The sequence below is a fragment of the Pseudohaliea sp. genome, assembly GCF_040217025.1.
Classification (GTDB): domain Bacteria; phylum Pseudomonadota; class Gammaproteobacteria; order Pseudomonadales; family Halieaceae; genus Pseudohaliea.
Window position 1 is genome coordinate 855,157 of record NZ_JAVJOA010000008.1, and the last position, 112,888, is coordinate 968,044.

Consider the following 112,888-nt stretch of genomic DNA (forward strand, 5'->3'; position numbering starts at 1 on the left):
CGCTCCAGTAGGTGCCGCACTCGTCGAGGATCGTGCGCTGCCAGTCGTACTGGTAGAAGGCCTCTACGGTGAGGTTGTAGGTCACGCCGACATTGGCATAGAGCATGCCCACGGGCAGCAACGCCTCGCGAAGCTCCGTGCCCGGGCGGCGGATGGCCGTGACGTCGAAGGGGCTGATGGTATTGAGGCCGTTCTGGATGAACAGCGACTCGCCCCAGTTGAGCGCCATGTTGCCGGCGCGCAACTCCACCGGCATGCCGCCGGCGTCGAACTCGCCGTACACGTAGGCATCGAGCAGCTCGATGCCCTTGCCCTGGGCGAGGTCCTCGAAGTCCGAGGTATCCAGCTCTTCACCGGGCGCGTAGCCGTTGGCGGCGTGGCCGTGGTCCACCTCGTCGTTTTCCAGGGCGTAGTCGTACCAGTATTTCACCCGGCCGAAGAGACCCCAGTTGCCGGCGTTGAGGTCGAGGTCATGGAGACCGGTCAGGCGGAAGGAGTACATGTCGCCCTGGTCGTAGTTGAGGTTGCCGTCGTCGGCGGTGGACGACGACGCGCGCCCCTCGCCGTTGGTATTCCCCGGCGACAGCACGCGGTTCGACGGGTCGTCCGCGCGCCAGCTGGCACCGAGGGTGATGTTGGAACGCAGCGTGGCCTCGAAGGGACCGAGGTCGAAGCCGGCGGCGCCGGCGCCGCCGGCAAGGAAGCCGCTGGCCAGGGCAACGGCGGTGGTCAGGCTGGTGCGGTGGAGTCTCACGGGCATCCCCTCCCTGTGGTTATTATGCTGTGCCCCTGTGCCAGCCACCCGGGTTGAGTACCTGGCGGCACACCTTGCGACGAACGCTACACCCGCCCTGCAAGCGCGCCCTTGCGCTCGATCAAGGTTTTCGGTGTTTACTCTGCCAACATCTTAGCGCGTGCCGATGTAGCCGAAAAGATGGCCGGCGATTTTTCGCAGCTGAATCTCGTCGGAACCCTCGGTGATGCGGTAGCGGCGGTGGTGCCGGTAGTGATGCTCGAACTGCTTGTAGCGCGAGTAACCCAGGCCGCCGTGCACCTGGATGGCGGCGTCCGCCGCCTCGCAGGCCAGGCGGTTTGCCCGGTAGTTGCACATGGCGACCTTGTCGGACAGGGCCTTCGCTACCTCGCGCTTGTTCATGGTGTCCATGCGCGCCGCCACCTCGAGGGTCAGGGCCCGGATCAGCTCGTAGTCCGTCTGCAGTTCGGCGAGGCGGAACTGGATCGCCTGGTTCTCCGCCAGCGGGCGGCCGAAGGTGTGCCGCTGCCGCGCCCAGGCCACCGATTCGCCGATGCAGTAGCGCGCCGTACCCAGGCTGGAGGCCGCCTGGCGGATGCGGTTCTCGTGCACGAAGTGCTGCGCCACGGCCAGGCCGAGCCCGGGCTCGCCGAGGATGGCGCTGTCCGGCAGCCAGACGTCGCGGAGCGAGACCCGCGGGTGGTCCGTGGGCATGTTGAAGGTCCAGAGCCACTCCTCGATGGTGAAGCCGGGGGTCGGGTTCGGCATGACGAAACAGGTGATTCCCCGGGCATCGCCGTCCTCGCCCTCGCTGCGCGCAAAGATGAGGATATGCGTCGCCGCGTGGGCGCCCGTGGTCCACATCTTCTCCCCGTTCAGCAGCCAGCCGTCGACCCCGTCGCGCCGGCAGGGCGCCGCACGCGTCTCGAGCCAGGTTGCGTCCGAGCCGTGCGCCGGCTCCGTGAGGCCGAAGGCGACCGCCACCCCGCCGTTGATGCTGCCGGGGATGAAGGCCGCTTTCTGCGCCTCGGTGCCGAAGTCCCGGAAGGCCAGCGTGGTCGGGAAGTTGCCGACGATGGCGTGCTCGTTCTGCAGGTCGCAGTGCAGGCCGATGCCCTTCGCCACCAGGTGCTCGCGCACGACGGCCATCTGCCAGTTGCTGGCGTCGCCGCCGCCGAATTCCGCCGGCAGGGCAAAGCCGAGGAAGCCGGCCTCCCGCGCGCGCCGCCGCGCCTCGGCCAGCAGGGCTTCCCAGTCCGGGTGCGGCTTGCCGTTGTCGTCCCAGTCCGTGCGCGCGTACTCGCGCCGGTGGTCGAAGAAGCGCCGGTTGTCGCCCTCGGCCTCGAGGGGAGCGAGTTCGCGCTCGATGAACGCATCGAGTTCGTCGAGGAACGGCTGCAGGGTCGCGGGGTCGGGCTGGCTCATGGGCTGAATCCTGTGTCTGATCCTTCCGGGAGATCGTCGGGCCAGCGCGCGGCTGCAGCGCTGAAACCGCTGTAGCGCGGGTTGTCGATGGCGAGGCGCGCGAGCGTGCGCCGGCGCAGGTAGGCCAGCGTTCGCGCGTCCACCGGCAGCCGTTGCTCGCGGAGCGCCCGGGCGAGAGCAACGGGCACCGGCTCGGCGCCCGCCGCGCCTCCGTCCGCGCAGACCCAGGCGGCGGCCTCGGCATCCAGCGCGGCCAGGACCGGCGCCAGCGCCTGTTCCCGGCGCAGCATGGCCAGGGTGTTGCGGGCGATGCGCGCCTCGAAGGCCGCCCGCCCCTGCAGCGCGGGCTGTGCCTCCCGCTCGATGAACTCGCCGACGGCGGCGAGCAGCTCCGTTGCCGTTGTGGTCACAGGTGGTCCTCCAGCAGAAGCAGCAGGTCGATCTCCGCTTCCGACAGCCGCCGGCCGACGGCGGCGCGCTCGAGGGACGGGTCACAGCCACTGCGGTGCAGGTCGAGCATGGTCAGGCAGACGAGCCCCCAGTCCAGCGCTGCGAAGACCTCCCAGTAGTGCAGCTCCGCCACCGTCGGCGCCCAGCCGGCCGCGGCGCGGTAGGCGTCCAGCAGGTCGTCGTAGGCGCCGAAGCCGCCCACGGGCCGGTCGCTGCGCCCGAAGCGCCAGACATTGGCGCAGAGGTAGCCCAGGTCCTCCGCCGGGTAGCCGAGGTGGGCGCGCTCCCAGTCCAGCACGGCCTCGAGGCCGTCGGGGGTCACCAGCAGGTTGCCGCAGCGGAAATCGCCGTGGAGCAGCCGCGGGGGAGCCGGCGCAGGCGCGTTTGCCTGCAGCCAGCCGAGGGCGAGCTGGAGCACCGGCGACACGTTGCCGAAGCCCTCCAGCAGGTCCTGCAGCCGCGCCAGCCGCTCGCCGTGCCTGTCGCGCGGCAGCGCCGGCGGCAGGTCGTCGGTGGGCAGCGCATGGATGGCGGCCAGCGCGCGGCCGCAGGCCGCGGCCAGGCCGTCGAGGCCCCGGGCGTAGCGCGCGTCGCGGAAGAGCTTCTGCGGCAGTGCTTCGCCCGGCAGCCGGTCCATGAGATAGCCGGTGCCGATGCCGTCCGCCTCGGCCAGTTCCGCGCGCACGGCGGGCACGGGCACGCCGCCGCTCTCGGCGAGACGCAGGACAGCGGCTTCCACGCCGAGGTTCAGCGGCAGCAGCGCCTCGTCGCCGCCCCCGGCCACGCCGGCGGGGAGCCGCCGCAGGATCATGGGTCGGGCGACGGCAGCGCCATCCCCGGGCGCCCAGTCGAAGGCCCAGGTCTCCATGTTCGCCCCGCCGCTGAGGCGGCGCAGCTCGCGCACCTCGCCGCCACCCAGGCGCGCCGCGAGTGCGGCGCCGAGACCGGCCTCAGGCGAAGCGGAAGGCATTGACCGGCTCCCCTGCCGTGACTTCACCGGCGGCGCCCACGCAGTCGTCGTGGGCCAGCTGCTCGAGCAGCGCGCTGTCGCCGCTCGCCTGGGCAAGGCAGCGCTGGCCATCGGCGAGGCGGCAGACGACGACGCCGGTCGCCGGGCCGTCGCGGTCATAGCGCACGGCATGGGCCTCGATGTGCACCGGCTCGGTACCCTCCGGGTCGCGCAGCCGCGGGTGCCGGTCCGTCGGCACCGCGGCCTGGGCGGCGCCCGGGTCGCGCTCGCCCCAGGGCCGGGCCGGTGGCTCCACGCCGTAGATGCCCACGGCGTGCTTGGTGAGGTAGCCGCCATTGGCCGTCACCAGCCCGCGGCCGCTCCCCGCCTCGCGCACGCGGGTGACCATCTCGGCAACGGCGTGGGTGGAGTAGTTGTTGCCGGGGCCGCCGAAGAGCGTGAGGCCGCCGGTCACGGTGACGCCGCGCGGGTCGTCGACGGCGATACCGAGGCTGTCGCAGGCGACAGTGACGGCGGACGGAAAGCAGCTGTAGAGGTCGAAGCGGTCGATCGCCTCGACCCCGCAGCCGGCCTGGGCCAGCGCCGCGGCACCGGCGGCGGCGAGCGCCGGGGAGCGGTGGAAGTCTTCGCGCTCGGCGGCATACCAGACATCGTTGGCCTCGGCGCCGCCGTGCAGGTAGACCCAGCGCGACGGGTCGATGCCCTGGCGGCGGGCCTCGCTCACGGTCGTCAGGAGCACGGCCGCCCCCATGTCGACGCCGGCGATCGCGTTCATGCACTTGTTGTAGGGCCAGGTGATGATGCGGTTGCCGTCGGCTTCGGAAAGCGCGGCCTCGGCAGTGAGCCGGTCCCGGCGCCAGGCGTGGGGGTTGGCCGCGGCCACCGTACTCATGCCGGCGATCATCTGCCCGAGCTGCGCCCGCTGCCTGCGCTCGTCGAAGCCCCGGGCATGACGCAGGGCACTTTCGAACAGCGGGTAGGTGACGACCGGCTCGAACAGGCTGTGGGCATGCTCCGCCGGCAGGCTGGACGGCTTGCCGGCGCCGAGGTCCTCCGCTGGCCGGTCTCCGCCCTCGCGCCAGGCCGGCAGGTCACCGCCGCCGCGCAGCGTGGCGAGGAGCGTCGCCATGAGCTCGGCGCCGGTCAGCAGGAGCATGCGATAGCGCCCCTCGACCAGCCAGTCGGCCCCGCGGTTGATGAACCACTGCGGCAGGTTGCCGCCGTAGTCGCTGGTCAGGAGCGCCGGGCTCATGCCGAGGCGATCGGCCAGCGCTGCGCCGGGGTTCGGGGTCAGCAGCGGCGCCAGCTGCGGCACCTGCTGGGCGAGGAACGGGATCGTCACCAGCGCATCGACGGCGGCCGGCGCGACGCCGGCATCGGCGAGGGCGGCGCCGGCGACCTCGGCCAGCGCATCCACGGGCGTCCGCTGCGGATCCCGGTCGCGCCAGGTCTGCTGGCTGACGCCGACGACGATGGGGGTGGCATCCTGCACCATGCCGTGATTCTCCTTGCTGATCGGAGGCGGCGGCAGTGTACCGGTGACCGCCCGGGGACCGCTACACTGGGCACGGTCAGCAACGGAACCGGCCCATGCACACACCGCGACGCGCGCGCTCCACCCCTTACCGGCACGCTTACCGGCGTTTCTCCCGGCACTTTTCCGGGGTCTTTTCCCGGTGCTTGTCCCGGCGCCCGGCCGTGCGCCGCGTCACCCTGCCCGCGCTGCTCGCTACGCTGCTGCTCGCACCGCCCACCGCCGCCTGGGGCCCCCAGGGCCACCGGGTCGCCGGCGCGATGACCGCAGATCGCCTCGACCCCGGCGCAGCGGCCGCGGTGCGCGCCATCCTCGGCGACGAGTCGCTGGCAGACGCCTCGACCTGGGCGGATCGCATGCGCAGCGACCCGGCGCCCTTCTGGCAGCGCGCGGCCGGCGCCTACCACTACGTCAATATCCCCTCGCGAGCAGCGCGCTACGACCCGCGGCGCGCACCCGCCCGCGGCGATGCCTTCACCGCCCTCGCACAGTTCCGGCAGGAGCTTGAGGACCCCGCGACGCCGGCGCCGCGTCGGGCGCTGGCGCTGCGCTTCGCCCTACACATCATCCAGGACCTGCACCAGCCGCTGCATGCCGGCGGGCGCGATGACCGCGGCGGCAACGACTTTGCGGTGATCGTCGACGGACGGCGCAGCAACCTGCACCGGCTCTGGGATTCCGGGCTGCTGGCGAGCGGCCGCAACAGCGACGCGCGCCTGCAGGCCAGGCTGGAGGCGCGTTACGCTGAGGACCTGGACGGCCCCTGGCGGGAGCCCGACCCGGAGGCGTGGATCGCTGAAAGCCTGGCGCTGAGCCGCGAGATCTACCCCGCCTCGAGCACCATCGACCGCGCCTACCTGGAACGCTTCCGCCCGGTGGCGGAGCGCCGGATCGCCCAGGCCGCCGCCCGCGGGGCGGCCTGGCTGAATGAGCTCTACGCGGCCGGGGCGGGCGCAGCGGCCGGGGACGCGGTCGTACCCCCGGCCCGGGCGGGCTGGTGGCAGCGCCTAAAAGATTTCCTCGAGGAAATTCTTTAGCGCCTGGTGCGAGCGGCGATCCGCACCGTCGCTGTACACGGTGCCGAAATCCGGGTCGTTCGCCTCGGGGTTGGTAAAGGCGTGCAGCGTGTTGCCGTAGGCATGAACCTGCCAGTCGGCGCCGGCCGCAGTCATTTCCTTCGCCAGCTCCAGGACGCTGTCCGGCTGTGCCATCGGGTCGTCCCAGCCATGCAGGCAGAGGACCTTCGACCGGATCGGCCGCGGCGCATCGCCCGCATTCCCGGGCGGGGTGAAAAGACCGTGGAAGGAGACCACGCCGAGCACGTCGCTGCCGCTGCGCGCAAGGTCCAGCACGCAGAGGCCGCCGAAGCAGAAGCCCATGGCCGCGACACGCTGTGCATCGACCTCGGCCTGCTCGCGCAGCACTTCCACCGCGCGGTGCATGCGTCGGGCGACGAGGTCGCGATCTTCGAGAAAGGGCGCCAGCAGCGCCTGGTTTTCCTCGGTACTGTTGCCGCGAACCCCCTTGCCGTACATGTCCAGGGCGAAGCCCACGTAGCCCTGTTCGGCCAGCGCCCGCGCCTTGCCCTCCTCGAAGGGCGTGCGGCCGGCCCAGGCGTGGGCGATGGCCACCGCCGGCGCGGCGCCCCGGTCCGGGTCCCAGGCCAGGTAGCCTTCCAGCGTGACACCGTCACAGTCGTATTCGATCAGCCGTTCCTGGATTGCCATGGTATTGCCTCCCTTGTTTAACGAGGTGGTTTTACGGTGTGGTTTTCCCAGCTTGCTTTGCCTGCCTTGCTGTCGTGCTCTGCTGTCGAGCTTTTCTCGGGCGCAGCGCTGCGCTGCCCCGAGCAGCCGCGGGCCGCCTTCTCAGGCGGCGGCGTAGGCCTCGGGGTCGAGGCGACGCATCTCGCCCTCGATCCAGGCCTCCACCTCGCGCATCAGCGGCTCCGGCTCTCGCCCCGCCGTGTCCATGGGCGGGCCGATGGACACATCGATGACCCCCGGGATGAACCAGAAGGAGCGCCGGGGCCAGCAGCGCCCGGAGGTCACCGCGATGGGAATGACCTCTGCGCCCGTGGCACAGGCCAGGCGGGTGGCGCCACTCTTGTAGACGCCCTGCTTGCCGCGCTCAATCCGCGTGCCCTCCGGGAACATGATGACCCATTTTCCGCCATCCATCAGTGCGACCCCCTGCCGCGCCACCTTGTTCCAGGCTTCCGAGCGCTTGCTGCGATCGATGTGGATCATCTCGAGGCGGCCGAGGGCCCAGCCGAAGAAGGGGATACGCAGGAGCTCGCGCTTGAACACGAAGGCGAGCGGGTGCGGCATCACGCTGGGAAAAAAGAAGGTCTCCCAGGTGGACTGGTGCTTGGCACAGAGCACGACCCGGCGGTTGTCGTCGGCCGCCGGCAGGTGCTCCCAGCCGTGAATCCGGTAGCGCACGCCACCGACGAGGCGCACCGCGGCAATCGCCGCGCGCAGCCAGGGTACGGCGATCCACCACCAGAGGCGCCCGGCACCGACGAACAGCGACAGGAAAAGCAGCACGATTCCCGCAGGAATCACCGACAGCGCGATCCAGGAGAACACGAGCAGCGAGCGGACGGCACGCATCAGGCGGGCGCCGCCCCGGCCCCGGCGCGCGCGGCGCCCGTCTCCGTCGCGTCACTCGCACCGGTGCGGGAGCCCCGCTCTACCGCGGCGACGAAGTCGGCCATGGCGGCGTAGGCGGCCTCGGCCTCCGGCAGTTCCGGTGTGAACAGCTGCCAGACGTGCACCATGTGCGGCCAGGTCTGCAGCGTGACCGGCGAGCCCGAGGCCTGGGCCTTGGCCGCGTAGCGTCGCGCATCGTCCAGCAGCATTTCCGCCCTGCTCACCTGGATGAGCACCGGCGGCAGGTCGCGGAGGCTGCCGCGAAGCGGCGACACCCGCGGGTCCTTCGGCGGGATGCGCCAGCTGAACCAGTAGAACCACCAGAGCAGGATCGTCGGCACCTTGAGGAGCTTGCCGAAGGCCGGACCCAGCATCGGGTCCGTCGGCACATTCAGGCGCAGGCTGGGCGACGTCATGGTGACGTCCGTGGAGGGTGACAGCGCGATGGCGGCATCGGGCTGGCGCAGCCCCGCGTCCCGCGCCCAGGCGATCACCTCCAGGGTCAGGCTGCCGCCGGCCGAGTCGCCGGCGACGAGGAGGAAATCCGGCGGCTCCATGTCCTCCGGGCCGTTGTGCAGAATCCAGCGCAGGGCGTCGCGGCAGTCGTTGATCCCGTCGATGCGGCGATACTCGGGGCACAGGCGGTAATCCACCGCGAACACGGCGGCACCGAGCAGGCGGGAGAGCCGATCGGTAATGGGCCGGTGGCTGGTGGGGCTGCCGGCAAACCAGGCACCGCCGTGAAGGTAGAGCACCCGCCGGCGGCTGTCAGACCCCGGTGCCAGCACCCATTCGCCGCGGATCGCATCGCTCTGCACGGGCACGATGCGGCTCGTCACCGCCTTGCCGTCGCCGAGCTCGTCCATCATGCGGCGGATGGCGGCCAGCCGCTCCCGGCCGCTGTAGCGGCCGATGTTCTCCGTGAGTTCATCCATGGCGCGGACTACCTCCCGATGCGCGTCGCTCGGCGGCTCGGCATCCGGGGGTGGCAGCGGCGAGTCCAGGTAGCGCAGGTTCTCGCCGCGCAGGTAGAACACGCTGAAGGCGACGAAGGCGAGGACGATGAGCAGTGCCGTGACCATGGATGCACTCCCGGGAGAATGGGACCGGCATTAAACCAGACCGGCCACGGCACACCAAGAGCACGGCCCTGGCGCACCCCGTGCGCTGTACACCCCGCTGCAAACCCGTATATTGGGGGGTTGGGCGCCGCCGGCCCGGCGCCATGACCCGGACGGGGACCTGCCAGTCGCATGAAGAAACCGGTCAGCAAGGAAGATCTGCGCGCCGAGCTCGAGGACGCCCTGGGGCGCTTTCTCGAGGAGGGCGGCCGGATCGAGCAGGTCCCGCAGGGCGTCAGCGGCCGCGAGGGCGACGCGCCGCCGAAGCACGGCACCCGGGACCTGTTCATCGAGCCGAAAGCGACGCGGACGCAGATTCCCGAGGTGATCGCCGCCCTGGACGCCCGCCGCCGGCCGCCGAAGCGCCAGCCGCAGCGGGGCCAGCGCGGCCCCCGGCGCAAGCTGATCTACGACGATTTCGGCGAACCGCTGCGCCACGTCTGGGTCGAGGACTGACCCGGCCGTGAACTGCCGCCCGGTCGGGGCCGTATAGTGCCCAACGACCGGAGGACTGCATGATCACCCTCGAAGAGAGCATCGACGTCGCCCGCTCCCCGGCGGAGGCTTTCCGCTACGTGAGCGACTTCCGCACTACCGCCGAGTGGGACGCCACGGCATTCCGCGCCCGCAAGGACACCCCGGGGCCCGTCGGCGAAGGCACGGAGTACGTCGTCGACTGCAGCCTGCCCGTGGGCTCCGTGCGCATCCGCTACCGGGTCACGGGCTTCCGGGCCGACGAGTACATCGAGCTCTCCGGCGACTCGCGCCTATTCACCGTGACCGACCGGATCACCTTCTCGGCCCGCGACGACGGCGGCACGCACATCGACTACGTGGCGGACTTTGCGTACAAGGGCCCGCTGGCCAGCCTCGAGGGCGCGCTCCGCCCGGGCATGGAGCGCATGGGCAAGAAGGCCCTGGAGGGCATGCGCCACGCCCTGGAGGACCGCCCGCCCCCGCCGGCCATCTCGCGCTGCAACGAACGCGCAGACCGGCTGGTGCTGCCGGGCCTCGCCCTGTTCAGCCGCCTCGGCTACCGCCGCGGCAGCCGCCACTGGGAACCGCTCTCCGCCGACCTGTCGGGACAGCACGCGGTGATCACGGGCGCCAGCTCCGGTATCGGCCGCGCCACGGCCCTGCGCCTCGCGGAGCTGGGTGCGACCCTGACCCTGGTCATGCGCGACGCGGAAAAAGCCGAAGCCACGGTCGCCGACCTGCGCAAAGAGAGCGGCAACGAGGCCATCCGCGCCGAGCTCGCTGACCTCAGCCTCATGGCTGATGTCGACGCCCTGGTGGCACGCCTCGTTGAGGCCGGCGAGCCCATCGAGATCCTGGTCAATAACGCCGGCGCCCTGTTCAACCCGCGGCGGGAAACCGCCGAAGGGCTGGAGGCGAGCTTCGCCCTCCTGCTCCTCAGCCCCTACCGGCTTACCCGCGGCCTCCTGCCGCTGCTGAAGGCGGGCGACGGCGCCCGGGTGGTCAACGTGGTGTCCGGGGGCATGTACTCGCAGCCGCTGGCCGTGCGCAAGCTCATCGCCCGCGAAGAGAACTACTCCGGTTCCGTCGCCTACGCGCGCTGCAAGCGCGCGCTCATGGTGACCACGGAGCAGTGGGCCGACGACTGGGCCGGCGACGGCATCGTGGTCAACGCCATGCACCCGGGCTGGGCCGATACCCCCGGCGTTGAAAGCTCGCTCCCGGGCTTCCACCGGCTGACCCGCCGTATCCTGCGCAGCCCGGAGGAAGGAGCGGACACGGTGATCTGGCTCGCCGCCGCACCGGAAGCCGGCGAGGCCAGCGGCCTTTTGTTCCTCGACCGGGAACCGCGGACCACGCACCTTCTCGCGCGCACGGCCGGGGAAGAGACGGCCGAGGAGCGCGAGGCCCTGCGCGCCTTCCTCGCCGAGCAGGACGCAGCGCTTCCCGCTGCCGTTGCAAAGGTCGCTGCCGCCCGCTAGCTTGTCGGCTACCCCGCAAGCCGAGGACAGCCCGTGAGCGACGCCCTGCGCCCCTTCACCATCGCCGTGCCCGACACGGACCTTGCGGACCTGCGCGAGCGCCTGCGCCGCACGCGCTGGCCGGACCCGGAGACCTGCGAGGGCTGGGACCAGGGCATACCGCTGGCCTATACCCGCGAGCTCGCCGCCTACTGGGCCGAGGCCTACGACTGGCGGCGCTGCGAGGCCCTGCTCAACGGCTGGCCCCAGTTCACGACGACCATCGACGGGCTCGACATCCACTTCCTGCATCGCCGGAGCCCGAACCCCGATGCCCTGCCGCTGGTGATCACCCACGGCTGGCCCGGTTCCCTGGTCGAGTTCCACAAGGTGATCGAACCGCTCGCGGACCCGGCCGCCCACGGCGGCGACGCGCTAGATGCCTTCCACGTGGTGCTTCCCTCCCTGCCCGGCTACGGTTTCTCGGGCAAGCCGGCCCGTACGGGCACCGGCGTGGAGGCGATCGGGCGCTGCTGGGGCCAGCTCATGGCCCGCCTCGGCTACGACCGCTATATCGCCCAGGGCGGCGACTGGGGCAGCGCCGTGACCCTGAGCATGGCGCGCACGGAAACCACCCACTGCGCCGGGGTGCACGTGAACATGCCCATCGTCGCCCCGGACCCGGAGACCCTCGAAAACCCCACGGAGCAGGAACAGCGCGCCTTCGCCGCCATGGAATTCTACAACCGCTGGGACTCGGGCTACTCGAAGCAGCAGGCGACGCGGCCGCAGACGCTCGGCTACGCCCTCGCCGACTCGCCGGCGGGGCAGCTCGCGTGGATCATGGAAAAATTTAAGGCCTGGACGGACTGCGAGCAGGACGGCGTGCGCCACCCGGAGCACGCCCTGGGCCGCGACGAGATGCTCGACAACATCACCCTCTACTGGCTCAGCAACAGCGCCGCCAGTTCCGCGCGCCTGTACTGGGAGAGCTTCAACGAACCGGACCTGTCACCGATCGACCTGCCGGTGGGCTGCTCCCTCTTCCCCGGCGAGATCTTCAAGTGCAGCCGGCGCTGGGCCGAGCGGCGCTTCCGCAACCTGGTCTACTGGAACGAGCCGCCGCGCGGCGGCCACTTCGCCGCCTTCGAGCAACCGGGAAGCTTCGTCGAGGAACTGCGCAGCGCCTTCCGCGGCCTGCGCTGAGCGAGCCGCTCAGTCCGCGGCGGGGGCCGTGACCCGCGCCGGGTCTGCCGCCGGCGCCGGGGCCGGGTCCCCGCCCCGGGTCGCGATGCGGGTGAGCACGCCGAAGCCGATGGCGAGCGCCGCGAGGACCACGATAACCGTTTTCCAGCTCATTCAGGCCACCTCGCCGAGGAGGATGTCCGCCAGCCGGGCCCGGTGCCAGGCCCCGTCACCCCAGAGCACCTCGCTGTGCTTCTGGCGCTTGAAAAACAGGTGCACGTAGCACTCCCAGGTGAAGCCGATGCCGCCGTGGCACTGCACGGAGCGGCCGGAGGCGAAGGCCGCCATGTCCGCGGCCGAGGCCTTGGCCATGTGCGCAAGCTGAAGGGCCCTCTCCGGCTCGTGGTCCAGGGCGCAGGCGGCGTTGTAGAGCAGTGACTTGCTCTCGTCCACGCGGGTCATGACGTCCACGAGCTGGTGCTTCACGGCCTGGAAGAAACCCAGCGGCCGGTCGAACTGCTTGCGCGCCTGGGCGTACTCGACGGTGGTCTGCAGCTGCCACTCCCCCGCCCCCACCATGTCGGCGGCGAGGAGTGTCCACAGGGCCGGCATGGCGGCGTGGAAGGCCGCGAGGCCATTGCGCCCGACCGGCTCCGCCACGGCCTCATCGAAGCTTACCCGGCCCTGGTCGCGGGTCAGGTCGACGATCGTATCCGGCGCCACGGTGACCCCTTCGGCATCGCTGGCGAGCCAGTAGAGGCCGAGACCGCTCTCGTCCTGGGCGGCAACGAGCAGACGCTCGGCCTTGCGCGGCTCCTGCACGAAGCAGGCGGTACCCGACAGGCGCCCGCCCTTCGCGGTCACGGCGCTGTCGCCGGGGTGCCAGGAGCCCGCGGCATTGGCGAAAGCCAGCGTCGCCGAGCGGCCCGCGGCGATCTCCTCCAGGGCCGCGCTGCCGCTGTCGGCAGCGGCGAGCACGTAGCTGGTCGCGAGCGTCGCCGCGAGGGGCCCCGGGAACGCGGCGCGGCCGTGCTCCTCCATGAGGCCCGCGACCGCGACCGCCGGCAGGCCCAGGCCCCCGGCGCTTTCCGGGATGGCCAGCGCCGTCCAGCCCAGCTCGACCATGGCCGGCCACAGGTCTTCCCGCCAGGCGGCAGCGCTGGCCGCCTCCGGGGCCGGGTTCGCGGCGACCAGCGCGTGCAGCCGGTCCACCGGCAGGTGCTCGGCAAAAAACTTGCGCGCGGAATCCTTGAGCAGCGCGCACTCGTCGCCAAAGCCGAAGTTGGTCGGTTGCGTCACGGTATTCTCCTGCTTTGCTTCGCTACTTGGATTTGGCCAGGCCGAGCACCCGCTCGCCGAGGATATTGCGCTGGATCTCACTGGTCCCCGCGGCGATGGTCATGCCGTAGGAGTTCATGTAGGCCAGGGGCCACTGACCGCCGGTGGGTGCGTGCTCGTCGGCGAGATACAGCGTGGAGGCCGGCCCGGCCACCTCCACGCCCAGCCGCGCCGTGTCCTGGGCGAGCTCGCTGATGAGCAGCTTGTACTGCAGCTGCAGGCGCATGGGGTGGTCCTGAAGCGCCGGCACCCGGGACCGCCGCTGGTTCTGCTGCAGCGCCTCCTCGCGGATGAACTGGCGCACGATGCGGTCGCGCAGCAGGGGGTCGTCGGCGGCGGTGCCGTTGCCGCGCGGCGTCTCCTGCGCCAGCGTGCGCAGGTTCCGCGCCGTGGGGGAAAAGCTGGTCTTCGAGGTCAGGCCGCCGGAGCGCGGGGTGACCAGCTCGCCGCCACCGCGCTCGTGGAGCAGCGTGGTCATGGCCACCTGCCAGCCCTTGCCGAGCTCGTCGAGACGGTAGCTGTCGTCGACCTCGAGGTCCTCGAAGATCACCTCGTTGAAGCCCGTCTCCCCGGTGATCTTGATCAGCGGGCGCACGGTGACGCCCTTGCCGAGGGCGGAGCGGATAGGCACCACGAAGTAGGACAGCCCGTCGTACTTGTGGCTCTTGTCCGTGCGCAGCAGCAGGATCATCCACTCGGCGAAGTGCGCCAGGGAGGTCCACACCTTGTGGCCGTTGATCACCCAGCGGTCGCCGCGGCGCTCCGCGAAGGTCTGCACGCTGGCGAGGTCCGAGCCGGCCCCCGGCTCCGAGAAGCCCTGGCACCAGATGTCCTCGCCGGAAAGGAGCCGCGGCAGGAGCCGCTCCTTCAAGGGTTCCTGCGCGTGATAGAAAAGCGTCGGTGCGGCCATGCCGAGGCCGATCACATTGGGCAGGAACGGCGTGCGCGCCGCGAGCATTTCCTCGTTGGCCACCCGCTGGCAGTCCTTGCGGCCGCCGCCGCCAACCGCTTCCGGGTAGTCGCAGCCGACGAGGCCGGCGTCGTAGGCCGCCTTCTGCCAGGCCTGCAGCCAGTGCAGCTGCGGCTCGGTCATGATCTCGATCGGCGACTGGGGCAGCCGCACCGGCGACTCGCCGGGATGGTTGTCGCGCAGCCAGTCCCGGCAGTAAGCGCGGAACTCGGCCTGTTCGGGCGTATCCTTGCGTTCGCTTTCCGACATGAAAGGGGTCCTTGGGCTTCAGTACATCGGGCGCCGAAAGTGTGGAGCATTGCTTGGCCAGCAGCAAGCAACACTCAATAGCGACCGCCCTCGGGGCGCAGGCCCGGGTCTCGCCAGGGACCCTGTTCAGGAGCACCGTCAGCGCCGAAGCGCTGCCAAACGCTCAGTAGTGCGGCGGGGGCGGCTCCTCACCGTCGCCGGCGGGCACCCGTTCATCGAGGGCGCGCACCCGGGCGGCGAGCAGGCTGACCTGCTTCTTCAGCTCGAGCAGTGCCTGCTGCTGCTCGGCGTAGGCCCGGTCCAGGGCGTGCAGCGCATCACCCTGGAACGCCAGCTCGGTCTGCAGCGCTTCCAGCGCGGCCTGCAGGCTTTCCTCCGCGTTCCGGTTATCCGCCCCTGGTGTCTCCGCCACTCGCTGACCTGTACGCCTGCCTCTGAGGCCCCGTAACATACAACGCCAGCGCAGCGACAGAAACAGGCACAGTCACCGGAGCTAGGGGGAGCGCACCATGGCCGGACGTATCGTGTACCGCACCGACGGCGGCCGCACCTGCCCCCGCTGCGGCGAGCCGGTTGCCGCCTGCCGCTGCGCGGACGCCCCGGGGCCGGCAGCGGCGGGCGACGGCATCGTGCGCCTGCGGCGGGAACGCAAGGGTCGCGGCGGCAAGGCCGTGACCCTGGTCGAGGGCGTCCCGCTCCCGGCGGCGGAACTCAAGGGCCTGGCGAAGCGCCTCAAGCAGCGCTGTGGCGTGGGCGGGGCGGTAAAAGACGGGCGTATCGAGATCCAGGGCGACCAGCGCGAGGTGCTGAAGGGTCTTCTCGAGGCCGAGGGCTTCAAGGTAAAACTCGCCGGTGGCTGAAAACACCTGAAATCCACCAGTTAGCCGATGATGAACCCGAATTTCTGCGTTTTTCCCGCACTTTTGCCGAATTTTTTGCATCCAACTGTCCCTTCAAAATGCAGCTTACGTCACTTTCCCTAGCTCCTCGTTAAAAAAAATCACGTAACTCACTATTTTTTATTGAATTCTGCCTTTTCCCTGTGCTAAACCTAAAGCCGTGGGATGCTCCGGGGTACGAGCGCAAGGCCGCGGCACAGGCGGCAGCGCCGGGGAAAGAACAACGACAAGGACCCCTCAAGTAACCGGGACCGGCAAGTCGGCGTCGCCACCGTGGACGAAGCAGAACAACAGGCACGGCACACTGCGAGGGACCGGTCATGTACATCACGGCGGAACACCTGAGGGAAGAGGTCATACGTCCCACCCTCACCTACCTGGGCGCCTGGACTGACGCCCTCGAGGAACGGCTGCTCAGCGCGGCCATCGACGGCCCGGAAGTCGGCCTTTTCGCCCGCAGCGGCGACGGCCTTGGCCTCTACCACATCACGCCGGCCCAGCACCGGGATATCTGGGACCGCTACCTGGCCTTCCGGCCGGAGATCGCCAGCCGCGTGCGCGGCCTTGCCAGCCAGCGGGCGTTCCTCAGCAACCCGGATCACGAGCTGCGCACGAACCTGTCCTACTGCACGGCGATCGCCTGGCTGCTCTGTGAGCGGGCCGGCCTCGGCAACCAGCCCCTCCCGGCCGCCGCAGCGGCCCCGGCGCGCAACCGCGCCTTCAGTCTCCGCTAGCCTGCTGCCAGGCGGCGAGGTCCTCCGGGCGGTCGATGTCGCGCCGGGGTTCCAGCAGCGCCGCCCGCCAGCCCAGGGCGTCCACCCGCGCCAGCGTCTGTGCCAGCACCTTGCTCGTGCTCCAGTCCACACCCCGGAACAGCAGCGCATCCACCCGGCGCACACCGATCAGCACGTAGCCCCCATCGAGAGCCGGCCCTAGCACCACGTCCGCCGTGGCCAGGGCCGCAAAGGCGGCCTCGACATAGGCGTCATCGAGCCCCGGGCAGTCGCTGCCCACCAGTACGACCCGCGGTGAGTCCGCGAGCGCCGTGGCCAGCGCGTGCAGCATGCGTTCGCCGAGGTCCGCCCCCTGCTGGCGTCGCACTGCGGCCCCGCCGAGGGCCGCGGCATGCGCCAGCACCGGGTGCGACGGGTCCCCGGCGACCCAGAGTTCGCGTTCGCAACAGTCCACCGTGGCGAGCTGCCGCGCCGTGTGCGTGAGCAGCGCGCTGTGCAGTTCGCAGGCGCCAGCCGCATCGAGCACCGGCTGCATGCGCGTCTTCACCCGGCCGGGCACCGGCTCGCGCGCGAACTGCAGGAGGCGGCGCGCGGAAACGATGCGCTCGACCGCGCTCCCGCCCGCGCCTTCTCCCGTGCCGGGAGGCGTGCCGTCAGCCATAGTAGCGAGCCCACAGCCTGGCCGGCGACGCACCCAGCGCGTAGCGCAGCCGCAGCGTCCACATGAGCAGGACCGTGCGCAGGATGCCGTTCTCCTCCCAGCGCCGGCTCGACGTGCGCACCGCGAGCCCCGCACCGCCCGGGCGCGCCCGCCGCCGCAAACGGCGGCAGAACTCCACGTCCTCCATCAGCGGCACCGGCGCAAAGCCGCCTTCCGTCTCGAACAGGCTCCGGCGCAGGAACAGCAATTGGTCACCGGTGCCGATCCCGGACAGGCGGGAGCGGATATTCATGGCGCGCTCGATCAACCGCAGCGCCGGCGCGCGGCCGCTCAAGCGCACCCGGCAGAAACCCCAGGGGCTGCCTGCGGCCAGCGCCGCCTCGACGGCGACGGCATCGAACAGCGGCTCGGTGTCCGCATGCAGGAACCACAGCCACTCGCCGCGGGCCGCGGCGGCACCGAGGTTCATCTGCGCAGCGCGGCCGCGCTCGCCGAGAAGCACCAGGTCCGCCGCGGCGAGCGCCTCGGGAACCGTGCCGTCCGTGCTGCCGCCGTCGACGACGATGCACTCGGCGCCCGGGAAGGCAGCCCGCAGCCGCGCGAGCAGCGGCCCGAGGCGCCCGGCCTCGTCGAGGACCGGCAGGATGAAGCTGTGCCTTGGAGTCATGGTGGTCAGTAGCGCGCCGCCCGTTCGGCGGGCCGGAACAGGCTCGGTGCCCCGCCCTGCAGGTAGTCGAAGAGCACCCGGTAGGCGAGCACGGCCTTGACGTAATCGCGGGTTTCACGGAACGGCAGTGTCTCGATCCAGGCTTCCAGCGGGAGGTCCCTGCCGCGCCAGTTGTCGACCCGGTTGGGCCCGGCGTTGTAGGCCGCCAGCGCAAGCACCCGGTTGTCGCCGTAGCGCTCGAGGAGCTGGCGGTAGTAGGCGCTGCCGATGAGCACGTTGTCCTCGACGCGGTACAGCGCTGCGGCCGGTGCGACGACCCCGAGGCGGCTGGCGACCTGGCGCCCGGTCGCCGGGAGCACCTGCATGAGACCCCGGGCCCCGGCGCTGGAGTGCGCCGCCGGGAAAAAGGCGCTCTCGCGCCGGGCGATGGCCATCAGCTCGGTCTCGGGGACCCCCAGCGCCTGCGCCCGCGCCGTGAACACGTCGCGGTAGGCCAGCGGAAAGCGCAGCTCCAGCGCATCGTGGGCCGCCGCCTCGTTGGCGGCATCGATGGCCAGGTGGTACCAGCCTTCCGCGGCGGCCAGGGCCGCCAGCGAGAGCCGGGTGTCCCGGTCCTCCCCGAGAAGCACCCCCCGCCACTCCGCGTGCGCGTCGCGCGCCTCGCCGTGCACGTGCAGCTCGCCCACCCGCCGGAGTCCCGGCTTCGCCAGCAGCTCGGGCGGCGCGGCCAGCGGCGGCAGCGGGCGGTGATTGAAGGCATAGGGCACGTCGAGATGCTCCGCGGCGAGAAAGCCGTAGTAGCTGCGCTCCGTCGCGGCGGCGGCGAGGAGTTCGCGGCCGGCCTCGCGCTCGCCGATCGCCTCGTGGGCCACACCGCGCCAGTAGCGCCACTGCGCCGCTTCGCGCTCCGCGGCCGTCAGCGCCGGCGCCACCGCCAGCAAGCGCGGCCAGTCGGCCTCGGCGAGCAGCCAGCGCAGGCGCATGGCCGTGAGCTGGTCATCGCCCCAGGCCGCCAGGTTGTCGTCGATCCAGGGTGCGGCGGCGGATTCCTTCGCGAGCAGCGCCTGGAAGGCGATGCGCCACTCGGTGCCGGCCCGGCCCGGGTCGTCCGCCGGCAGGGCCGGGCCGCGAGCGCGCCAGGCGTCCAGCGCCCGCAGCGGGTGGTAGCGGGCCAGGCGCCGCAGGCCCCAGTGCAGGGCCTCGTCGCGGCGGGCCGGGGAGATCGCATCGAGGTGATGTTCCAGCCGCTGCGGCTCCCGGTAGAGCCGGGCCAGGGCTTTCGCGTCGGCCTCCAGGGCCGGCGGCGACAGGCTGACGAGATAACGCACGAGAGAACCCTGCCGCGCCTCGAAGGCGAGCCCGAGGCGGGACCAGACGCGGTCGGCCGTGGCCCCGCCGGCCGCCAGCCAGGGCGCGAACAGCGCGTCGCAGGCTTTCGGGCGGGAGTAGCCGTGCACCCAGAGGCGGGCGGCGCCGGCGAAGGCCGCGTCCCGTTGCCCGGTCGCGAGCTGGGCGCGGTGGTAGTAGCACTGCAGGGTGACATCCCGCGGCCGCGCGGTCGCCGCAGCCAGGAAATCGTCCCAGCGCCCGTCGCGCCCGGCCTGGTGCAGGTAGGCATCGAGGAAGCGGTTGCCCACCGGTGAGCCCGCGCTGCGCTCCACGAAGCGCGCGGCCCGGGCGCCGGGCACGAAACGCCGCTCCCGGGTCAGGCGGAAGTAGTCGAGGTAGAGCGCGAGGGGATAGTCGTCGAGGCGCCGCCGCAATTGCTCGAAGGTGGCCATCTCGCCGCCCTGCAGGGCGCTGAGCGCATCCCGGTAAGCCGCGCGCTGCGCCTGCACGGCCGGGCCGTCGGGAAGCAGCGAGGCGTCCGCGGGCGCTGCCGCGACGGCAAGAAGCAAGGCGATCCTGGCGACAATTCTCGGCAACACGGCTTCCGCTGAGCGTCGGGCCGCCCCGCTGGCGACCGCCGGAGTCATCGTGCAGCGCGCCCCGGTCGAATGCAAGGCCGGCCGGCTCCCCCGCGCCGGCGCCATGGGGCACAATGGCATGAACGCCCTGCGGAGCTGCTGCCATGTCCTGCCTGTGCCACCGGTTGCGACGGAGTCTTCTCTACTCCTGCCTCAATGCCCTGGCGGCTCTCTGTCTCCTCGGCATCGCCGGGACCGCTGCGGCGCACCCGAAGACCGACACTCTCGTGCTCTACAACGGCGACCGGCTCACCGGCGAAATCCAGGCGCTTCGCGGCGGCCTGGTCAGTTTCGGCACGGATGCCATGGGCACCGTCGAGGTGGAATGGAAAGAGGTGGCCTCGGTCGAATCGCGCTATTACTACGAGATCCGCCTCGCCAGCGGCGAGCGCTTTTACGGCGCCGTCGGGCCCGGGGAGCAGCCCGGCGCGATCACCCTGCGCGAGGGCTCCGACAACCGAAGCATCGCCTGGGACGAGCTGGTGGAATTGCGACCCATCGAGAAGGAAGCCCTGGACCGCCTCGACATCTACACCAGCCTCAATTTTGCCTACACGCGGGCGAGCAATGTCTCCACGAGCGAGCTCAAGGCCGACATCAGCTACGAGGACGAGCGCTCCCTCAACCGCCTGACCGCGCGCAACACCGTCACCACCACCCAGGAGGAGACGAGCTCGAGCCAGCGCCTGAACCTGAGCAGGCAGCTGTGGACGGATCGCGCGACCTACTTCCGCCTGCTCTCGGGCAGCTTCGAGAGCAACGACGAGCTCGGCCTCGACCGGCGCTTCACCATCGGCGCGGGGATCGGGCGCTACTTCATCGACACCCAGCGTTCGACGCTCAGCGGCTACGTCACCCTGCGCGCCCTGGAGGAGTTCGGAGAGGACGGCGAGAACACGGAGAGCCTCGAGAGCGAGTTCGCCATCGACTACGGGGTGTGGCGCTTCGACAGCCCGGACCTGGACCTGCGCTACAGCCTGTCGCTGTTCCCCTCCCTCACCGAATCGGGCCGGCTCCGCGGCGAGACGGAGCTGCGGTTGCGCTGGGAGATCTACCGGGACCTGTTCTGGGACGTGAGCGCCTGGGGCAGCTTCGACAACCAGGCCCTGGACGAGAACGCGGACCGGGCCACGGACTGGGGCCTGACCACCGGGGTGGGCTGGGAGTTCTAGCCGGCCGCGGCAGCGGCCGGACCGCTAGCGGATCCGCCCGCCGATGCTGATGCTGCTGTGCATCCCGCTGCCCCAGCCGCCGTAACCGTAGTGGCTGTAACCGGTGGAGAAACCGACGCTGCCGTAGACCTGCGGGTCTTCACAGCCGGCCAGGCTGGCGCAGGCGGCCGCCAGCAGCAGTGCGGCGATGCGGCGTGCAAACGTCTTCATGGCAAACGCTCCGGTGCGGGTTCAAGGGGCCAGGTCTGTAGCGCGATGCCGGCGCCGGAGGGCCCCTGCAGCACGGCGAGGTAACCGCCGGCGGGGCGCGCCGTCGCCGGCTGCAGGACGCGCCCGCCGAGGTCTTCCACCCGCGTGAGGATGTCCTCAAGCGCGGCGAGATCGGCCACGCGCAGGTAGTTAACCCAGAGCGGCGCGCTGTCCGCCAACGGGTGTGGCCGAATGCCCGCCCGGGGCCGCCCGGCCGCCGAGAGCACGGTGTAATCCAGCTCGCCGGCGAGCGCCAGCGTCTCGGACTCGTAGGGCAACAGCCCGCGGTAGAAGGCGGCGGCCCCGGCCGTATCCACTGCCCAGAGCTCGTCCCAGAGAAAGCCCCCGGGTGCCGGCGGCTGCGACCGGTCCGGCGGGTCGCCCTCACCGGTCTCGAGCAGGGCAAACACGGCGCCCTCCGGGTCCGCCGCCACGGCGACGCGCCCGCGACGGCCGAGGGACGTGGGCGGCGTGAGCAGCCGGCCGCCGGCCGGCCCGACCGCGGCGGCAGCGGCCTCGATGTCGTCGACCGCGAGCAGCGCCACCCACTGCGAGATGTCCTCCTCCACCGGCAGCCGGCCCTGGTCGACCAGGCCGCCGATGGCCCGGCCATCGTGCCGGATGAGGCGGTAGTTAACCCCGGGGACGGGGTCGAAGGTCCAGCCGAAGAGTTCACCGTAGAAGCGCTCTGTGGCCTCCGGCGTGTCGGTAATGAGGTCGTGCCAGACGACCTTGCCCGGCAGCCGGTCGGCGCCGCCAGCAAGCGGCGGCAGGTCGTAGCTGGCCGGCGCGCAGGCGCCAAGGCACAGGACGAGCGGCAGGAACAGGTGGCGCGGTCGCAGCATGGAGCGCTTCCTCTGCAATGAGGTGGTCCGCCTGGCAAGATTCGAACTTGCGACCTGCCGCTTAGGAGGCGGCTGCTCTATCCTGCTGAGCTACAGGCGGAAAACCGGGATTATTTCCGCTGAGGGATGAGAGTACAAGGGCGCTTTAGCCGGACACAGGGCTGACAGCGTGCTTTTACCTGCCCGCCGCCGGTGCGATACTTCAGGAGTCCCGTCATGAGGATCACAGGATGTCGGATACGGATCTCGAGATTGCCCCCTACCTCGCCCTGATGGTGAACAAGGAAGGCGAGGACATGTACCTCCACGCCGGAGCGAAGATCCTCATCAAGGGACCCTTCGGCTTTGCCTGGATCGGCGAGCGTCTCGCCTCCGGCCAGGTCGACCGCATCTTCCGCTCCCTCACCTCGGACCGGAAGATCATGGAGTTCGAGGAAAACGGCGAAGTGGACTTCAGCGTCGGCGTGCCCAACCTCGGCCGCTTCCGGGCCGCCGCCTTCAAGCAGCGCGGCGAGACCTCGCTGGTCTTCCGCTACGTGCGCAACGAGATTCCCAGCGTCGAGGAGCTCGGCCTGCCCCTGGTACTGAACGACCTGGTCATGGAGAAGAACGGGCTGATCGTGGTGGTCGGCGCCACCGGCTCCGGCAAGTCCACCTCGCTCGCCGCCATGATCGACCACCGCAACACCAATGCCGCCGGCCACATCATCACGCTGGAGGACCCGATCGAATACCTGCACGAGCACAAGCGCTCCGTGGTGGCCCAGCGCGAGATCGGCGTCGACACGGAAAGCTTCAGCACGGGCATCCGCTCGGCCATGCGCTCGGCCCCGAACGTGATCCTCCTCGGTGAGATCCGGGACCTGGAGAGCATGGAGTACGCTCTCAAGTTCGCCAACACCGGGCACCTCTGTCTCACCACCCTGCACGCCAACAACGCCGTCTCGGCGCTGGAGCGCATGCTGACCTTCTTCCCGGCGGAGGACCAGGCCAACGAGACCATCCGCGTGGCCCAGAACCTGCGCGCCATCATCTCCCAGCGCCTCGTGCCTACCGTGGAGGGCGGCAAGTGCGCGGCCATGGAAGTCATGATCAACACGCCCCGCGTCCAGGACCTTATCACCAAGCAGGACCTCTCGGAGCTGCGCGACACCATGGCCCAGGGCGGCAAATACCAGATGCGCACCTTCGACCAGGCGCTTATCGAGCTCTACGAGAAAGGCAAGATCAGCGCCGAGACAGCCATCGAGTACGCCGATTCCAAGAACAACGTGTCGCTGCACATCCGCCTGAACAAGGGCGACGCCTTCGACAACATCGACCTCGAGCTCGACGAGATCGAGCGGAAGTAGGCGCCCCCGGCCGGGGGGCGCCCGGCCGGGGGCGCCGAGCCCCGCTGCTCAACCCATGGTGATACAGACCTTGCCGAAGTGCGCCTGGGCCTCCTGGTGCCGGAAGGCGGCGGCGAGGTCCTCAAGCGGGTAGCTGCTGTCGATCACCGGGTGCAGGTCCGCCGCCTCGATGGCCTTGACCATGTCGGCCTGGGCCTGCTGGCTGCCGACGGTGATGCCGGCCATGCGCGCGTTTTTCTGGAACATGGCCGCCAGGGGGAACTCCCCGGAGACCCCGGTGAGCACCCCGATCATGGCGATGCAGCCACCGAAGCCCACGGCCCGGACCGATTCGCCGATGGTGCCGGGGCCGCCGACTTCCACGACCAGCTCGACGCCGCGGCCCCCGGTGAGTTTCTCCACCGCCTTGCCCCACTTCGCTTCCCTGCGGTAGTTGATGAGATGCTCGGCGCCCAGGGCGCCCAGGCGCTCCAGCTTCTCGTCGGAGGAGGACGTGGCGATCACCCGGCAGCCGATCATCCGCGCGAACTGCAGCGCAAAGACGCTGACACCGCCGGATCCCTGCACGAGGACCCAGTCACCGGGCTTGAGCCGGGTCTCCACGAACAGCGCACGCCAGGCGGTGAGCGCCGCACAGGGCAGCGTGGCGGCCTCGGCGAAGTCCAGGTTGGCGGGCATGGGGCCGAAAGCCGCTTCGGCCATGGTTACGGAGCCGGCGGCAAAGCCATCGACGTGGTCACCGGGGACGCCGAGGAGCTTTTCCATGGTGGCCGTGCCGTCGAGCCAGCCGGGAAAGAAATGGCTCATGACCCGGTCACCGGCCTTGAAGCGGGTTACGCCCTCCCCCACGGCCGTGACGGTGCCCGCGCAGTCCGAGAGCGGCACGCGCCCCGGGGCCGTGGGGATGAGGCCGGTCACGACCACGTAGTCGTGGAAGTTCAGGGAACTGGCGGCGACCTCCACCTGCACCTCGCCCGGCCCGGGTGGCCGGGGCTCGGCCGTGTCCAGGGCGAGGCTGTCGAGGCCGGCGGGTTCACCAAGACGCATCACGTGCATGAAAGTCTCCTGCGTTCGTTACTCGAGGGTGCTCGGTCCCGGGGGATGGTCTCAGACGCTGAGCTTCAAGTCATCGCGTGCCTCGCGGGACAGGGCCTCGCGGAAATCCGGGTGGGCGATGGCAATCAGGTCGCGGGCGCGCTCGCGCAGCGAACGGCCACGCAACTCGGCGATACCGTACTCGGTGACCACGAAGTCCACCTGGGCCCGGGTGGTCACCACGCCGGCGCCCGCGGCGAGGCTCGAGACGAGGCGCGTCGACGCGCCGCCCCGGGCCGTGCTGGGCAGGGCGATGATGCTCTTGCCCTGCTCCGAGTAGGTCGCACCGAGGACGAAATCCACCTGGCCGCCTACGCCGGAATAGATACGGTGGCCGATGGAGTCGGCGCAGACCTGCCCGGTGAGGTCGATCTGCAGAGCGCTGTTGATGGAGGTGACCCGCGGGTTCTTGGCGATCACCGTGGGGTTATTGACGAACTCCACGTCGAGGAAGGCCACCTGCGGATTGTCGTGCACGAAGTCGTAGAGGGCGGCACTGCCCATGGCGAAGCTGGTCACGGTGCGGCCGCGGCCGATGCGCTTGGCGCTGTTGTCGATGACGCCGCTGTCGATGAGGGGCAGCACCCCGTCAGAGAACATCTCGGTATGGATGCCGAGGCGCCGGTGGTCGCCGAGGCAGCGCAGGGCCGCGTCCGGAATTGCGCCGATGCCCATCTGCAGGCAGGCGCCGTCCTCGACCAGCGAGGCGACGTTGGCACCGATGCGGCTCTCCACTTCCGTGGGCTTGCGGTCGCCCGCGGCGAGCAGCGGCTCGTCGGACTCGAAGGCCGTGTGAATCTGGCGCACGTTGAGGAAGCTGTCGCCGTGGGTGCGCGGCATGTTCGGGTTCACGTGAGCGATGATGCGACCCGCGACCTCGCAGGCGGCTGCCGTGGCTTCCACGGAGATGCCGAGCGAACAGTTGCCGTGGTGGTCCGGTGGCGACACCTGCACCAGGGCCGTGTCGACCCGCTGCTCGCCCTTGCGGAAGAGCTTGGGAAGCTCGGACAGGAACAGGGGGATGTAATCCGCTCGCCCCTGGTTGATCAGCTCCCGCGTCTGCTTGCCGGCGAAGAAGCAGCGGTGCCGCAGGTGGCCGTCGAGGGACGGATCGGTGACCGTATCGGCGTGCTCCAGATGCAGCTGCATGAGCGTCAGGTCGCTGCGCGAGCGGGCGTGTACGGCAAGGCCCTCCAGGAGCCGCTTCGGCGTCGCCGCCATGGAATGACACCAGATGAACTCGCCGGACTGAATCTCGTCTAGGGCCTCTTCCGCGCTATCTACCAGCCGCATGGCGCCGCGTACTCCTCGGGAGGACGGTGGGATGGCAATAGTCTAGGGTGCGCCGCGGGGACGCGCAATGCAGCGTTGCCTAGCCTGGGCGGATCGCGATCAGCCCGGCCAGGTAGACCAGGTGACAGGCGCCAGCGACGAGCGTGAGCCGCGTGCGCAGGCGGCGGTACCAATCCGCCGGCAGCGTATTGCGCTCGTACCAGAGCTGGGTGAGATGCCCGAGCAGGAGAAGCAGCGCGGCGAGCACCGGCTGTGCCGTCAGGAAGGCGAGGACCGCGAAGATCACCACGCCGTTGCTGACCAGGATGCGCGGCGTGCGCTCGCCCAGGGCGACCTGGGGGGCGGACCCCCAGAGCGTTCCGGCGAGAAAGCAGAGGATCGCGAGGGAGTAGACCAGGAAGCCCTGTTGCGCGAACGCGTGCGGGTAGTCCCGGAGGACCCAGACGCCGCCGGCGCCGGCGATGAACGGGATGAGCCCCGCGTAGCCCAGGCTGCTCGCGAGGCGCTGGTTCACCATCCCGCGGCGTCCCCGAGGCGGCGGATCACCAGGGTAAGCTCACCGACGCGGAAACCGAACTTGCGCAGCTCGGACTCATTGAGCAGCGTCTGTTCGTCGATGAGATACATGCGGTCGTCGATGACGACATCGATGGTGCCGTCACCCCGAGGCACGCGCAGCACGTAGTCGAGGAACATGGCATTACCGGCCACGGTCAGTTCGCCCTCCCCGACCACGTCGCCGGCGGTGCCCCGGTAGCGGCCCGGCCCCGTGGGTGTCAGGGTCCAGACCCGCCGGTCCGTCTCGCCGTCGTCGAAGACGAAATCCTCTTCGAGCGTGCCCACGCCATCCTCCCAGTAGGCCTTGATGCTGGCCCGGAAGCGCCGCGTGACCTCGCCGCCGCGGTTCTTGAGCATGCCATAGGCGACCAGGTCGCCGTCGAAGAAGCGTTCCGGCACGAGCGCCGGGGTCTCGCCGGCGTAATCCTCGACGGTGACTGAGCTGCAGCCTTGCAGCGCAAGGCCGAGGGTGGTGAACAGAGTCATGAGCGGGCCGGCGATGATGCTGCGCATGAAGGGTCCTCCCGGTCGAAATGCGGCACTACACGCAGTAAAAAAGCCCGGCCGCGAGGGCCGGGCCAGTAACCATCTGGGGGAAGAGATGGTTCAGGGGGTGGCGGGAAATGCCCCGCCGTAAATTCCTACGATGCAATGGGTGGAGCGGATCAGCGGCGCGGCCGTTCAGAGCTCGTAATTGCTGACCACGAGCCCGGAGCAGGCCTGGCTCTGGTTGAAGGCCCGGAGGCGCTCGCTTACCAGGCCCTCGTTCCCGTCGGGGATGCCGAACATGAGGCCGTCGAAGTAGCCGAGGGCCTTGGCGTAGATCACATCGCCCTGGCTGTCGTCGAAACGCTCGAGGGCGCCGTCGAGGAGCGTGTTGAAATCTTCTTCCCCCAGGTAGCCGAGGGCGTCCTGGGCGAGGATGCAGGTCACTTCCCGCGCCGCGACGAATTCGTCGGGGCCGAGAGACAGCGCTCGCGCACCCTCGGCGAGGCACAGGCCGAGCGTCAGGGCAGCGATGGGGGCCAGCGCGCGGCCCCGGAAAAGGCTGGAATTCTTCATGGCGCGCACTCTACGCCATGAAGGTGACAGATTTATGACAGTTTCGGGTCAGGAATCATCGCCGGATGACCCCGCCGCGGCGCTGGCCTACACTCTGGCAGACCCCGGTGAACTGGAGCCAGGAGCATAAGAATGAACGCACCGATCCCCGAGCACGATCCCGCCCAGGTCGACGTCGACCCCTACAGCCTGCCGCTGGATGCCATCGACGTTGCCAATCCCTACCTGTTTGCCGCGGACAAGCACTGGCCCTGGTTCCAGCGGCTGCGCGACGAGGCACCCGTGCACTACTGCGCCGACAGTGCCTTCGGCCCCTACTGGTCGGTGACCCGCTACGACGACATCATGCAGGTGGATACCTCCCACGAAATCTACTCCTCCGAACCCGCGATCACCATCCGCGACGCCGAGGACGACTTCCCGCTGCCCATGTTCATCGCCATGGACCGGCCGCGGCACGACGAGCAGCGGGGTACCGTCAGCCCCGCCGTGGGCGTCAAGGCCCTCGCCGGCTTCGAGCCGATCATTCGCGAGCGCACCATCGACGTGCTGGAGTCGCTCCCGGTCGGAGACACCTTCAACTGGGTGGACCGGGTGTCCATCGAGCTGACCACGCGCATGCTCGCCACCCTCTTCGACTTCCCCTTCGAGGAGCGCCGCAAGCTCACGCACTGGTCCGACGTGGCCGTCGCGACGCCGGGCATGGGCCTTATCGACAGCGAGGAGGAGCGGCGCGAGCACATGCTCGATTGCCTGGTCTACTTCCAGGGGCTCTGGGAGGAGCGCGCGGCGGCCCCGGAAAAGAACGACTTCATCTCCATGCTCGCCCACGGCGAGTCCACCCGCGACATGTCGGCGGAAGAATACCTGGGCAACCTGCTGCTGCTCATCGTCGGCGGCAACGACACCACGCGCAGTACCATGAGCGCGAGCGTGCTCTGCCTGCACGACAACCCGGGGGAATTCGCAAAGCTCACCGCCGACACGTCGCTGATCCCCGCCATGGTATCCGAGACCATCCGCTGGCAGACGCCGCTCGCGCACATGCGCCGGCGGGCGAAGGTCGACACGGAGCTGGGCGGGCAGACGATCCGCGCCGGCGACAAGGTCGTGATGTGGTACGTCTCCGGCAACCGCGACGAGCGCAGGTTCGACGACCCGGGGGCCTTCCGCATCGAGCGCGAGAACGTGCGCAAGCACATCGCCTTCGGTTTCGGCATTCACCGCTGCATGGGCAACCGGCTGGCCGAGCTGCAGCTGCGCATCCTGTGGGAGGAAATCCTCGCCCGCTTCGAGCGCATCGAGGTCGTGGGCCCGCCGGTGCGCACGCCCTCGGTTTTCGTCAAGGGCTACACGGAACTGCCGGTCAGGGTCGTGCCGAAGAGCTAGCCGCCGCTACAGGCTGCGCTGGTTGACGCGCCGGGACAGCTCGTCGGCGCTCTCGACGCGTTCCGAGTAGCGGTCCGTCAGGTAACCCGAGACATCGCGGGTGAGGAGCGTGAACTTCACCAGTTCCTCCATGACGTCCACGATGCGGTTGTAGCAGGCCGAGGGCCTCATCCGGTCCTCGTCGTCGAATTCGAGGAAAGCTTTTGGAATCGACGACTGGTTCGGGATCGTCAGCATGCGCATCCAGCGACCGAGAATCCGCATCTGGTTTACGGCATTGAAGGACTGGGAACCGCCGGACACCTGCATCAGCGCCAGGGTCTTGCCCTGGGTGGGCCGCACAGCCCCGAGGCTGAGCGGGATCCAGTCGATCTGCGCCTTCATGATGCCGGTCATGGCCCCGTGCCGCTCCGGGCTGCTCCAGACCATGCCCTCGCTCCACGCCGCCAGCTCACGCAGCTCCTGCACCTTCGGATGGTCGTCATCGGCACCATCGGGCAGTGGCAGCCCCGCCGGGTCGAAGACACGGGTCTCCGCGCCGAGGCGGTGCAGGATGCGCTCGGCCTCGAGCAGGGCCAGCCGGCTGAAAGAGCGGGCGCGAAGAGAACCGTAGAGAAGCAGCAAGCGCGGCGGATGCGCTGACCGCGTCGCGCCGAAGAGGCGCTCGCCGTCGATGGCCGTAAACGCGTCAGCCTGCAGGTTCGGCAGCTCTGTATTCATGCGGCGGCCTCCGCGGCCGGGAACCAGTGCCGGGTCCGATTGGCAATGGCCACCAGGGAAAGCATGACCGGCACTTCCACCAGCACGCCGACAACAGTGGCAAGGGCCGCCCCTGACTGCAGGCCGAACAGGGAAATGGCCACAGCGACAGCGAGCTCGAAGAAGTTGGACGTGCCGATCATGCAGGCCGGGGCTGCAATGTTGTGCGGCAGGCGCAGGGCTTTCGCCGCCCCGTAAGCCAGCGCGAAGATGCCGTAGGTCTGCAGGAGCAGCGGGATGGCGATCAGGACGATGGCCAGCGGCTGGGCCAGGATCGTCTCCGCCTGGAAGCCGAAAAGCAGCACCACCGTGGCCAGGAGACCGGCGATGGAGATGGGCTTCAGCACCGCCAGGAAGTGATTCAGGCGCTCGTGGTTGTCGGCCGAATCGAGCCGGTGGCGCGTGAGCACGCCGGCGACGAGGGGCAGCACGACGTAGAGCACCACGGAGAGGAGCAGCGTCTCCCAGGGCACGGCCACATCGCTGACCCCGAGCAGGAACGCGGCGATGGGCGCGAAAGCGAAGACCATGATGAGGTCGTTCACCGATACCTGCACCAACGTGTAGTTGGCATCGCCCTTCGTCAGGTGGCTCCAGACAAAGACCATGGCGGTACAGGGGGCGACACCCAGCAGGATCATGCCCGCGATGTATTCGCCCGCTGTCTGCGGATCGACCAGGTCGGCGAAGATGACCCGGAAGAAAAGCCAGCCGAGCGCAGCCATGGTAAACGGCTTGATGAGCCAGTTCACGACCAGCGTGAGCGCCAGGCCCCGCGGCCGGCGGCCCACCTCGCGGATGGACGAGAAGTCCACCTGCACCATCATCGGGTAGATCATCACCCAGATGAACACGGCGACCGGCAGGTTGACCCGGGCGACCTCCAGGCTGGCGAAGAACTGGAACAGGCCGGGCGCGGCGTTGCCGAGCAGCACACCGGCGACGATGCAAAGCCCGACCCAGAGGCTCAGGTAGCGTTCGAAAAATCCCATGGCCTAGGCGCCCTCCTCCGCCAGTGACTCGAGCGCCGCGAGGAATGCGGCGCGGTTCATGTTGTCCAGACCGAGCGCGAGCAGGCGTTGGAGCCGGACCTCGATCGTCGCGATGACCGCGTCGAAGGCCGCGGCCTGCTCCGCCGCTGTGCCTTCCACCTTCGAGGGGTCCGGCAGACCCCAGTGCACCTTCGGAGCGCGGCCCATCCAGAGCGGGCACTGCTCCCCCGCCGCGCTGTCGCAGACGGTAATCACCGCATCCGGATCGAGCCCTGCAAAGGCATCCCAGGACTGGCTCTCGAGCCCGTCCGTGGGGATACCCCGGGCCTCCAGCGCGGCCAGCGTCGCGGGGTGCACGGCACCGGCGGGCTGACTGCCGGCGCTCTTTGCGCGCAGACGGCCGGCAGCGAGGTGATTGGTCAGCGCCTCGCAGAGAATGCTGCGACAGCGGTTGTGCGTGCACACGAAGAGCACGGTCTTTGCAGTGTCAGCCACAGGCAAGGGCTCCCCTTCCCGATGACCCGGGCAAACCCTTCGCGCACCCCAGTCGCTGCCGCATCGCGGCAAGGGCGGCAGACTCCGCCTCCACCGCCTGCTCGAGGACCGCCAGGGTCCAGGCCGGCAGCCCGGGATGCAGGCGGTAGTAGACCCACTGGCCACGGCGCTCGTCTGCCAGCAGTTCGCAGTGGCGCAGCTGGGCGAGGTGCCGGGAGACCTTGGGCTGGGATTGCTCGAGCGCGGCAACCAGCTCGCAGACGCAGAGTTCGCCCCGGTCGTGAAGCAGGAGCATTGCGTACAGCCGCGTGGGCTCCCCGAGGCAGTGAAAAAACCGGTGTGCGTTCATGGCATGACTCATCTGTCACGTGCCCGCAGTATATACGCTTATCCGTATATATGCATTCATCTGCACGAAAAAAAGGGCGGCCGGGCCGCCCTGGAAGTTGAGGACCTCTGCTTCAGAAATTAGCGCGGACGCCGAACGAGTAGGTCACGCCCAGGTCATACTTCTCGTAGATCTGGCCGCCCTGCGTCCACTCGATGGGCTCGTCGAAGATGTTCGCGGCCTTGAACTCGAGCTCGAAGTCCTGGTCCATGAACGACGACTCCCAGCGGAAAAGCAAGTCCACGCGTCCGCGGGCCTCCTGGATCACGTCCGGGGCGTTGATGGCGCCGACCAGGGCGATGTAGTCGCCGGTGTAGTTGTAGGCCAGGGAAGCAACGATCCCGCGGTACTCGTCCTCGTAGGAAAGCAGGATGTTGCCCAGCCAGTCCGCCTGGCCCGTCAGCGGACGCTCGTTGGCGAAGAGCCGGCCGATCTGCCGGCCCCCGGTGATCGGGACGTCGGCGGCCGTTTCCCCTTCGCCGAGCAGGACCACTTCCGAGTCGATGTAGGAGACGTTGGCCGACAGCACGAAATTGTCGTACCAGGCGTCGTTCCAGCTCTCGCTGTCCAGGTCGAACCAGTCGGAGAAGAGCAGTTCCTTGCGGAAGTCGTACTCCACGCCCGACAGCTCGGCTTCCTCGGCGTTGAACCAGGTGAAGATATCGTTCTGCGCCTGGATCAGGGCCTGCTCGATGGGATCGGTGAACTCCTTGTAGAACAGGCCCAGCGACATGCTGTCCGCCGCGCCGAAGTACCATTCCCAGCGGAAATCGTAGTTGGTGAGCTCCGCCTGCTCCAGGAACACGTTGCCGCGGTAGAGCTGGAAGTTCTCCGGGTTACGGATTGTCGTACCGGTGATCTCGAGCAGGCTGGGCCGGTTGACCGTCTCGGACCAGGCCAGGCGCACCTGCATGTTCTCGATGAACTCGTAGGTCAGCGAGGCTGCGGGCAGCCAGTCCTGGTACTCCTGCTCAACCGCATTTTCCGTGCCCGGTTCCGTGTTGCCACCCCAGGCATCGGCGAAAAGGAGCACGTCCTCGTAGCGCACACCGCCCTGGAGCCGCAGTCGATCCGTGAGCTGCGCATCGAACTGGGCGTAATAGGCCTCGTTCTCTTCGCCGGACTCGGCGAACGGGAAGATCCCGGCTGCATTGGCTGCACCGGCCGAGAAATCCCGTACCTCGACCCAGTCGTTCTGGAAGTTGCGCAGGTCGAACAGCTGCGTCGGGTACTGCAGCGCGACAAAATCGGGCGCGCTGTTGGTCAGGTCGAAACGGAATAGCCGCTCTTCGCTTTCCCGGGTACGCTCGTAGTAGCCCGCACCGAAGTTGAAGGAAACGTCTACCCCGCCCAGCATCACCGGAACCTTGAAGTCGAAGCCGTAATCGCTGAGCGAGTCATCGAGGCGGGCGTAGTTCCGCTCGGGCGCCTGGAACACCACGCGCAGGTCACCGGCCGCCTGCCGGCTCGGGGTCACCACCTCGTCGAGGCCGTCGCGGTTCTCCGCATAGGTGTAGGTGCGCGTATCCGGCGCGTCCCGGTAGGCAGACCCATCGACAAGGCGCCAGGTGAACTCCGCATCGTTGAGCGCTTCGATGAAATGCTCACCGGCCAGCTGCCAAGTCTCGATCTCGTTCTCGGTCCACTGCAGGCGGACGTTTTCCACCGGCGTTGCGTCGGCAGTGACGTCGTCCTCGCTCGACAGGCCTTTCGCCAGCTGCGTCTCGTCGTCAGTCTGCCGCATGAGCGTGTAGGTCAGCGAGACCGAGTTGTTGTAGTCGAACTCGTAGCCGACCGTCGCGAAGGCATTGAGACCCACCCGGCGGCGGGTGGTGAACTGCTCGTAATCCACGGTCTGGTTGGAGCCACCGTCGACGCCGGTGAACTCGTAGCGGCGGTAATCGGTGCTCCGGTTGAGCCAGTTGTTGCTGTACTTGACCGAGCCGATGAAACCCAGCGCGGACTCCTCACCGATTTCCCGGCGGAAGCCGAGCTCGGCCTCGGCACCCATGTTGGGCTCCATGGTCTTCTCGAGCAGATCCCAGTTGTTGTAGAAGCTCGCACCGAGCGCAGCTCGCTCGGGGTACTCGGTAGCCTCGAACTCCTCGCTGGTGAGCTGCTGCACATTCAGGGGAATTTCGCGGGTGCCGTCGTCGTAGCCCGAGCCATCCCACTGGCCACCGCTGTAGTGCAGGCCGTCGCCGTCGGTGGTCTCGCTGTTGCCGCCGAGCGAGAGCTTGATGTTGGCGAAGTTCTCCTGCGGCGTGCTCTTCGTGCGGATATCGATGACACCGCCGCTGAAGTCGCCCGGATACTGCGCCGAGTAGGTCTTCTGGACCAGCAGGCTCTCGACGATCTTGTTCGGCACGATGTCCAGCGGTACCGTCTTCTGGAACGGGACCGGGCTCGACAGGCGGGTCGCGTTCAACAGCGTCGATGAGTAACGCTCGCCGAGACCGCGCACATAGACGTACTTGCCGCCGACGAGGCTGAGGCCGGTCACCCGGGAGAGGGAAACACCGACGCTCGTTTCCCCGAGCTTCGACAGGTCCTCGACGTCGAGGATATTGGAAATCTCGGACGTATCACGCTTCTCGTCCGGGATGAACTCGCCGAGGACGAAGACTTCCTCGATCTGCCCGGGCGGGGCGATCGCTGGAGCTTCCTCCTGGGCACGGGCCGAGCCGGTCATCGCCGCTACGGCACCGGCTACGGACAGCACGAGGGTTTTACGTTTCATCATCACTCTTTCGCCTGTTCCATGCGCGGGCCAGCAGCCTGCGCGGTAGGAGGGATGGGCGAAAACAAGCCAGGCCCCTCGCGGAGCCTGGCATTGCTTTGCCGCTGCAAGTCACCTGGCTTTAGATCCCGAAGGTCCAGGTGCCCTTCCAGCTGTCCACGTCGGCACCGATGGTGCTGTTCTGCTCGAAGAAGCCGTCCGCCGGAAGCGTACCGGCCGGGGGCGGGTTGGCGCCCTCGGACACGTTGCTGCCGTCCAGGAAGCTCTGGATCGCGTCCACGTCGTCACCCTCGACATTGGTGGCGCAGTCGAGCTGGACACCGTCGAAGGTGATGCCGCTGCCGAGCAGGTTGAGAGACTCACCCTGGATCCGCAGGCAGGTGTCGCCGTTGAGCAGCTCCGAGTTGAAGAGCATCAGGCCCGTGCCGCGGCGCAGGCGCACGGCGCGCTGGTCGTCGCGGACGACGATGGTCATGTTGGCGATACTGGGCATGGAGACCGGGGTCACCAGCTCGTCACCTTCGCGGTTGTCCGCCTCGATGCCGTTGTCGCCCGTGTCCGTCTGCTCGATGTAGACGTACTGCAGGCGGCCGGTCCAGCCGTCGGTCCAGTCGAGGGAGTCGTCGGCGTGGCCGGTCAGGACGACGTACTTGGCGTCCACCGTGCCGCCGAAGAACTCGACGCCGTCGTCCAGGTTGTTGTGTACCTGGATGTACTGGACCACCGTGCCGGAGCCCACACCCTGGAAGGCGATACCGTTGAGCTGGTTCTCCGGGTCGACGTTGGAGCCCGCGTACTTCACTACGACGTAGCGCAGCTCGCCACTGGAGTCCGTGGGGTTGTCGCCGCCGAACAGCCCGGAGTTGGCTTCGCCCTCCTTCGTGCAGTCGGCCGTGCCGCCTTCGATACCGGCGGGGCAGTCATTGATCGGCGCGAAGCCGTTGATCACCAGGCCGCCCCACTCGCCGCGGGTGGACGGGCCCACGACGCCGTTGATGTCGGACAGGGAGGTGAAGGTGATCGGCGCCATCTCCGTACCCAGGGCGAAGATCTGCGAACCGCGGCTGATGACCATGAAGTCCTCGGCATTGCTGCCGATGATCGTGGTGCCGGACTCGATGTTCAGCGTCGCCGGGGCGCCTTCGTCGCCGACGGTGACCTTGCCGTCGAGGACGTAGTTGTTGTCGCGGGTCAGCGTCAGCGTACCGGCGATGGTGCCGGTGAGCTGGCAGGCCTGCTTGCCGCCGATGGTGCCGAGGTCACCGGTGCCGCTCGGGCAGCCGAAGCTCACGTTGCCGTCGGGCATGCCCACGGTCCAGCCGCTGGTCCAGTCGTTAGCCGGATCCTCGATGGCACCGACAAAGCCGGTGGCATCGAAGAAGGCATCGCCGGAGAGGTCTGCCGCGGCCGGAGCGCTGGGGCCCTCGGCGACATTGCTGTCGTCGAGGAAGCTCTGTACCGCGTCAACATCGTCACCTTCGTTGACCGTGGCACAGTCGAGCGTCACGCCGTCGAAGATGATGCCCGAGCCCAGCAGGTTCAGGGACTCACCCTGGATGCGGAGGCAGCTGTCGCTCCCGCGCACCACGCTGTTGTACAGCTCGAGGCCGGTGCCGCGACGCAGGCGGATACCGCGCTCGGCAGGATTGCCGTTGATCGTCATGTTGGCGATCCGCGGCAGGGAGCGCGGCTCGAGGTTCTCGTCGCCCTCGCGGTTGTCCGCTTCGATACCGTTGTCACCGGCATCGTCGGCCTGGTCGATCACCAGGTACTGCAGGGAGCCTGTCCAGCCATCGGTCCAGTCGAGGGAATCGTCAGCGTTGCCGGTGAGTACCACGTACTTGGCATTCACAGTGCCGCCGAAGAACTCGACGCCGTCGTCCAGGTTGTTGTGTACCTGGATATGGCTGACTTCCGTGCCGGAACCCACACCTTGGAAGGCGATGCCGTTGAGCTGGTTCTCCGGGTCGACGTTGGAGCCGGCGTACTTGACGACGACGTAGCTCAGCGTACCGCTGTCATCGGCCGGGTCGGCGCCGCCGAAGAGACCGGAATCGGCTTCGCCCTGCTTGGTGCAGCCCTCGGTGCCGCCGGTGGCGCCTTCCGGGCAGTCGTTGATCGGCGCGAAGCCGTTGATCACCAGGCCGCCCCAGAGGCCGCGGTCTGTCTCGATATCGGCCGTGCCCTCGACATCGGCGCGCGCGGTGAGGGTGATCGGCGCCATGCGGCTGCCGTTCGCCTCGATCTTCGAGCCCTGGGAAATGACCAGGAAGTCGAAGCTCGTGCCGCCGAACACCGTGGTGCCGGCCTGGATGTTGAGGGTTGCCGGGTTGGCATCGTCACCGATGGTGACCTTGCCGTTCAGCTGGTAGAGGTTGTTGGCGGTCAGCGTGAGGTCGCTGGTCACCGTGCCCTCAATGTCGCAGACGCGCAGACCGTCGATGGTCTCGTTCGCGTCGGAGGTACCGGCCGGGCAACCGAAATCGGGCTGGTCGGTGTTGTTGATGGTGCCGGGTGTGGTCCAGCCCTCGGTCCAGTCGGTTGCGCCGAAGGCACCGACGAAGGTGGTGGGCTCAAGCCGGGAATCGGCCGGGGTCACCGGGTCGACACTGCCCCCGTTCTGCGACACGTTCATCGCCGAGTCGAGGTAGGCCTCGACGGCGCCGTCGGAGTCCTCGTCGTGCATGGTCGCACAATCGAAGGTCACACCGGCAAAGGTGAGGTCACTGCCAAGCAGGTCCCGGGACGTGCCGTCGATGCGCAGGCAACGATCGGAACCGGTGATCAGGCTGTTACTCATGGCGAGGCCCGTACCGCGACGGATGCGCAGGGCACGCTCGGAAGCCGCGCCGAAGGCGCTCATGTTGGCGATGGACGGGTTGGAGCGGGGCTCGAGGTTCTCATCACCCTCGCGGTTGTCCGCCTCGATGACGTTGTCGGCAGAGTCAGTCTGCTCGACGTACACGTACTGGATCGCGCCGGTCCAGCCGTCGGTCCAGTCCAGCGAGTCGTCGGCCGCGCCGGTCACGGCGAGGTAGCGGCCGTTCACCGTACCGCCGAACCACTCTATGCCGTCGTCCAGCGCATTGTGCACCTGCACGTACTCGACCACGGTGCCGGAGCCCACAGCCTGGAAGGCGATGCCGTTCAGCTGGTTCTCCGGGTCCACGTTGGAGCCGGTGTAGCGGACGTTGACGTAGCGCAGCACACCGGAGTCGTCTTCCGGGTCCGCGCCGCCGAAGGTGCCGGAGTTGGCCTCGCCTTCCTTGATGCAGCCCTCCGTGCCGCCGGTTTCACCTTCCGGGCAGTCGTTGATGGGAGCGAAGCCGTTGATCACCAGGCCGCCCCAGAGGCCGCGGTCGTTTTCTTCCACCGTGCCTTCCACGTCCGCGGTCGCCGTGAAGAGGATCGGCTGATCTGCCGTGCCGTCGGCGTCGATCCGGGCGCCCTGGCTGATCACCAGGAAGTCGAACTCGGAGCCGCCGGCGATGACCGCACCGGGCGCCATTTCCAGCGTGCCGCCGCTGATGAAGAGCGCACCGCCGGAAATCTCGAAGATCGCGTCGTTGCCGAGGAGCAGGCCGTTCGGGTCGAGTTCGCCGTCGGCGAGCTGCGAAACGTCAATAGTGAAGATGGGCTTGTTGCCGAAGTCGCCGGACGCCGTGCGCCCGGAATCGGTGATGACATCGGCGAGGCCGTCGGGGATGACCGAGGGCGTGACGTCGGGATCGGGGTCGGGGTCCGGATCGGGGTCAGGGTCAGGGTCGGGGTCCGGGTCCGGATCGGGCCCGGGGCCTTCGACGGGTACTTCTACCACGATGGAGCCGGGCGACACGTTATCCGAGGAGCCGCCGCAGGCGGCCAGGAGCGACGTGATCGCGAGGACCAGTGTGCGCTGCATGAATCGTTCGCTGAGCATTATCGACCTCTTCCCTTTGAGAATGTGGACACGACAAAACGAGCAGCCAGGCCGCGTTTATCGACACCCGGCATGCTAGAGAGGCTTTGTTACTGAATTGTTATTTCTATGTGACGTTTCTGTGACAGGTCGCCGACCCGGACCGGCCGTCCACGGTCACAAAAATTTCAGAATTTCGCCGTTTTTTCTTAACAGACCCCGCGCAGGCTGGAGCGCATCCGAAGCCCGACAGCGAGCGAAGGGGTGTCGCCATGCAGTACAGCAACGCAAACGTCAACCCGGTAGAAAAGCAGCGCCTCCGGGAAGCGATCAACCAGGAGGTCAACCGTTTCCTCGAGGCCGGCGGCTCCATCACGGTGCTGGAGACCCGCGGACCCGGCGACCACGACTATCGCGTCGCGGCCTGGCAGGAAGGGGATGCCGTCGACGAGATCCTGGAATGACCTGCCCTGCCCCCATGCCGAGGAACCGACGCGCATGCTGAATATCGAACGGACGCTGGCCACCCACTACCCCGACTTCGTCCAGCGCCACCGGCGCTCCGCCCAGACCCTCAGCCGCTTCCTCGGCTTCCTGTTTTACGAGTCCCGCTTCCAGAAATTCGCCGCCGACTACCCGCACCTGCGCGGCTTCGATTTCGTCGAGGAGGTGCTGCGCTACTTCGACTTCGACCTGCGGCTGAATGAGCGGGAACGCGCGCGCATTCCTTCCACCGGCCGCGTGGTGATCGCCGCCAACCACCCGATCGGCTCCCTGGACGGCCTCGCCCTTCTCAAGCTGGTGCGCAGCGTGCGCCCCGACGTAAAGGTGGTTGCGAATGAACTGCTCACTGCCATCGGCCCGCTGCACGACGTGCTGCTGCCGGTGGCGAACATGGGCACGGCCGGCTCGGCCCGCGACAACCTGAAGGCGATCAAGGAGCACCTGCTCGCCGATGGCGCCCTGATCATCTTCCCGGCCGGGGAGGTCTCGCGCCTGAGCCCCGGGGGCGTGCGCGACTGCGAGTGGCAGAGCGGCTTCGTCAAGCTGGCGACCTCCACGCGCTCGCCGATCCTGCCGGTCTACGTCGCCGGCCGCAACTCGCTCTTCTTCTACAGCCTGTCCGCGCTGGCCAAGCCGCTGTCGACGCTCTGGCTGGTGCGGGAGATGTTCAAGCAGAGCCACAACACCGTCGATGCGCGTATCGGCCGGCCCGTGCCGCACGAGATCTATACCGCCAACGGCTTTTCGGCGCGCCAACTCGCGCGCATGTTCCGCAAGCACGTCTACCGCCTCGGCAGCGGCAGGCCGATCTTCCGCTCCGTGGAAACGGTGGCCCCGGCGGAGAACCCGCAGCTCCTGCGCGCGGAGCTCGCCGCCTCCGAGTGCCTCGGGGAAACCCGCGACGGCAAGGTGATCTACCTGTGCACGATGGATGCGGCGCCCTGCGTGATGCGCGAGATCGGCCGGCTGCGCGAGTTCACCTTCCGCGCCGTCGGCGAGGGCACGGGCCAGCCGCGGGACATCGACCGCTATGACAAGTACTACCGGCAGCTGGTCCTCTGGGACCGGGATGCCATGGAAATTGCCGGCGCCTACCGGATCGCGGACGCCGGCGCCATCATCGATCAGTACGGCCTCGATGGTCTCTATTCCGCCAGCCTGTTCGATTACGGACCGAGCATGCTGCCGCTACTTCGCCAGGGCCTCGAACTCGGCCGCAGCTTCGTGCAGCCGCGCTACCAGACCCGGGGCAGCCTCGACTACCTGTGGTACGGGATCGGGGCCTACCTGAAGGATCGGCCGCAGCTGCGCTACCTCTTCGGACCGGCCTCCATCAGCCGCTTCTATGGCACCGACGCCACGGCGCGGCTCGTTCACTACTACGGTACCCACTACAGCGGCGCTCACCTCGACGTCACGCCCCGCACGCCCTTCGTCATACCGCCGGAGCTGCAAACGCGGCTGGCGGCTGAATTCGACGGCTGCGACGCGGAGGAGGACTTCAAGGCCCTGAAGCAGGCCCTCGCGGGCCGTGGCCTGCCCGTGCCGACGCTGTACAAGCACTACTCGCAGGCCACCAGCCCGGACGGGGTCTGCTTCTGCGCGTTCAACGTCGACAGGGACTTCGGCGACTGCGTGGACAGCTTCGTGATGGCGGACCTTCACAAGCTGACCGCGCGCAAACGGCAACGGTACCTGGAGTCATAACGACCAGAGGAGTGAACCGACGATGCAGGCCCTACCCCCCGATGGCAAAGTGCGCTGCAAGGCGCTGTGGATCTCTGACGTGCACCTCGGCAGCGTGCACAGCAAGGCCGAGCAGCTCCTGCAGCTTCTCGACCGCGTGGAGTGCGAGCGGCTCTATCTCGTCGGCGATATCGTCGACGTCTGGGCAATGCAGCGGCGCGTCCACTGGCCCGAGGCGCACACGCGGGTGCTGCGCCGGATTCTCAAGTTTTCCCGGCACGGCACCGAGGTCGTGTACATTCCCGGCAACCACGACCAGAACTTCCGCGAGTTCTGCGGCAGCGAGTTCGGCGAGGTGCAGATCCGCAAGGAAGTGATCCACGAGACGGGCCAGGGCTATCGCATGCTGGTCACCCACGGCGATGAGCTGGACTTCGCCGTGCGCTACAGCCGGCTCAACCGCTTCATCGGCGACATCGCCTACGACCTGCTCATGTGGGTGAACCGCCGCATAAACCAAGCCCGCGAGGCCCTGGGCAAGCCGTACTGGTCCCTGGCCAAGTGGGTGAAGGTCAACGTGTCCCAGGCCGAGGCGGCCATCCGCGCCTACCAGCACGCGGCCGTCAACCTGGTCCGGGACCGCGGCCTCGACGGCATCATCTGCGGCCACCTGCACTACCCGCTGGTGCGGGAGATCGAAGGGGTCCTCTACTGCAACGACGGCGACTGGGTAGAGAACTGCACGGCGCTGGTCGAGGACCACGCCGGGGCGCTCCATCTCCTGCGCGGCGTGGCGCACCCGGAGAAGCCCCTGGAGCTGGTATTCGCCGACGACCGCTTCCCGGTCACTGCGGACCCGCTCCCCGCGCAAGCGCCAGCATGAGCAGCGCCGCGCGCTTGCCCTGGCTGGGCAGGGTGGCCATGGTCGCGGTCTCGTACACCGTGTGGCCGCCCTCCCCCATGAGCCCGAGGCCGTCGATGGCGGCGCGCACGTAGGGCGCGGCAAAGGAGATATCCGCCGCCCCCGCGCGGCGCGGGTCCACCGCGCGCACCGGGCCGAAGCCAAGGGCCTCGCTCCCCGCGCTGTAGAGCGCCAGCAGCGCCTCGTTGCCGGCCGTGGGCGGCATGGGTGGATAGCCCTCGGTGAACTCGAAGCGAGCCCCGGTCCCGGCCAGGTGCTCGCCGGCAATCCGCTCCATGGTGGCCACCGCCCGCTCGAGCTGCGCGGGCGTCAGCGCGCGGATACCGCCGCTGGCAAGCGCCGCCTGGGGAATCACGTTGTCCTTGCCGAAAGCCACACCGCGGGTCCGCGCGGGCTCGTGGGACAGTTCCGTGCCCGCAAGCACCAGTCCCGCGTTGAAGGTCAGGTTCTCCTCACCGGCGAGCGCCGCGCGCCAGCCGTCGAGGATGCGCGCCAGCTCGAAGGCCGCGCCGTAGCCGACGTCTCGCCGGAAGATCTGCGACGAGTGCGCGGGCCGGCCGGAGACGGCGAGGCGCCAGCTGCTCGAGCCGCGCCGCGCGATGACCGCCGTTTCCGGGTCGCCGTCGCCGTCCTCGAAGCCGATGGCGTAGTCCGCCCAGCGGGCTGCCTCTGCCAGCGGCGCCGTGGCCAGCGCCAACGGTTCGCCGCGATCCTCCTCGTCACCGGCGAGGAACACCCGCAGCTGGAGCGCGTCGAGCTGGCCTGCGCGATCGAGCGCCTGCAGCGCCGTCAGCAGGACCACGTTGCCGCCCTTCATGTCCGTGATGCCGGGGCCGCGAACGCGCCCGGGAGCCACGGTTTCCATGGCCTGGAAGGGCCCATCCACGGGGAAGACAGTGTCGAGGTGGCCGATCAGGAGCAGCCTCGGGCCGCGGCTGCCGCGGGATGCCAGCAGGTGGCCGGCACGGCCGAAGGGCTCGCCGTCGATCCATTCCACGGTGAAGCCGAGGGCCGTGAGCGGCGGCATGAAACGCTCGCCGACGGCGCGGACACCGGCGAAGTTCATGGTGCCGCTGTTGATCGCGACGGTCTCCGCAAGCAGGGCCCGCGCCTCGGGCTGCAGCGCGTCCACGGCGTCCGCGACGGCCAGGGCGACGGGGTCCTCGGCCCGGGCGGGCTGGGTGACGGCGAGAAAGACGGGAAGAAGGACGGGAAGAAGGACGGGAAACAGGCGGAACAGTGAGCGTGAGGCGAGGCGACGCATGGGCATTCTCCGGGGCAGTGAGCAAGGGGCCGGGAACGGTCCGGGGCAGGCCGGTGGAGTCCCGCGCCGCCCCGGATCCGGTTTGCAGCGTAGCAGACCACTCGCGCCTCCCCAAAGACGCGCTAAGACATTGGAAATATGGCAATTTTTTTATCCTTATAAACAGGGGGCGCTAGAGCCGGGGCCCTTGTAACAAATCGTTCATCGACAGTCCGGGACCCCTTTGCTTAGATCAGGAAGCGGGCACCACGCCCGCCCATCCCACCGCCACTGCTCGAGAGGCACCACTTATGAAAAGACAGAAGCGCGACATGGCCAGCCGGGCCTATGACCGGGGTTATCTCGCCGGGGTTTCCGGTCGCAGCAGCGACAGCTGCCCCCACGAGAACGAGCAGCAGCGGGTCAACTGGCTCTCGGGCTGGCGCGAGGGTCGCGCCGCCCAGTGGGATGGCATGACGGGCGTCTCCGGGGTGCATCGATTGCCTTCTGTCTGAGCAATTCCACGGGGCGCAAACGCCGGCCTACGGTCGCGCCCCGCCCGATGAGGCTGCGCAGCGGGCAAGTTGACAGCGCTCACGGTGTGCCTATGCTTGCATTCTTATGTGCAGGAAGGGGGTGGCCGTGCCAGGGCTACCGGCGCAAGCCGATCACCCACTGACCGCGGAGATCGCGGGCAGTCTTCTCGATACCGTTGACTTCGGCGTGGCGATCTACCGGCCCGTGGACGGGGCCCAGGATTTCGAGTTCGTCTACCTGAATCCCGCGGCCCGCCGTATCGCGAGCGTCGACCTGCGGGAGGTTCTCGGCCAGCCCCTGACCCGGGTGATGCGGGGCGCCGGCACCATGGGCATCCTCGAGGCCCTGCGCCGTGTCGGCGAGTCGGGCATCCCGGAGTCCCTCCCCTCGCTGTACTACGAGGACGACCTGCGCGCGGGCTGGTACCGCAATGACCTCTACGCGCTAGCCGGCGGCTACGTCGCGGCGATCTTCAGCGATACCAGCGAACAGGTGCACCTGCGCCGCGCCGTCGATGAGGAGCGCACGCGCTACCACCTGCTCACCTCGGCGCTCGATGTAGGCATCTGGGACTACGACCTGCTCACCGACCGGGTCTATTTCTCACCGAGCTGGAAAGCCCAGCTCGGCTACCGCGACGACGAACTGGAAAACAGCTTCGCAACCTTCGAGGCCGCGCTCGCAGAGGAAGACCGGGAAGCGGTCCTCGCCCACCTCGCCCGCTTCCGCGAGCACGGCGAGGACCACTGGGAGCACACCTTCCACCTGCGCCACAAGGACGGCCATTACGTCCCGATTCTCGCCCGCGCCACGCCGGTGTGCGACCACGATGGCCGGGTCATCCGCCTGTTGGGCGTCCACGTGGACCTCAGCGAGACCCGCGCCCTGGAAGATGCCGTGGCGCGGCTCGAGCTGTCCAACCGGCTCGTCGACCTCGAGATCTATGAACAGGCGGTCGCCAGCACCCAGGACCAGCTGGCAGCGGTAGACAAGGATCTCCGCTACCTGATGGTGAACGGCGCCTACGCCGACTTCTTCGGCTGCAGGCGGGACGAGCTCATCGGGCACCGCGTGGAGGAACTGTTCGGCGGCGAGGCCTTGAGCAGCAAGGTCGCGCCAGGCCTCGCCCGCTGCCTGCAGGGCGAGACCGTCAGCTTCGAGGAGTGGCGGCAGCCGGCGGTCGGCGAGCCGCGCTGTTTCAAGGTGGTCTACACACCGCTCCTCGACGAGGGGGAAACATTCGGGGTGCTGGCGAGCGCGCACGACGTCACCACGCTGCAGACCGTGAAGGCCCAGCTCGAGCGCATCGCCCACCACGACCCGCTGACCGGCCTGCCGAACCGTATCCAGCTCGACATCATCCTGCAGCGAAGCCTGAAGCAGGCAAACCGTGACGGCAGCCAGGTGGCGGTGATGTTCATCGACCTCGACCGTTTCAAGGCCATCAACGACAGCCTCGGCCACGCCGCCGGAGACGAGGTGCTGCGCCAGGCCGCGAGCCGCCTGCTCGGCGCCCTGCGCGACAGCGATTCCCTGGCGCGGGTCGGCGGCGACGAGTTCGTGGCGGTTCTCGCCGGTGTCCGGGACCCGGCGGACCTGTCCCAGGTCGCCAGCAAGCTCATGGACGCCGTCTGCCGCCCCTTCGATCTCGGCGGTGAGCAGGCCCAGCTGAGCTGCAGCATCGGCATCAGCCTCTATCCCGAGGACGCGGGCAGCGCCGACGAACTGCTGACCAATGCAGACACGGCCATGTACGAGGCCAAGGAGCAGGGGCGCAATGACTGGCGCTTCTACACCGCCGCCATGACGGCCCAGGCCGCGGAGTACCTCACCCTGGTGGAAAACCTGCGCAGCGCCCTGGATGGCAACGGGCTGGACCTCGTCTTCCACCCCGAGTTCGACGTTGCCACGGGGGAGGTCGTTGCCATCGAGGCGTTGACGCGCTGGGACGACCCGCAGCTGGGCAACGTGCCGCCGGAGCAGTTCATCGCGGCCGCGGAGAAAGCCGGCCTGGTGCGCCAGCTGGACTTCCAGTCGCTGGACAGCGCCTGCGCGTACCTGGCCGCGTGGCAGGCGGACGGTATCGCCCCGCCGCGGCTGGGCATGAACGTGAGCCCGAAGACCCTGAACCACGCCGACACGCCAGCGCGGATCGCGGCGATACTGCGCCACCACGGCCTGGCACCGTCGCTGCTGGAACTGGAGGTCCACGAGCAGGCCCTGATCCAGGACCCGGAGCGAACGACGCAGAGTATGGAGGCGCTGGAAGCCCTGGGGGTCGGCCTGGTCGTGGACGGCTTCGGCTCCGGCTCCCTGGGCCTGCGCTACCTGCAGTCGCTGCACGTGCGCACCCTGAAGATCGACGGCAGCTACCTCAAGGATGTGAGCGGTCCGGACGGCCAGCGTATGGCGCGGGCAATGATCGCCCTGAGCCAGGCGCTCGGCCTGGACGTGGTGCTGTCAGGTGTGGAGAACGTGGAGCAGGCGACTTTCCTGCAGGGCGAGCCCGGGGTGCACGGCCAGGGCTACTACCTGGCCCGCCCGCTGCCGGCCGGTGACGTCACGGCCTTCCTGCGCGGCGACGCACAGATGCACCGGTCGGGCGGCGCGGCCGGCTGACGCCGGCTGGGGTAGGCGCCTAGGCGCGGCGGCTGCTCTGCGCGAGATCCAGCAGCTCGCGGTTGGCAACCGCGAACATCGCGAAGTCCGGCGCCGTCGTGGCGTGCAGCTCCGCCAGCATCTCGCGCCAGCGGGCGATGAGCGGCGCCTCCTGCTCCTCCCAGCGCTCGACGCAGGCGGCACTGTCCAGGCCCTCGCAGCGCAGGCGCAGGATACCCATCGCCAGCGTGCACTGCTGGGCCTGCAGGTCCTCGAGGTAGGACTCGCGCGCCAGCGCCTGCCACTCGTTGTCCACGGCGCTGCGCAGGATCTGCCCGCCGAACCAGTCGAGCTCGAGGCGCTCGCCGAGATGGAAGTAGAGCTCCGCCACCTCCCCCAGGGGCGCCTCCGCCCGGCTCGCGACATCGATGATCGCCAGGCCCGTGGCGGCGTAGAGCCCCGCCGCCACCGTTGCCGCCAGCGGCTCGTCGACACCGCCGGCGAGGTAGCGGCCCCGGCGTTCCTCGTAGAACGCCTGCGCGTTGCCGCGCAGCAGCGAGGGCAGCTGCCCGAGGAAACCGTCGATGCCGCCGGCAAATTCCTCGATCAGCAGCGAGGGGGCGAGCTGGTGGCGCCGGTTGCGCAGCAGCCAGCGAGTGGAGCGCTTCACCAGCCGCACCACGTCGAGCATCATCTCGTGCTGTAGCGCGGCCTCCACCCGGTAGTCGAGACCCTCGATGGCGTCCCAGCGCTCGCCGAGGCCGTAGATGACCATCGCCGCCGTGTAGGCCCGGGCCACGTCGGCTACCGGCGCACCGGTGGCGCGCTGCTGCCGGCTGACGAAGTTGGGCCCCATGCGGTTGACGATGTCATTCGCGACCTGCGTGCAGATGATCTCCCGGCGCAGCCGGTGCGCCGCGACGTCTTCCGGGAAACGCTCGACGAGCCGGGCCGGGAACGCCGTGGCCGCGGCTTCCGCCAGGCTCGGGTCCTGCTCCAGGGCTGCCTCGCCGAGCGACTCCTTGAGCACCGCCTTGCTGTAGGAAACGAGGATGGCGAGTTCCGGCCGGGTCAGTCCGCGATTGAGCAGCGCGCGCTCCGCCAGGTCCTCGTCACTGGGCAGGAACTCCAGCTCCCGGTCCAGGCGGCCGCTCGCCTCCAGGTTGCCGATGAGGCGCCGGTACTCGCCAGCACGCTCCCGGGCCTCGAACTCCGCGAGGCTGATGGCCTGCACCTGGCGGTAGTTGTTGGCCAGCACCAGCGCGGCCACGCTCTCGGTCATCTCCTCCAGCAGCGTGTTGCGGTGTTTCTCGGTCAGGTCGCCGCGGGCGACGATGGCGTCGAGGAGAATCTTGATGTTGACCTCGTGGTCGGAGCAGTCGACGCCGCCGGCATTGTCGATGAAGTCCGTGTTCACGCGCCCGCCGTGCAGCGCGTACTCGACCCGCGCGAGCTGGGTCATGCCGAGATTGCCGCCCTCGCCGATCACCCGGCAGCGCAGCTGGTTGGCGTTCACGCGCAGGCTGTCGTTGGTCTTGTCGCCGACATCCGTGTGTGCCTCGAGGCTGGACTTCACCCAGGTGCCGATGCCGCCGTTCCAGAGCAGGTCGACTTCGGCGCGCAGCAGGTGGCTGATCAGCTCCGCCGGCGTCAGGTGGTCTGCGCTGATGGCGAAGCGCGCCTTCATCTCGCGGGAGATGGTTACGGACTTGGCGGCCCGGCTGAATACCCCGCCCCCCGCAGAGATCAGCGCGGCGTCGTAGTCCTCCCAGCTCGAGCGCGGCAGGGCAAAGAGGCGCTGGCGCTCGGCGTAGGCGGCCGCCGTGTCCGGCTCCGGGTCGACGAAGATATGCTGGTGGTTGAAGGCCGCAACCAGGCGGATGTGCGGCGACAGGAGCATGCCGTTGCCGAAAACGTCGCCACTCATGTCGCCGATGCCGACCACCGAGAACGGCGTGGTCGCGACGTTGATGCCGAGCTCGCGGAAATGCCGCTCCACGGACACCCAGGCCCCGCGGGCGGTGATCCCCATCTTCTTGTGGTCGTAGCCGACGCTGCCGCCGGAGGCGAAGGCGTCACCGAGCCAGAAGCCGTACTCCTGCGACAGGGCGTTGGCGATGTCGGAGAAGGTCGCCGTGCCCTTGTCCGCGGCAACGACGAGGTAGGGGTCCTCGTCGTCCTTGGCCACGACGTGCGCCGGGCGCACCACGCCGCGCTCGCTGCGGTTGTCGGTGATATCGAGCAGGCCGCGGATGAAGGTCTGGTAGCAGGCGACGCCCTCGGCCTGCACCGCGTCGCGCTCCCAGTCGGCGCCCAGGCGCTTGCAGACGAAACCGCCCTTGGCGCCCACGGGCACGATCACCGCGTTCTTCACCTGCTGTGCCTTGACCAGGCCGAGCACCTCCGTGCGGAAATCCTCGAGGCGGTCCGACCAGCGCAGGCCGCCGCGGGCGACCTTGCCGCCGCGCAGGTGCACACCCTCGAGGCGCGGCGAATAGACAAACACCTCGTAGAGCGGTACCGGCCGCGGCACGTCCGGGATGTCACCGGGCGAGAGCTTGAAGGAGAAGTAGGGCTTGAGCTCGCCGCGGTCGTCGGGCTGGAAGAAGTTGGTGCGCAGCGTCGCACAGATAACGGCAACGTACTGGCGGATGATCCGGTCCTGGCCGAGGTTCTGGACCGCGTCGAGGCCGGTGAGCACACGCTGCTCGACGGCGGCCTCGCGCTGGGCGCGCCAGTCCTCGTCGCCGTCGAACACCGGTGAGAAACGGGTGAGGAACAGCTCGACGATGCCCGCGGACAGGTGCAGGTGGTCCGCCATGGTCTCGGCAATGTAAGCGAGACTGTAGGGGAAATTGATCTGCCGCAGGTAGCAGGCGTAGGCGCGCAGCAGCGCGATCTCCCGCCAGGAGAGCCGGGTGCCGAGGAGCAGGCGGTTGAAGGAGTCGCTCTCCGCCTCGCCGAACCAGATGCGCCGGAAGGCGTCCTCGAACTCCCCCTTCACCTCGTCGAGGTCGATATTCTGCGCCAGCGTGTAGATCAGCGAGAACTCCTGGATCCAGTAGTGCTCGCCCCGGCGCGCGCGCACCGGGTAGGCGCGCTCGGTGACCACGCGCAGCCCGAGGTTCTCGAGGATCGGCAGCACATCGGACAGCGGCAGCGGCGCGCCGAGGTTGTACAGGCGCAGGCGCAGGTGGTCGTCGCCCTCCTCGAGCAGCCGGTAGAGGCTCATGCCCAGGCGCTCGCCGCCATCCAGTGCCAGCATCTTGTGCATGTCGGAGACGGCGACCCGCGGGTCGAAGTCGTCCTGGTAGCCCGGCGGGAAACCCACGCCGATGTCGCGGAAGAGCCGCTCGCCCTGTTCCTCGCCGAACTCCTCGACGAGCCGGTTCCGCAAGCGGTCTTCCCATGCCAGTGTGGCCTGCACGATCTGTTCCTCGATCTCGTTGACGTCGTAGGTGTCCAGCCTGGTGGGGTCGACCCGCAGCACGAAGTGCACCCGGACCAGGATCGACTCCGTGAACAGGGTCGTGAACTCGGATTCCTCTGCGGCGAAGGCGTCGCTGAGGATGCGCTGGATCCGCTGCCGCCGCTCCGTGGTGTAGCGGTCCCGGGGCATGTAGACCATGCAGCTGACGAACTTGTCGTGCAGGTCCCGGCGCACGAAGAGGCGCGTCTGCCGTCGCTCCTGGATGCGGTTGACCGCGCTCGCGGTCTCGTAGAGTTCCTGCACGCTGGACTGGAAGAGCTCGTCGCGGGGGAAGAGCTCGAGCACGCGGATCAGCTCGCGGCCGTCGTGTTCGCTGGTATCGAGGCCGGACAGGGCAAGCACCGCGTCGACCTTGCGCCGCAGCACGGGAATCAGCGACGGGGTCATCGTATATACCGCCGCCGTGTAAAGACCGAGGAAGCGGTGCTGGCCGATGACCTCGCCGTCCTCGTCGAACACCTTGACCTCGATGTAGTCGGGGTAGGCCTGCCGGTGCACGCGCGAGCGCCGCCGCGACTTGCCGAAGGTGAGCACGCCGTCGTGCAGCGCGGCCGGCGCGGTGGTGGCCAGGTCCTCGGCGAGGTCGCGGGGACCCCGGGTGTCGCGCCCGCGCAGGATGCCGAGGTGCGTGTCGGCGGGGCTCTCGACCTCGTAGCCGGCCCCGGCGCGGGAAACGGCAAGGTACTCGTAACCGAGGAAAGTGACGTGGTCGTGCTTGAGCCAGTCGAGGAACGCCCGCGCCTCCTCGCGCCCCTCCCGGTCCACGCAGGCGGCCGCGGCAAGGTCGGCGGCGGCCGCGTCGAGGCGCTCGCGCATGGGCGTGAAGTCGTCGACGACCCGGGCCACCTCGCCGAGGATGTCCTCGAGGGCCTGGCGCAGCGGCTCCAGTTCCGCCACGTCCGAATGGCGGCCGATCTCGAAGTAGAGCAGGCTCTCGGCGGAAGCACCGGCCGGCGCCTCTGCGCCCGGCGGCAGCACCGCTTCGAGGCCGCCGTCGGCATCGCGGCGGGTGACCAGGTTGCAGCTGGCGAGGGTGTGGATCGGGATCTGCCGCTGGTTGATCTCGCCGCGGACAGACGCCGTGCAGAAGGGCATGTCGCGGCAGAGGATCGCCACCACGGTGGCGCTGCTCTCCCAGCCGTGCCGGTCCAGCTGCGGGTTGAAGATGCGCACCCGCGGCCCCGCCTCCGCCTCGAAGCGGCGCATGAAGCGCAGCAGGCCGTAAAGGCAGCCATAGAGATTCTCGGGCGAGCGCCCGCGCAGGTCCTCGGCCGGGAAGCGGCGGTAGAAGGCAGACGCAAGGTTGTGCAGGGAGTCGCGCTTGTCCGCCTCGGCCCGGCGGTCGACGCGGTCGGCGAGCTCCGAGATCAGCGTCGCCTTCAGGTTCTCCCAGTTCATAAACCCGTCCATCAGCAGGCTGCCGTGAGAGGCCGCCATAAGAGGCCGCCGTGCCGGGGCAGCCGCGGCGCGCCGTTTCAGGCGCCCAGTCTACCGAATTCGTCGCGACCTTGCCGCCAAAACCCGGTGGAACTTTTGCCGCCGGCGCCAGTCCCATCGCCGGTCCGGAGATTTTGTGCCCGGCGTCTTGAGTGCCGTTTTGAGTGCTGTTTTGAGTGCAAGGGCCGCTGCGCTAGACTGCGCGCCTCCGGTAACCGACCCCCGATGAAGAGGAGTGACCGTGGCGAAGGCGGAAATCCAGGCCCTCAAGGAATGGCTCGCGACCCAGGTCATCGGCCAGGAACACCTCGTGGAGCGGCTGCTCATCGCCCTGCTCGCCGACGGGCATCTCCTCGTCGAGGGTGCGCCCGGCCTCGCCAAGACGCGCGCCATCAAGAGCCTCGGCGACGGGCTCGAGGGGTCCTTCCACCGCATCCAGTTCACCCCGGACCTGCTGCCCGGTGACGTCACCGGCACGGAGATCTTCCGGCCCCAGGAGGGGGGGTTCCACTTCCAGCAGGGGCCCGTCTTCAACAACCTGGTGCTCGCCGACGAGATCAACCGCGCGCCGGCGAAGGTGCAGTCCGCGCTTCTCGAGGCCATGGCCGAGCGCCAGGTCAGCGTCGGCGCCGAGTCCTGGCCGCTGCCGCGGCTCTTCCTGGTGATGGCGACGCAGAACCCGATCGAACAGGAGGGCACCTATCCGCTGCCGGAGGCGCAGCTGGACCGCTTCCTGCTACACGTCCGCGTCGACTACCCGGACGCCGCGGCGGAGACGGCGATCCTGCGCCTGACCCGCGCCGAGGCGGGCCAGGGCGGCACCGTGGCGCCACCGGTCGTGAGCCAGGAGCAGGTGTTCGAGGCGCGCCACGAGCTGCTCGACCTGCACATGGCCGAGGCCGTGGAGCAATACATCGTGCAGCTGGTGATCGCCACGCGCCAGCCCGAGAGCTACAGCCACGAGCTCGCCGGCTGGATCGCCTACGGCGCCAGCCCCCGCGCCACCATCGCCCTGGACCGCTGCGCCCGGGCCCACGCCTGGCTGCGCGGCGCCGACTTCGTCGGGCCCGACGACGTGCAGGCGGTGCTGGGCGACGTGCTGCGGCACAGGCTCCTGCTCACCTTCGAGGCCGAGGCGAACGGCGTGACGCCGGACCGGGTCACCGAGGAGCTGCTGGCCCTGGTGCCCGCGGCCTGAGGCCCGTGGACTTCGAGCGCGCACCGCAGGGCGCCTACTGCGAGCTCGCCGACCTGCTCGCGCTGCGCTTCGCCGCGCGGCAGGTGAACGTCACCAGCCGGCGCCGCGCCCTCTCGCACCTCGCCGGCAGCAACCGCGCCAGCTTTCGCGGCCGCGGCATCGACTTCGACGAGGTGCGCAGCTACCAGCCGGGCGACGACATCCGCGCCATCGACTGGCGGGTGACCGCGCGCACCGGCAGCGCCCACACCAAGCTCTTTCACGAGGAGCGGGAACGGCCGGTGCTGGTCGCCGTGGACCAGCGCCCGGGCATGTTCTTCGGCTCCCGCGACTGCTTCAAGTCCGTACTCGCCGCCCACCTCGCGGCCCTGGTCGCCTGGAGCGCCCTCGAGGCCGGGGAACGTGTCGGCGGCCTGGTCTTCGGTGCCGATGGGCACCGGGACCTGCGGCCGCGGCGCAGCCGGCAGTCGGTGCTCGGGCTGCTGTCCACGGTCTGCGACTACAACGCGGCGCTGCGCGATCCCGCCACCCCGGCCCCCGGCGCCGCCGAGCTGCTGGCGAAACTGCGGCGGATCGCCCGGCCGGGCAGCAGCGTGTTCCTGGTCAGCGACCTCTCCGGGTTGCTCGACGAAGGCGGCCGGGAGCACCTCTTCCAGCTCAGCCGGCACACGGAGCTGACCCTGCTCCACTGCACCGATCCGCTGGAGGAGACGCTGCCGCCACCCGGGCGCTACACCATCAGCGACGGCGACCAGCGGCACACCCTGGCCCTGGCCGACAGCGTCCTGCGCCGGCACCTCGGCTCGGTGCTTGCCGAGGCGCGCGCCGAACGCGAGGCCCTGCTGCTACAGCTCGGCATTCCCTGCATCGAGGCCAGCACCACGAGCTCGCCGCTGGCGCTCCTGCGCGAACTCTACGGGGGCGCGCGCCCGTGAATCCCCAGGACCCGCTCGACGCCCTGCACCCGCTGCGCACGCCGCCCCCGGTGGACGCCTGGCCGCCGGCCCCGGGCTGGTGGCTCCTCGCCGCCGTCGTTCTCGCGGCGCTCATCGCCCTCGGGTTCCTCGCGCTGCGCGCCTGGCGCCGCCGCGCCCACCTGCGCGCGGCCCGCCGGGAACTGGCCGCGCTGCGCGAGCGCCTCGCCGACGACCCGGCCGCGCTCACGGCGGCGACCAACGCGCTGCTGAAACGCGTGGCCCTGGCCCGCTACCCGCGCCGCGAGACCGCGGCGCTGAGCGGCGGCCAGTGGCTCGCTTTCCTGGACGCCACCGCCCCGGCAAAGCCCTTCGCCGCCGTGCGCGCGACGCTCCCCTACGAACCGGCCCCGGCAGCCGGCGATGCCGCCGCCTTCTGCGAGGCCGCCGAAGGCTGGCTGCGCGCGCAGCGCGCCGGGAGCCTGGCGACGTGATCGAGCTGCTCTGGCCCTGGGCCTTCGCCCTCGCACCGCTGCCGCTGGCAGTGCGCGCGCTGCTGCCGCCGCGCGCCCATCGCGACGCCGCCCTGCGCGTGCCGTTCAGCCTCCCCTGGCGCAGCATCGAAAGCGGTGCCTACCGGGGGACGGGGCAACGCGGCGTCCTCGTTCTCCTGGTGCTCGCCTGGCTCGGGCTTCTCGCTGCCCTCGCCCGGCCGACCTGGGTCGGCGAACCCGTGGCCCTGCCCAACGAGGGCCGGGACCTGATGCTGGCCGTGGACATCTCCGGGAGCATGCGGGTCGAGGACATGCGCGTGGGCAACGAGCTCGCCCGGCGCATCGACACCGTCAAGGCGGTCGGTGGCCAGTTCATCGAGCGCCGCCGCGGCGACCGCGTCGGCCTCATCCTGTTCGGCAGCCGGGCCTACGTGCAGTCGCCCCTGTCCTACGACACGCGCACCGTGGACCGCTTCCTCCGCGAGGCACAGATCGGCTTCGCCGGCCAGGAAACGGCGATCGGCGACGCCCTGGGGCTGGCCGTGAAGCGGCTGCGCGAGCGCCCGGCGGAGAGCCGCGTGCTGGTGCTGCTCACGGATGGCCAGGACACGGCGAGCAGCGTCGACCCGCTGGAGGCGGCGGCGCTGGCCGCCTCCCTCGACATCCGGGTACACACCATCGGCATCGGCGCCGAAAGCCTCACGGTCCCCGGCATCCTCGGCTCGCGCTTCGGCAGCCGCCGGGTGAACCCCTCGGCAGACCTCGACGAGGCCACCCTCGAGGCCATCGCCAGCGGCACCGGCGGGCGCTACTTCCGCGCCCGGGACCCGGAGGAACTGGAGGCGATCTACCAGGAGATCGACCGCCTGGAGCCGGTGGAAACCGATACGGCGACTTTCCGGCCGCGGCACTCACTGCTGCACTGGCCGCTGGCGCTGGCGGTGTTCGCGAGCTTCCTGCTCGCGCTGCGCGAACTCAGCGGCGGTCCCCGGTGGCCGCGGGGGGCGGCCGCGTGAACCTGCTCGCGGACTTCCACTTCCTGCGCCCGGCCTGGTTGCTGCTGCTGGTGCCGGCGCTCGCCCTCGCCGTGCTCGTCGCCCGCGCCCGCCGCCGCAGCGGCAGCTGGCAGACGGTGATCTCGCCGGCCCTCCTGCCCTACCTGCTCGAGGATGCGGCCGGCCCGCGGCGCCGCGGACCGCTGCTGCCGCTCCTGGTGGTCGCCTGGAGCCTCGCGACCGTCGCCGCGGCCGGGCCGAGCTGGGTGCGGCAACCGCTGCCGGTGCTGCAGAAACAGGATGCGCTGGTGGTCATCCTCGACCTCAGCTACTCGCTCTGGGCCGAGGACCTCGCGCCCTCGCGCATCGACCGGACCCGGCGCAAGCTGCTCGACCTGCTCGAGCGCCGGAAGGAGGGGCAGACCGCCCTGGTGGCCTACGCCGGGGACGCCCACGTGGTCACGCCGCTGACGGACGACGCGCCGACCATCGCCAACCTGCTGCCGGCCCTCGACCCGGGCATGATGCCGCTACCGGGGTCGGATGCGCCGGCGGCCGTGGCGTCTGCCCTCGCCCTGCTCGATGCCGCCGCCGTGGGCAGTGGCCGGCTGCTGCTGGTCACCGACGCGATCGAGCCGGGCGACGTGCCGGCGATCACCGCTCAGCTCGAGGGGCGCGACGTCACCCTGTCGGTCCTCGGCGTCGGCACCCCGGAAGGCGCGCCGATTCCCCTCCCCGACGGCGGCTTCCTCAAGCGCGCGGACGGCAGCATCGTGATCCCCGGGCTGCCCGAGGCAGAGCTCGAGACGCTGGCCCGGCGCAGCGGGGGCCGCTACCGGCGCATCGCCATCGACGACAGCGACCTGACCGCGCTCAGCGCCGAGGCGCCCGGCAGCGGCGACACGGCGGAAACGGACCGCCGCGCCGAGGGGTGGGTCGACATGGCGCACTGGTTCCTGCTGCCCCTCGTGCCCCTCGCCGCCCTCGCCTTCCGCCGCGGGCTGGTCGCCGGCCTCGCGCCGGTCGCCCTTGCGCCGCTCGCCCTCGCGCTGCTGCTGCCGGCGCCCGCGGCCCGCGCCGACCTCTGGCGCGATCTCTGGCTCACGCCGGACCAGCAGGGCGCCCGGGCCCTGGCCGAGGGCGAAGCGGAGCGCGCCGCGAAGACCTTCGAGGACCCGGCCTGGCAGGGGACCGCCGCCTACCGTGCGGGGGACTACGCGACGGCCATCGACCGCTTCGGTGCTGACGATGCCGACAGCTGGTACAACCGGGCCAACGCCCTCGCCCGCGCCGGCCGCCTAGAGGAAGCCATCGAGGCCTACGAGCGCTCCCTGGCGCTCGCGCCGGAGCAGCAGGACGCCGCGGACAATCTCGAGCTGGTGAAAGCGCTGCGCGACCGGCAGCAGCAGGAACGGCAGCAGGGCGGCGGCGACCAGCAGGGTCAACCCGAACCGGGCAGCGATCCCGGCCAGCAGGGTGAGCAGGGGCAGCAGCCGGGGCAGCGTGACCCCGGTGAGCCGGAGGGCGGCGATCCCGGCGAGGACCGGGGCGAGCAACCCGGCGACGACCCGTCGCAGGCGCAGCCGGGCGATGGCGAGGCAGAGGACGGGGGCGCCGAACCCGACGAGGGGGATGCGGGCAACGCAGCGCAGTCCCTCGAGCAGCCCGCACCCGGGCCCGAGGCCGGCCAGGCCATGGCCGAGAAGATGGCCGAGGACATCGAGGCCGAGCAGGCCATGCAGCAGTGGCTCAGGCGCGTGCCCGACGACCCCTCGGGTCTGCTCCGGGAGAAGTTCCGCTACGAGAGCCGCCAGCGCCAGCGGCGGGGAGAGGAGAGAGACAATGGCAAGATCTGGTAAGGATCGGCTGCGCCTGGTGCTGTGCTGCGCGGCGCTCGCCGCGATCCTGGCACCGTCTCTTGCCCTGGCGCTCGAGGCGACCGTCGACCGCTACCGGGTGAGCCTCGGCGACAGCCTTCGCCTCACGCTCACCTCCGATGGCGCCGTGGACCCGGCGGAGGCGGACCTGGCACCGCTCACCCGCGACTTCGAGATCCTGCAGCGCTCGAGCAGTTCGAGCACGCGCATCGTCAACGGCCGCACCAGCCGGGAGGTGGCGCTGGAACTGGAGATCACGCCCCGGCGCGAGGGCACGCTGTCGATCCCCCCGCTCTCCGCGGGCGGTGAACAGACCGCGCCGCTGGTGATCGAGGTGGAACCGCCGCCCGCCGCCGGCAGCCCGGACGCGAACGTGCTCTTCTCCGCCGAGCTGGACCGCGACAGTGTCTACGTGCAGCAGCAGGTGCTGCTCACGCTGCGCATCCAGCAGGCCATCGCCCTCGACGACCGCAGCGTGACCGAGCTCAAGCTGGACGGCGCCTTCGTCAAACCCCTGGGGCAGAATTCCTTCCAGCGCGACGACGGCAACCGCCGCTGGCTGGTGCACGAGATCCGCTACGCCATCTTCCCGGAGCAGAGCGGCACGCTGGAGATACCGGTGCAGACCTTCAGCGCGCGGGTCCGGCAGGGCTCGCGCAGCCTCTTCGAACTGCGCAGCGGGCCGCGCCTGTCGCGGCAGTCCGAGCCGCTCACGGTGACGGTACGCGCCCGCCCGGACGCCTTCCCCGGGCAGACCTGGCTGCCGGCGGCGGAGCTCACCATCGAGGAGAGCTGGTCGCGGCCGCCGGAGCAGCTCGCCACCGGTGAGTCGGTCACCCGCACCGTGACCCTGACCGGCAGGGGGCTGCAGGGCGCGCAGCTGCCGTTCGTGCGTTTCCCGGCAACCCAGGGCCTCAAGTACTACCCGGACCAGCCGCAGATCGAGGACGCGGAAGGCGCCGACGGCGTCATCGGCGTGCGCACGGACAGCGCCGCCCTGGTGCCGGTGGCACCGGGCCGCTACGAGGTGCCGGAGCTGCGTGTCCCCTGGTGGGACACGGAAGCGGACCGGCTGCGCTGGGCCGTGCTGCCCGCGCGCACGATCCGCGTCACGCCGGCCGCGAATGCCGGCACCGGGACCGCAGGCACGGCGGACGCCAGCGCAGTGACGCAGGGCGCGGGACGAGCGCCGACCGCGCCTGCGGGGCCGTGGCCACTGATCGCGGCAGCCTGCGCGGCGGGCTGGCTGCTGACCGGCCTGCTCTGGTGGCGGAGCCGGCGCAGCGCCCCGGCCGGCGACGGCCCGCCCGGCCCCACTGCCGGCGAACCCCGTGCCTGGAAAGGACTCCGCGCCGCCCTGGCCAGCGGCGACCCGGCCGCCAGCCGGCGCCAGCTCGCGCTGTGGTTGGGTACGCTGCCCGGCGCGAGACCGCAGGACGCCCTGGCGGCGCAGGCTCGCGCGGCCGGTGGCGAGGAACTGGCAGCGGCCGTCGCCGCCCTCGATGCGGCCCTCTACGGGCCGGGCGCCGAGCGCTGGGACCCGGCCGCGCTCGACGCCGCGGCCCGGGCGGCACGGCGCCGCCACGCCCGCGAAAACGCCCGGGCGGAAGCGGACAGCCCGCTGCCGCCGCTCTACCCGGCCTGACCCCGCCCTACCCGGCCTGCGCCGGCGCCTCGAGGCTCTTGCTCACGACCTCGTAGACGTCGGGCGAGAGCGCGGTCAGGGCCGCCAGCCGGGACAGCTCGGCGCGCATCGCATCGGCCCGGGCCGGCAGCGCGCGCCACTTGGTCAGCGGCGCGAGCAGGCGGGCGGCGATCTGCGGGTTGCGCTCGTTGAGCGTTTCCACCACCCCGCCGAGCAGCCGGTAGCCGGCACCGTCGGCGCGGTGGAAATGGACCAGGTTGGCACCGGCGAAGGCGCCGATGAGCGCGCGCACCCGGTTCGGGTTGCCGAGCTCGAAGGCCGGGTGCGCCAGCAGGGCCGTCACCCGCTCCACTTCATCCGGCAGATCCAGCGTGGCCTGCAGCTGCAGCCAGTGGTTGACCACCAGCGTCTCGTGCTGCCAGTCGGCGAGGAAACCTTCCAGCGCCTCCTCCCGGGCCGTGTCGTCGCCGGCCTCGGCGATGACCCGCAGCGCCGCGAGGCGGTCAGTGAGATTGTCGGCCGCCGCGAACTGCGAGCGCGCGAGGGCGAGACCGGTCTCGCCGCGCGTGGCGAGGTAGGCGAGGCAGGTATTGCGCAGGCTGCGCGGGCCGATCTGTTCACCCGCCGGTGCGTAGGCCGCGGCCGGCGGGTGGCGCCGCACGCAGTCGAGGAGCGCGTCCTCGAGCGTCTCGGCCAGGGCCGCGCGCAGCCACTCGCGGGAAGCGTGGATGGCGTCGATATCGGCGCCACCGGCATGCGCCGCGAGCTCCACCAGGGTGCTTTCGCCGGGCAGCGCCAGCATCGCCGCGGCCACCGCCGGGTCCGGTGCCGCCGGGTCGAGGAGCGCCTGGCAGGCCTCTGCCAGCAGCGGGTCGAGGGTGGGCGCTTCGCCGGCGGCGAGGGCCGCCTGTACGTCATCCAGGGCGGCGACCATGAGCTGCTGCCCCGCGTCCCAGCGCACGAAGCCGTCGTCGTCCCGGGTCATTAGGGCGCGCAGCTGCTCGCGGGTGTAGGGATAGGCGAGGCGGACCGGGGCGGAGAAGCCGCGCAGCAGCGCCGGCACCGGCCGCTCCGGCAGGTCCGTAAAGGTGAACGACTGCTCGGCCTCCTCAAGGATAAGCACCCGGTGCGTGTTGTCCGCCTGCTCGCCGTCCACCGCCTCGCCGGCCAGGGTCAGGCGAAGGTTTCCTGCATCGCCGAGCAGCCCCAGGGCGAGCGGCACCACCAGCGGCGCCTTCTCGGGCTGCCCCGGGGTCGGCGGCGTGTGCTGGCGCACGGTGAGCGTGTACGCACCGGCGGCGTCGTCCCAGTGGTCCGTCACGGTCAGCTCCGGTGTGCCGGCCTGCCCATACCAGCGCTTGAAGGCGCTGAGGTCGGTCCCGGTCGCTTCGGCCATGGCGGCGACGAAATCGTCGCAGGTCACGGCCTGGCCGTCGTGGCGCTCGAAGTAGAGGTCGCTGCCGGCGCGGAAGCCGTCCTCGCCGAGGAGCGTGTGCAGCATGCGCACTACTTCCGCACCTTTCTCGTACACGGTCAGCGTGTAGAAGTTGTTGATCTCGATGTAGCTGTCGGGGCGCACCGGGTGCGCCAGCGGGCCCGCATCCTCGGCAAACTGCGCCGTGCGCAGGAGCGTGGCATCCTCGATGCGCTTCAGGTCCCGCGAACCCATGTCGGCGGAGAACTCCGCGTCGCGGAAGACGGTAAAGCCCTCCTTCAGGCTGAGCTGGAACCAGTCCCGGCAGGTCACGCGGTTGCCGGACCAGTTGTGGAAATACTCGTGGGCGACGATGGCCTCGACGCGCTGGAAGCCCGCATCCGTGGTCGTGGCCGGGCAGGCGAGCACGCAGCTGGTGTTGAAGATGTTGAGGCTCTTGTTCTCCATCGCGCCCATGTTGAAGTCGTCCACGGCAACGATGTTGAACACGTCGAGGTCGTATTCCCGGCCGTAGCGCTCCTCGTCCCAGCGCATGGAGCGCTTCAGGGACTTCATCGCGTGGTCGCACTTGGCGACATCCTTGTCCTCGACGAAGAGCCGCAGGGTCACGTCGCGGCCGCCGCAGGTGCGGAAGCGGTCCTCGACGCAGGCGAGGTGGCCGGCGACCAGGGCGAAGAGATAGCTCGGTTTCGGGAACGGGTCCTCCCAGACCACCCGGTGCCGGCCGTCGACGAGCTCGGCATGGGCCGTGCGGTTGCCGTTGGACAGGAGCACGGGGTAGCGGGAGAGCTCCGCGTCGATGGTCACGGTGAACACGGACATCACGTCCGGCCGGTCCGGGAAGTAGCTGATGCGACGGAAGCCCTCGGCTTCGCACTGCGTGCAGAACATGCCCCGGGACAGGTACAGGCCCTCGAGCGCGGTGTTCGCCCGCGGGTCGATGCGCACCGTCGTGCTCAGCTCGAAGGCCTCGGGCGGGCTATCGATTTCGAGGCCCTGCTCGTCGCAGCGCCAGCTGCCCTCGGCCGGCGCCTCCCCGTCGATGAGGATTTCACGAAGCTCGAGACCCTCCCCGTCCAGGCGCAGCGGCCCGCGCTCGTCGCTGGCCGCATTGCGGACGAGCTGCAGCGTCGCGTGCACCAGGGTGAAGCTCTCGTACAGCTCGAAGTGCAGGGCCGTACGCGGAACGAGATACATCGGCGGCCGGTAGTCGGCGAGCCGGATCGAGCGGGGCTGCGCGTCGCGCATGGTCAGACCTCCGTGCCTGTCTCGAGGGTCAACTGGTAGCCCCCGTACTTGCGCATGTTGATGACACCACCGTCGAAGACGAGGTACTGCCCCTTGATGCCGAGGAGCGTCCCGCCCACGCGTGGCGTCTTGTCGAGGTTGAAGGACTTCACCTTCACCGGATATTCGAGCACTGGGTAGCGGATCGTCGTTTCCTCGGCGTCCTCGAGGCGCGACAGCGCCTGCAGACCGTGTTCCTGCTGCAGCGCGGCCACGTTGTCAGCGCAGCGGTCGAGGAGCGCGGCTGCGGCCTCCTGCAGGTCCCGCGGCTCGCCGTCGCCCTTGAGCATGGCCTGCCACTGGGTACGATCGCCGATCTCCCGGGCGAGCGCCACCTCGAGGAGGCCGGAGTGCAGCCGCGAGTCCACGCGGAACAGCGGCAGGGCCTGGGTGGCGCCCTGGTCGATCCAGCGCGTCGGCACCTGGGTGCCGCGGGTGATGCCGACCTTGAGCCCCGACGTGTGCGATAGGTAGACGATGTGGTCGTTCATGCAGTTCGCCAGCCCCCACTCCGGCTCCCGGCAGGTGCCCTCGTGGAAGTGGCACTTCTCCGGGCTCACGATACAGCTGTCGCAGCGCGCCAGGCGCTTGAAGCAGGGATAGCAGTAGCCCTGGTTGAAACTCTTGCTGGTCTTGCGGTCGCAGTAGATGCAGCGGATCTCGCCGTCGAAGGCCAGGTGCACCACCTGGCCGAGCAGCGGGTTCATGGGAACCTCGCTGTCGCCGAGGGGCAGCGCGTAGCTGACCGGTTCCTCGAGGGCGGTGCGCATCTTGCGCACGCCGCCGCGGCCGAGCACGCTCACGTTTCGCCCTCGCCGTCCGCCCAGCGCAGCGGTCGCGGGCCGCTCTCGCCCGGCGCGCTCTTGCGGCCGCGGTCGATGTAGCCGACCCGCTCCTCCGGCGGCAGATGGCGCTCGCCCCAACTGATCACCGCCTGCAGGCAGTGCTCGCGCTGCTCTGCCGTGACCGCGCGGCCGTCGGGCCAGCGCCCCGTCTCCACCGCCTGCTTGAGGCGCTCGTAGAGCTCCGGCGTGAGGCTGTCGAGGAGTTGCTCGTAGTCCATGCAAAGCGCGCCCGGCAAAACGGCCATTATAACCGCCGCCGGTAGCGCTCGAGAAAGGCCAGGGGCACCGCGAGCACCGCGCCCGCGGCGAGGCCGCCGATATGCGCGGCGTTGGCAATGGCCCCGAAACCGAGCACTTCGACCACCCCCAGCACGCAGGCCACCAGCCAGCCGAGCATGAACACCACGATCCCCGGCGGCAGCCCGAGCGCCCAGCGCGGGTAGATGCGCTCGGCCACCACCGCAAAGCCGAGGAAGCCGTAAACCACGCCGGACATGCCGCCGAAAAGACCCGGCCCGCCGAACAGGTACTGCGCGACGTTGGACACCATGGCCACGGCCAGGAACAGGCCGAGGGCGGAGAGGCTGCCCGCCCGCGCCTCGATACGGCGGCCGAACTCCCAGGTCCAGAGCGCGTTGAAGGCGATGTGCAGCCAGCCGAAATGCAGGAACGCCGGCGTCACCAGGCGCCAGAGCTGGGCACCGGGCTCACCGAAGACCGGGCCCGCCGCGGTGAGCTCGAAGGGCGTGAAGGTCAGCGCCGCGACCCAGCTCACCGGGGCGTTGAAGTAGACCACCGAGAACCCGAGCAGGGAGCAGACGAGAAGCCCGGCCGTCACCGGGAACGGGCGCAGCGCGTTGAGCAGGTCCTGCACGTCAGTTGACCAGCGCGTTGCTCCAGCGGAGCTTGTCCCGGCAGCTGGCGTAGAAGCTGTGCCCCAGCGGGTGCAGCAGCGTGAGCCGGTGCGGCTTCTTGCGCAGCACCACCGCGTCCCCGGGCCGGGCGGTCATGTTGACCTGGCCGTCGCAGGTCACCGGCGGGTGAATGCGGTTGCGCTCGAGCACGTCGAGGCGGATCCGGCTGTCGCCCTTGACCACGATGGGCCGGCTGCTCAACGTGTGCGGGAACATGGGCACCAGCACGATGGCATCGAGGGACGGATGCATGATCGGCCCGCCCCCGGACAGCGAATAGGCCGTGGAGCCCGTGGGCGTCGAGATAATCAGCCCGTCCGCCCGCTGCCGGTAGACGAACTCGCCATCGATGGAGAGCTCGAACTCGATCATCTGCGCCGAGGTGCCGGAGTTCAGCACCACGTCATTGAGGGCGTCCGCCCGGGCCACGACCTTGCCCTCGCGCTCGACAGTCACATCGAGGAGGAAGCGTTCTTCCCGCTCGTAGCGTCCCTCGAGCACCGCCGGCACCAGCTCGCTGACCTCGTCCGGGCTGATATCGGTAAGGAAGCCGAGGCGGCCGCGGTTGATGCCGAGGACCGGGGTCTCGAAGCGGGCCATGGTGCGCGCGGCAGACAGCAGGCTGCCGTCGCCGCCGAGCACGATGACGAGGTCCGCCCGCTCGCCGATCTCCTCGCGGGTCAGCAGCGGGCAGTCGCGGGTGGCGACGGCGCCAAGACGGTCCTCCAGCATGACCTCGCCGACGCGGTCACCGAGCAGGTCGAGGAGTTCGTCCAGGAGCTCCTGCAGGCCCTCCTGGCGGCTGCGCCCGACGAGACCGACGCGGTGGAACTGGGCTGCCATGCACGGCTTCCTGCGCAGGGTGGCCGGGCAGTATAACCTCGCAGGCCGGGCATGCGCATGGCCCGTAAGCGGGCCCGGCAAGGGCCCGCACAGGCTTGCCTCGGGCCCGCTTTGGGCCGATGATCGATAGCAACGAGAATAACAGTGAGGAGGTCCTGCCATGTCCCGTTTCGCCCTGCCGCTCACCGCCTGCCTCGCCGCGATCGCCGTCGCCGGCTGCAGCGGCACCCCCACCGTGCAGACCGGACCGGATGCGGAAACCATCGACGGCAAGCTCTACCGCGTCGACAACACCGCGGCGCAGCTCGTGTACGTCGACCCGACCGTGGACTTCAGCCGCTACAACCGCATCCTGCTGGCCCCGCTCGGGGTCGACAGCGTCGAGATCATCCAGCCCGACAACAGCTCGATGCCCTACGCCCGCAGGCGGGACTGGGAGCTGACCGACGAAGATCGTGCCGCGCTCCAGGCGGGCTACCGGGAGGTGATGCTGCAGGAGCTGGTGGACAAGGGCGGCTACGCTCTCGCGGAAGCGCCCGGCGACGACGTGCTGCTGATCACTGCGATGCTGACACAGCTCGCCCCCAATGCGCCGAAGGACGACAACCAGTCGCGCTACGCGGGGCGGTCCCAGGTGTATACGGAAGGCGCCGGCAGCATTGCCGTGGCCGTGGCCTTCGCCGATTCAGAGACCGGCGAGGTGCTGGCGCTGTCCAAGGACAGGCGCCGTAGCACGCAGCAGTGGGGCGTGAACAACCGCGTGACCAACCGGGCGGAAGTACGCCGGGTGTTCTCGGCCTGGGCCCGGCAGATCCGCCAGGGCCTGGACCAGGTGCATGGCAGGGACGCGGAAGCGGAATGAGGCGCGGGGCTCAGAGCCCGACGTTGTTCTTCGCAAGCACCTGCTCGGCGCGGTAGCTGGAACGCACGAACACCCCGGACACCACCTCGAGGAAGCCGCGCTCGAGGCCCCACTCGCGGTAGCGGGCAAACTCGTCCGGGGTCACCCAGCGGTCGATGGGATAGTGGTGCGCCGTCGGCTGCAAGTACTGGCCGAAGGTAACGATGTCCACCCTGGCCGCGCGCAGGTCGTCGAGCGCCTCGATAAGCTCCGCCTCCGTCTCGCCGAGGCCGAGCATGAGGCTGGTCTTGGTGAGCACGTCCGGCCGGTGCGCCTTGGCGTGCGCCAGCACCTCGAGGGTCTGGTCGTAACCGGCGCGGCTGTCGCGCACCGGGTGGGTGAGCCGGCGCACGGTCTCGACGTTCTGGGCGAAGACCTCGATGCCCGAGTCCACGACCGTCTCCACGTCTTCCAGCTTGCCGAGAAAATCCGGCGTCAGCGCCTCCACGGCGGTCTCCGGGTTCACGGCCTTCACGCGACGGACGCAGGCGGCGTAGTGACCGGCACCGCCGTCGGGGAGATCGTCCCGGTTCACGGAGGTCAGCACCACGTACTTGAGACCCATGAGCTCGACGGAGCGCGCGGTGTTGTCGGGCTCCTCGGGATCCAGCCAGCCGCGGGGGTTGCCGGTATTCACCGCGCAGAAACGGCAGGCGCGGGTGCAGACGTCACCCATGAGCATGATCGTCGCCGTGCCCGCGCTCCAGCACTCGCCCATGTTCGGGCACTTCGCCTCCTCGCAGACGGTGGCCAGCCGGTGCTCGTGGACGATGCCGCGTACCTTCTCGAAGGTCGCCCCCTGCTGGATACGGGTGCGCAGCCAGGGCGGCTTGGGCAGGCGCTCGCCGCCCCTCGCGCTGGCCTTCACGCCATCCTTGATGACGCGCATGCCGCGCTCGTTGGTGTACTTTTCCCCGCTGGCGACGTTGATGAGCGGGATACGGGCGTCGTCCCCCATGCTGGCTCCACTGCTTCGCAATGCGCCCATTCTAGCGCACTGGCGCGGGCCCTGGCTGCCCCGGCGCACCCCGGGGACCACCACCGTCGCCGCCGCGACGGGCCTATGGACACAGGCCGCTCAAGCGATATGCTTGGCGGGCCGGAAAAGGGCCGCAACGGCGGGCGCGCCGGGGGGAGTGTGCAGCAATGAGTTGGTTTCGACGGCAGCAGGGCGCTACGCCCGGGGACGACGGCGACGAGCCCACAGACCCGGCGGAGAGCAGCGAGGGCGGCGAGCAGGCAGCCCCCGCCCCGGTCGGCGACAGCGACGAGGTACCGAAGGCGCTGGCCGATTTTTTCCTGGTGTTCGAGGAGCACCTGAACGAGGTCGAGAAGGAGGACATGGCCGAGTTCGTGGCGCAGCTGCGAAAGCCGCCCACGGTCCTCGAGCGCATCAGCCGCGGGCTCGACGACCCGGAAGAACTCGCGGAAACGGTGATGACCAACCCGGCACTGTCGGCGGATGTGCTGCGCATCGTCAACTCGGCCGCCTTTCACCTGAGCTCCCCGATCTCCAGCGTTCACCATGCCGTCAACTATCTCGGCACCAACCTGGTCAAGGGCCTGGTGCTGCAGGCGGCGGTCGGCCAGATGCTGGCCCTCGAGAGTCCGGCGCAGCACACGGCCTACATGCGGCTCTGGCGCGCCAGCTACGTCGCGAGCGCGGTGGCGCAGGCCCTGGCCACGGAACTGGCCCTGCCCGAGCCTTCCGAGACCGCCACCAAGGCGCTGCTCGCCAATATCGGCGACCTCGCCCTGATCTCTGCCCGGCCCGGTCTGGCGCGGCTCTACGGCGCCCACGCCACTCTGTTCGACCGCGTCTGCGGCCAGCAGGACGAGCTGGTCGGCAATGCGGCGATCGTCGGCGCCATTCTCGCCCGCAGCTGGAACCTGCCGACGGCGATCGAGGCCCACCTGCGCTATGCCTACGTGCCGATGGCCTGGCCGCCGGAGCGCCATGGCGAGACCGAGCTCGACATGCGGGAGCACGTGGTGGTGTACCTGGCCAACCGGGTGGGGGATGCGGTGACCTTCGGGCGCAGCCGCCGGCTGGAAGATTTTTCCATCGACCGCCCCGACGCCCTCGAATACTTCTTCCTGCCCGCCTACCTGCAGGCTGCGGAGCTCTCGGACCTGCCCGAGCAGCTGACGGCGCCGCCGACGGCGAAGAAGCTGCAGCAGCTCATCGACCGCTTCGGCGACTGACCCGCCCGGGTCAGCCTGCGGCGCCGGCGCCGTCACCGCCCGGCGCGGCACCGTCCAGGCGATCGCAGGCCCACTGGTAGAGTGCGAGGTCCTCCCGGTTCACGTCCGCGAGCCGGTCGTAGAGCTCGTCTCCCAGGCTCTTGCGGATCGCGTCGAGCCGCTCTGCCAGGGGCCGGTCCAGGTCCCGCGCGGTGGTGTTCGCCGGTCGCCGCTCGCGGTAACTGAACTCGATACCGCGGGCCGCCAGGGCCTCGCTGAAGCGGGCCACGTCACGCCCGTAGCACTCGGTCCGCGCCAGCAGCTCGACGGCGGCGAGGTTGCGCAGCGCCTGCGCGAGGTCCGCCGCCACACCCCCCTTCGCCGCCGGCCGCGTGCGGGACAGGGCCTTGCGCCCGTACACACCGCCCAGCAGCTGGACCTGCGCATTGGAGAGATTGCCGAGCGGCCGCTGCCCGTCCAGGGCTTCGCGCACCCAGTCGGCGAAGGACAGCTCGCTGGCCCGCGCCTCGTCCCGCGAGGTATAGGTCGAGCGCGCCGCGAAGCGGAGCAGGCGCCTGACGCCCACGCCACGCTCGCGGCGGTGGAGGTACTCGTAAACCGAGCGCACGCGCAGGAGCGGGTGGCGCAGGAAGACCACGGGCAGCACCTCGATATCGAGGGCGGCCGGCACCGGCAGGCGCACCTGGTGAGAGGTAAACGCCGTGGCGCTGCCGTGGTGGCGGATGACCTTCAGCAGCTCATCCTGCGAGAAGACCGAGAACGGGTAGGGACCGTCGAAGGCGACCGGCTCGCCGGGGAAGTTCTCCGCCAGCAGCTGGTCGAAGGACGTGCCGCTGTTCTTGAAGATATGGTAGTGGCAAAGAACGACCCGCGGCGCCCCGCCTGCCGGCCCACTGCCCTGCTCACTCGCCGCCATGGCTACTTGTTTCCCCGTCCGCCGCCGGGCGGCCCCTGCCGCGCGGCCCGAGCACTCTCCCAAGAGCGCCGTTGCCTGTCAACGCACTGCCGGCAGTCGTCACCGCGCTGCAAACGGGTATCCGCGGAGGCCCCGGGATAAGCAGGTTCAAGGTACCAGCGATTCGATGCCCCAACTCCCTGCGGAGGGCTGCGATCATCGGTGCGGCTTGCTTGGGCGGCTCTACATCATTAACGGGGGACACCGGGGCTCATTAAACTGAATTTGCGGAAACGGTTTAATGGAGACCCCCGATGTCCCTCGCAAGCTTAATCTTAGGCCTTCCGGAACTGGAGGTCGAACGGGTGGATCGCAACGACGCGATCGCCGTCTATGCAAAGCCGAGGCAGCGGCCTTGCTGCCTGCACTGCCAGCATCCTCGGATCCGGATCAAGGCCACCTACCAGCGGACCCTGAAGCACACGCGCCAGGGCAATCAGCTGATGACCTTGTATCTGAGGACGCCCAAGTACCACTGCCCGCGCTGCGGTCGCTACTTCCGTCACCGCTTCAAGGGGATCAGGCCCCGCTTCCGGGCCTCCGAGGCCTTCCGCCTCGAGGTGTTCGAGAGCCACGATGGCGGCGTCACCCAGGCCAAGATCCGGCCCACGCACCGCATCAGCGAGGCAACGACCGAGCGCTGGTACCAGGGCCAGTGCCGGCAGCGACTCTCCGAGATGTCGAACCGCCCCTGCCCCAAGGTGCTCGGCCTCGATGAGCACTTCTTCACCCGCAAACGGGGTTATGCCACCACCCTGGTGGACCTCCGGCGCAACAAAGTCTTCGACGTGCGCCTCGGGCGCTCAGAGGCCAGTCTGGACGGTTATCTGCGGCAATTACCGGGCAAAGACAACGTCCGCCTCATCGTCATGGACCTGTCCGAGACCTACCGCAACATCGCCAGGCAGTACTTCCCGCGCGCCACCATCGTCGCCGACCGCTTCCACGTCGTTCGCCTGGTCAACCAGCACTTCCTCAAGGCCTGGCAGGCAGTCCATCCTGAGGGCCGCAAGAACCGGGGGCTGCTGAGCCTGATGCGGCGCCACGAGTGGCGCCTGCGGCCCGAGCAGCGGGAGAACCTGCAGCGCTACCTCGCCGACTACCCGGGGCTGGCCGCACTCTACGAGGCCAAGCAGCGACTCAACTGCCTGCTGCTGCTCAAAAATCTGAGGAAGAGAGAGGCTCGACAGAAGCTCACCGAGTTGCTCGAACTGATCGAGCAACTGCGCCAGAGCCCTCTCCGGCGGCTGGCCAGGACCCTGAAAGCATGGCTTGAGCCCATCGTCATGATGTGGCGCACCAGCAAGAGCAACGGGCCGACCGAGGGCTTTCACACCAAGATGGAAATGATGACCAGGAGAGCCTATGGCTTCAGGAATTTTGAGAACTACCGACTGAGAGTCTTAACCCACTGTGGATGGGATGGCATTATCAATCGGGTTTAATGAGAACCGGTCCATCCCCCGTTAATGGGGTAGAGCCTGTTTGTGTCTCCTAACCCGCTGATTTTAGGCGATTAATGGCGGAGCGGACGGGACTCGAACCCGCGACCCCCGGCGTGACAGGCCGGTATTCTAACCAACTGAACTACCGCTCCCCGGTAGGATCGACCCGCTTGCGCCGGACGGCGGAAAGCGTGGTGGGTGGTGACGGGATCGAACCGCCGACCCTCTGCTTGTAAGGCAGATGCTCTCCCAGCTGAGCTAACCACCCGAGGTCGAGACCGCGCATTATAGGGATCGCGCTCGCCCTGTCAATCGCTACCGGGGATTTTATCGGGAGCTCGCGGACGACCGTCGGTCGCGGCGGTTCTCGGCCCGGTCCCGATAGTTTTCCCGCCGGTCGAGCCGGTCTTCGGCGCGGTCGCGCGGGCCGCGGTCTACCAGCCGGTCGCGGCGGTCCTCGCGCCGGTCGACGCGGTCTTCCAGGCGGTCGAAGCGATCCTCCCGGCGATCGGCGGTGCTGCCCTGCTCCCAGGCGCCGCGCTGCTCGAGCACGGTGAGTCGCTTGTCGACGCGGCCGACGCGCTCCGCCGGTGCGGCCAGCGCGCTGGCGCTGAGCAGCATTGCGAGGGTTGCTGTGATCAAGGCTTTCATGGCCGGTCCTCCTGTGGTCGTGCCCGGAGGGTCTTACGCTCGGGCCCGGGATTTCCGTCGCCGGCGGGAGGACCTGCGCGTTACACTGTGCCCGGGGGTACAAGTGCGCCCGCCGGCGCGACCATTCCTGTCGATGGCGGGTGACGCTCCGCCGCGACTGACGAAAGCTGTCGCCCTCATCAACTGTCATGTTTCGGTAACACGATCGGTATTACGAAAGGTGACAGCACAGGCGGTTATGCACACAAATGGGGCTCGTGCAAGCCCCGCCGGTAAAGATGATGTCTTACACCCATTATCGTACAAAAGGCCTGAAGTAGGACATTTAAACCCATGTTTTTATTATTATTTTTTGGATTGACTGTTTTTTAACCAATTTGTCACAATGCACGACTTATCGGGCCTTCGCATCAAGTTAAACAAATTACCCACTGCTTTATCCACAGATACTGTGGACAAGCTCGCGGTCCGCTGACCGGTCATGGCACTGGATCACTGGCTCGCTCTCTGCGCCGTGTGCTGGCTCGGCGCCGCCTCCCCGGGCCCCAGCCTCGCGGTCGTCGCTGCAGCCACGCTTGGCGGCACCCGGCGGGCAGGCCTGGCCGCCGCCCTGGCCCACGGCGCGGGCGTCGGCCTCTACGCGCTGGCCACCGTGACCGGCCTCGCGCTGCTTCTCGCCGGCGCTCCCGGGCTGCTCCTGGCGAGCCAGCTTTTGGGCGCGGCCTACCTCGCTTTCCTCGGCCAGCGCGCGCTGCGCAGCCCGCTCACCTTCGCCCTGGGCGGCGGTGCCCCGGGCCACCCGGGGCGGGACGGCTTTCTCATCGCCTTTCTCAATCCGAAGCTCGCATTGTTCATGCTCGCCCTGTTCAGCCAGTTCCTGGCGCCGGGCGCGGGGTGGGAACAGAAGCTGGTCATGGTCGGCACCGCGGCGGGGATCGATGCGCTCTGGTACAGCCTGGTGGTGCTGCTGATCGGTGCGCCCGCCGTGCGCACACGGCTGGAGCGCGGGGGTGGCTGGCTCGGCCGCGGCTTCGGGGTCCTGCTGCTGGCGCTCGCGGGGTGGATGGCGCTGGAAGCGCTGCGGACTTTCTAGTGCGGAACGGCACGGGACACGGGGTACCCGTCCCGGGCGCGGTCGTGGGCGATCAGTGCAGTACCTGGCCCGGCTCCGTGACGACCAGGGCCTGGAGGCGCTTGCCGAGCATGATGACCGCGCCAGTCTCCCGCTGCATGCCGTCGTAGCTGTACTCGAAGCGATACTGACGCCACAGGCGCCAGCGCCCGCCGCTGTCGCGGCTCAGGGACACGCGCTGCAGCGCGACACTGTCGTCGAGGAACTGGAAGTCGCCATCTCTCGACGCCCGGCGCACCGCCTGGATGGCGAGCTCGCGAACCCGGGTGGCGCTGAACAGGTAGTAGCCCACGCCCCCGAAGAAGAGGATCACCACCAGGTCGACGAGCTCGATGACCATCAGGCGGCCGCCTCCATGCTGTCATCCAGGAAGGCGCGCACCAGCGCGTTGAAGCGCGCCGGGGCCTCCGCGTGCAGCCAGTGCCCGCAGTCCGCGAGAGTCTCGATGCGCGCGGCGGGGAACCGGTGGCGGATGCTGTCGCCGTGCGCGTCGCTGACGTAGGGGGAACGGCCGCCGCGGAGAAACAGCACCGGCCCCCGGTAGGGCCCGGGCGCCGCCGGCGCCTCGAGGTAGGCCGGGTAGTTCGCCTCCAGGCCCGCCCGGTTGAAGCGCCAGCCCCAGGCGCCATCCTCGCGGCGGGCGAGGCTCAGCAGCAGGAACTGCACTACGCCCTCCTCTTCGAGGTAGCGGCGGAGGATCTCCCCCGCCCCCCGGCGGCCCGCCACGGCGCCGGCCTCGACCGCCGCCAGGGCGGTGAAGACCGCATCGTGGGATGCGGCGTAGCGGACCGGGGCGATATCCGCCACCACCAGCGAGGCGACGGTGGCGGGGTCGGCGAGTGCCAGCTGCATCGCCACCTTGCCGCCGAGGGAATGACCGACCACATGGGCCTTTTCGATTCCGGCTTCGCGCAGCCACGCGCCCACGGCCTCGGCCATGCGCGGCAGGTCCGTGCCGTCGGTCCAGCCGGAGCGGCCGTGATCGGGCAGGTCGAGACTGTGCACGCGGTAGCCGCTTTCCAGCGCCCGCGCGAGGGCGCCGAGGTTGCTGCCCATGCCGAAGAGCCCGTGCAGCAGCACGACGTGCGGGCCCGCGTCACCGACGCGGGTTGCATGCAGCGGGGCGGGGGTCATGGCCTGTGGTGCCGGGGACTTTCTGCTACCATCGCGCCACTATACCGGAGAGGGGTGACAGCGCGCATGCTCGGACTGATGAAAACCGCCGTCAGGGGCGCAGCCGCGGTGCTCGCGGCAGCACTCGTTGCCTGTGCCGGCGGGCCGACCTACAACCCGACGGTGTTCCCCTACGAGATCGAGGAGGAGCGCCTCGCCGCCGACCCGGTGAAGACGGTCATCATCCCCCACGTCAACCTCGGCTCGCCCTCGCGCAACTACCTCGAGCCCGTGGAGCCGCGCCTCGACGGCCTCCTGACCCGCTACCTCAAGGACAACGGTTACGAGGTGCTGCCGCAGCGGCTGTTCCGCCAGCACTGGACCACGGCCGTGCGCGCCTTCGGCGACCCGGTGGACCCGACCACCGGCCGCGTCAATATGAAAACTTTCACCCGGCTCATGCAGAGCGTCCGCGACCGCCTCGCCGAGGAGACGGATCTCGACGCCTTCCTGTTCACCGATATCGTCGAGCTGGAGGTGCCCTTCAGCGGCGGCCTCAAGCACGTGGCGCGCTGGGACGGTGTCTCCCGGCGGCCGACGCTCGACGGGCCGGGCAGCGGCGTGACGGCAGACTTCGACTGGGGACGGCCCGCGGCCGTCGCCTCGCTGCAGGTCACGGTTTTCGACATGGAGCTGAAGCGCGTCTTCGTCAGCCGCGGCGGCCTGGACGCGACCGACGCCATCGACACACGCTCTTCCAGCGGCGGCTACACGCGCCGGCGCAACATCCTGGAAAACGAGTCCTACCTCGAAGAGGGCATCCGCCTCGCCCTGCACCCGCTGATCCCCTGGGAGGGCTGGCCCGGCAACCCCTGAGGCGGCGCGATCAGTCCTCGTAGCTGGCGGGGCGCTTCTCGGCCTGCGCGGTGATGCCCTCCTCGAGGTCGCGCAGGCTCATCATCCCGGCGTTCCAGGTGGCGATGTAGTTGAGTCCCTCGGCCACGCTGTGGTCCCGGCTGTAGAGCAGCATCTCCTTCGTGCCGCGCACCACCAGCGGTGACTTCTCGGCGATGGTCCTGGCAAGGGCGATCACTTCGCGCAGCATGACTTCCCGGTTTTCGAACACCCGGTTGACGAAGCCCACCTCCTTCGCTTCCTCCGCGTCCATCTTGCGGCCGGTGTAGGCGAGCTCCCGCGCCACACCGTCCGGGATCAGCTTCGGCAGCCGCTGCAGTGTGCCGACGTCGGCGACCATGCCGATGTCCACCTCGCGCACCGAGAACCAGGCGTCCTCGGCGGCATAGCGCATGTCCGCGCAGCAGACCAGGTCGATGCCGCCGCCGATACAGGTGGAGTGGATGGCCGCGAGCACCGGCTTTCGGCAGCGCTCCAGCGCCGTAAGGTTGTCCTGCATGCGCAGCACGTTGCGGCGGAAGGCCTCGCCGCGGCGCGCGGGGTCCCCGGACGCGCCGTGGATGCCCTCGAACATGCCGAGGTCGATGCCGGCGCAAAAGTGCCGCCCTTCGCCGGCGAGGACAACGGCGCGCACGGCGTCGCTCTCGTCGAGCCACTCGAAGCAGGCCTGCAGTTCCTGCCACATGGCCGCGTTCATGGAGTTCGCCTTGTCGGGGCGGTTCAGGGTAACCGTGGCGACGTGGGCATCGACGCTGAGCGCCAGGGTTTCGAAGCTGGGGGTCATGGGGTCTCCTTGCCTTGCCGGGGTCCTGTCCAGGGGGCGACGAAGTCTTCCACCGCCAGGGCGGGCAGTGACTTGCCCTGTCCCTCGCGCGTGCCGAGATAGAGAAAGGCGACGATCTCCTCGTGCTCTTCGCCGCCGAGTTCCCGCACGACCTCGCGGTCGAAGGCGCCGGCACCGGTGCGCCAGATGCCCGCGTAACCCTGCGCCTCCGCCGCGAGGAGGATGGCGTGCGCGGCACAGCCGGCCGACAAGCGCTGCTCCAGCGGCGGCACCTTGGGGTGCGCCTGCAGCCGCGCCAGCACCACGACCACCAGCGGCGCCCGCAGCGGGGCACAGCGCGCCTTCTCCCGCGCTGCCGCGTCGGCCTCCGGCTCGCGCCGCAGCAGCGAACGCTCCAGTACGCTGCCGAGGGCCCGGCGCGCCTCTCCCTCCACGGTGAGGAAGCGCCAGGGGCGCAGCCAGGCATGATCCGGCGCGCGCAGCGCGGCGGCGAAGATGGCCTCGCGGGCGGCGGCGTCGGGCGCCGGGTCCGCAAGCCGGGGCGCGGAGTTGCGCTCGGTGAGCAGGGTCAAGGCATCGATCATGGTGATCCCGGGTCGTCACTGGGAGCGACGCATGATAGCAGCCCGGGCCGGCGCTGCACGCGGCCGGCGCGGGAGCGGCGAGCCGGGCGGCGCTCAGCTACAGGGCCGGCGCGTGGCCGACCAGGATATTCATGAAGCCGCGATCCCCCGCCGTGGCCGCCACGTTGTCGCACCAGGTGGCGAGGGCTTCGGCGTCCGTGGCGGCCAGGCGCCCGGCGACGTGGTCGACGATCCAGAACGGCAGGGCCAGGGTCGCGAGCGCCTCGACCAGGGCCCGCCCGGTGCTGCCTGCCAGGGCCAGCGAGAACGGGGTGAGCTCAACGAGGATCGCCGGCGGCCGGGGCTGGCGCGCAAGCAGCGGCAGCAGCCCGGCCAGCACCGCCGCCTCGCTGCCCTGCGTGTCGACCTTGAGAAAATCGATGGCGTCGACCGTGGCCCCCAGCACCGCATCGCCCCGGGCCAGCTGTATCGGCACCGCCGGGCGCTCCCCGTCGCCCGGGTAGACCTGGTGGTCGCCGAGGTTGTCGCCGCTGCGGTAGAGAAAGCCCTCCCCCGCACGATCGGAGAGCGCCAGGGAAGACAGCGTGCAGCGGTCTGTCAGCCCGTTCAGGGAGACGTTGGCGGACAGCAGCGCATAGTTGTCCGCGTCCGGCTCGAAGGCGTACACGTGGCCGCCCGGTCCGACCCGGGCCGCGGCGAGGACCGTGAAATAGCCGAGGTTCGCGCCGACGTCGACACAGACCGCGCCCGGGCCGACGAGGGCCAGGCACAGGCGGGTCTCGAACGGCTCCCACAGGCGCGTGGCGCGCAGCCGGTCCGACACCAGGTCCGTACCCGCCGGGTGCAGCCGCAAGCGCAGCGGGCCGGGCGGCGACGGCAGGGCCAGCTCGATGGCCTCGCCGCCCGTCATGCCAGGGCCCGCCGCTCAGTCGTCGCTGTGCATGTCCGCAAAGGGCGACGGGTAACCGAGGTCGATGCGCGCGCCGCCGACGGTAACCGCCGCCTCCTCGAAGGACACGTCGCCGTCGCCGAGCACATCGTGGTCGAAGAGGTAGCGCGCGGTTGCCTCGCCGGCGAGCACCGCCGCCTCGTGGGCCGCCCGGCGCTCTGCCACCGCCTCGCTCGCGCGCTCCCAGCCGGCGAGCGCCCGGGCGCCGTGCCGGGCCTCGAGCATGCGCTGCGTAGGGTCCGGGCCGAGCAGGGTCCCGCTGGCATTGTTGCCGCCGAAGCCCTTGGCGTTGACCACCGCCCAGGCGCGCTGCGACGGGGCGAGCTCCGTGTGCTCGAGGCAGAAGGCGAGGTGCTCATCGGTCACATCGTCGGCGATGCCGTCGATGGTGGCAATGCCGGGCACGATGCCGTGGCGCCAGGTGTCGAGGGTCACCGTCACCTGGTCGGCCGACGCCGCGCCCAGGGAGTGGCCGAGGTAGCACTTGAGCGCCGCGACCGGCAGGTCCTCGAGGCCGAAGGCACCGGCGCAACGGCTCAGGATCTGCGACTCGGTGGTGCGGTTCTGCGGCGTGCCGGTGCCGTGCGCCTGCAGCAGGCCGCCCCGGCGGAAGGTCTTCTCGCCGAGCACCGCGCGCGCCGCGGCCAGGGCGCGGGCGACGGTCACGTAGTTGCCGACCCCGGGGCCCGAGATCGACTTCTTGTAGCCATCGGCATTGACGAACACGTCGACGACGCTGCCGCGCAGCGCCGCGCCGAGCTCGAGGGCCAGCGCGTCGTCGAACAGCACCACCACCTGCGCGGACTCGGCGATGGTGAAACCGCAGTTGTCCGCAAAGGGCCGGCAGGCGCGCCGGTAATCGGGCTCGGCGTCCGCGCCGAGGCCGTCGAGCTGGCGCAGGGCCTTGTCCGTGGCCAGAGCGCCCATGGCGGCGTAGCCCTCCATGACCTCCGGGATGATCGGTGCCTCCGCCGCGCCGACGATGGCGACCCGGGCGCGGCCGCTGCGGATATCGTGCACGGCATGACGCAGGTTGTAGAGAAAGGACGCGCAGGCGCCGAGGCTGGCGCCGGTGGCGCCGAGGGAGCCGAGGACGTAGGCGTTGAGAAAGTCCGCGGGCATCTCCGCCAGCCCCAGCGGGCAGTACTTGCTGGTCGCGCGCTGCCCGCTCACCCGCGCCTTGAGCATGCCGCCGGTACCGGCCTCGTCGAGCTGGCCCATGGCGCTGCCGGCGTAGACGCTGACCTGCTCCGCCGCGACCCGCTCGCGCAGCAGTTCCCAGGGAATGCCGAGGTCGCCGAGGGCGTCGGAGGCCGCGTAGATCGCCAGCTGCAGGCCGCGAGGGTGATTGCGCGACGGGTACTGGGCCGCCGGGTCGAAGCCCGACGGCAGCTGGCTCGCCACCTTGACCTCGAACTCGCGCGTGGCCGGCATGATGAATTCCTGCGGGCCGGCGAGCACCACGCGCGCGTGGGTCGCATCCTCTTCCTCGACGGTCCAGCCCGGCGGCAGCGGCACCGGCAGGCTGCGCCGCGGCATGTCGACCACCAGCGGCCGCTCGCCGCCGGAACGCATGCGCCGCCCACAGGGCATGGCCGCCGGGTCGAAGTACGCCGGCTCGAGGCGGCGGATCAACGTCCCGGCCAGCACCTCCGCTTCCGCTGCCGTGGCCGGCAGACCGCGGAGCTGGCGCAGGGCGTCGAGCATGCGCCCCCGGTCGGCCGCCGGCAGCCGCTCGGCCACCAGGCGCGCATAGGCGTGGCCACCGGAGGTGCGGCCGGCGCTGTTGATGCCGCCACTGGCGACGATGACCGGTAAGGGCTGCCCCACGATGCTGGTTCCTCCTTCGGGTGTGGAAAGACGCGCTTGCTGTGCCGGGTAGGTACGGCACGTGTAGAGGGGCGCAGTCTAACGGGGCATGCCACGGCAAAAATATACATTTTCAGCCGTTTCCTGTACTTTTAGAGCCATGCCCTCTCCTCCCTACCGCGCGGTCGCCCTGCTCTACCCGGACGCCCTGGCGACCAGCGTGACCCTGCCCATGGAGATTCTCCACGCCGCTGCCCAGCGCGCGCGGGCCGGCGGCCGCGCTGCCCGCGGCTGCGCTTTCCGCCTCGCCGGCGCCGCCGGCCCCGGGCAGGTGCGCCTGGGCACGGGGCTAACGCTTGCGGCGGCGACGGGGCTTGCCGCGCTGCCCGCGCCGGACCTGCTGCTCCTGCCAGCGATCTGGCGCAGCCCGCGCCGCACCCGCCGCCTCTGCGAGCCGCTGCACGGCGAACTCAGGCGTCTCGCCGCCGCCGGGACGCGCCTGTGCAGCGTCGGCACGGCGAGCCGGGTCATCGCCGACGCGGGGCTCCTCGACGGCCGCTCGGCCACGACCCACTGGAGCGACTTCGACCGCTTCGCCGACGACTACCCGGCGGTCACCCTGCGCCGCAGGCACCTCATCACCCAGAGCGGCAACCTCTACTGTGCCGGCAGCGTGAACTCCATCGCCGACCTCCTCGTGCACATCGTGGAGCAGTGGTACGGCGTGGCCGTGGCCCGCGCGGTGGAAAGCCAGTTCTCCCCGGAGATCCGCCAGGCGTTCCGGAGTGCCGCCTTCCTCGAGGACAGCCGCACCAGTCACCACGACGAGCTCGTCCTCGACGCGCAGCTCTACCTGCAGGAACACCTCGCCGCGCCGCACAGCCTCGGTACCCTCGCCCGCCGCGCCGGCGTCGCCCCGCGGAGCTTCAGCCGACGCTTCCGACGGGCCACGGGCACCACCCCCATGGCCTACCTGCTGGCGCTGCGCATCGGCGAGGCGCGCTCCCTGCTCCTGCACAGCGACCTGCCCCTCGGGGAGATCGCCTGGCGCTGCGGCTGGCAGTCCGCGAGCCGCTTCAGCGAGCAGTTCCGCGCCCGCACGGGCCTTGCGCCGCGGGACTTCCGCGCCGCCACCCGGGGCAAGCGCTTCCAGGCCCACGGCGCCTGAGGCTGCCCCGCCCCGACCTTGAGTCCGCCCCGCCCCTATGGCTAAATGGCGCGCCATTCCGCCGCGGTCCGACGGTCGATGCGCCAGCCGCCACGACGGTCGAACCGCCCGTCGCCGCGTCGACGGGCAGGACCACCGACCCGGCGCCTCCCGCACAACGACAGCACGGAAACAGCCATGGCCACGAATACAGATCGGGAAAAAGTCATCATCGTCGACGGCGCGCGTACGCCCATGGGCGGCCTCATGGGCAGCCTGAGCAGCGTGCCGGCCACGGAACTGGGCAGTACCGCCGTCCGCGAGGCCCTCGGCCGCAGCACCGTGGAGGGCGCGGACGTCGACGAGGTGTTCCTCGGCTGCGTCCTGCCGGCGGGCCTCAAGCAGTGCCCGGCGCGCCAGGCCGCGATCGGCGCGGGCATTCCCGTCTCTACCGGCGCCGTGACCGTGAACAAGGCCTGCGGCAGCGGCATGCAGGCGACGATCTTCGGCTACGACAGCATCGTCGCGGGCACCAACAGCGTGGTTGTGACCGGCGGCCTCGAGAGCATGAGCAATGCGCCGCACCTGCTGCCGGCGGGACGCACGGGCACCCGCCTCGGCGCCACCACGCTCTACGATCACATGTTCATGGATGGCCTCGAGGACGCCTACACGGGCCGCGCCATGGGCACCTTTGCCCAGGAGACAGCAGACCAGCGCGGGCTTACCCGCGAAGCGATGGATGCCTTCGCCATCGAGTCCCTGTCCCGCGCCAAGGCGGCCATCGAGGACGGTTCCCTGAAGCCGGAGACGGTCCCGGTGACCGTGAAGACCCGGAAGGGCGAGACCGTGGTCGAGGACGACGAGCAGCCGCACAAGGCCGCCGTGGACAAGATCCCCGGGCTGCGCCCGGCCTTCGCGAAAGAAGGCACGATCACCGCCGCCAACTCCAGCTCTATCTCCGACGGCGCCAGCGCCCTGGTGCTCATGAGCGGCAGCGAGGCCGGGCGCCGCGGCATCAGCGGCACCGCCGAGCTGGTCGCCCATGCGCGGCACAGCCAGGCACCGGAAGAGTTCACCCTCGCCCCGATCGGCGCCATCGGCAAGCTCCTCGACAAGACCGGCTGGTCCGTCGAGGACGTCGACCTGTTCGAGATCAACGAGGCCTTCGCGATGGTGACCATGCTGTCGATGCTCGACCTCGGCCTGCCCCACGAAAAGGTCAACATCCACGGCGGCGCCTGCGCCCAGGGCCACCCGATCGGCTCCACCGGTTCGCGGATCATCGTCTCCCTGATGTACGCGCTGAAGAAAACCGGCGGCAAGCGCGGCATCGCCGCCCTCTGCATCGGCGGCGGCGAAGCCACCGCCGTTGCCATCGAGCTCTGCTGAGGCAAAAGCCGTGGCCCTCGCCAGCGTTCCCGAGCTCATCGACGACATCCGCGCCGGGCGGATGGTCATCCTCATGGATGACGAGGACCGGGAGAACGAGGGCGACCTCATCATCGCCGCCGAGGCGGTGACGCCGGAAATCATCAACTTCTTCGCCACGGAAGCCTGCGGCCTCATCTGCATGCCGATCACCGAGGCGCGGGCGCGGCAGCTGCAGCTGCCCCTGATGGTGCGCGACAACCGCTCGCAGCACGAGACCAACTTCACGGTGTCCATCGACGCCACCGAGCGCAAGGGCCCGGGCATCAGCGCCGTGCAGCGCGCGCACACGGCCCGGGTCGCCGTGCGCCCGGACGCGGGGCCCGGCGACATCCGCCAGCCCGGGCACATCTTCCCCCTCGTGGCCAAGGCCGGCGGCGTGCTCCGCCGCGCCGGGCATACGGAGGCCGGGGTCGACCTCGCCCGCCTCGCGGGCTTCGAGCCGGCGGCGCTGATCGTCGAGATCATGAACGAGGACGGCACCATGGCCCGGCGCCCCGAGCTCGAGACCTTCGCCGAGAAGCACGGCCTGAAGATGGGCACCATCGCCGACCTCATCGAGTACCGCAGCCTGCACGAACAGTCCGTGGAGCTGCACGGCAGCAAGGCCGTGGAGACGGAATTCGGGCCGTTCACGCTGCACACCTTCGTCGACCAGGTCGACGACACGCTGCATTTCGCCCTCTCCGTGGGCGAGCTGGATCCGGACGCGGAAACGCTGGTCCGGGTGCAGACCATCAACACGCTGCGCGATGTCCTCGGCACCCGCATCAGCGGCGCCGAGGGCTGGTCCTACCGGCGCGCCATGGCGGCGGTCGCCGAAGCCGGCCGCGGCGTGGTCGTGCTCATCGGCCAGCCGGGCACCCGGGAGACACTCCTCGACGAGGTCGACGCCTTCCCGGAGCCGCCCTCCGTCACCGGCAGCGACCCGGCCTCGGGGCGCCAGAATTACCGGGTCATCGGTACCGGGTCGCAGATCCTGCGCCGCCTCGGCGTCGGCCGCATGCGCCTCATGTCGGCGCCGATCCACTTCAACGCCCTCTCCGGTTTCAACCTCGAGATCACCGAGTTCGTGCAGGCGAGCGACGAGGGCTGAACGCCGGCCGCCCCATGGCCCGGGCACGAACCCTCTGCTATCGTCTGCGCCGTCGCCCTAACGGAATCGGTCACCCGTGATCCTCCGGCTCCTCACCGCACTCCTGCTCACGGTCGCCCTGGTCGCCCATCCCCCGGCCGCCCAGGGCCGGGCCTACGGCGCCCTCGCCATGCCCGACCCCTTCGCCGCCGATGCCGCCGCCGGCGTCATCGCCGACGGCGGCAACGCGGTGGACGCCGCCATCGCGGCGGCCTTCGTCCTGGCCGTCACCTACCCGGAGGCCGGCAACATCGGCGGCGGCGGCTTCCTGCTCGCAGTGATGGGCGGTGAACCGGCCTTCCTCGATTTCCGCGAGACTGCCCCCGCCGCGGCGCAGGCCGACATGTACCTCGCCGAGGATGGCAGCTTCCGCGCCCGCGAAGCGCTGGTGGGCGGCCGCGCCTCCGGCGTGCCCGGCACCGTGCGCGGTCTCGCGGCAGCCCACGGGCGCTACGGCACCCTGCCCTGGGCGCGGCTGCTCGCGCCGGCAGTCCGCCTCGCCCGCGACGGCTTCGCCGTACCGCCGGGGCTGGCCGAGATCGCCGGGGAAACCCGCGCGTTCCTGGCCGGCGAGACCAACTTCGCCCGCTACTTCGGCGGGCTCGTCCCGGGGCAGCGCTTCCGCCAGCCGGAGCTCGCGGCGACGCTCGAGCGGCTCGCGACCGACCCGGAGGACTTCTACCGCGGCCACACGGCCGAGCTGCTGCTCGCCCAGCAGGCCCGGAGCGGTGGCCTGATCAGCGCGGCCGACCTCGTGGGCTACAGCCCGCGCTGGCGCGAGCCGCTCGCGGGCCAGTGGCGCGGCTACACGGTGCTGACCGCGCCACCGCCGAGCTCCGGGGGTGTCGCCCTGCTGCAACTCCTCGCCCTGCGGGAAGCTGCAGCCCCCCTGTTCGAGGGGACCGGGCACAACGAGCCCCGCTACCTGCACCTGCTGGCAGAGCTGGAAAAGCGCGTCTTCGCCGACCGGGCGCGCTATCTCGCGGACCCCGACTTCGTCCCCGTGCCGGTGGACGCGCTCCTCGACCCGGCCTATCTCGCGCGCCGCGCGGCCGGCGTCAACGCGGCGGCGATCAGCCCGCCGGAGGCGGTGCCACCCGGCCTCGAGGGGCCGCACACGACCCACTTCTCGATCCTCGACCCGGCCGGGAACGCCGTCTCCCTCACCTACACGCTGAACTGGGACTTCGGCTCCGGCGTGGTCGTGGAGGGCGCCGGCTTCCTGCTCAACAACGAGATGGACGACTTCAGCGCCGCGCCGGGCGTGCCCAACGAGTTCGGCGTCGTCGGCGGCGAAGCCAACGCCATCGCCCCGGGCAAGCGCATGCTGTCCTCCATGACCCCGACCATTCTCCTCGAGGACGGCGCGCCGGCCATCGTGCTGGGCACCCCCGGGGGCAGCACCATTTTCACTTCGGTGTTCCAGGTACTGCTGAACCTCGTCGATGCGGGCCTCGCGCCGCAGGACGCCGTCGACGCCACCCGCTTCCACCACCAGCTGCCCCAGGCCAGGCTCATCCGCCACGACCAGTGGCCCATCCCCGCTGGGACCCGCCGCGGCCTCGAGGACCTCGGCTACCGGGTCGAGCCGAACGACTGGGGTCACCTCGGCGACGTGCAGCTGGTGACCGCGGGCCCCGCCGGCACGGCTGCCGCCGCTGACCGCCGCGGTCGGGGCGTGGCGCGCATCCTGCCGGACGAGAACCGCGTAACACCCCCACAGAAGTAACTGGATAGCAATAACAGGGAGCAAGCCCATGGCCTGGAACTTCGGCGACATCCTCGACACGATCATCCCTGAACTGCCGCCCGAACACCCCGCCCTCGTCCACGGCGACCGCGTGCTCAGCTGGCAGGCCGTCGACCGGCGCAGCAACAACCTCGGTCGCGCCCTGCAGGCGGCCGGGCTCGCCCCCGGCGCGAGCGTGGGGTTCTACCTGCGCAACAGCCCCGCCTTCATGGAAACGCTGGCGGCCTGCTTCCGCGCACGGCTCGTGCATGCGAACGTCAACTACCGCTATCGCGAGGACGAGTTGCACTACATCCTCGACAACGCCGACGCCGAGGCCGTGTTCTACGACGCCGATTTCCGCGACCGGGTCGATGCGCTGCGCCCGCGGCTGCCTGCGGTGAAGGCCTGGGTGGAGGTCGGCGACGGACCGGTACCGGGCTGGGCGCTCGCCTACGAGACGCTCGCCGGAGACGGCGACGGCAGCAACCTGCCGGGGCCCCGCAGCGGCGACGACCTGCTGCTGCTCTACACCGGCGGCACCACGGGCATGCCGAAAGGCGTGATGTGGGACCAGCACAACCTGCGCGAAGCCCAGTCGCTGGCCCTGCGCGCCGTGGGCCCGGTGCCGGAGACGCTGGAAGAACTGCGGTCGACGATCGCCGCCAACGGCCCGGGGGCGACGATCCTGCCCATCTGCCCGCTCATGCACGGCACCGGCCTGTTCACCGCCATGGGCGCGTTTTTCAGTGGCGGCACCGTGGTCACGCTGCCGAACCCCTCCCTCGATGCCCGGGCCGTCTGGGAAGCAATCGACCGGCACCGCGTGTCGCAGATCGCCATCGTCGGCGACAGCTTTGCCCGGCCCCTGCTGGCCGCGCTGGACGAGGGCCGCGACCGCTACGACCTCGACAGCCTCCGGATGATCATCTCCTCCGGTGTCATGTTCAGCACCGAGATCAAGCAGCGCCTGCTCGCGCACCTGCCGCAGGCGGCGATCGCCGACAGCTTCGGCGCGTCGGAGGCGGTGGGCTTCGGCGCCTCGATCATGACCAGGGATGCGCCGGTGGAGACCGCGCGCTTCATGACCAACGATCTCTGCCGGGTGTTCGACGAGCGCGACCGGGAACTCCCGCGGGGCGGCGACCAGCCCGGCTTCATCGCCTTCGGCGGCCCCATCCCGAAGGGCTACTACAAGGACCCGGAAAAAACCGCGAAGACCTTCCGCACCATCGACGGCCACCGCTACGCCGTACCCGGCGACTACTGCCTGGTCGCCGAGGACGGCACGCTGACGCTGCTCGGACGGGGCTCGGTGTGTATCAACTCCGGCGGCGAGAAGATCTACCCGGAGGAAGTGGAGGAGGCCCTGAAAGCGCACCCGGACGTCGAGGATGCCCTCGTCGTCGGCCTCCCGGACCCGACCTGGGGCCAGGCCGTGACCGCCATCGTACACCTCGTCCCCGGCGCCGGCCTGGACGAGGCGGCGCTGGTCGCCACGGTGCGCGAGCGGCTGGCGCCCTACAAGGCGCCGAAACGGGTTTTCGCGGCGCCCCAGCCCTTCCGGGCGCCGAACGGCAAGGCCGATTACAAGGCCGCCCGGGCCTTCGCGGAGTCCGCCAGCGCGGCCTGAACCGAGGCCGCGGCCGCCGCGGGGCTTGATGCTACACTCGGGACAGGTATAGTGCCCGGCTTTCCAGGATAAGGCCCAGACAGGCGGGGGCAGCATGAAGATTCGCGTAGGCATCGTTGGCGACGGCCAGCTAGGCATGTTCCTGTGCGAGGCCGCGCAGGCACTGGCCATCGACACCGTCATCCTCACCGGCGATGCGGACAGCCCCGCGGCGCAGCGCGCCGGTGCAGCGGTGGTCGGCGCCATGGACGACGCGGCGGCCGTGCAGGCCCTGGCGGACGCCTGCGATATCGTCACCTACGAGCGCGAGGACGTGCACCCGGTCACCGTGGAAGTGCTGCGCCGGGCGGAGGCCGCCGGCAGTATCCACTGCCATCCCAGCCTCGCGGTGATCGAAACCATCCAGGACAAGGCGCGGCAGAAGCGCTGGCTCGCCGACGCGGGCCTGCCCACGCTGCCCTTCGTCCTCGCCAGCGGCGAGGACGGCGAAGCGGCGGCTGCCGCCCGGGAACTGGGCTACCCGGTGGTGCAGAAGGCGCTGCGCGGCGGCTTCGACGGGCGCGGCGTGCAGCTGCTGCGCGACGAGGCCGCCCTCGCCCGGGCCTGGCCCGGCGAAACGCTCTTTGAGGCCCACGCCGGCGACTTCCGGGAGATCGCCGTCATCGTTGTGCGCGCCCGGGATGGCGAGATCCACTGCTTCCCCCCGGTCGACATGACCTTCGACGGCGACTACAGCGTCCTGGAGTGGGTTTACGCCCCGAGCGACGCCGCTGAGACTGTCCTCGCCGAAGCCGAGCGTGTCGCCCGCGCCGCGATCGAGGCGCTGGACGGTGTAGGCACCTTCGGCGTGGAACTGTTCCACTGCGCCGACGGCCGCGTGGTCATCAACGAGATCTCGCCGCGGGTGCACAACGCCGGCCACTACACGCTGGAAGCCACCGAGTCGTCCCAGTTCGAGCAGCACCTGCGGGCGGTGACCGGGCTCCCGCTAACGGGCACGGCGCTGGAAACGCCGGCGGCCATGCGCAACCTGCTCTGCACCGAGGCCATCGCCGGGGCCGCCCGGGACCGCGCCGCGGGACGCAGCACCGAGGGCCCCGTGGCCACCTACTGGTACGGCAAGGCCCCGGCCCGCGCCATGCGCAAGCTGGGCCATATCACCGCCACCGGCGCCAGCGCCGCCGAGGCCGGCGAGCTCGCGACGGCCGCCTACCGCCGCCTCACCGGCAGCCGGGGAGAAGCCGCATGAACGCCCGGGTCGGGATCATCATGGGCAGCGACTCGGACCTGCCGGTGATGCGCGCGGCAGCCGTCGTGCTCGACGAGCTCGGCGTTGCCTACGAGATCGATATCGTCAGCGCCCACCGCACTCCCGACAGGCTCTACGCCTACGCGCGCGAAGCGGAGGAGCGCGGCATCCGGGTGATCATCGCCGGCGCCGGCGGCGCCGCCCACCTCCCCGGCATGGTCGCGTCCCTGTGCGCCCTGCCGGTCATCGGGGTTCCCATCAGCGCCACGAAGCTCGCGGGGGAGGATGCGCTGCTTTCCATCGTCCAGATGCCCGCGGGCATCCCCGTGGCCACCGTCGCCATCGACAACGCCACCAACGGCGGCCTGCTCGCCGCCCAGGTCCTGGCAACCGGGGACGACGCCCTGCGGCAGCGGCTGCATCGCTACCGCGACGGGCTGCGGGACCAGGTGCTGGACAAGGCGGAACGGCTGCGCCGGGGCGACGACGGCTGAGCGGCGCCTGAGGCGCCGCCCCCGGCGCCCGATCAATCCTCCAAACGATCGAGCACAGCGCCGTGGCTGGCGGAGGCCGCGTTGCGGGCAAACTTGCCCAGCACACCTCGCGTGTAGCGCGGCGCCGGCTGCTGCCAGCGCTCGCGGCGGGCGGCCAGCGTCGCCTCGTCGACGTTGAGCTTGAGCAGCAGCTCGTGCGCGTCGATGGTGATGCTGTCGCCTTCCTCGACGAGGCCGATGGTCCCGCCCACGGAGGCCTCGGGCGCGACGTGACCTACCACCATGCCCCAGGTCCCGCCGGAGAAGCGGCCGTCGGTGATCAGCCCCACGCTCTCGCCGAGTCCCTGGCCGATGAGCGCACTCGTCGGTGCCAGCATCTCGGGCATGCCCGGGGCACCGCGGGGTCCCAGGTAGCGCAGCACCACCACGTCGCCGGGCTTGATTCCGCCGGCGAGGATGGCGTCGAGCGCCGACTGCTCGTCGTCGAATACGCGGGCCGGGCCGGTGATCACCGGGTTCTTGAGGCCCGTGATCTTGGCCACGGCGCCCTCTTCCGCGAGGTTGCCGCGAAGAATAGCGAGATGGCCTGCCGGGTAGAGTGGGTTATCCAGCGGCCGGATCACGTCCTGGCCCGCCGGGCACTCGGCGGGTACGTCCGCCAGGGTCTCGGCAATCGTCTTGCCCGTGATCGTCATGCAGTCGCCGTGGAGCAGCCCGCCTTCGAGGAGCAGTTTCATGACCTGGGGAATGCCGCCGGCGCGGTGCAGGTCGATGGCCAGGTAGCGGCCGCTCGGCTTCAGGTCACAGATCACCGGGACCTTGCGGCGGATGCGCTCGAAGTCGTCAATCGTCCACGGCACTTCGGCACAGTGGGCCATGGCCAGGAAATGCAGCACGGCGTTGGTGGAACCGCCGGTGGCCATGATCACCGCCACGGCGTTCTCGATGGCCTCGCGGGTCACGATGTCGCGCGGCTTGCGGTCCGCTGCCACGGCGTCGACGAGCACCCGCGCGCTTTCGGCCGTGCTGACTTCCTTTTCGTCCTCGACATTGGCCATGGTGCTCGAATACGGCAGCGACAGGCCCAGGGCCTCGATCGCGGCACTCATGGTATTGGCCGTATACATGCCGCCACAGGACCCGGTGCCGGGGATGGCGTGACGCTCGATGGCGATGAGGTCGTCTTCGCTGATGCGCCCGGCGCTGTACTCGCCCACCGCCTCGAAGACGCTGACGATGTTCAGATCACGGTCGCCGAGGCGCCCGGGGAGAATGGTGCCGCCGTAGACGAAGATCGACGGCACGTTGGCGCGCAGCATGCCCATCATCGCGCCCGGCATGTTCTTGTCGCAGCCGCCGATGGTGAGGACGCCGTCCATCCACTGGCCGCCCACGCAGGTTTCGATGCAGTCGGCGATCACCTCGCGCGACACCAGGCTGTACTTCATACCCTCTGTGCCCATGGCCATGCCGTCGCTGATCGTCGGCGTGCCGAAGACCTGCGGGTTCGCGCCGGCCTCCCGGAGAGCGGCGACCGCCGCATCCGCCAGGGGCTGCAGGCCCGCGTTGCAGGGCGTAATGGTGGAATGGCTGTTGGCGACACCGATCATCGGCTTGTCGAAGTCGCTCGCCTCGTAACCCATGCCGTAGAACATGGAGCGGTTCGGGGCGCGCTGGACGCCCTGGGTGATGTTTCTCGACCTGCGGTTACTGGCCACGCTGGCACTCCTGGCTCGCCCGGGGAGGCGGCATTCTAGGCTACTTGCGGGAAATGCCTCAAATACTTATCGTGCTCACGCACCCCGCGCGGGTGCGCCGCCGCGACAGGAATTCCCCCGGCAACGACGCGAAGCCGCCGACAGCGAATAAGAAGCCAACGATGAAAGGAACCCGCCCATGAACGGAGCCGACGCTCTCCTCGAGACTCTCGTCGCCAGCGGCGTCGAGGTCTGCTTCGCCAATCCCGGCACCTCGGAAATGCAGCTGGTTTCCGCCATCGGCAACACGGGGAGCATGCGCCCGGTGCTCTGCCTGTTCGAGGGCGTGGCCTCCGGGGCCGCGGACGGCTACGGCCGCATGGCCGACAAGCCGGCGATCACCCTGCTCCACGTGGGCTCCGGCTTCGCCAACAGCCTGGCCAACCTGCACAACGCCCGCCGCGCGGGCTCGCCGCTCGTGAACATCGTCGGCGACCACGCCAGCTACCACCTGCAGTACGACGCACCGCTGACCTCCGACCTGCCGGGGCTCGCCGACTGGGCCTCCGCCTGGACGCACGTGGCCGAATCGCCGGACGACCTCGCCGCTGCCGGCGCGGCCGCCGTCGCCGAGGCACAGGCGGAGAACGGCCGTATCGCCACCGTCGTCGTACCCGCGGACCACGCCTGGAACCCGTCGAACGGCGCCGCCCCGCTGCGCCCCGCCCCCGCCGCACCGGCCGTGGCGGAGGAGACCATCGCGGCAACCGCGGAGCGCCTCAAGAGCGGCCGCCCCAGCGTGCTCTTTCTCGGCGGCCGCGCCCTGCGCGAGGAGAACCTCTACCGGCTCGGCCAGCTTGCTGCCGCCACCGGGGCGCGGCTGGTGTGCCAGGTGTTCCCGGCGCGGCTCCAGCGCGGCGCCGGGCGCGTGGCAGTGGAGCGCCTGCCCTATTTTGCGGAGCAGGCCACGGAAACGCTTGCCGGCACCGAGCACCTGGTGCTGGTCGGCGCGCCCGCCCCGGTGAGTTTCTTCGCCTACCCGGACAAGGCCAGCTGGCTGGCGCCCACCGACTGCGAGGTGAGCACGCTGGCCACCGCGGCAGAGGACATCGACGGCGCCCTGGAGGCCCTGGTGGCCGCGGTGGGTACGACCGGCGAGCCCACGCTCGTGCAGACTGCCGAGACCCCGGCACCGGACGATGGTCCCCTGGACGGCCTGCTGGTCGGCCAGCTCCTCGCCCGGCACATGCCAGAGGACGCGATCGTCGTCGACGACGGCGCCACCAACGGGCTCGGCGCCTACCTGCTGACCGAGCGGGCGCCGCGGCACGACTGGCTCGCCCTCACCGGCGGCGCCATCGGCCAGGGCATCCCCGCGGCGCTCGGCGCCGCCATCGCCTGCCCGGACCGCAAGGTGATCAACCTCGAAGCCGACGGCAGCGCCATGTATACGCTGCAGGGGCTGTGGAGCCTCGCCCGGGAAGAGACCGATACGGTCACCATTCTTTTCAACAACCGCAGCTACGCGATCCTGAACATCGAGCTGGAGCGGGTGGGCGCCGGCGAACCGAACGCGCGCACCCTGTCCATGCTGGACCTGTCCAACCCGGACCTCGACTTCACCGCCCTCGCCCGCGGCATGGGTGTGAAAGCGAGCCGGGCGAGCACCGTGGCCGAGTTCGACGCGCAGCTGGCCGAGGCCCTGGCGACGCCGGGGCCGCATCTCATCGAGGCAATGGTCTGACCGGCGCGGGTTGCCGGCAACGTCCTGAGCGGGAGGCTCGCGCACCATGGCACGCATTCTCATCACCGGCGCAACCGCCGGCATCGGCCGCGCCGCGGCGATACTGCTCGCCCACAAGGGCCACACGGTCATCGGCGCCGGGCGCAACCGGGAAGCGCTGGAGAGCCTGGCCGCCCAGTCGCCGAATTTGCACGCCCTGCCCCTGGACGTGACCGACCCGGCAGCGGTGGCCGGCGCCCCCGCGGCGGTGGCGACCCTCGCCGGCGGGGAGCCGCTGGATATCCTGGTCAACAACGCCGGCTACGCCTGCGTGGGCCCCCTGGAATGCATCGACGACGCCGCCCTGGAGGCGCAGTACCAGACCAACGTCTTCGGCCTGTTGCGCGTGACCCGCGCCTTCCTGCCGGCGATGCGCGAGCGCGGCAGCGGACGCATCGTCAACGTCTCCTCCGTGGCCGGAAACGTCACCCTGCCCTTCTTCGGTCCCTATGCCTCCACCAAGCACGCGCTCGAGGCGTTGTCGGACAGCCTGCGCATCGAGCTGCGCCCGCACGGGATCGACGTGGTGCTGGTCAAGCCGGGCGCCGTGAAAACCGGTTTTGGCGCGACCGAGCAGGCGCAGCTCGAGCAGCACGCGGTGACCGCGCCCGCCTACCGCGCGCAGCTGGAAACGGTCATGCGCTTTCACCGTGGTTTGCACGCGAAGGGCGCGGACCCGGTCGCGGCCGCCGGCGCCATCGTCAGCGCCTGCGAAGCCGACGGCCCCGGAGCACGCTACGTGGTACCGCGGAAGAACCGCGTGTTCATCGCCATCAAGCAGTGGCTGCCCACGGCCGTGAGCGACTGGATCATGCTGCGCCTGTCGGGGCTGCACCGGCACCGCTAGCGGACGCGGACAGACCGGGGTTCACATTGATTCAACCAGAGTTAGCGGGCAGTGAAAAAAAAAGCTACAGTCAATGCGAAGCACAACAATAAGGTGACTCTACCATGATCAGTTTTCTTCGCCGCACGGCGCTGTTGCTCGGCGCAGCGCTCACGCTGCCGGCCGTCGCAGCCGACAAGCCCAACATTCTCGTCATCTGGGGTGACGACGTCGGGCAGTCGAATATCAGCGCCTACACCATGGGCTTGATGGGCTACCAGACGCCCAACATCGACCGCATCGCCAACGAGGGCATGATCTTCACGGACTATTACGGCGAGCAGAGCTGCACCGCCGGGCGTTCCTCGTTCATCATGGGCCAGTCCGTGTTCCGGACGGGCCTGTCCAAGGTCGGCCTGCCGGGCGCGGACCTCGGCATGCGGGAAGAGGACCCTACTATTGCCGGGCTGCTGAAAAACCATGGCTACATGACGGGTCAGTTCGGCAAGAACCACCTCGGCGACAAGGACGAGCACCTGCCGACCAATCACGGTTTCGACGAATTCTTTGGCAACCTCTACCACCTGAATGCCGAGGAAGAGCCGGAGAACGAGGACTACCCGCAGGACCCGTCTTTCCGCGAGAAGTACGGCCCCCGCGGCGTTATCCGCTCCGCCGCCGACGGCAAGATCGAGGACACCGGCCCGCTCACCAAGAAGCGCATGGAGACCGTCGACGACGAGACGGCCACCGCCGCACTCGACTTCATCGAGCGCGCCGTGAAGGCCGACAAGCCCTTCTTCGTCTGGTGGAGCGGCACGCGGATGCACTTCCGCACCCACGTCTCGGACGAGAAGATGGCGGCGTGCAAGGAACAGTTCCCGCGGGCGGACGAGTACACCTGCGGCATGGTCGAGCACGACGCGCACATCGGGGACTTCCTGGCGGCGCTCGACAGGCTCGGCATCGCGGACAACACCATCGTGTTCTACTCCACCGACAACGGCCCGCACATGAACACCTGGCCCGATGCCGCCATGACGCCCTTCCGCGGCGAGAAGAACACCAACTGGGAAGGTGGCTGGCGCGTTCCGGCCATGGTGCGCTGGCCCGGGCACATCCCGGCGGGGAGCATTTCCAACGAGATCATGCACCACATGGACTGGCTGCCCACCTTCCTGGCAGCGGCCGGTGAAGCGGACGTGAAGGAAAAGCTGCTGGGGGGACACCGCGCCATCGGCCGCAAGTACAAGGTCCACCTCGATGGCTACAACTTCCTCCCGTACCTTACCGGTGAGGCCGACAGCGCGCCGCGGGACGAAGTCTTCTACTTCTCGGACGATGGCGACCTGACTGCACTACGCTACCGCGACTGGAAGCTCGTCTTCATGGAGCAGCAGGAAACCGGAACGCTGCGTCTATGGATGGAACCGTTCGTCGTGCTGCGCACACCGCTGATGTTCAACCTGCGTCGTGACCCCTATGAGCGCGCGCCTTTGACATCCAACACCTACTACGACTGGATACTGGATCACGCTTACATGCTGGTGCCCGCCCAGGACTACGTCGGTGAATTCCTGGCGACCTTCAAGGAATACCCGCCGCGGCAGAAGGCGGCGAGTTTCTCCCTCGACCAGGTCATGGAAACGCTGGCCTTACCGCCCGGGGCCCCGTGACCGCCCGGGCAACGTGACCGCCCCGTCCCGCGCATGGCGCTGGCCAGCGCTGCTCGCAGCGCTGGCCTGTCTCTGTGCGTTCAGCACACCAGGACGGGCGGACGAGGAGCCGCTGCCCTCCTGGCGCGAAACGCCGACGCGGGCCGCCATCCTCGACTTCGTGGCGCGCGTCAGCGACCCGGCGAGCGATGACTTCGTCCCGATGGAGGCACGCATCGCCGTGTTCGACAACGACGGCAACCTGTGGGCCGAGCAGCCTGTTTACTTCCAGCTGCTCTTTGCCGTGGACCGGCTCAGGGCGCTGGCAGAGGCGGAGCCGGCATTACGCCAGCAGGCCCCTTTCAGCAGCATCCTCGCAGAAGGGCCGGCCGCCCTCGCCGCACTCGACGAGGCGGCGCTGGTCAAGCTCGTCCTGGCCACGCATACCGGCCTCGACAGCACGACCTTCAACGGACTCGTGGCGGACTGGGCCGCGTCGGCCACGCACCCGCGCTTCGGTCAGCGCTATACCGACCTGACCTACGCGCCCATGCGCGAACTCCTCGACTACCTGGGAAACAACGGGTTTACCTGCTACATCGTCTCCGGCGGCGGCGTCGCGTTCATGCGCGCCTGGGCGCCGGCGGCCTACGGTATTCCGCCGGAGCGCATCATCGGCAGCCGCTTCCAACTCACCTACCGGGCGGACGACAGCGGCGGCACGCTCCAGCGGCTGCCGGAGCTCTCCCATATCAACGACGGCCCGGGCAAGCCGGTCGGCATCCAGCAGGTGATCGGCCGGCGGCCGATCTTCGCCTCCGGCAACTCCGACGGCGACCTGGAGATGCTCACCTGGACCACCAGCGGCGAGGGCCCGCGCTTCGGCCTGCTGCTTCACCACACGGACGGCGAGCGCGAGTGGGCCTATGACCGCGAGTCCCACGTCGGCAAGCTCGACGAGGGCCTGGAGCGTGCCCCGGCACTGGGCTGGACCGTGGTCGACATGGCCAGGGACTGGGCGCGCGTCTTCGCCTTCGAGGCACCGGTCGAGACCGCCACCGGGGCCGTCCCCTAGGCGCCCGTGAGCAACACGGGTGCCGCGAGCGTCGAACGCCCCCCTCAGTACATCGTGATGGTCTTCGTCGGCAGGGCCTCCGCCACCGCGTCCGGGACGAAGAAATCCCGAAAAAGATCGGCGTCGGGATCGACCGCGTAGGGCGCGAAATCCGTGACGCCTTCTTCCCGCAACAGCACTTCGTCGATGAAGAAGTTCCCGCTGCACTCCCGCGACGGCCGGTTGAGGATCGCATAGGCGGCGTCGGCCATGATCGCCGGTGTGCGGCTGCCCGCTACCGTTTCCGCACCACCGAGCACATTGCGCACGGCGGCCGTGTCGATGGCGGTCAGCGGCCAGAGCGAATTCACCGCGATGCCGTCACCGGCGAACTCCCGCGCCATCCCCAGCGTGCACAGGCTCATGCCCATCTTCGCCATGGTGTAGGCGACGTGCGGGGCAAACCACTTCGGATCCATGTCCAGCGGCGGTGCCAGGTTGAGGATGTGCGGGTTGGCCGCTGCCTTGAGGTGCGGGATGCACTGCCGGGAGACCAGGAAGGTGCCGCGGGTATTGACGCTGTGCATGAGGTCGTAGCGCTTCATTGCCGTCTCGAGGGTCGGCGTGGGGCTGATGGCGCTGGCGTTGTTGATGCAGATGTCGATGCCGCCGAAGCGCGCCACGGCCTGGGTGACGGCCGCCTCCACCTGGTCCTCGAAGCGGATATCGCAGACCACGGCCAGGGCCTGGCCGCCGGCCGCCTCGATGTCCTCCGCGGCCGTGTAGATGGTACCCGGCAGCTTCGGGTGCGGTTCGGTGGTCTTGGCCGCGATCACCACGTTCGCGCCGTCGGCGGCCGCCCGGCAGGCGATGGCGAGGCCGATACCGCGGCTGGCGCCGCTGATGAAAAGCGTCTTGTCCTTGAGGCTCATGGCAGGGTTCCCCGTGATTGCCGTTGCTCCTGTCGCACACGCCTTGGCGTGCCACGGCCGCGCCGCGCGACACCGCCCGCCAAGGGTAACCGAAGGCCGCCCGGGGGACACCCTCGGCTTGCCAGTGCCCTCCCCGATCGCTTAGCTTCCCCTTGAAGGGTAGAGCTGATGCAGCTCTGTCAACGGCGCAAGGAGTGGACGACACCATGGCAGGACAGGGTTCCGGCGGCAATGTGCTCGCGGCGATCTGCAGTTTCTTCATCCCCGGGCTGGGGCAGCTCGTGCAGGGGCGGGTGCTGGCTGCACTCCTATTCTTCCTGTCGACATCCGCCTGCTATGCGCTGGGCGCCTCCGTCGTGCTTTTCGTGTTCTGGATTCCGGCCGTGCTGCTGCACCTCTGGTCCATCATCAACGCGGCGCTGTTCAAACCCTGAGGCACGGTCCGCGACAAGCCCCGAACCCTTGACTAGACTGGGCAGCAAGTGCGCCTGGGCAGCCGGGGTGGCGGTTTGAACAAGGCGATCATTGCCGCCACGCGCATCGTGGCACCCTACCTCGTCCTCGGCATCCTGTGGATCTTTATTTCCGACAACGCCCTGCTCCTCGCCGTGGGCGGCGATGCCGACCGGCTGGGCCGCCTGCAGACGGCGAAGGGCTGGTTCTTCATCGCCCTCACCACGGTCATGCTGTTCGCCCTCAGCTACTCGCACCTTCGCCAGATACAGCGGCTGCGCGAGCTGGACGCGCAAACCGGCCTCCTGCACCGGAAGCTGTTTCTCGAGTATCTCGACGACGCCATTGAGCGTGAGGGCGACGAGAACGAACTGCTGGTGCTGATCCTCAACATCGATGGTTTCAGCGACATCGCGCGCAAGCTGGGAAAAGACGGTACCGAGCAGGCTCTGGAGGAGATCGGCGCCCACCTGCGCGCGAGCTTTACGGCCGACAACCTGCTTTCCCGCCTCGGCACCGACGAAGTCGCCCTCGCCCTGCCCCTGACCGAAGCGGCGGAGCGGGAGAAACCGCTGGAGCTCGCGCTCGATGCGCGCCGCCGGCTCCTCGAGCCACTGCTCGCCCTGGGTCAGCGGGCGACGGCCTGCGGCGGCGCCGCCCTGTACCCGCGCGACGGGCACGACGCGCACTCGCTCCTCGCCGCCGCCACCAGCGCCCTGCGCGCTGCCCGCAGCCGCGGACCGGACCACCTGAACTTCTACGACGACCGCCTGACCCGGGCCGACCGGCAACGGCAGGACCTGCTGCGCGCCCTGCGCGAGGCACTGCGGGAACGTGCGCTCCACGTGCACTACCAGCCCCAGGTGCGCCTCGCGGACAACCGGCTGTCCGGCTGCGAGGTCCTCGTGCGCTGGAACGATCCGCAGGGCAACCCCATACCGCCCTCTGATTTCGTCCCCCTCGCGGAGCAGTTCGACCTGTCGCGGGCGCTCTCGGAGCTGGTGATCAGCCGCGTGATCGAGGACCTCGAGCACACCGGGCTCAACGACGGCACCCTGCCGCGCGTGTCCATCAACCTGACCCCGGACGAGTTCTCCCGGGGCGACTTCGTTCCCTGGCTTCGCGAGCAGATGGCGCCGATGGCCGACTGGCCCATCAAGCCGCAGATAGAGATCACCGAGTATGCCGCCCTGCGTGACCTCGAGGCCTCCATCCAGCGCATTCGCGAACTCGGGAAATGCGGCGTCGACTTTGCCCTAGACGACTTCGGCACCGGCTACTCGAGCCTCGCGGCCCTCAAGGACCTGCCCGTGCAGGAGCTCAAGATCGACGGTTCCTTCACCGCCACCGTGAACACCGATGACCGTTCCCTCGCCATCGTGAAGTCCATCACCCGTCTCGCCGACACCTTCAACCTGCGGGTACTCGCCGAGGGCATCGAGACCGCCGACCAGCTCGAGCGGCTGCGGGAATGCCGTTGTGCCGAGGCGCAGGGCTTCTACCTGTGCCGGCCCGTGCCGATCAACGAACTGGTCGCCCTGCTGCAGGCGGGCGGGGCCGTGTTCCCGGTGCGGCCAGCCTGAGCTGACCGCGCCACCTCCAGCGCCGATTTGTGCTCTAATTCCCCGGGCGCTTGACTTCGGGGAGGATCGATCCGTGCGCACATTCACTGTTCTACTGCTGCCGCTGCTGCTGTGGCTCGGCGGCTGCGAATCCACCTACTACGCCGCCATGGAAAAGGTCGGGCTCGAGAAGCGGGATATCCTCGTGGACCGGGTCGAGGACGCCCGCGATGCGCAGGAAGACGCCCAGGAGCAGTTCACCACGGCGCTCGAGCGCTACAGTGCCCTGGTCGATTTCGACGGCGGCGAGCTGCAGGAGGTGTACGAGGACCTCAACGACGAATACGAGGCCAGCGAGGCCGCGGCGGAGCGCGTGCGCGGGCGTATCGGTGCCATCGAGGACGTGGCCGGCGACCTGTTCGACGAGTGGGAAGACGAGCTGGCGCAGTACTCGAGCGCCAGCCTGCGCCGCGACAGCGAGGCCAAGCTGCGCGACACGCGCCGCCGCTACGAGCAGCTCATCGCCGCGATGCGCCGCGCCGAAACCCGCATGGACCCGGTACTCGATGCCTTGCGGGACAACGTGCTCTACCTGAAGCACAACTTGAACGCCAGTGCGATCGGCGCGCTGCAGGGTGAGCTCGGATCAATTCGCGCGGACGTGGACCGGCTGGTCGCCGAGATGAACACCGCGATCGCGGAGTCGAACGCGTTCCTCGCGACGCTGGACTAGCCGGCGGCGCTGCAGGCCCCGTTCAGCAGAGCACCTTCAGCCGGCCCCGGCGCCGCAGTTCACCGAGCCGCGGCAGGGGCCAGGCCATCGCCGGCGCCGCGGCTGCCGCGCGGCGAAGCACGCCGGCTAGCCGGTCCGGCAGGGGCCGCTGGTCGAGCTGCGCCATCACCGCCTGGAAGATCGCTTCCTTCGCCAGCGAGAGCCCCGGCGACGCCAGGGCGTGCCTGCCCTGCAGCAGCACGCAATCCAGTTCGCCGAAGGCGATCAGCTGCGGCTTCTCGGCGGGCCTGAAGGCCCGGGGCGCGCGCCCGCGCTCCGCCCGCTCGATCTCCTGCGCGCAGTGCCGGCCCATGGCCAGTGCATGGTAGGCCTGCCGCGAAAGCGGCTGCGGCAGCTCGCCGCTGTCCCCCGCGATGAACACATCGTCGGCCCCCTCGAGGCGCAGGTTGTCCAAGACGGCGGCCCAGCGCCCGGGTGCCGCCAGGCCGCTCCCGGCCAGCAGCGGCCGGGGCGCGGGTCCCCCGGTCCAGATGGTCAGCGCGGAGCGCAGGCGACGGCCGCCGGCCAGCTTCACCGTCTTCGCCGTGACCCGCTCGACCGCCTCGCCGCTGCGTAGCTCGACACCCGCCGCCTCGCAGTGGCCCGCGAGATGGCGACCCACCGGCGCCGGCGCACCGGGCAGCAGCCGCGGGCCCGCCTCCACGAGAGTGATCGGCAGTTCGCGATCACCGCGAGCCCGGAGCACCTCGCCGAGGCACTCCACGCCCTCGAGGCCGCCCCCGACGATCGTCACGCGGCCGGGACGCGGCTCCCGCAAAAGCCCGCGCAGGCGCTTGCCGATGGCCGCGCACTGCGCCACCGACTTGAAGGGCATGGCATGCTCGCGCACGCCGCTCACGCCGAAGTCGGCATCGGCCGCACCCACGGCCACCACCAGGATGTCGTAGCGCAGGCTGCCCCTGGGCAGGTGCACCCGGCGCGCCGCGGTGTCGATGGACAGCACCTCGCCACGCCGGAACCGGTGCCCCTCCCGTTCCAGCACGGGCTTGAGCGGCAGCCGCAGCGCTGCCGGCCGTTTCAGCCCCGAGACCAGCTCGTGGATCGCCGGCAGGAACTCGAAGGACGGCGACTTATCCACGAGGGTGACGGAGAAGCGCGCCGCCGGCAGCGCCAGGGCGCAGGACAGGCCGGCGAAGCCACCGCCGATGACGAGGACGCGCGGGCGCACTACTCGTGCTCCGCGCGGACGAGCGCCGAAAGCGAGCCGTCGGCCTCTGCCGACACGGCGACGACCATGGGGCGACAGCAGACCTGGCAGTCCTCGATGTAGTCGGTGCCCGCCTCCATGGGGTCGAGCAGCAGCGTCAGGGGCTCACCGCAGTAAGGGCAGTGCGCCGTGCACTCCTCGCGTTCCATGACCGGCCCTAGCCCTCACCGCCGCGGGGATCGACGCGGCCACGGCGAGCCTTGATCCGGCCGCGGTGCGTTTTCCTGTCGACGCGCCGCCGTTGGCTCGCGCGGGTCGGGCGCGTGGCGATACGCGCCTTGCGCGGCCGGTGGCTGTCGCGGATCAGGGCCGCCAGGCGGACCAGGGCATCTTCCCGGTTGCGGGCCTGGCTGCGATGGCGCTGGGCCTTGATTACCACCACGCCGTCGCTGCCCACCCGCTGGTCGCCGCAGCGCAGCAGTGCTTCCTTCCACGGTTCGGGCAGCGACGACGCCTGGCTGTCGAAGCGCAGGTGGATGGCCGTGGCCACCTTGTTCACGTGCTGGCCACCGGCGCCCTGCGAACGCGTCGCCGTCAGCTCGATTTCATCGAGGGGCAGGCGCAACGAGGCGCTGATGTGAAGGTGGTTTTCCATGAGCGGTTATCAGGGCCTGTCCAACCGTGGGGCAACGATAGCGGATGCGGGCAGCGCCTGCAGCCCCCGGCGAATTCAAGTAGGGTGTTACGGAACGGGTGAAAAGCGCTACCCACACGTCAAAGGAGGAACCCACATGGACATGCCCTTTGGAGGCCTGATCGGCCTGCTGATCCTGATCGCCGACATCTGGGCGATCATCAACGTCATCCAGGCGCGGACCGAGCTGGTCGCGAAACTGCTCTGGATCGTGCTGATCGTCGTACTGCCCCTGCTCGGGGTGATCATCTGGTACTTCGCCGGGCCGCGGGCGAGCAAACTGTAACCGCCTCGCGTTGGACAACTTGCGATAGGAGAGGCTCAAGAGGAGGATGTTGGTGGAGCCAGGCGGGATCGAACCGCCGACCTCAACACTGCCAGTGTTGCGCTCTCCCAGCTGAGCTATGGCCCCACGATCGCCGAAGTCCCACGCGGGCTCCGGCGGAGAGCGCGCATATTAGGGTCCGCCACCGGGGGTGTCAAGGCATCGCCGGGAGAACGACCCACTGCAAAAACTTGCATGGAGGCGCCGCGCCGAGCAAGCTTGCGCGGTGTCTTCCTTCAAACCATCTGTCGCCGCCGCCATCGTCATCGCGAACATGGTCGGGACCGGCGTGTTTACCAGCCTGGGCTTCCAGCTGGTGGAAATCCGCTCGGCGCCGGTGCTCCTCGCCCTGTGGGCCGTGGGCGGCCTCGCGGCACTCTGCGGCGCCATGAGCTATGCGGAGCTGGGCGCCGCCCTGCCCCGCTCCGGCGGCGAGTACAACTTCCTCTCGCGCATCTTCCACCCCGCCGCGGGCTTCATCTCCGGCTGGGTCTCGGCCACCGTCGGCTTTGCCGCGCCCACGGCGCTCGCCGCGATGACCTTCGGCAGCTACCTGTCGGCCGTTTTCCCGGCCCTTTCCCCGGTCTGGCTGGCGACCGGCCTGGTGATCGTGCTCACCGTGGCGCACTCCACCAGCCACCGCGGCAGCGGCGGCACGCAGCGCTGGCTGACCTGGCTGAAGATCTTCCTGATCCTCGGCTTCTCCGCCCTGGCCCTCCTGTCCAACGACAGCGGGCAGCAGACCGTCTTCGCACCATCGCCCGGTGATGGCGCCCTGCTCTTCTCCGGCGCCTTCGCCGTCTCGCTGATCTACGTGAACTACGCCTACTCGGGATGGAATGCCGCGACCTACATCAGCGGCGAGCTGGAGCGGCCCCAGCGCAACCTGCCGACAGTGCTCATCGCCAGCACCGGCGTGGTCTGCCTCGCCTACCTGATGCTCAACTTCGTCTTTCTCGCGGTAGCGCCCATGGAAGCCATGGTGGGCAAGGTCGAGGTGGGCTACGTGGCCGCCGGCTACGCCTTCGGCGATGCGGGGGCCGCCATCATGGGCGTGTTGCTCGCGCTGCTGCTGGTATCCACCGTGAGCGCGATGATTCTCGCCGGGCCGCGGGTCCTCCAGTCCATCGGCGAGGACTTCGCCGTCTTCCGCCCCCTGGCCCGGGTGAACGGTGACGGCATCCCGGTCACCGCCATCGTCACCCAGGCCACCGTGGCGCTGCTGTTCCTGTGGACGGCCTCCTTCGACCGCATCCTGGTGTTCTCCGGCGCCACCATGGCCCTGAATACTTTCTTCACGGTGCTCGGGCTCTTCGTGCTGCGCTGGCGGCAACCCGACCTGCCGCGGCCTTTCCGGGTCGTGCTCTACCCGCTGCCGCCACTCCTGTTCCTGGCCATCACGGGCTGGACCCTGCTTTACATCGTGCTGCAACGACCGGTAGAGGCGCTGATCAGCGCCGGCATCGTCGCCAGCGGCGGCCTTTTCTACTGGCTCAGCGCCACCCTGAGCCGGCGTGTCCCGGGCACGGACCCGCCGGCCCCCGCCTGACAGGAGGACATCAGTTTATGGGCAAGATCCTGCTCTATGTCGCCGGCCTCATCTTCACAGGCTACGGCCTCGCCTGCCTGGTGAACCCGGAGATCGCCACCAGTGCCGCTGGGCTCGCGGCCACCAACGGTGACGGCATGACGGAAATCGGCGCCATGTACGGCGGCTTCCAGACCGGCTTCGGCCTCTTCTGCCTGCTCTGCGCGCGCCGCTCGGACTACGCCGCGGCGGGGCTCTGGGCGCTGCTGCTGGGTATCGGTCTGCTCGCCGCCGGGCGCAGCTACCATGCGCTGCTGGCGACGGAGCCGCTCACGGTCTACAGCTACGGCGCCATTGCGTTCGAGTCGCTGCTGACGGTGCTGGCGGCGGTGGCGCTGCTGAAGCGGAGCAGCTAGGCGCCTGGCTCGCCCCTGGTCTGCGGTCCTTGCGCGGAAGCTGGCTCCGGTTCTGCGGGTGTTTCCACGGCCGGTTCCGGCTCTGCTTCCTCCCCGGCGCCATCCGTCCCTTCATTCCCCGTCACTTCACGCTGCTCCGGCTGCGGATCCGCGGGCGTAGGGGGCACCGGCGCGTCGACGCCCAGGGCGCGCAGCCGCGCCGCGGCCTTGGCGAGCTGTTCGGCCATGCGCAGGCAGCCGCGCAGGGCCTCCAGGGCGGCGTTCAGGCTGCCCACGCGCAGCTGGTGCCGCCCGGCGGCTTCGAGCAGCACGCCCTTGAGGTCATGCCACTGCTCCCGCAGCGCATCGTAGTCTGCATCCAGGGTCTCGCTGGAAAACCCGGGGGCCGTCGGGTCGCAATTGCGCAGGAAGGCGACGATGCCCGCCTGGAAGCCCGTCACCCGTTCCAGTACTGGCGGCCGCAGCACCGCCTCGACGTCGCCCCGGGCATCGAGGAGCGCGCTGCCGAGCCGGGACACCTCCTCGAGGTAGGTGTTGATGCGCAGCCCGTTGGTCAGCTCGCCGCGCCGGTCATCGGGTACCCGGCTCGCGCCCAGGTCCGTGGCGAAGGTCTCGACGGCATCGATCAGCTGCTCCAGCGCCATGCCCTGCTCCACGACCTCCCGGGCGGGCGCCTCCGCGCTCATGATCTCGATGCTGCGGTTGCGCACGAGCTCGCTCACGCGAGCAAGTTCCATGCACAGGGCGCGCAGCGCGAGGTCCGGCGTGGCGAGCACGTTGCGGTCAAGGTACTGGGGCAGCGCCAGCCGTTCCGCCCGGGTGCCGAAGTGCCGCGACAGGAAGCGCGCCAGCCACGGGGTCAGGGGCCACATGAGGGCAACGCCGAGGATGTTGAAGGAGGTGTGGAACAGCGCCAGCGCGACCGCGGGAATGGCGGCAAGGCCGAGTGCTGCGCCGCCACGGTCCACGGCGAGCAGCATGAGCGGCAGGAGCAGCAGCGCCACGCCACCGGTCAGCAGGTTGAAGCAGACATGCGCCGCCGCCACGCGGCGCGCATTGGGGGTGGCCCCGATCACCGCCAGCGCTGCGGTGGAAGTCGTGCCCACGTTGGCACCGATGACCATCGCCGCGGCGGCATTCAGCGCCAGCACGTCGCCGCCGGCCGCCGTCAGCGTCAGGGCGATCGCCGCGCTGGACGACTGCGTGAGCACGGTCATGGCGAAGCCGAGGAGCACGTAGAGGAGCAGCCCGAGCCCCCCCTGCGGCGCGAAGCTCGCCACGTCCACCGAGAGCGCAAAGGCCGCAAACGCCTCCTGCAGCACGTCGATGCCGATGAAGAACAGGCCGAAGCCCGCGATCGCCTCGCCAAAGGCGGCGAAGCGCGACGTCGGTCGCAGCAGCCGCAACAGCATGCCGGCACCGATCAGCGGCAGCGCAAACACCTCGACCTTGAAACTGAAACCCACAGCGGCGACGATCCAGCCGGTCATCGTGGTGCCGATGTTCGCGCCGTAGACGATCCCGAAGGACTGCCCCAGGGACAGTAGGCCTGCGTTGACGAAACCGATCGTGGCCACCGTTACGGCGCTGGACGACTGCACAACGGCCGTAACCAGGGCGCCGGAGAGAACGCCGCGCAGCCGCGTACGCGTGGACGAGGCGAGGATGGCCCGCAATGCTTCGCCGGCAGACAGCTTGAGGCCGTCCGTGATCATGGCCACGGCGAGCAGGAAAAGACCCAGCCCTCCCAGGAACATGCCGGCTAGCTCGAACAATCCGGAAACCTCCCCTTGCAAAGGCAATAAGTGACCATACGCCGCACAGTCTGTGTCCAGGCGCTCGGTTCAGCGGCGCATTGCGACGATGCTCGCTAGCGTAAGTCTAGTCCAGGATGCGTCCGGCGATCACCGGCGATAGTTGGGCAGGCGCAGGTCGAAAACGATCGCGGCGGCGCGCAGCGCAAAGGCGCCGGCCATGGCGAGGAGCAGCACCAGCCCGTCATCGAGCCAGGGCACGTCCGCGAGCAGCGCATAGCTGGCCGCGCCGAGGAGCGCGGCGGTCACGTAGATCTCCGGCTCGAGCAGCACCGGCGAGCGGTTGAGCAGCGTGTCGCGGATCAGCGAACCGAAGCTTGCCGACATGACGCCCATGACCACCGCCACGATCACCGGTGCCTGCGCGCCCAGGGCCTTGGCCGTACCGAGCACACTGAACAGTGCGAGTCCCGCCGCATCGGCCCAGACCAGCACGCTCACCCGCGAGCGCAGCAGCGGTGCCAGGTACCAGGTTGCCGCGGAAATCCCGATGCAGACCCAGAGATAGCGCGTGTCGGCGATCCAGAAAACCGGGCCGGCCTGCAGCAGGAGGTCGCGCAGCGTGCCGCCGCCCACGCCGGTGATGGTGCCGAAGAGAATGAAAGCGAGCACGTCGAGCTTCTGCTCCGCCGCGGCGAGCGCACCGCTGATGGCGAAGACGGCCACGGCGATAAGGTCCGTCCAGTAAAGCAGGGTCGCGAGCGTCACGGGACGGTCAGCACTCGATGATGTTCACCGGAACCTCGAGGACATTCACCGCGAGGCCGCCGCGCGCGGTCTCCTTGTACTTGTCCTGCATGTCGCGGCCGGTGTCGCGCATGGTGCGGATCACCTGGTCAAGGGAGACGTAGTGCTCGCCGGAGCCGCGCAGCGCCATGCGCGCCGCGGAGATGGCCTTGATCGCACCCATGGCGTTGCGCTCGATGCAGGGGACCTGCACGAGGCCGCCAACGGGGTCGCAGGTCAGGCCCAGGTTGTGCTCCATGGCGATTTCCGCCGCGTTCTCCACCTGCGCCGGCGTGCCGCCCAGGGCATCGGCGAGCGCGCCGGCGGCCATGGAGCAGGCCGAGCCGACTTCGCCCTGGCAGCCGACCTCGGCGCCGGAGATCGAGGCGTTGATCTTGTAGAGGATGCCGATGGCACCGGCCGTCAGCAGGTAGCGGACGATGTCATCCTCGCTGCTGCCGCTGCAGTGGTCCAGGTAGTACTTGAGCACCGCCGGGATGATGCCGGCCGCCCCGCTCGTGGGCGCGGTGACGATGCGCCCGCCCGCGGCGTTCTCCTCGTTGACCGCGAGCGCGTAGAGCGTCACCCAGTCCATGGTGTTGAGGGAGGCGTCGCCGAAGGACTGTTCCTGGGTCTTCAGCTGCCGGTACAGCTGCGCCGCCCGCCGGCGGACCTTGAGGCCCCCGGGCATGATGCCCTCGCTGCGGCAGCCGCGCCGGATGCAGGCCTCCATAACCTGCCACAGGTGCAGCAGGCCCTCGCGGATCTCGCTCTCGCTGCGCCAGGTCTTCTCGTTCTCGAGCATGAGAGAGCTGATCGACAGCCCACTCTCGCGGCAGTGGGCGAGAAGCTGCTCCGCGCTGTCGAAGGGGTACGGCAGCACCGTCTCGTCCGCCACCACGAAGCCGCTCTCCGCCGCGCTTTCATCGACCACGAAGCCGCCGCCCACGGAGTAGAACACCCGCTCGAGCAGCGCCGCCCCATCGTCGTCGAAGGCTTCGAAGCGCATGCCGTTCGAATGGTAGGGCAGGCTCTCGCTGCGGTGCATCTGCAGGTCGTCGCGGTAGCTGAAGCCGATGGCGTGGCGACCGAGCAGGGTGAGCTCCCCGGCCTCCCGGGCCCGCTCGATACGCGCCGGGATCGCATCCACGTCGACGCTCTCGGGCGTCTCACCCTCCAGGCCCAGGATAATGGCCTTGGGCGAGCCGTGGCCGGCGCCGGTGGCCCCGAGGGAACCGTAGAGATGGGCGACGACCTTCGCGGTGCGCTCGAGCACGCCGGCTTCCGCGAGCGCCTCGGCAAACCGGCGGGCGGCATGCATCGGGCCCACGGTATGCGAGCTCGACGGTCCGATGCCGACCTTGAACAGGTCGAAAGTGCTGATAGCCATGGCGCTATGCTGACAGAGCGCGAGACGCTTGTAGAGGGGTTTCGCTCACGGCGCGACGAGCGCGTCGCAGCCGGTCCCCGCCAGCAGCGCATCGACCTGCGCCCGCGCGGCGGCGTCCAGCGCGGCGTATTGGTCGCGGATCCAGCCCAGGCACTTGGCCTGGTAGGGGAAGCTGCGCTGGCGCCAGGCGGCACCGTAGATCTCCGTTTCCCACTCCGCATCGCCGGCCGCCACGGCGGCGGCGTTGGCCAGCAGCGCGGGGGCGTAGCCGCGGCCCACCTCTTCGAGCAGCGGGCGCAGGGTCGGCGGAAGTGCCGCGGGGTCGTTCCAGTCCGCTTCCGTCGGCTCGAGACCGCCGAGATCCTCGAGGCGGTCCACCCAGGCAACCACCCGCGGCGCCATTTCATCCGCCAGCGCCCGCGGCGTTGGATCGAAGCCGACGAGCTGGGAGAGCTGGCCGAAGAGCGCGAAGTCGCCGGCGCCCGGGCGGCGACCGAGGAGGCAGGGCTGCTGTTCCAGGTGCGCCGCAAAGGCCACGAGGAAACGCTCGTAGCTCGCCTCGATGACCGGCGCGGTGGCCGTGTTGGAGCCGACCACCCAGAGCCGCTCGATCTGCCGGTCGCCGAAGGCGCGGGCCACCGCCTCGAGCTCCCGCGGCGGCAGCGACACATCGATGGTGAGCGGCAGCACCGTGGCGGCCTTCTCCGCGTCGGCGGGCCGGCACCAGCGATAGTGGAACATCCACTTGGTGCCCCACTCGTCGGCGAAGTCCTCCAGGAGGTAATCGATGAAGGCGAGGGCCGGGTTCGCCGGTACTACCTCGCGCCCGGCGTGCTCCGCCTCGAGGCGCCGGATCAGCGGCGTGGAGTCGCAGCGCGCACGCAGCTCGCCCTCCTCCTCGAACAGCAGCGTGGGCAGCAGCACGGGCCGCGGCGGCGCGATGCCGAGGCGCTCCAGTTCCTGCGCCGGATGACCCCAGGTCACCGCGTAGGGAATGCGCCGGTAGCGCAGCAGCGCGACCATCTTGCGGGTGTAGGGGGAACCCGTGCCCCCGATGAGTCTGAGCGGTTCTCCTGCCATGGTCAGGCCTCCGTCGAGGGCAGCGCCGCGTAGTCTTTTTCCAGCCGCTTGCCCGCTTTCTTGGATACACCGCCGAGAACGACGATGGCGTGGCGGATGCGCATGCGGCTCATGTCCGGGCCCAGCAGGCCCATGGCGTCGACCACCGAGAAGGACGCGCTGGAACCGCTGATGGCGATGAACAGCGGCGCGAGGAAATCCTTCACCTTGATACCGAGGTCGTCGGCGAGGGCCTTGAGCGCGCCCCAGACCGTATCGCGGTCCCAGTGGCGCAGCGCCTCGAGGCGCCAGAGGGCGAACTGCAGCTGGCGCACGATGTCGTCGCGCTCGCCGCGCAGGGCGTCGAAGTCGGCTTCCGTGAGCGGCAGCTCGCCGGAGACCAGGAAGCCCGCCAGCGGCGCGAAGTCGCTCAGTACCTCCATGCGCTTCTGCGCGTGCGGCAGCACGCTCATCAGGTTGTCGCGGTTGAAAGCCCAGCGCTGCAGCCGGTCGGCGAGCTGCGCCTCGCTGAGTTCCTCGCGCAGCCAGACGCCGTTCAGCCAGCGCAGCTTCTCCACGTCGAAGATCGGCCCGCCAAGGGAGACCCGGTCGATGTCGAAGTGGGCCAGCATCTCGTGCAGTGAGAACTTCTCACGCTCGTCGGGCATGGACCAGCCCATGCGGCCGAGGTAGTTGAGCAGGGCCTCCGGCAGGAAGCCCATGCGCTCGTAGTAGAGGATGCTGGTGGGGTTCTTGCGCTTGGAGAGCTTCGACTTGTCCGGGTTGCGCAGCAGCGGCAGGTGGCACAGCTCCGGCATGTCCCAGCCGAAGTACTCGTAGAGCAGCCGGTGCTTGGGCGCCGAGTTGATCCACTCTTCACCGCGGATGACGTGGGTGATGCCCATGAGGTGGTCGTCCACCACGTTGGCGAGATGGTAGGTAGGCATGCCGTCGCTCTTCAGCAGCACCTGGGCGTCGACCATGCTCCAGTCCAGCTCGATGGTGCCGCGGAGGCGGTCGGCCACTTCGCAGCTGCCCGCTTCCTCCGGCACGATCATGCGGATGACGTAGGGCATGTCCGCCGCCTTGCGGCGGGCCACCTCGTCGTCGGGCAGGTACAGGTCCGACGGCTTCAGCGCCGTGGCCTGGCCCGCCTCGCGGCGCGCCGTGCGGAGTTCGTCCAGTTCCTCCGGCGTGCGGTAGCAGACGAAGGCCTTGCCCGCCTCCACCAGCTGCCAGGCGTACTGACCGTAGAGCTCCATGCGCTCGCTCTGGCGGTAGGGGCCGTGGTCGCCGCCGGCGTCCGGGCCCTCGTCCCAGTCGAGGCCGAGCCAGCGCAGCGCGTCGAGAATCGCCTGCTCGGACTCCGGGGTGCTCCGCGCCCGGTCCGTGTCCTCGATGCGCAGCACGAACTGGCCCCCGTGGGCGCGGGCGAAGCAGAGGTTGAACAACGCGATGTAGGCGGTGCCGACGTGCGGGTCGCCGGTGGGCGACGGGGCGATGCGGGTGCGTACGATCATGACGGGGCCCGAAGGAAAAAACGAGCGGCGATTATACGGGCGCAGGCACTGGCCATGCACCCGCGCGCGCCGGCCTCAGGGGATTTGACTGCCCTCTCCCGGCAGCACGACCCACTCGGGGTCGTCGAACTCCCCGATGAGATCGATGGAGACGAAGGGCGCCTCGGCGGCGATGATCGCCTTCACCGCGTCCGGCGGGTCGGCCTCCATCGCATCGCGGTGAGCTTTCGAGTCCCAGCTGGCGATAGCGAGCAGCACCCGCGGGTCATCCAGCTTGCGGTGCAGCCGCGTACCGCGGGCACCGGGCGCCTGCTGGATAAGCCGGCTGGCGCGCACCCAGGCCTCCGCGTACTGCTCGGCGCTGTAGCCCTCGGCGACGGTCACGGTAAACAGATAGAGCATGGCGGCCTCCAGGCGTGGTGGCAGAAACGGCGCTCAGGTCACCCGGGCCCGCGCCCGGAAGCGCTCGGCCCGGTGGTGCTCCCCGGCCAGCACCGTGGCGAGACCGCGGGCAGCGGCGGCCGCGTCGGCAAAGCTGTTGTACAGGGGCGCAAACCCGAACCGTACGATGTCCGGCGCGCGGAAGTCCACGATCACGCCGGCCTCGATCAGGGCCTGCGCCACGGCGTAGCCCTCCGGGTGCGCGAGCGACACCTGGCTGCCGCGCTCGCGGTGGGCCCGCGGTGTCAGGACCCGGACCGCGCTGCAGGCGGGCTCTGCATCGATCGCGGCGAGGAAGAAATCCGTCAGCGCCAGGGACTTCGCGCGCAGGTCCTCGAGCGCCACACCGTCGAAGACCGCGAGCGCGGCCTCCAGCGCACACAGGGCAATGATCGACGGCGTGCCCGCCTGGTACCGCAGCACCCCGGGCGCCGGCTCGTAGCGGTCGGCAAAGGCGAACGGCGAGCGGTGTCCGAGCCAGCCGGTCAGCGGCTGTTGCACCGCGTCCTGGTGGTGTCGTGCGACGTAGAGAAAGGCCGGCGCGCCCGGACCGCCGTTGAGGAACTTGTAGCCACAGCCCACGGCGAGATCGACGCCGCAGCGATCGAGCCGGACCGGCATCGCGCCGGCGCTGTGCGCGAGGTCCCAGAGCGCCAGGGCGCCGGCGTCGTGCGCAGCGCGGGTGAGCGCCGCCATGTCGTGGCGGCGGCCGCTGCGAAAATTGACCTCGGTGGCGAGCAGCACGGCGACGTCGTCATCGAGCGCCGCCGCGAGCTCACCGCCCGGTGCCTCGCGCACCCGGCAGCGCTCCGCGCCGAGGAACGACGCCAGGCCCCCGGCGAGGTAGCGATCCGTCGGGAAATCACCGGCCTCGACCAGGATGGTGCGCCGGCCGGGCCGCAGCGCCAGCGCCGTGGCCAGCAGCTTGAACAGGTTCACGGAGATACTGTCGCAGCAGAGCACCTGCCCGGGGGCGGCGCCGACGAGCGGCGCCACCTGCTCGCCCACCCGCTCCGGCAGGTCGATCCAGCCGTGGCGGTTCCAGCTGGCGATGAGGTCCTGCGCCCACTCCTCGGCGAGCAGGGCCTGCACGCGCGCGGGCACCGCCTTCGGCAGCGCGCCCAGGGAATTGCCGTCGAGGTAGACGGTGTCCGCCGGCAGCGCGAAGCAATCGCGCAGCGGTGCCAGTGGATCGGCCCTGTCTCGGCGGGCCGCTTCGTCCAGGCTCATCACGCCCCTCCCCGCCGGTCGAGCGGCGAGTGTAGCGCATGGCGGGCGCCGCTGCGGGCGCGGGCGGGGAATCCGCTCCCCGGGCGACGGCGTAAAGCCCGTGAACCCGCGACGCGCGGTGCGGTCCTACCCTGTACCCCTGACTGGAGAATCCCCATGAAGCGCCTTTTCCTGGCCACGTTGCTCGCCTGTTTCACCCTTGCCGCCAGCCCGCTCCGCGCCGCGGAGGCGATGTTCGCCGGCGGCTGCTTCTGGTGCATGGAAGCCGACTTCGACAAGCTCGAGGGCGTCGGCGAGGTCGTCTCCGGCTTTACCGGCGGCACCCTGCAGAACCCGACCTACCGCGGTAACCACGAGGGCCACTACGAGGCGGTGAAAGTGAGCTACGACCCGGCCGTGGTCAGCTACGAGCAGCTGCTAGAGCACTTCTGGCACAACATCGACCCCTTCGACGACCGCGGCCAGTTCTGCGACAAGGGGCCCAGCTACCGCACCGCCATCTTCGCGACGGAGGAACAGCGTCCGGCCGCCGAGGCGTCGCTGGCCGCCGTGCAGGAGCGCTTCCCGGAGCGCGAGATCGCCACGGAGCTGCTCCCGGCCGGGCGCTTCTGGCCCGTGGAGGAGTACCACCAGGACTACGCCGAGAAAAACCCCCTGCGCTACAAGTACTACCGCTGGAACTGCGGCCGCGACCAGCGCCTGGAGGAAGTCTGGGGCGGGGACGCGCACTGAACCCGCATGCGGTATCCTTTGCGCCGTGGACACGAGCTATGACATGAAAGCCCGGCGCGAGAGCGCCCCGGAACCGGCCGACTGGCGCTTCTGCACAGCCCCCATGATGGACTGGTCGGACCGCTTCTGCCGCCAGTTCTGGCGCGGCCTCACGCGCCGTGCGCGGCTGTACACGGAGATGGTCACCACCGGCGCGCTGATCCACGGCGACCGGGAGCGGCTGCTGGCCTTCGATCCGGCGGTGGAACATCCCGTGGCGCTGCAGCTCGGCGGCTCGGGCCCGGCCGACCTTGCCCGCTGCGCGCGCTTCGCCGAGGACGCCGGCTACGACGAGGTCAACCTCAACTGCGGCTGCCCGTCGGACCGGGTGCAGAACGGCGCCTTCGGTGCCTGCCTCATGGCCCGCCCGGACCTGGTCGCCGATTGCGTGCGCGCGATGCGCGACGCCTGCGCCATACCGGTGACCGTCAAGCACCGCAACGGCATCGACGACATGGAGAGCTACGGCGAGTTCCGGGACTTCGTGGGCACGGTCGCCGACGGCGGCTGCGGGGTGTTCATCGTCCATGCCCGCAAGGCCTGGCTGAAGGGCCTGTCACCGAAGGAAAACCGGGAGGTCCCGCCCCTCAACTACCCCTGGGTCTACCGGCTCAAGGCGGAGTTCCCGACGCTCACCGTCGTACTCAACGGCGGCCTCGACAGCGTCGAGAGCAGCCGCGAGCACCTCGCGACCCTCGACGGCATCATGCTCGGCCGCGCCGCCTACCAGGATCCGTGGCAGCTGGCGCGGGTCGACAGCACGCTCTTCGGCGCGGCCGATCCGGCCGCCACGCCGGAGGAGGCGCTGCTCGCCCTCTTCCCCTATCTCGAGCGCGAGCTCGCCGCGGGCACACCGCTCAACCATATCACGCGACACGTGCTGGGCCTGTTCAGCGGCCGGCCCGGTGCGCGCCGCTTCCGCCGCCACCTGAGCGAGAACGCACACCGCCCCGGCGCCGGCGCCGACACGCTCCGCGACGCCATGGACCAGCTCATCCCGCTCGCCGCCTGAGGCGGCGTCCACCACAGGAGACCCCATGCCCAGCAAGCTCGAGCAACTGAAGGCCATGACCCAGGTGGTCGCCGACACCGGCGACATCCAGGCCATCCGCCAGTTTGCGCCCACCGATGCGACCACGAACCCCTCGCTGCTGCTGAAGGCGTCCGCCCTGCCCCACTACGCCGAGCTCCTCGACGGCGCGCGCAGCGCCGCCGCGGCGGCCGGTGGCTCGGACGCGGAGCAGCTTGCCGACAGCTGCGACCGCTTCGCCGTCGCCGTGGGCCGCGAAATCCTCGAGCTCATCCCCGGCCGCGTCTCGACGGAAGTGGACGCGCGCCTGTCCTTCGACAGCGCGGGCACCATCGAGCGGGCGAAGAAGCTGGTCGGCCTCTACGAGGCGGCGGGCGTCGGCCGCGAGCGCGTGCTGATCAAGACCGCGTCGACCTGGGAGGGCATCCGCGCCGCCGAAGCGCTCGAGCGTGATGGCATCAACTGCAACCTGACGCTGCTCTTCGGCTTCACCCAGGCCTGCGCCTGCGCCGACGCGGGGGTCCACCTGATCTCGCCCTTCGTCGGCCGGATCCTCGACTGGTACAAGGCGAACACCGACCTGGCCATCGAGCAGCCCGAGGACGACCCGGGGGTGCAGTCGGTGCGCCGCATCTACAGCTACTACAAGCATCACGGCTACGACACGGTGGTCATGGGCGCGAGCTTCCGCAACCAGGGGGAGATCGAGGCGCTCGCCGGCTGCGACCGGCTGACCATCAGCCCGACACTCCTCGAGGGCCTCGCCGATGACGAGGGCGACCTGCCCCGGGCGCTCGCGGCGACGGGTGCGGCCTCCGACGACGCCCGGTCGGCCCCGGCGGAAGCCGCTTTCCGCCTGGAGCTCAACGACGACGCGATGGCCACGGAAAAACTCGCCGAAGGCATCCGCAACTTCATCGCCGACCAGCGCCGCCTCGAGCAGGTGGTGAGCGAGCGATGATCGGCGCGCTGAAAGCGCTCTTCGAGCCGGCCCGGGACGACGAACCGGCAGTCACGGAGCATCGGCTGCGCCTGGCGGCCGCGGCCCTGCTGATCGAGACGGCGCGGGCAGACTCGCGGCAGGACGGGGTCGAGGAAGCGGCGCTGGCCGACACGCTGATGCGCGGCCTGGGCCTCAGCGAGGCCGAGCTCGACGACCTCGTCCGCGAGGCCAACGCCCAGGCCGACGCGGCAACCTCGCTGTACCAGTTCACCCGGCTCATCAACGATCACTTCACCCCGGCGCGCAAGCGCCAGCTGATCATCGACATGTGGAAGGTGGCCTACGCCGACGGCGACCTCGACAAGTACGAGGAGCACCTGATCCGCCGCGTCGCCGAGCTCATCCACGTACCCCACGAGGAGTACATCCGGGCAAAGCTGACCGTCGCCGGTCGCTAGGGGGAGGACTCCAGCGCATCCATGAGATCGCGGAAGCGGTCCGCGTTCTCGTCGGACAGCCCCATGAGGACCCGGTGCGCTTCGATCACCCGCTCGCGCACCGCGTCCTCGCTGCCGGGCACCAGGGGGATAGCCTCGGCGGTGCCGGTGTTGCAGCAGGTTTTCTCGTGCAGCTCGAAGAGACGTTCGAAACCCATGCTCGAGAGAAGCCGGTTGATGCCCGCATCGCAGCAGTAGATGGCCGGGCGGAAACCGTAGCGCTCGCGCACCTGCAGCGCCAGCTTGGCCAGCTGGCCGAGGGTCGTGCTGTCGAGCCCCTCGACATCGCAGAGGTCGATCCAGACGCTGGCGAAGGCCGGGTCCGAGAGCATCTGCGCCAGGTAGTCGTCGAGCGAGGTGCACAGGGTCATGCGCACGTCGCCGGTGAGGCGCAGCACGTAGGCGCCGTCCTGGCAGGCTGCCAGCACCCGGCCCTCAGACACTGCCGGCCCGCTTGCTGACGAACAGCGCGGCGATGTCATCCGGCGCCGTGGCCACGGAATCGAGGCCGAGGCGGGTGACCAGCGCAGCCGGGCTCTCACTGCCCTGGCGGAAGACGTCGAGGAAGAAGCTCTCTTTCTCGATCAGGTTTTCCGGCGGCAGGATCTCGAGAATGCCGTCCGAGAACAGCGCCAAGGTAAAACTCTCGGGCAGCGCCACTTCCTGCGTCTCGAAGGCCGCGTCCGGCATCATGCCCACCGCCGTGCCCTCCCCGGGCAGGTAGTCGGCCCCGGCAGCGGAAACGAGCACGGGCAGCGGCAGGTGCCCGGCCACCGCGTAACGCAGCCGGTTCGACGCCATGTCGAGGGCGCCGACGATCATGGTCGCGAACTTGCCGACGCCGAGGTCCAGCAGTTCCTTGTTGGCGAGCCCGAGCATGCGCACCGGGTCGAGAACCGCGGCATCGCTCTTGCGGAGATAGTCCGAGCGCTTGCGCGCGAAGAGGTTCTTGAGCAGCACCGTGGCGAAGGCCGAAGAGCTGCCGTGGCCCGAAACGTCGGCCATGAAGAACACCACGTAGTCCTGGCCCACGGTGAAATAGTCGGTGAAGTCGCCGCTCAGGTAGAGCGACGGAATCACCGTGTGGCTGAACACGTAATCGCCGATCACCATGGGCGAGGTCGGCAGCATGCGCAGCTGCACCTGGCGCCCGGCCTGCTGGTCCTGCTCGAGGACGCGCACGGTGTGGTTCAGCTCGCGGTTGGCGGACTCCAGCCGCTTGCGGGACTGGCGCAGCTCCCGGCTCATCTGGCGCTGGCGCACGCAGCGGTCCATGGAGTCGAACAGGGCCTGGGCGTCTTCCACCGGGCGGGCGAAGAAGTCGTTCGCGCCGAGACGCAGCGCGGTCATCATGTTGGCCGAGGAGGCCTCGTCGGAGAACATGATCACCGGAACCTGCACGTTCATCTCGCGCAGCGTGCGCTTGGCCTCGCCCCAGGAAACACCCTTGAGGTCCAGCTCACAGAGGATGACGTCCAGGTCGCTGGCATCGCTCAGCGACTGGGTGGAATTGGTCACGTCGGTAGTGACATCGGCGGTGAAGCCGGCACCGGTCACGAGCCCGGCGAGCGCCTCGGCGCGTTCCGGGTCATTGTCGATGACCAGCACCTTGCCGCTGTGTGTCATCTGCATGGATCAGGGCTCCAGACTTGGAAGGACACTACGCCGCCCGGGA

104 protein-coding genes and 4 tRNA genes (1 of these 108 cut by a window edge) are annotated in these 112,888 nt (G+C 69.7%); 46 read left to right on the top strand and 62 right to left on the bottom strand.

Annotation, left to right across the window (positions count from 1 at the left end; translation table 11 throughout):
• From RKE50_RS08120 to RKE50_RS08140, 5 genes are all read right to left on the bottom strand, one after another.
• A protein-coding gene (locus RKE50_RS08120) for a DUF1302 domain-containing protein (RefSeq protein WP_350035739.1) crosses the window boundary here: on the bottom strand, positions 1-754 show its 5' end (the start). 1,079 nt of this gene lie to the left of the window's left edge; 754 of the gene's 1,833 nt are visible here — the first part of the coding sequence; the start codon lies at positions 752-754; its stop codon lies off the left edge, out of view.
• 153 nt (positions 755-907) lie between these two features.
• On the bottom strand, positions 908-2,179 hold the full coding sequence (locus RKE50_RS08125) for an acyl-CoA dehydrogenase family protein (protein ID WP_350035740.1): 1,272 nt from the start codon (positions 2,177-2,179) through the stop codon (positions 908-910).
• Entirely contained in the window at positions 2,176-2,589 is a 414-nt protein-coding gene (locus RKE50_RS08130) for a DUF6285 domain-containing protein (protein WP_350035742.1), read from the bottom strand. The genes RKE50_RS08125 and RKE50_RS08130 overlap by 4 nt, the downstream gene beginning before the upstream one ends.
• Complete coding sequence (locus RKE50_RS08135) at positions 2,586-3,599, bottom strand: phosphotransferase family protein (RefSeq protein ID WP_350035743.1); 1,014 nt, start codon at positions 3,597-3,599, stop codon at positions 2,586-2,588. The genes RKE50_RS08130 and RKE50_RS08135 overlap by 4 nt, the downstream gene beginning before the upstream one ends.
• Positions 3,580-5,094, bottom strand: a complete 1,515-nt coding sequence (locus RKE50_RS08140) for a TLP1 C-terminal extension domain-containing protein (protein WP_350035744.1) — start codon at positions 5,092-5,094, stop codon at positions 3,580-3,582. Before RKE50_RS08140 ends, RKE50_RS08135 begins: the two co-directional genes overlap by 20 nt.
• 203 nt (positions 5,095-5,297) lie before the next feature.
• Between RKE50_RS08140 and RKE50_RS08145 the strand changes: the two genes are divergently transcribed.
• The gene (locus RKE50_RS08145) at positions 5,298-6,170 is read left to right on the top strand and encodes a S1/P1 nuclease (protein ID WP_350035745.1); all 873 of its coding nucleotides are present in this window, start codon (positions 5,298-5,300) and stop codon (positions 6,168-6,170) included.
• Here RKE50_RS08145 and RKE50_RS08150 read toward each other — a convergent pair.
• The 3 genes from RKE50_RS08150 to RKE50_RS08160 form a co-directional block, all read right to left on the bottom strand.
• Positions 6,141-6,860 carry a dienelactone hydrolase family protein gene (locus tag RKE50_RS08150; protein WP_350035746.1) on the bottom strand — a complete coding sequence of 240 codons (720 nt, stop codon included), beginning with the start codon at positions 6,858-6,860 and terminating at the stop codon, positions 6,141-6,143. The genes RKE50_RS08145 and RKE50_RS08150 overlap by 30 nt on opposite strands.
• Positions 6,861-7,001: 141 nt before the next feature.
• Positions 7,002-7,748, bottom strand: coding sequence for a lysophospholipid acyltransferase family protein (locus tag RKE50_RS08155; RefSeq protein ID WP_350035747.1), 747 nt, complete (start codon positions 7,746-7,748; stop codon positions 7,002-7,004).
• Complete coding sequence (locus RKE50_RS08160) at positions 7,748-8,869, bottom strand: alpha/beta hydrolase (RefSeq protein ID WP_350035748.1); 1,122 nt, start codon at positions 8,867-8,869, stop codon at positions 7,748-7,750. The genes RKE50_RS08155 and RKE50_RS08160 overlap by 1 nt, the downstream gene beginning before the upstream one ends.
• Before the next feature lie 171 nt (positions 8,870-9,040).
• Between RKE50_RS08160 and RKE50_RS08165 the strand changes: the two genes are divergently transcribed.
• Genes RKE50_RS08165 through RKE50_RS08175 form a run of 3 tightly spaced genes read left to right on the top strand, consistent with a single transcriptional unit; the run spans position 9,041 to position 12,051 of the window.
• Positions 9,041-9,364 (top strand): hypothetical protein, encoded by a 324-nt coding sequence (locus RKE50_RS08165; protein WP_350035749.1) that lies wholly within the window; start codon positions 9,041-9,043, stop codon positions 9,362-9,364.
• Positions 9,365-9,423: 59 nt separating this feature from the next.
• Complete coding sequence (locus tag RKE50_RS08170; protein ID WP_350035751.1) at positions 9,424-10,866, top strand: SDR family NAD(P)-dependent oxidoreductase; 1,443 nt, start codon at positions 9,424-9,426, stop codon at positions 10,864-10,866.
• Between the two features lie 33 nt (positions 10,867-10,899).
• Entirely contained in the window at positions 10,900-12,051 is a 1,152-nt protein-coding gene (locus RKE50_RS08175) for an epoxide hydrolase family protein (protein WP_350035753.1), read from the top strand.
• A 9-nt stretch (positions 12,052-12,060) separates the two neighbouring features.
• Here RKE50_RS08175 and RKE50_RS08180 read toward each other — a convergent pair whose 3' ends face one another.
• The 4 genes from RKE50_RS08180 to RKE50_RS08195 all read right to left on the bottom strand — a co-directional run bounded on the left by RKE50_RS08180 (position 12,061) and on the right by RKE50_RS08195 (position 14,999).
• Positions 12,061-12,204, bottom strand: coding sequence for a hypothetical protein (locus RKE50_RS08180; RefSeq protein WP_350035755.1), 144 nt, complete (start codon positions 12,202-12,204; stop codon positions 12,061-12,063).
• The gene (locus RKE50_RS08185; RefSeq protein WP_350035756.1) at positions 12,205-13,329 is read right to left on the bottom strand and encodes an acyl-CoA dehydrogenase family protein; all 1,125 of its coding nucleotides are present in this window, start codon (positions 13,327-13,329) and stop codon (positions 12,205-12,207) included.
• 22 nt (positions 13,330-13,351) lie between these two features.
• Complete coding sequence (locus RKE50_RS08190) at positions 13,352-14,587, bottom strand: acyl-CoA dehydrogenase family protein (RefSeq protein ID WP_350035757.1); 1,236 nt, start codon at positions 14,585-14,587, stop codon at positions 13,352-13,354.
• Between the two features lie 163 nt (positions 14,588-14,750).
• Complete coding sequence (locus RKE50_RS08195; protein WP_350035759.1) at positions 14,751-14,999, bottom strand: SlyX family protein; 249 nt, start codon at positions 14,997-14,999, stop codon at positions 14,751-14,753.
• 97 nt (positions 15,000-15,096) lie between these two features.
• Between RKE50_RS08195 and RKE50_RS08200 the strand changes: the two genes are divergently transcribed.
• Together RKE50_RS08200 and RKE50_RS08205 are read left to right on the top strand one after the other, a co-directional pair.
• Positions 15,097-15,447 carry a translation initiation factor Sui1 gene (locus tag RKE50_RS08200; protein ID WP_350035761.1) on the top strand — a complete coding sequence of 117 codons (351 nt, stop codon included), beginning with the start codon at positions 15,097-15,099 and terminating at the stop codon, positions 15,445-15,447.
• Positions 15,448-15,806: 359 nt separating this feature from the next.
• Entirely contained in the window at positions 15,807-16,220 is a 414-nt protein-coding gene (locus RKE50_RS08205; protein ID WP_350035763.1) for a hypothetical protein, read from the top strand.
• Here the strand turns inward: RKE50_RS08205 and RKE50_RS08210 are convergent.
• The 3 genes from RKE50_RS08210 to RKE50_RS08220 are packed head-to-tail and all read right to left on the bottom strand — an operon-like array spanning position 16,207 to position 19,473.
• Positions 16,207-16,881 (bottom strand): TIGR04282 family arsenosugar biosynthesis glycosyltransferase, encoded by a 675-nt coding sequence (locus RKE50_RS08210; protein ID WP_350035765.1) that lies wholly within the window; start codon positions 16,879-16,881, stop codon positions 16,207-16,209. The genes RKE50_RS08205 and RKE50_RS08210 overlap by 14 nt on opposite strands.
• Entirely contained in the window at positions 16,874-17,548 is a 675-nt protein-coding gene (locus tag RKE50_RS08215) for a TIGR04283 family arsenosugar biosynthesis glycosyltransferase (RefSeq protein WP_350035766.1), read from the bottom strand. The genes RKE50_RS08210 and RKE50_RS08215 overlap by 8 nt, the downstream gene beginning before the upstream one ends.
• Positions 17,549-17,553: 5 nt before the next feature.
• Positions 17,554-19,473, bottom strand: coding sequence for a transglycosylase SLT domain-containing protein (locus RKE50_RS08220; protein ID WP_350035768.1), 1,920 nt, complete (start codon positions 19,471-19,473; stop codon positions 17,554-17,556).
• 146 nt (positions 19,474-19,619) lie between these two features.
• Here RKE50_RS08220 and RKE50_RS08225 point away from each other — a divergent pair, with 146 nt between their 5' ends.
• Positions 19,620-20,687 carry a DUF481 domain-containing protein gene (locus RKE50_RS08225; protein ID WP_350035770.1) on the top strand — a complete coding sequence of 356 codons (1,068 nt, stop codon included), beginning with the start codon at positions 19,620-19,622 and terminating at the stop codon, positions 20,685-20,687.
• A gap of 24 nt (positions 20,688-20,711) precedes the next feature.
• Here RKE50_RS08225 and RKE50_RS08230 read toward each other — a convergent pair whose 3' ends face one another.
• From RKE50_RS08230 to RKE50_RS08240, 3 genes are all read right to left on the bottom strand, one after another.
• Entirely contained in the window at positions 20,712-20,897 is a 186-nt protein-coding gene (locus tag RKE50_RS08230; RefSeq protein WP_350035772.1) for a hypothetical protein, read from the bottom strand.
• On the bottom strand, positions 20,894-21,781 hold the full coding sequence (locus tag RKE50_RS08235; RefSeq protein ID WP_350035774.1) for a VOC family protein: 888 nt from the start codon (positions 21,779-21,781) through the stop codon (positions 20,894-20,896). Before RKE50_RS08235 ends, RKE50_RS08230 begins: the two co-directional genes overlap by 4 nt.
• Positions 21,782-21,804: 23 nt before the next feature.
• Positions 21,805-21,881, bottom strand: a tRNA-Arg gene (locus RKE50_RS08240).
• Positions 21,882-22,011: 130 nt separating this feature from the next.
• Here RKE50_RS08240 and RKE50_RS08245 point away from each other — a divergent pair.
• Positions 22,012-23,133, top strand: coding sequence for a PilT/PilU family type 4a pilus ATPase (locus tag RKE50_RS08245; protein WP_350035776.1), 1,122 nt, complete (start codon positions 22,012-22,014; stop codon positions 23,131-23,133).
• A gap of 48 nt (positions 23,134-23,181) precedes the next feature.
• Here the strand turns inward: RKE50_RS08245 and RKE50_RS08250 are convergent, their stop codons facing one another.
• From RKE50_RS08250 to RKE50_RS08270, 5 genes are all read right to left on the bottom strand, one after another.
• Entirely contained in the window at positions 23,182-24,189 is a 1,008-nt protein-coding gene (locus RKE50_RS08250; protein ID WP_350035778.1) for a zinc-dependent alcohol dehydrogenase family protein, read from the bottom strand.
• 51 nt (positions 24,190-24,240) lie between these two features.
• Positions 24,241-25,521 (bottom strand): acetyl-CoA hydrolase/transferase family protein, encoded by a 1,281-nt coding sequence (locus tag RKE50_RS08255; RefSeq protein ID WP_350035779.1) that lies wholly within the window; start codon positions 25,519-25,521, stop codon positions 24,241-24,243.
• 79 nt (positions 25,522-25,600) lie between these two features.
• Positions 25,601-26,038: a DUF3429 domain-containing protein gene (locus RKE50_RS08260; RefSeq protein WP_350035781.1), complete on the bottom strand. Its 438-nt coding sequence runs from the start codon at positions 26,036-26,038 to the stop codon at positions 25,601-25,603.
• A complete protein-coding gene (locus tag RKE50_RS08265) occupies positions 26,032-26,592 on the bottom strand; it encodes a DUF3833 domain-containing protein (protein ID WP_350035783.1) in 561 nt (186 codons plus the stop codon). Before RKE50_RS08265 ends, RKE50_RS08260 begins: the two co-directional genes overlap by 7 nt.
• A 168-nt stretch (positions 26,593-26,760) precedes the next feature.
• Positions 26,761-27,141 carry a hypothetical protein gene (locus RKE50_RS08270; protein ID WP_350035784.1) on the bottom strand — a complete coding sequence of 127 codons (381 nt, stop codon included), beginning with the start codon at positions 27,139-27,141 and terminating at the stop codon, positions 26,761-26,763.
• A 132-nt stretch (positions 27,142-27,273) separates the two neighbouring features.
• Between RKE50_RS08270 and RKE50_RS08275 the strand changes: the two genes are divergently transcribed.
• Complete coding sequence (locus RKE50_RS08275; protein WP_350035786.1) at positions 27,274-28,530, top strand: cytochrome P450; 1,257 nt, start codon at positions 27,274-27,276, stop codon at positions 28,528-28,530.
• A 6-nt stretch (positions 28,531-28,536) separates the two neighbouring features.
• Here RKE50_RS08275 and arsH read toward each other — a convergent pair whose 3' ends face one another.
• From arsH to RKE50_RS08305, 6 genes are all read right to left on the bottom strand, one after another.
• Complete coding sequence (gene arsH, locus RKE50_RS08280; protein ID WP_350035788.1) at positions 28,537-29,250, bottom strand: arsenical resistance protein ArsH; 714 nt, start codon at positions 29,248-29,250, stop codon at positions 28,537-28,539.
• Positions 29,247-30,281 carry an ACR3 family arsenite efflux transporter gene (gene arsB / locus RKE50_RS08285; protein ID WP_350035790.1) on the bottom strand — a complete coding sequence of 345 codons (1,035 nt, stop codon included), beginning with the start codon at positions 30,279-30,281 and terminating at the stop codon, positions 29,247-29,249. Before arsB ends, arsH begins: the two co-directional genes overlap by 4 nt.
• Positions 30,282-30,284: 3 nt before the next feature.
• Positions 30,285-30,776, bottom strand: coding sequence for an arsenate reductase ArsC (locus RKE50_RS08290; RefSeq protein WP_350035792.1), 492 nt, complete (start codon positions 30,774-30,776; stop codon positions 30,285-30,287).
• Positions 30,769-31,125 (bottom strand): metalloregulator ArsR/SmtB family transcription factor, encoded by a 357-nt coding sequence (locus RKE50_RS08295; RefSeq protein WP_350035794.1) that lies wholly within the window; start codon positions 31,123-31,125, stop codon positions 30,769-30,771. Before RKE50_RS08295 ends, RKE50_RS08290 begins: the two co-directional genes overlap by 8 nt.
• 112 nt (positions 31,126-31,237) lie before the next feature.
• A complete protein-coding gene (locus RKE50_RS08300; protein WP_350035796.1) occupies positions 31,238-33,907 on the bottom strand; it encodes a TonB-dependent receptor domain-containing protein in 2,670 nt (889 codons plus the stop codon).
• 118 nt (positions 33,908-34,025) lie between these two features.
• The gene (locus RKE50_RS08305; RefSeq protein WP_350035797.1) at positions 34,026-37,823 is read right to left on the bottom strand and encodes a beta-helix domain-containing protein; all 3,798 of its coding nucleotides are present in this window, start codon (positions 37,821-37,823) and stop codon (positions 34,026-34,028) included.
• A gap of 251 nt (positions 37,824-38,074) precedes the next feature.
• Between RKE50_RS08305 and RKE50_RS08310 the strand changes: the two genes are divergently transcribed.
• From RKE50_RS08310 to RKE50_RS08320, 3 genes are read left to right on the top strand one after another with little or no spacing between them, the layout of a single operon-like run.
• Positions 38,075-38,266, top strand: a complete 192-nt coding sequence (locus RKE50_RS08310) for a hypothetical protein (RefSeq protein ID WP_350035798.1) — start codon at positions 38,075-38,077, stop codon at positions 38,264-38,266.
• Between the two features lie 34 nt (positions 38,267-38,300).
• Positions 38,301-40,013, top strand: coding sequence for a bifunctional ornithine lipid synthase OlsF (gene olsF / locus RKE50_RS08315; RefSeq protein WP_350035799.1), 1,713 nt, complete (start codon positions 38,301-38,303; stop codon positions 40,011-40,013).
• 22 nt (positions 40,014-40,035) lie between these two features.
• Positions 40,036-40,875 (top strand): UDP-2,3-diacylglucosamine diphosphatase, encoded by an 840-nt coding sequence (locus RKE50_RS08320; RefSeq protein ID WP_350035801.1) that lies wholly within the window; start codon positions 40,036-40,038, stop codon positions 40,873-40,875.
• Here the strand turns inward: RKE50_RS08320 and RKE50_RS08325 are convergent.
• The gene (locus RKE50_RS08325) at positions 40,838-42,178 is read right to left on the bottom strand and encodes a M20/M25/M40 family metallo-hydrolase (RefSeq protein ID WP_350035803.1); all 1,341 of its coding nucleotides are present in this window, start codon (positions 42,176-42,178) and stop codon (positions 40,838-40,840) included. The two genes, RKE50_RS08320 and RKE50_RS08325, sit on opposite strands and share 38 nt — an antisense overlap.
• A gap of 290 nt (positions 42,179-42,468) precedes the next feature.
• Here RKE50_RS08325 and rmf point away from each other — a divergent pair, with 290 nt between their 5' ends.
• Both rmf and RKE50_RS08335 read left to right on the top strand, forming a co-directional pair.
• Positions 42,469-42,672 carry a ribosome modulation factor gene (gene rmf / locus RKE50_RS08330; RefSeq protein WP_350035804.1) on the top strand — a complete coding sequence of 68 codons (204 nt, stop codon included), beginning with the start codon at positions 42,469-42,471 and terminating at the stop codon, positions 42,670-42,672.
• Positions 42,673-42,799: 127 nt separating this feature from the next.
• On the top strand, positions 42,800-45,313 hold the full coding sequence (locus RKE50_RS08335) for a sensor domain-containing protein (protein ID WP_350035806.1): 2,514 nt from the start codon (positions 42,800-42,802) through the stop codon (positions 45,311-45,313).
• 19 nt (positions 45,314-45,332) lie between these two features.
• Here RKE50_RS08335 and RKE50_RS08340 read toward each other — a convergent pair whose 3' ends face one another.
• Complete coding sequence (locus RKE50_RS08340) at positions 45,333-50,219, bottom strand: NAD-glutamate dehydrogenase (RefSeq protein WP_350035807.1); 4,887 nt, start codon at positions 50,217-50,219, stop codon at positions 45,333-45,335.
• A 241-nt stretch (positions 50,220-50,460) separates the two neighbouring features.
• Between RKE50_RS08340 and RKE50_RS08345 the strand changes: the two genes are divergently transcribed.
• The 6 genes from RKE50_RS08345 to RKE50_RS08370 are packed head-to-tail and all read left to right on the top strand — an operon-like array spanning position 50,461 to position 57,342.
• On the top strand, positions 50,461-51,417 hold the full coding sequence (locus RKE50_RS08345) for an AAA family ATPase (RefSeq protein WP_350035808.1): 957 nt from the start codon (positions 50,461-50,463) through the stop codon (positions 51,415-51,417).
• A gap of 5 nt (positions 51,418-51,422) precedes the next feature.
• Complete coding sequence (locus RKE50_RS08350; protein ID WP_350035809.1) at positions 51,423-52,352, top strand: DUF58 domain-containing protein; 930 nt, start codon at positions 51,423-51,425, stop codon at positions 52,350-52,352.
• Positions 52,349-52,825, top strand: coding sequence for a DUF4381 domain-containing protein (locus RKE50_RS08355; protein WP_350035811.1), 477 nt, complete (start codon positions 52,349-52,351; stop codon positions 52,823-52,825). The genes RKE50_RS08350 and RKE50_RS08355 overlap by 4 nt, the downstream gene beginning before the upstream one ends.
• On the top strand, positions 52,822-53,841 hold the full coding sequence (locus RKE50_RS08360) for a VWA domain-containing protein (protein WP_350035813.1): 1,020 nt from the start codon (positions 52,822-52,824) through the stop codon (positions 53,839-53,841). The genes RKE50_RS08355 and RKE50_RS08360 overlap by 4 nt, the downstream gene beginning before the upstream one ends.
• Complete coding sequence (locus RKE50_RS08365; RefSeq protein ID WP_350035814.1) at positions 53,838-55,679, top strand: vWA domain-containing protein; 1,842 nt, start codon at positions 53,838-53,840, stop codon at positions 55,677-55,679. The genes RKE50_RS08360 and RKE50_RS08365 overlap by 4 nt, the downstream gene beginning before the upstream one ends.
• Positions 55,663-57,342, top strand: coding sequence for a BatD family protein (locus RKE50_RS08370; protein WP_350035815.1), 1,680 nt, complete (start codon positions 55,663-55,665; stop codon positions 57,340-57,342). The genes RKE50_RS08365 and RKE50_RS08370 overlap by 17 nt, the downstream gene beginning before the upstream one ends.
• Positions 57,343-57,349: 7 nt before the next feature.
• Here RKE50_RS08370 and pepN read toward each other — a convergent pair whose 3' ends face one another.
• Genes pepN through RKE50_RS08395 form a run of 5 tightly spaced genes read right to left on the bottom strand, consistent with a single transcriptional unit; the run spans position 57,350 to position 62,666 of the window.
• Positions 57,350-60,025, bottom strand: coding sequence for an aminopeptidase N (gene pepN, locus RKE50_RS08375; RefSeq protein ID WP_350035816.1), 2,676 nt, complete (start codon positions 60,023-60,025; stop codon positions 57,350-57,352).
• Between the two features lie 2 nt (positions 60,026-60,027).
• On the bottom strand, positions 60,028-60,867 hold the full coding sequence (locus RKE50_RS08380) for a DUF2797 domain-containing protein (protein WP_350035818.1): 840 nt from the start codon (positions 60,865-60,867) through the stop codon (positions 60,028-60,030).
• Complete coding sequence (locus RKE50_RS08385) at positions 60,864-61,127, bottom strand: YeaC family protein (protein ID WP_350035819.1); 264 nt, start codon at positions 61,125-61,127, stop codon at positions 60,864-60,866. Before RKE50_RS08385 ends, RKE50_RS08380 begins: the two co-directional genes overlap by 4 nt.
• A gap of 26 nt (positions 61,128-61,153) precedes the next feature.
• Positions 61,154-61,783 (bottom strand): rhomboid family intramembrane serine protease, encoded by a 630-nt coding sequence (locus RKE50_RS08390; RefSeq protein WP_350035821.1) that lies wholly within the window; start codon positions 61,781-61,783, stop codon positions 61,154-61,156.
• Position 61,784: 1 nt separating this feature from the next.
• Positions 61,785-62,666, bottom strand: a complete 882-nt coding sequence (locus tag RKE50_RS08395) for an NAD(+) kinase (protein ID WP_350035823.1) — start codon at positions 62,664-62,666, stop codon at positions 61,785-61,787.
• Between the two features lie 160 nt (positions 62,667-62,826).
• On the opposite strand from RKE50_RS08395, the gene RKE50_RS08400 reads away from it, so the two are divergent.
• Entirely contained in the window at positions 62,827-63,528 is a 702-nt protein-coding gene (locus RKE50_RS08400) for a DUF3313 family protein (protein ID WP_350035824.1), read from the top strand.
• 10 nt (positions 63,529-63,538) lie between these two features.
• Here the strand turns inward: RKE50_RS08400 and lipA are convergent, their stop codons facing one another.
• Positions 63,539-64,525, bottom strand: coding sequence for a lipoyl synthase (gene lipA / locus RKE50_RS08405; protein ID WP_350035825.1), 987 nt, complete (start codon positions 64,523-64,525; stop codon positions 63,539-63,541).
• A 188-nt stretch (positions 64,526-64,713) separates the two neighbouring features.
• On the opposite strand from lipA, the gene RKE50_RS08410 reads away from it, so the two are divergent.
• On the top strand, positions 64,714-65,772 hold the full coding sequence (locus RKE50_RS08410; protein ID WP_350035827.1) for an HDOD domain-containing protein: 1,059 nt from the start codon (positions 64,714-64,716) through the stop codon (positions 65,770-65,772).
• Between the two features lie 10 nt (positions 65,773-65,782).
• On the opposite strand, the gene RKE50_RS08415 is transcribed toward RKE50_RS08410, so the two are convergent.
• Positions 65,783-66,688 carry a hypothetical protein gene (locus tag RKE50_RS08415; protein WP_350035828.1) on the bottom strand — a complete coding sequence of 302 codons (906 nt, stop codon included), beginning with the start codon at positions 66,686-66,688 and terminating at the stop codon, positions 65,783-65,785.
• A 293-nt stretch (positions 66,689-66,981) separates the two neighbouring features.
• Between RKE50_RS08415 and RKE50_RS08420 the strand changes: the two genes are divergently transcribed.
• The gene (locus tag RKE50_RS08420; protein ID WP_350035829.1) at positions 66,982-68,172 is read left to right on the top strand and encodes an ISL3 family transposase; all 1,191 of its coding nucleotides are present in this window, start codon (positions 66,982-66,984) and stop codon (positions 68,170-68,172) included.
• Positions 68,173-68,247: 75 nt separating this feature from the next.
• On the opposite strand, the gene RKE50_RS08425 is transcribed toward RKE50_RS08420, so the two are convergent.
• The 3 genes from RKE50_RS08425 to RKE50_RS08435 all read right to left on the bottom strand — a co-directional run bounded on the left by RKE50_RS08425 (position 68,248) and on the right by RKE50_RS08435 (position 68,823).
• Positions 68,248-68,324 (bottom strand) — tRNA-Asp (locus RKE50_RS08425).
• A 40-nt stretch (positions 68,325-68,364) separates the two neighbouring features.
• Positions 68,365-68,440: transfer RNA gene (locus RKE50_RS08430), tRNA-Val, on the bottom strand.
• Positions 68,441-68,499: 59 nt separating this feature from the next.
• On the bottom strand, positions 68,500-68,823 hold the full coding sequence (locus RKE50_RS08435) for a hypothetical protein (protein WP_350035830.1): 324 nt from the start codon (positions 68,821-68,823) through the stop codon (positions 68,500-68,502).
• 481 nt (positions 68,824-69,304) lie between these two features.
• On the opposite strand from RKE50_RS08435, the gene RKE50_RS08440 reads away from it, so the two are divergent.
• A complete protein-coding gene (locus tag RKE50_RS08440) occupies positions 69,305-69,916 on the top strand; it encodes a LysE family translocator (protein WP_350035831.1) in 612 nt (203 codons plus the stop codon).
• A gap of 52 nt (positions 69,917-69,968) precedes the next feature.
• On the opposite strand, the gene RKE50_RS08445 is transcribed toward RKE50_RS08440, so the two are convergent.
• Together RKE50_RS08445 and RKE50_RS08450 are read right to left on the bottom strand one after the other, a co-directional pair.
• On the bottom strand, positions 69,969-70,295 hold the full coding sequence (locus RKE50_RS08445; RefSeq protein ID WP_350035832.1) for a DUF3301 domain-containing protein: 327 nt from the start codon (positions 70,293-70,295) through the stop codon (positions 69,969-69,971).
• Positions 70,295-71,089: an alpha/beta fold hydrolase gene (locus RKE50_RS08450; RefSeq protein WP_350035833.1), complete on the bottom strand. Its 795-nt coding sequence runs from the start codon at positions 71,087-71,089 to the stop codon at positions 70,295-70,297. Before RKE50_RS08450 ends, RKE50_RS08445 begins: the two co-directional genes overlap by 1 nt.
• A 66-nt stretch (positions 71,090-71,155) precedes the next feature.
• Between RKE50_RS08450 and RKE50_RS08455 the strand changes: the two genes are divergently transcribed.
• The gene (locus RKE50_RS08455) at positions 71,156-71,944 is read left to right on the top strand and encodes a hypothetical protein (protein ID WP_350035834.1); all 789 of its coding nucleotides are present in this window, start codon (positions 71,156-71,158) and stop codon (positions 71,942-71,944) included.
• 10 nt (positions 71,945-71,954) lie between these two features.
• Here the strand turns inward: RKE50_RS08455 and RKE50_RS08460 are convergent, their stop codons facing one another.
• The 4 genes from RKE50_RS08460 to RKE50_RS08475 form a co-directional block, all read right to left on the bottom strand.
• The gene (locus RKE50_RS08460) at positions 71,955-72,767 is read right to left on the bottom strand and encodes a crotonase/enoyl-CoA hydratase family protein (RefSeq protein WP_350035835.1); all 813 of its coding nucleotides are present in this window, start codon (positions 72,765-72,767) and stop codon (positions 71,955-71,957) included.
• A complete protein-coding gene (locus RKE50_RS08465) occupies positions 72,764-73,351 on the bottom strand; it encodes a nitroreductase family protein (protein ID WP_350035836.1) in 588 nt (195 codons plus the stop codon). The genes RKE50_RS08460 and RKE50_RS08465 overlap by 4 nt, the downstream gene beginning before the upstream one ends.
• A 97-nt stretch (positions 73,352-73,448) precedes the next feature.
• Positions 73,449-74,261, bottom strand: a complete 813-nt coding sequence (locus RKE50_RS08470) for an FkbM family methyltransferase (RefSeq protein ID WP_350035837.1) — start codon at positions 74,259-74,261, stop codon at positions 73,449-73,451.
• A 15-nt stretch (positions 74,262-74,276) separates the two neighbouring features.
• A complete protein-coding gene (locus tag RKE50_RS08475; RefSeq protein ID WP_350035839.1) occupies positions 74,277-76,130 on the bottom strand; it encodes a beta-ketoacyl synthase in 1,854 nt (617 codons plus the stop codon).
• Positions 76,131-76,269: 139 nt separating this feature from the next.
• Between RKE50_RS08475 and RKE50_RS08480 the strand changes: the two genes are divergently transcribed.
• From RKE50_RS08480 to purE, 7 genes are all read left to right on the top strand, one after another.
• Positions 76,270-77,277, top strand: a complete 1,008-nt coding sequence (locus RKE50_RS08480) for a GlxA family transcriptional regulator (RefSeq protein ID WP_350035840.1) — start codon at positions 76,270-76,272, stop codon at positions 77,275-77,277.
• A gap of 177 nt (positions 77,278-77,454) precedes the next feature.
• Positions 77,455-78,648: a thiolase family protein gene (locus RKE50_RS08485; RefSeq protein WP_350035842.1), complete on the top strand. Its 1,194-nt coding sequence runs from the start codon at positions 77,455-77,457 to the stop codon at positions 78,646-78,648.
• Positions 78,649-78,658: 10 nt separating this feature from the next.
• Complete coding sequence (gene ribB / locus RKE50_RS08490) at positions 78,659-79,783, top strand: 3,4-dihydroxy-2-butanone-4-phosphate synthase (protein ID WP_350035844.1); 1,125 nt, start codon at positions 78,659-78,661, stop codon at positions 79,781-79,783.
• Positions 79,784-79,859: 76 nt separating this feature from the next.
• Positions 79,860-81,551 (top strand): gamma-glutamyltransferase, encoded by a 1,692-nt coding sequence (gene ggt / locus RKE50_RS08495; RefSeq protein WP_350035846.1) that lies wholly within the window; start codon positions 79,860-79,862, stop codon positions 81,549-81,551.
• Positions 81,552-81,579: 28 nt separating this feature from the next.
• On the top strand, positions 81,580-83,184 hold the full coding sequence (locus RKE50_RS08500) for an acyl-CoA synthetase (protein WP_350035847.1): 1,605 nt from the start codon (positions 81,580-81,582) through the stop codon (positions 83,182-83,184).
• Positions 83,185-83,278: 94 nt separating this feature from the next.
• A complete protein-coding gene (gene purK, locus RKE50_RS08505) occupies positions 83,279-84,433 on the top strand; it encodes a 5-(carboxyamino)imidazole ribonucleotide synthase (RefSeq protein WP_350035849.1) in 1,155 nt (384 codons plus the stop codon).
• Entirely contained in the window at positions 84,430-84,927 is a 498-nt protein-coding gene (gene purE / locus RKE50_RS08510; protein ID WP_350035851.1) for a 5-(carboxyamino)imidazole ribonucleotide mutase, read from the top strand. Before purK ends, purE begins: the two co-directional genes overlap by 4 nt.
• A 32-nt stretch (positions 84,928-84,959) precedes the next feature.
• Here purE and ilvD read toward each other — a convergent pair whose 3' ends face one another.
• Positions 84,960-86,645, bottom strand: a complete 1,686-nt coding sequence (ilvD, locus tag RKE50_RS08515) for a dihydroxy-acid dehydratase (protein ID WP_350035852.1) — start codon at positions 86,643-86,645, stop codon at positions 84,960-84,962.
• 178 nt (positions 86,646-86,823) lie between these two features.
• On the opposite strand from ilvD, the gene RKE50_RS08520 reads away from it, so the two are divergent.
• From RKE50_RS08520 to RKE50_RS08535, 4 genes are all read left to right on the top strand, one after another.
• Positions 86,824-88,368, top strand: a complete 1,545-nt coding sequence (locus RKE50_RS08520) for an acetolactate synthase large subunit (protein WP_350035853.1) — start codon at positions 86,824-86,826, stop codon at positions 88,366-88,368.
• 46 nt (positions 88,369-88,414) lie between these two features.
• Positions 88,415-89,254, top strand: a complete 840-nt coding sequence (locus RKE50_RS08525) for an SDR family oxidoreductase (RefSeq protein WP_350035854.1) — start codon at positions 88,415-88,417, stop codon at positions 89,252-89,254.
• Between the two features lie 104 nt (positions 89,255-89,358).
• Positions 89,359-90,909: an arylsulfatase gene (locus tag RKE50_RS08530; protein WP_350035856.1), complete on the top strand. Its 1,551-nt coding sequence runs from the start codon at positions 89,359-89,361 to the stop codon at positions 90,907-90,909.
• A gap of 13 nt (positions 90,910-90,922) precedes the next feature.
• The gene (locus RKE50_RS08535; RefSeq protein WP_350035858.1) at positions 90,923-91,963 is read left to right on the top strand and encodes an HAD family hydrolase; all 1,041 of its coding nucleotides are present in this window, start codon (positions 90,923-90,925) and stop codon (positions 91,961-91,963) included.
• A 44-nt stretch (positions 91,964-92,007) separates the two neighbouring features.
• On the opposite strand, the gene RKE50_RS08540 is transcribed toward RKE50_RS08535, so the two are convergent.
• Positions 92,008-92,874 (bottom strand): SDR family oxidoreductase, encoded by an 867-nt coding sequence (locus RKE50_RS08540; protein ID WP_350035859.1) that lies wholly within the window; start codon positions 92,872-92,874, stop codon positions 92,008-92,010.
• A 206-nt stretch (positions 92,875-93,080) separates the two neighbouring features.
• Here RKE50_RS08540 and RKE50_RS08545 point away from each other — a divergent pair, with 206 nt between their 5' ends.
• The 3 genes from RKE50_RS08545 (at position 93,081) to RKE50_RS08555 (ending at position 95,622) form a co-directional block, all read left to right on the top strand.
• A complete protein-coding gene (locus RKE50_RS08545) occupies positions 93,081-93,308 on the top strand; it encodes a DUF6677 family protein (protein ID WP_350035861.1) in 228 nt (75 codons plus the stop codon).
• Positions 93,309-93,383: 75 nt separating this feature from the next.
• Positions 93,384-94,910, top strand: coding sequence for a putative bifunctional diguanylate cyclase/phosphodiesterase (locus tag RKE50_RS08550; protein ID WP_350035863.1), 1,527 nt, complete (start codon positions 93,384-93,386; stop codon positions 94,908-94,910).
• A 73-nt stretch (positions 94,911-94,983) separates the two neighbouring features.
• Positions 94,984-95,622: a DUF2959 domain-containing protein gene (locus RKE50_RS08555; protein WP_350035865.1), complete on the top strand. Its 639-nt coding sequence runs from the start codon at positions 94,984-94,986 to the stop codon at positions 95,620-95,622.
• Between the two features lie 22 nt (positions 95,623-95,644).
• Here the strand turns inward: RKE50_RS08555 and RKE50_RS08560 are convergent, their stop codons facing one another.
• The 3 genes from RKE50_RS08560 to arfB are packed head-to-tail and all read right to left on the bottom strand — an operon-like array spanning position 95,645 to position 97,484.
• Positions 95,645-96,850 (bottom strand): NAD(P)/FAD-dependent oxidoreductase, encoded by a 1,206-nt coding sequence (locus RKE50_RS08560; protein WP_350035867.1) that lies wholly within the window; start codon positions 96,848-96,850, stop codon positions 95,645-95,647.
• Positions 96,850-97,038 (bottom strand): zinc ribbon domain-containing protein, encoded by a 189-nt coding sequence (locus RKE50_RS08565; protein ID WP_350035869.1) that lies wholly within the window; start codon positions 97,036-97,038, stop codon positions 96,850-96,852. Before RKE50_RS08565 ends, RKE50_RS08560 begins: the two co-directional genes overlap by 1 nt.
• An 8-nt stretch (positions 97,039-97,046) precedes the next feature.
• On the bottom strand, positions 97,047-97,484 hold the full coding sequence (gene arfB / locus RKE50_RS08570) for an alternative ribosome rescue aminoacyl-tRNA hydrolase ArfB (protein WP_350035871.1): 438 nt from the start codon (positions 97,482-97,484) through the stop codon (positions 97,047-97,049).
• Between the two features lie 136 nt (positions 97,485-97,620).
• Between arfB and RKE50_RS08575 the strand changes: the two genes are divergently transcribed.
• Positions 97,621-97,809 (top strand): PLD nuclease N-terminal domain-containing protein, encoded by a 189-nt coding sequence (locus RKE50_RS08575; protein ID WP_350035873.1) that lies wholly within the window; start codon positions 97,621-97,623, stop codon positions 97,807-97,809.
• Positions 97,810-97,859: 50 nt separating this feature from the next.
• On the opposite strand, the gene RKE50_RS08580 is transcribed toward RKE50_RS08575, so the two are convergent.
• Positions 97,860-97,935, bottom strand: a tRNA-Ala gene (locus RKE50_RS08580).
• A 139-nt stretch (positions 97,936-98,074) separates the two neighbouring features.
• Here RKE50_RS08580 and RKE50_RS08585 point away from each other — a divergent pair.
• Together RKE50_RS08585 and RKE50_RS08590 are read left to right on the top strand one after the other, a co-directional pair.
• Positions 98,075-99,397: an APC family permease gene (locus RKE50_RS08585; protein WP_350035875.1), complete on the top strand. Its 1,323-nt coding sequence runs from the start codon at positions 98,075-98,077 to the stop codon at positions 99,395-99,397.
• Positions 99,398-99,414: 17 nt separating this feature from the next.
• Positions 99,415-99,792, top strand: coding sequence for a DUF4345 family protein (locus RKE50_RS08590; RefSeq protein ID WP_350035876.1), 378 nt, complete (start codon positions 99,415-99,417; stop codon positions 99,790-99,792).
• Here the strand turns inward: RKE50_RS08590 and RKE50_RS08595 are convergent.
• The 7 genes from RKE50_RS08595 to kynU form a co-directional block, all read right to left on the bottom strand.
• Positions 99,789-101,567, bottom strand: coding sequence for a Na/Pi cotransporter family protein (locus RKE50_RS08595; protein WP_350035878.1), 1,779 nt, complete (start codon positions 101,565-101,567; stop codon positions 99,789-99,791). The genes RKE50_RS08590 and RKE50_RS08595 overlap by 4 nt on opposite strands.
• Before the next feature lie 129 nt (positions 101,568-101,696).
• A complete protein-coding gene (locus RKE50_RS08600) occupies positions 101,697-102,314 on the bottom strand; it encodes a trimeric intracellular cation channel family protein (RefSeq protein ID WP_350035880.1) in 618 nt (205 codons plus the stop codon).
• A 7-nt stretch (positions 102,315-102,321) separates the two neighbouring features.
• Positions 102,322-103,722 carry an L-serine ammonia-lyase gene (locus RKE50_RS08605; RefSeq protein WP_350035882.1) on the bottom strand — a complete coding sequence of 467 codons (1,401 nt, stop codon included), beginning with the start codon at positions 103,720-103,722 and terminating at the stop codon, positions 102,322-102,324.
• A gap of 45 nt (positions 103,723-103,767) precedes the next feature.
• Positions 103,768-104,802 carry a glutathione S-transferase N-terminal domain-containing protein gene (locus RKE50_RS08610; protein ID WP_350035884.1) on the bottom strand — a complete coding sequence of 345 codons (1,035 nt, stop codon included), beginning with the start codon at positions 104,800-104,802 and terminating at the stop codon, positions 103,768-103,770.
• A 2-nt stretch (positions 104,803-104,804) separates the two neighbouring features.
• Positions 104,805-106,301 (bottom strand): glutamate--tRNA ligase, encoded by a 1,497-nt coding sequence (gene gltX, locus RKE50_RS08615; protein WP_350035886.1) that lies wholly within the window; start codon positions 106,299-106,301, stop codon positions 104,805-104,807.
• Between the two features lie 75 nt (positions 106,302-106,376).
• Positions 106,377-106,703, bottom strand: coding sequence for an antibiotic biosynthesis monooxygenase family protein (locus RKE50_RS08620; protein WP_350035888.1), 327 nt, complete (start codon positions 106,701-106,703; stop codon positions 106,377-106,379).
• 33 nt (positions 106,704-106,736) lie between these two features.
• Complete coding sequence (gene kynU, locus RKE50_RS08625; protein WP_350035890.1) at positions 106,737-107,972, bottom strand: kynureninase; 1,236 nt, start codon at positions 107,970-107,972, stop codon at positions 106,737-106,739.
• A gap of 156 nt (positions 107,973-108,128) precedes the next feature.
• Between kynU and msrA the strand changes: the two genes are divergently transcribed.
• The 4 genes from msrA to RKE50_RS08645 are packed head-to-tail and all read left to right on the top strand — an operon-like array spanning position 108,129 to position 111,174.
• Positions 108,129-108,704, top strand: coding sequence for a peptide-methionine (S)-S-oxide reductase MsrA (gene msrA / locus RKE50_RS08630; RefSeq protein WP_350035892.1), 576 nt, complete (start codon positions 108,129-108,131; stop codon positions 108,702-108,704).
• Positions 108,705-108,747: 43 nt separating this feature from the next.
• The gene (gene dusA / locus RKE50_RS08635; protein ID WP_350035893.1) at positions 108,748-109,755 is read left to right on the top strand and encodes a tRNA dihydrouridine(20/20a) synthase DusA; all 1,008 of its coding nucleotides are present in this window, start codon (positions 108,748-108,750) and stop codon (positions 109,753-109,755) included.
• Positions 109,756-109,780: 25 nt separating this feature from the next.
• Positions 109,781-110,734, top strand: a complete 954-nt coding sequence (tal, locus tag RKE50_RS08640; RefSeq protein ID WP_350035895.1) for a transaldolase — start codon at positions 109,781-109,783, stop codon at positions 110,732-110,734.
• Positions 110,731-111,174, top strand: coding sequence for a tellurite resistance TerB family protein (locus RKE50_RS08645; protein ID WP_350035897.1), 444 nt, complete (start codon positions 110,731-110,733; stop codon positions 111,172-111,174). The genes tal and RKE50_RS08645 overlap by 4 nt, the downstream gene beginning before the upstream one ends.
• Here the strand turns inward: RKE50_RS08645 and RKE50_RS08650 are convergent.
• Both RKE50_RS08650 and RKE50_RS08655 read right to left on the bottom strand, forming a co-directional pair.
• Positions 111,171-111,656 (bottom strand): STAS domain-containing protein, encoded by a 486-nt coding sequence (locus RKE50_RS08650; RefSeq protein WP_350035898.1) that lies wholly within the window; start codon positions 111,654-111,656, stop codon positions 111,171-111,173. The two genes, RKE50_RS08645 and RKE50_RS08650, sit on opposite strands and share 4 nt — an antisense overlap.
• Complete coding sequence (locus RKE50_RS08655; RefSeq protein WP_350035900.1) at positions 111,649-112,845, bottom strand: SpoIIE family protein phosphatase; 1,197 nt, start codon at positions 112,843-112,845, stop codon at positions 111,649-111,651. Before RKE50_RS08655 ends, RKE50_RS08650 begins: the two co-directional genes overlap by 8 nt.
• Positions 112,846-112,888 lie beyond the last annotated feature (43 nt).

Coding starts and splice junctions, on each gene's coding strand:
- RKE50_RS08125 (WP_350035740.1), bottom strand. CDS start 2,179: ATGAGCCAGCCCGACCCCGCGACCCTGCAGCCGTTCCTCGACGAACTC.
- RKE50_RS08135 (WP_350035743.1), bottom strand. CDS start 3,599: ATGCCTTCCGCTTCGCCTGAGGCCGGTCTCGGCGCCGCACTCGCGGCG.
- RKE50_RS08140 (WP_350035744.1), bottom strand. CDS start 5,094: ATGGTGCAGGATGCCACCCCCATCGTCGTCGGCGTCAGCCAGCAGACC.
- RKE50_RS08150 (WP_350035746.1), bottom strand. CDS start 6,860: ATGGCAATCCAGGAACGGCTGATCGAATACGACTGTGACGGTGTCACG.
- RKE50_RS08155 (WP_350035747.1), bottom strand. CDS start 7,748: ATGCGTGCCGTCCGCTCGCTGCTCGTGTTCTCCTGGATCGCGCTGTCG.
- RKE50_RS08160 (WP_350035748.1), bottom strand. CDS start 8,869: ATGGTCACGGCACTGCTCATCGTCCTCGCCTTCGTCGCCTTCAGCGTG.
- RKE50_RS08165 (WP_350035749.1), top strand. CDS start 9,041: ATGAAGAAACCGGTCAGCAAGGAAGATCTGCGCGCCGAGCTCGAGGAC.
- RKE50_RS08170 (WP_350035751.1), top strand. CDS start 9,424: ATGATCACCCTCGAAGAGAGCATCGACGTCGCCCGCTCCCCGGCGGAG.
- RKE50_RS08180 (WP_350035755.1), bottom strand. CDS start 12,204: ATGAGCTGGAAAACGGTTATCGTGGTCCTCGCGGCGCTCGCCATCGGC.
- RKE50_RS08190 (WP_350035757.1), bottom strand. CDS start 14,587: ATGTCGGAAAGCGAACGCAAGGATACGCCCGAACAGGCCGAGTTCCGC.
- RKE50_RS08200 (WP_350035761.1), top strand. CDS start 15,097: ATGGCCGGACGTATCGTGTACCGCACCGACGGCGGCCGCACCTGCCCC.
- RKE50_RS08205 (WP_350035763.1), top strand. CDS start 15,807: ATGTACATCACGGCGGAACACCTGAGGGAAGAGGTCATACGTCCCACC.
- RKE50_RS08210 (WP_350035765.1), bottom strand. CDS start 16,881: ATGGCTGACGGCACGCCTCCCGGCACGGGAGAAGGCGCGGGCGGGAGC.
- RKE50_RS08215 (WP_350035766.1), bottom strand. CDS start 17,548: ATGACTCCAAGGCACAGCTTCATCCTGCCGGTCCTCGACGAGGCCGGG.
- RKE50_RS08225 (WP_350035770.1), top strand. CDS start 19,620: ATGTCCTGCCTGTGCCACCGGTTGCGACGGAGTCTTCTCTACTCCTGC.
- RKE50_RS08230 (WP_350035772.1), bottom strand. CDS start 20,897: ATGAAGACGTTTGCACGCCGCATCGCCGCACTGCTGCTGGCGGCCGCC.
- RKE50_RS08235 (WP_350035774.1), bottom strand. CDS start 21,781: ATGCTGCGACCGCGCCACCTGTTCCTGCCGCTCGTCCTGTGCCTTGGC.
- RKE50_RS08245 (WP_350035776.1), top strand. CDS start 22,012: ATGTCGGATACGGATCTCGAGATTGCCCCCTACCTCGCCCTGATGGTG.
- RKE50_RS08250 (WP_350035778.1), bottom strand. CDS start 24,189: ATGCACGTGATGCGTCTTGGTGAACCCGCCGGCCTCGACAGCCTCGCC.
- RKE50_RS08255 (WP_350035779.1), bottom strand. CDS start 25,521: ATGCGGCTGGTAGATAGCGCGGAAGAGGCCCTAGACGAGATTCAGTCC.
- RKE50_RS08260 (WP_350035781.1), bottom strand. CDS start 26,038: ATGGTGAACCAGCGCCTCGCGAGCAGCCTGGGCTACGCGGGGCTCATC.
- RKE50_RS08265 (WP_350035783.1), bottom strand. CDS start 26,592: ATGCGCAGCATCATCGCCGGCCCGCTCATGACTCTGTTCACCACCCTC.
- RKE50_RS08270 (WP_350035784.1), bottom strand. CDS start 27,141: ATGAAGAATTCCAGCCTTTTCCGGGGCCGCGCGCTGGCCCCCATCGCT.
- RKE50_RS08275 (WP_350035786.1), top strand. CDS start 27,274: ATGAACGCACCGATCCCCGAGCACGATCCCGCCCAGGTCGACGTCGAC.
- arsH (WP_350035788.1), bottom strand. CDS start 29,250: ATGAATACAGAGCTGCCGAACCTGCAGGCTGACGCGTTTACGGCCATC.
- arsB (WP_350035790.1), bottom strand. CDS start 30,281: ATGGGATTTTTCGAACGCTACCTGAGCCTCTGGGTCGGGCTTTGCATC.
- RKE50_RS08295 (WP_350035794.1), bottom strand. CDS start 31,125: ATGAACGCACACCGGTTTTTTCACTGCCTCGGGGAGCCCACGCGGCTG.
- RKE50_RS08300 (WP_350035796.1), bottom strand. CDS start 33,907: ATGATGAAACGTAAAACCCTCGTGCTGTCCGTAGCCGGTGCCGTAGCG.
- RKE50_RS08305 (WP_350035797.1), bottom strand. CDS start 37,823: ATGCTCAGCGAACGATTCATGCAGCGCACACTGGTCCTCGCGATCACG.
- RKE50_RS08310 (WP_350035798.1), top strand. CDS start 38,075: ATGCAGTACAGCAACGCAAACGTCAACCCGGTAGAAAAGCAGCGCCTC.
- olsF (WP_350035799.1), top strand. CDS start 38,301: ATGCTGAATATCGAACGGACGCTGGCCACCCACTACCCCGACTTCGTC.
- RKE50_RS08320 (WP_350035801.1), top strand. CDS start 40,036: ATGCAGGCCCTACCCCCCGATGGCAAAGTGCGCTGCAAGGCGCTGTGG.
- RKE50_RS08325 (WP_350035803.1), bottom strand. CDS start 42,178: ATGCGTCGCCTCGCCTCACGCTCACTGTTCCGCCTGTTTCCCGTCCTT.
- rmf (WP_350035804.1), top strand. CDS start 42,469: ATGAAAAGACAGAAGCGCGACATGGCCAGCCGGGCCTATGACCGGGGT.
- RKE50_RS08340 (WP_350035807.1), bottom strand. CDS start 50,219: ATGGCGGCCTCTCACGGCAGCCTGCTGATGGACGGGTTTATGAACTGG.
- RKE50_RS08370 (WP_350035815.1), top strand. CDS start 55,663: ATGGCAAGATCTGGTAAGGATCGGCTGCGCCTGGTGCTGTGCTGCGCG.
- pepN (WP_350035816.1), bottom strand. CDS start 60,025: ATGCGCGACGCGCAGCCCCGCTCGATCCGGCTCGCCGACTACCGGCCG.
- RKE50_RS08385 (WP_350035819.1), bottom strand. CDS start 61,127: ATGGACTACGAGCAACTCCTCGACAGCCTCACGCCGGAGCTCTACGAG.
- RKE50_RS08395 (WP_350035823.1), bottom strand. CDS start 62,666: ATGGCAGCCCAGTTCCACCGCGTCGGTCTCGTCGGGCGCAGCCGCCAG.
- RKE50_RS08400 (WP_350035824.1), top strand. CDS start 62,827: ATGTCCCGTTTCGCCCTGCCGCTCACCGCCTGCCTCGCCGCGATCGCC.
- lipA (WP_350035825.1), bottom strand. CDS start 64,525: ATGGGGGACGACGCCCGTATCCCGCTCATCAACGTCGCCAGCGGGGAA.
- RKE50_RS08410 (WP_350035827.1), top strand. CDS start 64,714: ATGAGTTGGTTTCGACGGCAGCAGGGCGCTACGCCCGGGGACGACGGC.
- RKE50_RS08415 (WP_350035828.1), bottom strand. CDS start 66,688: ATGGCGGCGAGTGAGCAGGGCAGTGGGCCGGCAGGCGGGGCGCCGCGG.
- RKE50_RS08420 (WP_350035829.1), top strand. CDS start 66,982: ATGTCCCTCGCAAGCTTAATCTTAGGCCTTCCGGAACTGGAGGTCGAA.
- RKE50_RS08435 (WP_350035830.1), bottom strand. CDS start 68,823: ATGAAAGCCTTGATCACAGCAACCCTCGCAATGCTGCTCAGCGCCAGC.
- RKE50_RS08440 (WP_350035831.1), top strand. CDS start 69,305: ATGGCACTGGATCACTGGCTCGCTCTCTGCGCCGTGTGCTGGCTCGGC.
- RKE50_RS08445 (WP_350035832.1), bottom strand. CDS start 70,295: ATGGTCATCGAGCTCGTCGACCTGGTGGTGATCCTCTTCTTCGGGGGC.
- RKE50_RS08450 (WP_350035833.1), bottom strand. CDS start 71,089: ATGACCCCCGCCCCGCTGCATGCAACCCGCGTCGGTGACGCGGGCCCG.
- RKE50_RS08455 (WP_350035834.1), top strand. CDS start 71,156: ATGCTCGGACTGATGAAAACCGCCGTCAGGGGCGCAGCCGCGGTGCTC.
- RKE50_RS08460 (WP_350035835.1), bottom strand. CDS start 72,767: ATGACCCCCAGCTTCGAAACCCTGGCGCTCAGCGTCGATGCCCACGTC.
- RKE50_RS08465 (WP_350035836.1), bottom strand. CDS start 73,351: ATGATCGATGCCTTGACCCTGCTCACCGAGCGCAACTCCGCGCCCCGG.
- RKE50_RS08470 (WP_350035837.1), bottom strand. CDS start 74,261: ATGACGGGCGGCGAGGCCATCGAGCTGGCCCTGCCGTCGCCGCCCGGC.
- RKE50_RS08480 (WP_350035840.1), top strand. CDS start 76,270: ATGCCCTCTCCTCCCTACCGCGCGGTCGCCCTGCTCTACCCGGACGCC.
- RKE50_RS08485 (WP_350035842.1), top strand. CDS start 77,455: ATGGCCACGAATACAGATCGGGAAAAAGTCATCATCGTCGACGGCGCG.
- RKE50_RS08500 (WP_350035847.1), top strand. CDS start 81,580: ATGGCCTGGAACTTCGGCGACATCCTCGACACGATCATCCCTGAACTG.
- purK (WP_350035849.1), top strand. CDS start 83,279: ATGAAGATTCGCGTAGGCATCGTTGGCGACGGCCAGCTAGGCATGTTC.
- purE (WP_350035851.1), top strand. CDS start 84,430: ATGAACGCCCGGGTCGGGATCATCATGGGCAGCGACTCGGACCTGCCG.
- RKE50_RS08520 (WP_350035853.1), top strand. CDS start 86,824: ATGAACGGAGCCGACGCTCTCCTCGAGACTCTCGTCGCCAGCGGCGTC.
- RKE50_RS08525 (WP_350035854.1), top strand. CDS start 88,415: ATGGCACGCATTCTCATCACCGGCGCAACCGCCGGCATCGGCCGCGCC.
- RKE50_RS08530 (WP_350035856.1), top strand. CDS start 89,359: ATGATCAGTTTTCTTCGCCGCACGGCGCTGTTGCTCGGCGCAGCGCTC.
- RKE50_RS08540 (WP_350035859.1), bottom strand. CDS start 92,874: ATGAGCCTCAAGGACAAGACGCTTTTCATCAGCGGCGCCAGCCGCGGT.
- RKE50_RS08545 (WP_350035861.1), top strand. CDS start 93,081: ATGGCAGGACAGGGTTCCGGCGGCAATGTGCTCGCGGCGATCTGCAGT.
- RKE50_RS08565 (WP_350035869.1), bottom strand. CDS start 97,038: ATGGAACGCGAGGAGTGCACGGCGCACTGCCCTTACTGCGGTGAGCCC.
- arfB (WP_350035871.1), bottom strand. CDS start 97,484: ATGGAAAACCACCTTCACATCAGCGCCTCGTTGCGCCTGCCCCTCGAT.
- RKE50_RS08575 (WP_350035873.1), top strand. CDS start 97,621: ATGGACATGCCCTTTGGAGGCCTGATCGGCCTGCTGATCCTGATCGCC.
- RKE50_RS08590 (WP_350035876.1), top strand. CDS start 99,415: ATGGGCAAGATCCTGCTCTATGTCGCCGGCCTCATCTTCACAGGCTAC.
- RKE50_RS08605 (WP_350035882.1), bottom strand. CDS start 103,722: ATGGCTATCAGCACTTTCGACCTGTTCAAGGTCGGCATCGGACCGTCG.
- RKE50_RS08610 (WP_350035884.1), bottom strand. CDS start 104,802: ATGGCAGGAGAACCGCTCAGACTCATCGGGGGCACGGGTTCCCCCTAC.
- gltX (WP_350035886.1), bottom strand. CDS start 106,301: ATGATCGTACGCACCCGCATCGCCCCGTCGCCCACCGGCGACCCGCAC.
- RKE50_RS08620 (WP_350035888.1), bottom strand. CDS start 106,703: ATGCTCTATCTGTTTACCGTGACCGTCGCCGAGGGCTACAGCGCCGAG.
- kynU (WP_350035890.1), bottom strand. CDS start 107,972: ATGAGCCTGGACGAAGCGGCCCGCCGAGACAGGGCCGATCCACTGGCA.
- msrA (WP_350035892.1), top strand. CDS start 108,129: ATGAAGCGCCTTTTCCTGGCCACGTTGCTCGCCTGTTTCACCCTTGCC.
- dusA (WP_350035893.1), top strand. CDS start 108,748: ATGAAAGCCCGGCGCGAGAGCGCCCCGGAACCGGCCGACTGGCGCTTC.
- tal (WP_350035895.1), top strand. CDS start 109,781: ATGCCCAGCAAGCTCGAGCAACTGAAGGCCATGACCCAGGTGGTCGCC.
- RKE50_RS08645 (WP_350035897.1), top strand. CDS start 110,731: ATGATCGGCGCGCTGAAAGCGCTCTTCGAGCCGGCCCGGGACGACGAA.
- RKE50_RS08655 (WP_350035900.1), bottom strand. CDS start 112,845: ATGCAGATGACACACAGCGGCAAGGTGCTGGTCATCGACAATGACCCG.